The organism is Emticicia sp. MM, from assembly GCF_001649495.1.
In genome coordinates, this window is sequence record NZ_LXHX01000028.1 from 57,672 (window position 1) to 146,404 (window position 88,733).

The 88,733-nt window shown below is 36.6% G+C and carries 67 protein-coding genes (1 of these 67 only partly in view); 35 read left to right on the forward strand and 32 right to left on the reverse strand.

Annotated features, from left to right (window positions below):
- On the reverse strand, positions 1–1,922 hold the 5' portion of the coding sequence (locus A6M55_RS04370; protein WP_064196650.1) for a TonB-dependent receptor domain-containing protein. The gene continues 541 nt to the left of window position 1, outside the view; 1,922 of the gene's 2,463 nt are visible here — the first part of the coding sequence; the start codon lies at positions 1,920–1,922; its stop codon lies off the left edge, out of view.
- A gap of 260 nt (positions 1,923–2,182) precedes the next feature.
- On the opposite strand from A6M55_RS04370, the gene A6M55_RS04375 reads away from it, so the two are divergent.
- The 8 genes from A6M55_RS04375 to A6M55_RS04410 all read left to right on the forward strand — a co-directional run bounded on the left by A6M55_RS04375 (position 2,183) and on the right by A6M55_RS04410 (position 13,096).
- Positions 2,183–3,787: a TldD/PmbA family protein gene (locus tag A6M55_RS04375; RefSeq protein WP_409012482.1), complete on the forward strand. Its 1,605-nt coding sequence runs from the start codon at positions 2,183–2,185 to the stop codon at positions 3,785–3,787.
- A 173-nt stretch (positions 3,788–3,960) separates the two neighbouring features.
- Positions 3,961–5,298, forward strand: coding sequence for a TldD/PmbA family protein (locus A6M55_RS04380; RefSeq protein ID WP_064196652.1), 1,338 nt, complete (start codon positions 3,961–3,963; stop codon positions 5,296–5,298).
- 88 nt (positions 5,299–5,386) lie between these two features.
- Positions 5,387–6,001, forward strand: a complete 615-nt coding sequence (locus A6M55_RS04385; protein ID WP_064196720.1) for a DUF4159 domain-containing protein — start codon at positions 5,387–5,389, stop codon at positions 5,999–6,001.
- 113 nt (positions 6,002–6,114) lie between these two features.
- Positions 6,115–7,092 (forward strand): MoxR family ATPase, encoded by a 978-nt coding sequence (locus tag A6M55_RS04390; protein ID WP_064196653.1) that lies wholly within the window; start codon positions 6,115–6,117, stop codon positions 7,090–7,092.
- Positions 7,093–7,101: 9 nt separating this feature from the next.
- Positions 7,102–7,965, forward strand: a complete 864-nt coding sequence (locus A6M55_RS04395) for a DUF58 domain-containing protein (RefSeq protein ID WP_064196654.1) — start codon at positions 7,102–7,104, stop codon at positions 7,963–7,965.
- A gap of 1 nt (position 7,966) precedes the next feature.
- Complete coding sequence (locus tag A6M55_RS04400; protein WP_064196655.1) at positions 7,967–9,169, forward strand: BatA domain-containing protein; 1,203 nt, start codon at positions 7,967–7,969, stop codon at positions 9,167–9,169.
- Complete coding sequence (locus tag A6M55_RS04405) at positions 9,166–11,370, forward strand: DUF4175 family protein (protein ID WP_064196656.1); 2,205 nt, start codon at positions 9,166–9,168, stop codon at positions 11,368–11,370. The genes A6M55_RS04400 and A6M55_RS04405 overlap by 4 nt, the downstream gene beginning before the upstream one ends.
- A 94-nt stretch (positions 11,371–11,464) precedes the next feature.
- Positions 11,465–13,096 carry a hypothetical protein gene (locus tag A6M55_RS04410; protein WP_064196657.1) on the forward strand — a complete coding sequence of 544 codons (1,632 nt, stop codon included), beginning with the start codon at positions 11,465–11,467 and terminating at the stop codon, positions 13,094–13,096.
- 79 nt (positions 13,097–13,175) lie between these two features.
- Here A6M55_RS04410 and A6M55_RS04415 read toward each other — a convergent pair whose 3' ends face one another.
- From A6M55_RS04415 to A6M55_RS04465, 11 genes are all read right to left on the reverse strand, one after another.
- Positions 13,176–17,390, reverse strand: coding sequence for a 3-coathanger stack domain-containing protein (locus A6M55_RS04415; protein ID WP_064196658.1), 4,215 nt, complete (start codon positions 17,388–17,390; stop codon positions 13,176–13,178).
- A gap of 94 nt (positions 17,391–17,484) precedes the next feature.
- Positions 17,485–19,386 carry an acetate--CoA ligase gene (gene acs, locus A6M55_RS04420; RefSeq protein ID WP_064196659.1) on the reverse strand — a complete coding sequence of 634 codons (1,902 nt, stop codon included), beginning with the start codon at positions 19,384–19,386 and terminating at the stop codon, positions 17,485–17,487.
- Between the two features lie 289 nt (positions 19,387–19,675).
- Positions 19,676–20,719 (reverse strand): acyltransferase, encoded by a 1,044-nt coding sequence (locus tag A6M55_RS04425; protein WP_064196660.1) that lies wholly within the window; start codon positions 20,717–20,719, stop codon positions 19,676–19,678.
- Positions 20,720–20,818: 99 nt separating this feature from the next.
- On the reverse strand, positions 20,819–22,741 hold the full coding sequence (locus A6M55_RS04430; RefSeq protein ID WP_082892923.1) for a propionyl-CoA synthetase: 1,923 nt from the start codon (positions 22,739–22,741) through the stop codon (positions 20,819–20,821).
- Between the two features lie 123 nt (positions 22,742–22,864).
- Entirely contained in the window at positions 22,865–23,254 is a 390-nt protein-coding gene (locus A6M55_RS04435) for a PleD family two-component system response regulator (RefSeq protein ID WP_064196662.1), read from the reverse strand.
- A 53-nt stretch (positions 23,255–23,307) separates the two neighbouring features.
- Positions 23,308–26,004, reverse strand: coding sequence for an ATP-binding protein (locus A6M55_RS04440; RefSeq protein WP_064196663.1), 2,697 nt, complete (start codon positions 26,002–26,004; stop codon positions 23,308–23,310).
- Positions 25,997–26,203: a hypothetical protein gene (locus tag A6M55_RS04445; RefSeq protein ID WP_064196664.1), complete on the reverse strand. Its 207-nt coding sequence runs from the start codon at positions 26,201–26,203 to the stop codon at positions 25,997–25,999. Before A6M55_RS04445 ends, A6M55_RS04440 begins: the two co-directional genes overlap by 8 nt.
- A 397-nt stretch (positions 26,204–26,600) precedes the next feature.
- Positions 26,601–26,822, reverse strand: a complete 222-nt coding sequence (locus A6M55_RS04450) for a DUF6814 family protein (RefSeq protein ID WP_064196665.1) — start codon at positions 26,820–26,822, stop codon at positions 26,601–26,603.
- A 77-nt stretch (positions 26,823–26,899) separates the two neighbouring features.
- Positions 26,900–28,489: an MFS transporter gene (locus A6M55_RS04455; protein ID WP_064196666.1), complete on the reverse strand. Its 1,590-nt coding sequence runs from the start codon at positions 28,487–28,489 to the stop codon at positions 26,900–26,902.
- Positions 28,490–28,532: 43 nt separating this feature from the next.
- Complete coding sequence (locus A6M55_RS04460) at positions 28,533–29,921, reverse strand: hypothetical protein (RefSeq protein ID WP_064196721.1); 1,389 nt, start codon at positions 29,919–29,921, stop codon at positions 28,533–28,535.
- Between the two features lie 345 nt (positions 29,922–30,266).
- Positions 30,267–30,569 (reverse strand): helix-turn-helix domain-containing protein, encoded by a 303-nt coding sequence (locus A6M55_RS04465; RefSeq protein ID WP_197491660.1) that lies wholly within the window; start codon positions 30,567–30,569, stop codon positions 30,267–30,269.
- Positions 30,570–31,014: 445 nt separating this feature from the next.
- Between A6M55_RS04465 and A6M55_RS04470 the strand changes: the two genes are divergently transcribed.
- Positions 31,015–31,623: a porin family protein gene (locus tag A6M55_RS04470; protein ID WP_064196668.1), complete on the forward strand. Its 609-nt coding sequence runs from the start codon at positions 31,015–31,017 to the stop codon at positions 31,621–31,623.
- 93 nt (positions 31,624–31,716) lie between these two features.
- On the opposite strand, the gene A6M55_RS04475 is transcribed toward A6M55_RS04470, so the two are convergent.
- The 4 genes from A6M55_RS04475 to A6M55_RS04490 all read right to left on the reverse strand — a co-directional run bounded on the left by A6M55_RS04475 (position 31,717) and on the right by A6M55_RS04490 (position 35,701).
- The gene (locus A6M55_RS04475; RefSeq protein ID WP_064196669.1) at positions 31,717–32,391 is read right to left on the reverse strand and encodes a carbonic anhydrase; all 675 of its coding nucleotides are present in this window, start codon (positions 32,389–32,391) and stop codon (positions 31,717–31,719) included.
- A complete protein-coding gene (locus A6M55_RS04480) occupies positions 32,357–33,937 on the reverse strand; it encodes a SulP family inorganic anion transporter (protein WP_064196670.1) in 1,581 nt (526 codons plus the stop codon). The genes A6M55_RS04475 and A6M55_RS04480 overlap by 35 nt, the downstream gene beginning before the upstream one ends.
- Before the next feature lie 158 nt (positions 33,938–34,095).
- Positions 34,096–34,383, reverse strand: coding sequence for a hypothetical protein (locus A6M55_RS04485; protein ID WP_064196671.1), 288 nt, complete (start codon positions 34,381–34,383; stop codon positions 34,096–34,098).
- A 181-nt stretch (positions 34,384–34,564) separates the two neighbouring features.
- Positions 34,565–35,701 carry an FAD-binding oxidoreductase gene (locus A6M55_RS04490; protein WP_064196672.1) on the reverse strand — a complete coding sequence of 379 codons (1,137 nt, stop codon included), beginning with the start codon at positions 35,699–35,701 and terminating at the stop codon, positions 34,565–34,567.
- Positions 35,702–35,789: 88 nt separating this feature from the next.
- Between A6M55_RS04490 and A6M55_RS04495 the strand changes: the two genes are divergently transcribed.
- From A6M55_RS04495 to A6M55_RS04505, 3 genes are all read left to right on the forward strand, one after another.
- Entirely contained in the window at positions 35,790–37,007 is a 1,218-nt protein-coding gene (locus A6M55_RS04495) for a THUMP-like domain-containing protein (RefSeq protein WP_064196673.1), read from the forward strand.
- A gap of 71 nt (positions 37,008–37,078) precedes the next feature.
- Complete coding sequence (locus A6M55_RS04500) at positions 37,079–37,753, forward strand: hypothetical protein (RefSeq protein ID WP_064196674.1); 675 nt, start codon at positions 37,079–37,081, stop codon at positions 37,751–37,753.
- Between the two features lie 276 nt (positions 37,754–38,029).
- Positions 38,030–40,672, forward strand: coding sequence for an MGH1-like glycoside hydrolase domain-containing protein (locus tag A6M55_RS04505; RefSeq protein WP_064196675.1), 2,643 nt, complete (start codon positions 38,030–38,032; stop codon positions 40,670–40,672).
- A gap of 289 nt (positions 40,673–40,961) precedes the next feature.
- Here the strand turns inward: A6M55_RS04505 and A6M55_RS04510 are convergent, their stop codons facing one another.
- From A6M55_RS04510 to A6M55_RS04550, 8 genes are all read right to left on the reverse strand, one after another.
- Positions 40,962–41,642, reverse strand: coding sequence for a response regulator transcription factor (locus tag A6M55_RS04510; RefSeq protein ID WP_064196676.1), 681 nt, complete (start codon positions 41,640–41,642; stop codon positions 40,962–40,964).
- Between the two features lie 101 nt (positions 41,643–41,743).
- Positions 41,744–41,965, reverse strand: coding sequence for a hypothetical protein (locus tag A6M55_RS04515; protein WP_064196677.1), 222 nt, complete (start codon positions 41,963–41,965; stop codon positions 41,744–41,746).
- Positions 41,966–42,077: 112 nt separating this feature from the next.
- Positions 42,078–43,451: a HAMP domain-containing sensor histidine kinase gene (locus A6M55_RS04520; protein ID WP_064196678.1), complete on the reverse strand. Its 1,374-nt coding sequence runs from the start codon at positions 43,449–43,451 to the stop codon at positions 42,078–42,080.
- Positions 43,452–43,663: 212 nt separating this feature from the next.
- Positions 43,664–45,106, reverse strand: a complete 1,443-nt coding sequence (locus A6M55_RS04525) for a TolC family protein (protein ID WP_064196679.1) — start codon at positions 45,104–45,106, stop codon at positions 43,664–43,666.
- Positions 45,093–48,341 carry an efflux RND transporter permease subunit gene (locus A6M55_RS04530; RefSeq protein WP_064196680.1) on the reverse strand — a complete coding sequence of 1,083 codons (3,249 nt, stop codon included), beginning with the start codon at positions 48,339–48,341 and terminating at the stop codon, positions 45,093–45,095. Before A6M55_RS04530 ends, A6M55_RS04525 begins: the two co-directional genes overlap by 14 nt.
- Before the next feature lie 28 nt (positions 48,342–48,369).
- The gene (locus tag A6M55_RS04535; RefSeq protein WP_064196681.1) at positions 48,370–49,458 is read right to left on the reverse strand and encodes an efflux RND transporter periplasmic adaptor subunit; all 1,089 of its coding nucleotides are present in this window, start codon (positions 49,456–49,458) and stop codon (positions 48,370–48,372) included.
- A 740-nt stretch (positions 49,459–50,198) separates the two neighbouring features.
- Positions 50,199–50,882, reverse strand: a complete 684-nt coding sequence (locus A6M55_RS04545) for a response regulator transcription factor (protein WP_064196683.1) — start codon at positions 50,880–50,882, stop codon at positions 50,199–50,201.
- Positions 50,883–50,988: 106 nt separating this feature from the next.
- A complete protein-coding gene (locus A6M55_RS04550) occupies positions 50,989–52,563 on the reverse strand; it encodes a DUF5723 family protein (RefSeq protein WP_064196684.1) in 1,575 nt (524 codons plus the stop codon).
- A 149-nt stretch (positions 52,564–52,712) separates the two neighbouring features.
- On the opposite strand from A6M55_RS04550, the gene A6M55_RS04555 reads away from it, so the two are divergent.
- Both A6M55_RS04555 and A6M55_RS04560 read left to right on the forward strand, forming a co-directional pair.
- Complete coding sequence (locus A6M55_RS04555) at positions 52,713–54,143, forward strand: circularly permuted type 2 ATP-grasp protein (protein ID WP_064196685.1); 1,431 nt, start codon at positions 52,713–52,715, stop codon at positions 54,141–54,143.
- Positions 54,144–54,255: 112 nt separating this feature from the next.
- Positions 54,256–54,810, forward strand: coding sequence for a DUF6580 family putative transport protein (locus A6M55_RS04560; RefSeq protein ID WP_064196686.1), 555 nt, complete (start codon positions 54,256–54,258; stop codon positions 54,808–54,810).
- 103 nt (positions 54,811–54,913) lie between these two features.
- On the opposite strand, the gene A6M55_RS04565 is transcribed toward A6M55_RS04560, so the two are convergent.
- On the reverse strand, positions 54,914–55,438 hold the full coding sequence (locus tag A6M55_RS04565; RefSeq protein ID WP_064196687.1) for an ion channel: 525 nt from the start codon (positions 55,436–55,438) through the stop codon (positions 54,914–54,916).
- An 8-nt stretch (positions 55,439–55,446) separates the two neighbouring features.
- The gene (gene metH, locus A6M55_RS04570) at positions 55,447–59,250 is read right to left on the reverse strand and encodes a methionine synthase (RefSeq protein WP_064196722.1); all 3,804 of its coding nucleotides are present in this window, start codon (positions 59,248–59,250) and stop codon (positions 55,447–55,449) included.
- A gap of 266 nt (positions 59,251–59,516) precedes the next feature.
- On the opposite strand from metH, the gene A6M55_RS04575 reads away from it, so the two are divergent.
- The gene (locus tag A6M55_RS04575) at positions 59,517–59,978 is read left to right on the forward strand and encodes an Lrp/AsnC family transcriptional regulator (protein ID WP_064196688.1); all 462 of its coding nucleotides are present in this window, start codon (positions 59,517–59,519) and stop codon (positions 59,976–59,978) included.
- Between the two features lie 74 nt (positions 59,979–60,052).
- On the opposite strand, the gene A6M55_RS04580 is transcribed toward A6M55_RS04575, so the two are convergent.
- From A6M55_RS04580 to dcm, 3 genes are read right to left on the reverse strand one after another with little or no spacing between them, the layout of a single operon-like run.
- Entirely contained in the window at positions 60,053–61,579 is a 1,527-nt protein-coding gene (locus A6M55_RS04580) for an aldehyde dehydrogenase family protein (RefSeq protein ID WP_064196689.1), read from the reverse strand.
- Between the two features lie 42 nt (positions 61,580–61,621).
- On the reverse strand, positions 61,622–62,371 hold the full coding sequence (locus A6M55_RS04585) for a type II restriction endonuclease (protein ID WP_064196690.1): 750 nt from the start codon (positions 62,369–62,371) through the stop codon (positions 61,622–61,624).
- Complete coding sequence (dcm, locus tag A6M55_RS04590) at positions 62,319–63,362, reverse strand: DNA (cytosine-5-)-methyltransferase (protein WP_064196691.1); 1,044 nt, start codon at positions 63,360–63,362, stop codon at positions 62,319–62,321. Before dcm ends, A6M55_RS04585 begins: the two co-directional genes overlap by 53 nt.
- Before the next feature lie 124 nt (positions 63,363–63,486).
- On the opposite strand from dcm, the gene A6M55_RS04595 reads away from it, so the two are divergent.
- The 7 genes from A6M55_RS04595 to A6M55_RS04625 all read left to right on the forward strand — a co-directional run bounded on the left by A6M55_RS04595 (position 63,487) and on the right by A6M55_RS04625 (position 70,610).
- On the forward strand, positions 63,487–64,317 hold the full coding sequence (locus A6M55_RS04595; protein ID WP_064196692.1) for an alpha/beta hydrolase: 831 nt from the start codon (positions 63,487–63,489) through the stop codon (positions 64,315–64,317).
- A gap of 215 nt (positions 64,318–64,532) precedes the next feature.
- A complete protein-coding gene (locus A6M55_RS04600) occupies positions 64,533–65,711 on the forward strand; it encodes a homogentisate 1,2-dioxygenase (protein ID WP_064196693.1) in 1,179 nt (392 codons plus the stop codon).
- A 75-nt stretch (positions 65,712–65,786) separates the two neighbouring features.
- A complete protein-coding gene (gene hppD, locus A6M55_RS04605) occupies positions 65,787–66,935 on the forward strand; it encodes a 4-hydroxyphenylpyruvate dioxygenase (RefSeq protein WP_064196694.1) in 1,149 nt (382 codons plus the stop codon).
- Positions 66,936–66,986: 51 nt separating this feature from the next.
- Positions 66,987–67,775, forward strand: coding sequence for a phenylalanine 4-monooxygenase (locus A6M55_RS04610; RefSeq protein ID WP_082892925.1), 789 nt, complete (start codon positions 66,987–66,989; stop codon positions 67,773–67,775).
- A gap of 155 nt (positions 67,776–67,930) precedes the next feature.
- The gene (locus A6M55_RS04615) at positions 67,931–68,368 is read left to right on the forward strand and encodes a MarR family winged helix-turn-helix transcriptional regulator (RefSeq protein ID WP_064196695.1); all 438 of its coding nucleotides are present in this window, start codon (positions 67,931–67,933) and stop codon (positions 68,366–68,368) included.
- Positions 68,369–68,435: 67 nt separating this feature from the next.
- Positions 68,436–69,638 carry a fumarylacetoacetase gene (gene fahA / locus A6M55_RS04620; protein WP_064196696.1) on the forward strand — a complete coding sequence of 401 codons (1,203 nt, stop codon included), beginning with the start codon at positions 68,436–68,438 and terminating at the stop codon, positions 69,636–69,638.
- An 84-nt stretch (positions 69,639–69,722) separates the two neighbouring features.
- Positions 69,723–70,610, forward strand: a complete 888-nt coding sequence (locus tag A6M55_RS04625) for a flavin reductase family protein (RefSeq protein WP_064196697.1) — start codon at positions 69,723–69,725, stop codon at positions 70,608–70,610.
- 56 nt (positions 70,611–70,666) lie between these two features.
- Here the strand turns inward: A6M55_RS04625 and A6M55_RS04630 are convergent, their stop codons facing one another.
- Positions 70,667–71,164 (reverse strand): peptide deformylase, encoded by a 498-nt coding sequence (locus A6M55_RS04630; RefSeq protein ID WP_064196698.1) that lies wholly within the window; start codon positions 71,162–71,164, stop codon positions 70,667–70,669.
- 93 nt (positions 71,165–71,257) lie between these two features.
- Between A6M55_RS04630 and A6M55_RS04635 the strand changes: the two genes are divergently transcribed.
- Both A6M55_RS04635 and A6M55_RS04640 read left to right on the forward strand, forming a co-directional pair.
- Positions 71,258–72,514 (forward strand): OmpA family protein, encoded by a 1,257-nt coding sequence (locus A6M55_RS04635; RefSeq protein ID WP_064196699.1) that lies wholly within the window; start codon positions 71,258–71,260, stop codon positions 72,512–72,514.
- 72 nt (positions 72,515–72,586) lie between these two features.
- The gene (locus A6M55_RS04640) at positions 72,587–73,315 is read left to right on the forward strand and encodes a carbon-nitrogen hydrolase family protein (RefSeq protein ID WP_064196700.1); all 729 of its coding nucleotides are present in this window, start codon (positions 72,587–72,589) and stop codon (positions 73,313–73,315) included.
- Positions 73,316–73,351: 36 nt separating this feature from the next.
- Here A6M55_RS04640 and A6M55_RS04645 read toward each other — a convergent pair whose 3' ends face one another.
- Positions 73,352–74,875, reverse strand: a complete 1,524-nt coding sequence (locus A6M55_RS04645; RefSeq protein ID WP_064196701.1) for a bifunctional ADP-dependent NAD(P)H-hydrate dehydratase/NAD(P)H-hydrate epimerase — start codon at positions 74,873–74,875, stop codon at positions 73,352–73,354.
- 90 nt (positions 74,876–74,965) lie between these two features.
- On the opposite strand from A6M55_RS04645, the gene A6M55_RS04650 reads away from it, so the two are divergent.
- The 4 genes from A6M55_RS04650 to A6M55_RS04665 all read left to right on the forward strand — a co-directional run bounded on the left by A6M55_RS04650 (position 74,966) and on the right by A6M55_RS04665 (position 82,135).
- The gene (locus tag A6M55_RS04650; RefSeq protein ID WP_064196702.1) at positions 74,966–75,664 is read left to right on the forward strand and encodes a TIGR04283 family arsenosugar biosynthesis glycosyltransferase; all 699 of its coding nucleotides are present in this window, start codon (positions 74,966–74,968) and stop codon (positions 75,662–75,664) included.
- Positions 75,665–75,745: 81 nt separating this feature from the next.
- Complete coding sequence (locus tag A6M55_RS04655; protein WP_064196703.1) at positions 75,746–76,792, forward strand: VOC family protein; 1,047 nt, start codon at positions 75,746–75,748, stop codon at positions 76,790–76,792.
- Positions 76,793–76,905: 113 nt separating this feature from the next.
- On the forward strand, positions 76,906–77,202 hold the full coding sequence (locus A6M55_RS04660; RefSeq protein WP_064196724.1) for a DUF952 domain-containing protein: 297 nt from the start codon (positions 76,906–76,908) through the stop codon (positions 77,200–77,202).
- A 106-nt stretch (positions 77,203–77,308) separates the two neighbouring features.
- The gene (locus A6M55_RS04665; protein ID WP_064196704.1) at positions 77,309–82,135 is read left to right on the forward strand and encodes a T9SS type A sorting domain-containing protein; all 4,827 of its coding nucleotides are present in this window, start codon (positions 77,309–77,311) and stop codon (positions 82,133–82,135) included.
- A 56-nt stretch (positions 82,136–82,191) separates the two neighbouring features.
- Here A6M55_RS04665 and A6M55_RS04670 read toward each other — a convergent pair whose 3' ends face one another.
- Positions 82,192–83,907, reverse strand: a complete 1,716-nt coding sequence (locus A6M55_RS04670) for a GMC oxidoreductase (RefSeq protein ID WP_064196705.1) — start codon at positions 83,905–83,907, stop codon at positions 82,192–82,194.
- Between the two features lie 391 nt (positions 83,908–84,298).
- Here A6M55_RS04670 and rlmF point away from each other — a divergent pair, with 391 nt between their 5' ends.
- The 7 genes from rlmF to A6M55_RS04705 all read left to right on the forward strand — a co-directional run.
- Positions 84,299–85,243 (forward strand): 23S rRNA (adenine(1618)-N(6))-methyltransferase RlmF, encoded by a 945-nt coding sequence (rlmF, locus tag A6M55_RS04675; protein WP_064196706.1) that lies wholly within the window; start codon positions 84,299–84,301, stop codon positions 85,241–85,243.
- 96 nt (positions 85,244–85,339) lie between these two features.
- Positions 85,340–85,660 (forward strand): helix-turn-helix transcriptional regulator, encoded by a 321-nt coding sequence (locus tag A6M55_RS04680; protein ID WP_064196707.1) that lies wholly within the window; start codon positions 85,340–85,342, stop codon positions 85,658–85,660.
- Positions 85,661–85,681: 21 nt separating this feature from the next.
- Positions 85,682–86,155 carry a DUF6428 family protein gene (locus tag A6M55_RS04685; protein WP_064196708.1) on the forward strand — a complete coding sequence of 158 codons (474 nt, stop codon included), beginning with the start codon at positions 85,682–85,684 and terminating at the stop codon, positions 86,153–86,155.
- A 23-nt stretch (positions 86,156–86,178) separates the two neighbouring features.
- Positions 86,179–86,790, forward strand: a complete 612-nt coding sequence (locus tag A6M55_RS04690; protein WP_064196709.1) for a hypothetical protein — start codon at positions 86,179–86,181, stop codon at positions 86,788–86,790.
- 16 nt (positions 86,791–86,806) lie between these two features.
- A complete protein-coding gene (locus A6M55_RS04695; RefSeq protein ID WP_064196710.1) occupies positions 86,807–87,259 on the forward strand; it encodes a DinB family protein in 453 nt (150 codons plus the stop codon).
- An 11-nt stretch (positions 87,260–87,270) separates the two neighbouring features.
- Complete coding sequence (arsB, locus tag A6M55_RS04700) at positions 87,271–88,347, forward strand: ACR3 family arsenite efflux transporter (protein ID WP_064196711.1); 1,077 nt, start codon at positions 87,271–87,273, stop codon at positions 88,345–88,347.
- Between the two features lie 219 nt (positions 88,348–88,566).
- Positions 88,567–88,733 (forward strand): 50S ribosomal protein L19 (locus tag A6M55_RS04705; RefSeq protein WP_156510980.1); only part of this gene is annotated, 167 nt, incomplete at its 3' end.

Here is an 88,733-nt window from a genome sequence, read left to right on the forward strand (position 1 = left end):
ATTGAATCGTTTCGCACACTATTGACTCGATTTACAATATCGGTAATTTGTTGGGTGTAAACATTCATATACAACGAAGTTTTCTTGAGGTCTTTTGTCAGTCCAGCTTCATAGATTCCGATAAATTCGGGGCGAATGTTTGGGTCGCCTTGTTCGAGTGTTTCGCTGTGTTCTCGCTCTGGATATGGATTTAGCTCATTATTAGTCGAACGCTGCACTCTTCGGCTATATGCCACTTTTAATCGCAAATCTTTTCCTAAATCATACAGTAAATTAGCTGACGGGAAAAGATTGGAAAGTTTCAAAATCGTAGGTTCAGAGCCTTTATTGTCTTTAAATTCTCTAAACGCATTTTCGTAGCGTAAGCCCGCCGAAAACTCCATTTTCTTGTATTTTCCTGCATACTGCGAATACAAGGCGTGGATGCGATTCAGCACCGAAATATCAGCCGAAAATGCTGGATTAAGTACAAAAGGCTCAAAACTTCCACTTTTTTCTTGATAAGTAAAACTTCCTTCTTGACTTTGCGTACGATATTGATAGCCCAAAGCCAATTTTCCGACTCCAATTGTTTTTTCGTAATCAGCTTTTAGTCGTAGGGCATTCAATGGATTATTTCCTGTATTGAATGTGTATTGCAGCGTATCTCTAAAATCTTTACTATTTAGATTCCGATTTTTAGTATAGCCATCCAAATTTGCTTTCTCATAAAGCCCTGATAACGAGAGCGTTGAAGCATTCTTGAAAGTATGCGAATAATCCAGATTAAAAACTTTAAAATCACCCGATTTCAGTACCAAATTAGGGTTATAATAGTCTGAAACACCGACTATTTTATTGGTCAATAAATCAGTTTTTGTGTTTCGGTAATAAATATTGGCGGTTCGGTATTGCGTTCTTTCGCCCAAATAAATACCTGCTGAAATTTCATCGTTTTTACTTGCTTTATAAGAAGTAACAAACCTTACACCATAATTTTCTCGCTTATAACTCCGCTCTCCTTCACTCGGGAAACTCGTAAAAATATTATTAATCGTTGTGTTTACATCGCCAACTCTTCTTCCTGCAATATCATTTTTTAAATAATTGACCGAAAACGAAGCATCCCAATTTTCTTTTCTGTAATTTATTATTGCATCTGCTCCGTAGCGTCTTGGCTCCGACTCATTATAATAAGTATCAATTCTTGGCAAACCATATTGCAGATTTGAAGTAAGCGAAAAACCATCATTTACGCCTCTTTTCGTAACAATATTGATAATTCCTGCTTTACCATCGGCATCATATTTAGCCGATGGAGCAGTAATCATTTCGATTTTATCAATACTATTGGCAGGAATTTGGGCCAACAGCGTAGCCATATCTACTTGGCTGGGTTTTCCATTGACCATCACCAAAAAACCTTTTGAACCACGCACCGTAATTTCGCCCTCGGCATTAACAACGACCGACGGAATATTTCGCAAGACGTCAGTTGCCGTTCCGCCTTTGGCAACCTCAAACTGCTCGGCTTTATAAACTTGTTTTTCAATGGTGGCAATGACATCAGGTTTTAGTCCATTTACGGTAATTGCCTCTAACAATTGACTCAAAGGCGAAAGCGAAATTGCCCCTAAATCGAGCCTTGTGGTTTCATTCGATGCCTCAACCTCAATGTATTTGGTCTTATAGCCTACATACTCCAGTTTTATGATGTATTTATCTTTTTTCAGTCCAACAATTTCAAAAGTACCTTTATCATCGGCAATCGCCCCTTTGTTCAATGCCGCTGAATTTTTAGCATCCACTCTAATAGAAGCAAAAGCTAATGGCTCAGAAGTGAGCGAATCCAACAATTTTCCTTTCATAATTACGCCATTCTGGGCAACTATTTCCGAGAGAATGAAAGAACAAAAGAGAAGAAGTAAGAATCTGAATTTCATGTAAAGATTGATAGTTTAAGGCTAAACAAAATTAATGGGTTTTGGTTTATTCTTCATGCAAAACGACATTTTCTTATTCCACTTGTCGCATCATTTTGCCCTTTCATCAAAATCCATCCATTTGAAATGGGATTTTTATATTCTATTCCTATATTTATAGGCACAAAGACAAACTAAACTTATTATTTTACACAAAAACTGAAAAAGCTTTGAAAAGAAGAGATTTTATCCAGTTATCCAGCTTAGGCTTTGGTGGACTCATGATACCAAATATGCCAACTGCGGGTATTCCGATTATCGGAAATTCGGTATCGCAAGAAGCATTGATTGATGGTGCAATTGATGTGGCCGTAAAAAAACGCCTTGCCGATGCGGCTCTCAATGCCGCAAAAGCCAAAGGAGCTACCTACACCGATGTTCGTATCGGTCGTTATCTCAATCAATTTGTGGTTACTCGTGAAGACAAAGTGCAAAACATTGTCAATACCGAGTCTTATGGCGTAGGTGTGCGTGTAATTGCGAATGGTTGTTGGGGATTTGCCGCTGTGGTGGATGCTAAGTCAGAAGCTGACACCGCTCGTGCAGCCGAAGAAGCCGTTGCGATTGCGAAAGCTAACGCAAAACTCATGTCTCAGCCAGTAATCCTTGCTCCACAAAGTGGCTACGGCGAGGTAAGTTGGAAAGCACCCATTCAACGAAATTCGTTTGAAGTGCCAATCAAAGAAAAAGTTGATTTGCTACTCGGAGTAAACGACGCCGCCATGAAAAATGGTGCAAATTATGTCAATTCGGTTCTCTTTATGGTCAATGAGCAAAAATACTTTGCGTCATCTGATGGCTCATACATCGACCAAGACATTCACCGAATTTGGCCGATTGCGGCTGTGACTGCCATCGACCAAAAAACTGGTAAATTTGAAACTCGTCAGGCACTTTCTGCCCCAGTTGGTATGGGGTATGAATATTTACAGACCAATCCGAAAGATAAAGTGACGGGCATCACGACACGCTATAACAAGGGTTACGATATGCTCGAAGACGTAACCGCCGCAGCCAAACAAGCCAAAGAAAAGCTAACGGCCAAATCGGTTGAAGCAGGAAAATATGATTTGGTTCTTGACCCTTCTCACTTGTGGTTAACGATTCACGAATCAGTTGGTCATCCACTCGAATTGGATAGAGTTTTGGGCTACGAAGCCAATTTTGCGGGAACTTCGTTCGCAACCCTTGATAAATGGCAAAGTAAAAACTTTAATTATGGGAGCAAAGAAGTAACATTATTTGCTGATAAAACCCAAGTTGGCTCGCTCGGTGCGGTTGGCTGGGACGATGAGGGTGTAAAAACTAAGCAATGGGATTTGGTAAAAGATGGAACTTTGGTCAATTACCAAGCCATTCGCGACCAAGCACACATCATCGGCGAGAAAGAATCGCACGGCTGTTGTTATGCCGATAGCTGGTCGTCGGTGCAATTCCAACGCATGGCCAATGTTTCGTTGGCGGCAGGAAAAACGCCACTTTCGGTAGCTGAAATGATTAAAGACGTGAAAAAAGGAATTTATATCATAGGTGATGGTTCGTTTTCAATTGACCAACAACGCTATAATTTCCAGTTTGGTGGACAATTATATTATGAGATAAAAGATGGACAAATTGCAGGAATGTTGAAAGATGTGGCGTATCAATCTAATACCCAAGAGTTTTGGAATTCTTGCGTAAAAGTTTGTGACGAACGTGACTACCGTTTGGGAGGTTCATTCTTCGATGGCAAAGGGCAACCTTCGCAATCAAGTGCAGTTTCGCACGGAAGTTCAACCGCTCGTTTTAATGGCGTAAATGTTATTAATACGGCACGGAAAGTTTAGGATAAAGGCTCAAAGGAGCAGAGGCACAAAGGCGACCGACGCTCGGCACAGAGTGAAGAAAGAACAAAGTGGTAACAGGCAAAGAGTTTTTTTGTGCTGAAATTATTCACTAATTCTATCATTCACCAATTCGCTCATTCCATCATTCTATCATTCAAAATTCAACATTATTTATGTCAGTCATATTAACAGAAAATGAAGCTAAAATCTTGCTAAAAAAGGTTTTAAGCTATTCAAAAGCCGATGAATGTGAAATTAATTTATCGGGCAATATTAATGGAAACATCCGTTATGCACGAAACGAAGTTTCGACAAGTGGTGCATTAACCAATCAAAATCTACAAGTTCAATCTGCTTTCGGGAAGAAAGTGGGTGTAGCAACGATTGATGAATTTGATGATGCTTCGCTCGAAAAAGTGGTACGTCGTGCCGAAGAACTGGCACGTCTTGCTCCCGAAAACCCTGAATACATGGGTGTTTTGGAGCCTCAGCCATACATGAAATCAGAAGGCTATTTTGATTCAACGGGGAATATCAATCCCGATGTTCGTGCCGAAGCCGTAATGAAGAGTTTGAAACTCACTCGTGAGCAAAAATTGGTTGCAGCAGGCTTTTTGGAAGATTCAAAAGGCTACTCGGCCATGATGAATTCAAAAGGTCTTTTTGCTTATTACAAAAGTACTAATATCAATTATTCACTAACGGTTCGCACCGAAGATGGCACGGGTTCGGGTTATGTAATTAAAGGGTTCAGTGATGTCAATAAACTTGATACAGCAGCAGCTACCAAAATAGCAATTCAGAAAGCAGTAGGTTCAAAAAATGCCAAAGCCTTAGAACCAGGCAAATACACGGTAATTCTCGAACCAACAGCGGCCGCTGTTTTACTCGAAAATATCTATTTCGATATGGACGCTCGCAGTGCCGACGAAGGTCGTTCGTTTTTCAGCAAACAAGGTGGAAAAACAAAACTGGGCGAAAAAATAGTAGATGAACGAGTAACCATTTTCTCTGACCCAGCTTATGCCGATTTACCCGCTTCTCCGTGGTCAGGTGATGGGCAAACGCAAGAAAAACGTATGTGGATTGAAAAAGGTGTAGTTAAAAACCTATCTTATTCTCGTTTTTGGGCGAAAGAAAAAGGTGTAAAACCAATTCCTTTCCCAACAAACTTCATTATGCTTGGTGGCGATGCAACGCTCGATGAGATGATAAAAAGCACCAAAAGAGGCATTTTAGTAACAAAACTATGGTATATACGCTCGGTTGACCCACAAACGCTTCTACAAACTGGACTTACCCGTGACGGAACTTTTTACATCGAAGACGGTAAAATAAAATATCCAATCAAAAATTTCCGATTCAACGAAAGTCCGATAATTATGCTCAATAATCTCGAAATGTTGGGAAAAACTGAGCGTGTTGTCAGCACCGAATCGAACCAAAATTATATGGTACCACCCATGAAAATTCGAGAATTTACCTTTTCGAGTTTATCTGATGCGGTGTAAAAGCCATAAGCGTTATGCTGTAAGCCATAGGCTTTTTATAAATGTAAATTAGCCTATGGCTTATAGCCTATTGTCTAAAGCAAAAAACATGAAACCATTTATTTTTACAAGAATACAGTATAATTCGGGAGATTGGGATACTGACCAGCGAATGCCTTCAAATATTCTTAATTCTTTGGTCGAATACACAACCATTCCGATTGACGAAAAAGAGAAAGTCGTACTTCTGAGCAGTAATGAACTTTTCAAAAGTCCGTTCTGCTATTTGAGTGGGCATAAATTGGTTGAGTTTTCGAGTCAAGAACGTGACCATTTCCGGAAATATATCGAAAATGGCGGCTTTGTATTTGTGGATGATTGTAACCATGATATTGATGGACTTTTTGCCAAATCGTTTGAACAAGAAATGGCTCGGACTTTCGGAGCAAAAGCTCTTCAAAAAATACCCAATACCCACGAAATTTATAACTGTTTTTTCAAGTTTGAAGGCCCTCCAACCACCACTTTTGAGCTGAATGGTTGGGGTGACGACCTCGTGCATGATTACCTAAAAGCAGTTATTATCAACGGTAGAATTGGAGTTTTATACAGCAATAAAGATTATGGCTGCGAATGGGACTACGATTTCAGAAACAAACGTTGGCTCGCCGAAGACAATACCAAATTTGGAGTGAATATCATTAATTATGCCTTAACGGTGTAAAAAGCCGTTGCAGATTGTTACAAAATTGTTACACTTTGTCGAAATAACGGTTCTCAAAACAAACAACAAAAACAATTTGAAACAACTTGCAACAATAAAAACTATTATTAAAATTGGAAACCAAAGAACTTCATCATTACAAAACATTAGTAGCCAAATTACCACTACTAAAAAAAGAAATTGCCAAAGTTATTGTCGGCCAACAAGAAGCCATTGACGAAATTCTGATTGCACTCTTGGCGGGCGGACATTGTTTGCTTGAAGGCGTCCCTGGGCTTGCCAAAACCTTGATGGTAAGCACATTGTCGAAAACCCTCGACATGAAATTCAAACGTATTCAGTTTACGCCTGACCTCATGCCTGGAGATATTGTCGGTACGGAAATTTTAGAAGAAGACCACGAAACTGGCAAGAAATTCTTCAAATTTAATCGAGGGCCCATCTTTGCCAATATTGTTTTGGCCGATGAAATCAACCGAACGCCTCCAAAAACGCAAGCGGCTTTGCTCGAAGCCATGCAAGAATATAAGGTAACTTATGCAGGAACAAACTACGATTTACCGAAGCCATTTTTGATTATTGCCACCCAAAACCCAATCGAACAGGCAGGTACGTATCCACTTCCCGAAGCCCAACTTGACCGTTTTTTATTATATATCAAATTGGGTTATCCTTCTGAAAACGAAGAACTGAATGTATTAAAAAGCACCACTGGCTCAACCAAACCAGTTTTGCAGACCATTATGACAGATAACGACATCATTGATTTGCAAAAACTCACTCGTGAAGTCCATATCAGCGAAGAATTGATTGTTAAAATCAATCATATCGTGAGAGCAACTCGCCCAGCTACCACAAATTCGACTTATGTAAAAGACTGGTGCGAATGGGGTGCTGGCCCACGTGCTGGACAAGCCTTGGTGCTTTGTGCAAAAGCAAGAGCAGTTTTAAACGAGCGTTTTTCGGTGCTACCCGAAGATATTGATGCACTCGCTTACCCGATTTTAAGACATAGAATTTCGCTCAATTTCAGAGCTGAAGCGGAGGGAATTACTACCGATGATGTGATTAAGGATTTGTTGAAGAAGTAAAACCCAATTATGCTTACAACTGAACTAATCAAACTCAATAACCTACAATTGGCAGGAAAACTGGTGAGTGAACAACTCATGTTGGGTATTCATCAAAGCAAGCGTTTTGGTTATGGAATTGAGTTTGAACAATACCGACACTACGAACCTGGCGATGATCCAAAACGCATCGATTGGAAACTATATGCCCGAACCGATAAACATCTCGTGCGTGAATCTTCGACCGAAAGTAATTTTCATCTCAAATTTATTATTGATTTATCGGGGTCGATGAATTATGAAGAAAATGGTGTAAGTCGCTTACAGTATTGCAAAATTTTATTGGCATCATTGGCATATTTGGGCTATCGTCAAGGAGACCTGATGAGTTTGTATGCCTTGAAAAATGATGAATTATACACTTTAGTTGCTTCTGGCAAACAATCGTTTCAACGCATTTTATATACGCTTGAACAAGCAACTGCCAGCGGAGATTGGAAAAACAGCGACCCGAAATTTCCAATATTGCAATCCTCTAAACAAAAAGAAGTTATAATTATTGCTTCCGATTTTTTACAAGTTAACAACGAATGGGTTCAATTGATAAAAAACTTGGCAAATCCGCACCGAGAAGTGATTATTTTTCAAGTTTTGGGCAAACAAGAATTAGATTTTAACCTCAAAGGATTTTATCGTTTCAAAGATCTAGAATCTGAGAAAGAAATAGAATTACAAGCCGAAAATATCAAAGACGAAGTGAGGAAAAATGCCGAAAACTATCTCAAAAACTTAAAAAATGCTTTGCAAATTCCGTTTGTACATTTGGTCAGAACCGACCTTGAAGCTCCAATCGCCAGTGTTATTACCGAATCAATAAAAAGTAGAAAAATTTAACATGGAATTCTTAAATCCTTTGATACTTTGGGGGGCCTTAGCGATTTCAATTCCCATAATCATACATTTTTGGCATCAAAAGAAAGGAAAAATCATCGAATGGGCTGCCACACAATGGTTGGTTGAAAAGAACTTGCAACAATCAAGAGGCATTCGGCTCGACAATATTTTCTTGCTGATTTTGAGATGCTTGCTTTTACTATTGCTCTGTTTTTTTCTGAGTAAACCATTCTTGAAATGGTTGAACGATGATAAAACGGCGAAGAAAATCCATCTTATTCAACCAAATAAGTTAGTTACCGAAAATTACAAATTTGAAATTGAAGAAGCCTTAAAAAAAGGAGAAAAATGCTATTGGGTTCACTCAAATATCAAACAAGTTCAAGACCCAAAACAATTACCATTTCAAGAAACATTTGATGCAAATTTACTACAAAAAAGCATTAATAATATAAGTAGAGTCATTGATAATGAGACAGTTGAATTATATTTTATTAATAATTATAAGCTGAATCAATTTCCACACATTTTCGTTCCAACAGCTTTTCGGATACATACAATTACAGATTCGAGTTCAACCCAAAATCAAGATTTTATTACATTTTCGGGCAACAAAAATTTATTTGTGAATGAAAATAATGAACTCGTTAATCAAACTATTTCTAAAAAAAATGGCAAAGCAAAGCACGACGGAGCTATTAATGTTTTGATACAAAATAATGATGCCAGCGAGGCACAAAGCATCAAAGCAGCCTTGAAGGCTCTCAACGAAATTTATCAATTTGAATTTCAGATTGATGAAGCATCAGCACCCAATAAATTATATGATGCGGTCTTTTCAGACAAAATAATTGCCAAAAATCGAGAAAACAATACTTTGTATATTTTTTCAAATACAACTCAGTTCAAAAATCAAGATTTAGGTGAGGAAAATGTTATTTTTCTACCAAATCAGTTGAAACCGCAAACTTCTGAACTTGTTTTTAATGGAAATTTACCCGAATTTTTGGGCGAGCAATTTATCAAACATTTTAGTTTACAAAATTACAATCAGCCATTGAGTAAAAAGCAAATAAACGCCCTGTTTAAAGTGCAAGAATACCCCAAACAAGTAGCAAATACGTGGTTTTTAAAGTGTATTTTGTTGTTATTTATTTTATTACTAAGCATTGAGCGATGGCTTGCTATTCATAAAAACGCATGAACGAACTAAAACAAATCATAGCGAAAGTAAATTTTCAACTGTATGCAGTTGCAACATTGATGTGTTTAATGGCAGCAGGTTCTGTTTATTTTTTGATATTATTACTCACCAAATCTCTATTTTTGGCTGCATTTGGAGGATTTTTAGTTTTCACAGGAATAGCATTTTATACAAAACTATTTCAAAATAAGGAAAAAGAAGCTGTTCAACTCATTCATAAAAAACTCGGAGATACCGAATATAGCCTTGAGTTATTGAACATCGAACAACCTAATTTGGCTCAACAACTCCAACTCGAAAGACTTTTCTCTAAATCAAATCTCCAAACTCCTTTGGTGATTGATTCTAAAATTTCTTACTTTATACTGGCTTTTATAGCTTCAATCTTAGCTTATTTGTTTGTACCAAAACTCAATTTTTCTCAAAGAAATGCTTTTAATAAACAAGAAAATACAATAAACTCTACTGAAGAAGCAGCAAAAATGCCAACATTTGTTTCGGCTGAATTAAGTATCACCCCTCCTACCTATACAAGTTTATTAAGCACAAATTCTGAAAATATGAATGCCTCTGCCATTAGTGGTTCAATGTTGAAATGGCGTTTAGAGTTTTCTTCTTCGCAAGATTTGTCAGTGAAGTTGAGTAATAATCGAGGTGAAGAAATTTCACTCAAAAAATCGGGCGAAAAATTTGAGTATTCCGACCAATTGATTAGTTCGGGTTTGTATGCTTTTAAGGCATTTTGGCATGATTCGTTGGTTTATCAGTCTGACTATTATCGTCTGGAAGCGATTCCTGATTTAGCTCCAAAAATCGAACCGAGTTCAAAGGAATTATATCAACTACATTTCTTGAAAGACTCTAAAAATGTGCAGATTTCGGCCAAAATCTCTGACGATTTTCTGGTAAATCAAGCATTTATTGTTGCAACTCTGGCACGTGGGTCAGGTGAAAATGTAAAATTTAGAGAAGTAAAATTTCCGATTGCACAAGCTAATTTTAAGCAAGCCAATATTTCCAAAAATATTGATTTAAAGGCCCTCAACTTTGCCCCAGGTGATGAACTTTATTACTATTGGGCGGCATTCGATAATAAACGACCAACGCCAAATTATACAAAATCCGATACGTACTTTATTATTTATAAAGACACTTCGCAGACCGAAGAAGCAGACTTAGCAACGATGGCGATGAATATTATGCCCGAATATTTCAGAAGTCAACGCCAAATTATTATTGATACTGAAAAATTAATTGCAAAGCGTAAAAAATTAGGAAAAGAAGAGTTTAATAGTACATCTAACGAGATTGGTTTCGACCAAAAAGCCCTCAGATTACGCTACGGACAATATTTGGGAGAAGAAGAAGAAAGTTCAATCGGTGGTATAAATGCACTTCCAAGCGATGTCGAAACCGATGGAGATATGTTGAAAGGCTTCCGACACGACCACGACGAAGGGGAAGGCGACCACGAAGATGGCGAAAAACATGATGAACACGAGCATCAGCATGGTGCAGAAAACCCAAATGAAAACGACCCAGTGGCAAGCCTTTTGGCCGATTATGTGCATTCGCATGATGATGGCGAGGCAAATACATATTACGAACAATCGACTCGAAGTCTATTAAAAATGGCTTTAGAACAAATGTGGCAATCGGAATTACATTTGCGAATGTACGAACCCGAAAAAGCGATTCCGTTTGAGAAAAAAGCGTTGGAATTTTTGAAATCTGCCCAGCAAAAAGCTCGAACTTTTGTAAAGAAAACGAGCTTCGACCCTCCGCCAATCAAAGAAAAAGAAAAACGAATGACGGGTGAATTGACGAAATTTAATGCACAGTTTAAGTACGAAAAAAGTTATAACCAACAACAAATAGAAAGCTTGATTGCTGAAGTAATGGGTATTATTGACACTAAAGTTGAAGGCAAAAAACTGGGTGGCCTACAAAAGCAAAAAGTTTTGGAATTGAGTTCAGCTTTGAGTAATAAAGTGGTTAATAGTAGTTTATCCAACTGGTCGATTTTGAGCAACTTACAAGCTATCATTAATGATAAAGAACTTTCAGAAAAAGCACAATTATCCTTAAAAACAAAACTTTTTCAACTAATAAACAAGACTTTGCCTAATAAAAATACACCGAAAAATACTTCATATCTGAGCGATAAAAGATTAGAAAAAGCATTTTGGAAAAATTTTTAAAAACCGATTTATTTAATATTTTTCAGGTAAAGTTAGTAGCTAAACTGTATCATAAATCTTACTTGACAAGTTGAAAACTTGTCCTACTTTTAAAATGATTTTGACTCAAAATATATTAAATTTTACATTTTATGATTGGCTACTTTCAATTGGATTAGTCATTTTACTGGCTGCTCAGTTGTTTGCTTTGTGGAAGAAAAAAGCCAGTAAAATTAAGATTGGCTTGAATCTATTGCTTTGGTTGTGTATCTGTATGTTGTTCATTAATCCGACTTGGACAGAATCAGTAGATACGAGTAAAATCTTAGTGTATAGCGATGGAATTTCCGTTGAAAAAATTCAAAAGATAAAAGATAGTTTAAAAATCGGTGAGGTATTTTCGCAAAAAGAATTCAATAGACGAGTGAATGAAAATACAGATTTCGCCTCAAAACTGGGCAAGCTTTATTTTTTAGGTCAAGATGCTTCGCCTGAAATATTGAGTAAAATTAGTCAAAATTCTATTTCTTGGATTCCAGATTTCAAAACTGAAGAAATACAAAATATTCATTGGAAGAGTATCATAAGAAAGGGAGAAATACAGGAAATTACAGGAAAAATTGAGCTTTCTGAAGCAAAAACTATAAAAATAAAATTCGGAAGTCAAGTTTTAGATAGTCTGAATTTACAAAAAGGCTTTTCTTCTTTTAGTCTTAATTTTCCCACATTTTCAATTGGACGAACTTCTTTAAACTTAGAATTAGATCGAAAACTACTACAAACCATTGATTTTTACAGCATAAAAAATCAGCCTCAAAATATACTTTTCATCTTAAGTAATCCTGATTTTGAGAGTAAAACTTTAGCTGATTGGCTCGGAAAAGGCGGTAATAAAGTTGAAATTCTGACAACAATTGCCAAAAACACTTTGAATAATGTTTCTATCAATAAAACTGATAAAACTTTTTCGCCCGATATTATCATCACCGACCCATCGAATGCAGGTAATAGTTTAGTAAAAAAAGCATTCTCTGAAAGTAAAAGTATTTTGTTTATCACCCTCGAAAATCCAGATTTAGTGGCAAAAACTATCAATCAAAATTTGGGTACAAAATGGAAATTGAAACGAATAAGTACACAAGAAAGCAGAGCAATTTCGCAGGAATTAACAGCACATCCTTATGAATTTGAAGCAAATGCCTTCCAAAAGTCGATTTTTGATTATCCAATTGCGATTCAGAAAAAAATAGGTAAAGTAGGCATAAGTTTGCTTAATGAAACATTTCCGCTCATGCTCAGTGGTGATAGTCTGACTTATGCACGAATCTGGCAAAGTGCATTTCAAGCATTAAATCCCGCATTCGATACCAATATTGAAATTACTGCTCCGATTTTTCAAGATGTAAAAAAAGAGATCTCCTTAAATTCTTCAAGTTGGCAAAGCAAGTTGAGCATTGAAGATGACACTATCAAAACTATCCAATCGGCTATTAATCCAGCTTCTTCAAGAATTACTTATACTTTCCGAAAAACTGGTTGGCAACCATTTCAGGATTCTTTAGAAGTTTATGTTGAAGCAAACCAAAGTGCTTTGGCGAAGGAAAATTTACTAAAACCTTATTTAAAATTAGGTTCTATTTCAGCAGGTTCGGAGCAGAAACTACAAGTTATTTTACCCGAATGGGCTTGGTTTTTAATTATTTTATTGATTTTGACAGGGCTCTGGGTGGAGGCAAAAATTGGTTAAGTTAGCCAATTTTACCCATTCATTTTCTGCGACTTTATAAAGCAAGCTGCTTGACACAATCTTCTATTTAAGTTAAAATTTAATTACAACCGTTCATTTCAGCCATAAAATTTGCATTACTCTCAACTTTAAAACCTGGTTCTAATAATATAGACTTACTACTCTTGTATTTTATTTTAAGGTTATTATTTATTATAGTATTACTTCTTAAACTTTGTGCTTTAAAAACATTATTTTCGGTCGGATTAGTTGTTAAGAATTTGTAAGAAGCACAATTGATTATTACTTGTACATTCCCACTTGAAGTTCCTGAACAATATTTATCAGAAATACTATCAATAGTATATATAGTATCATCAACAGGACTTACAGTTCGGGTTAATGTTGAACCGAAATAATTTGAAAATAAAGTACCATCGTTGTATCCTAAATTAAAGGGAGGAAATCCAGTTAATGATGTTGTTATAGGTGCACTTTCTCCTTCTTCAATCCTATATATACCAGAGAGTATTGCTTGAGGTCGAGGTTTTATTATAATATTTGAATTACTCGAAGCCCCATATTCAATAGGAGATGTTGATCTAAATCGGATTCGATAGCCCTCTCCTGCAGAGATATTATCTGGAATCCTTATCATATATTCATTATTTACCTTAGTAAAGGAAATATCGGTAAAATTAAGTCCTTGGGCATCGGATATTTGGGGGATAAATAAATTGTCAATGTTAAAATTTCCTTGTGTTTCTAAATTAGCTATTTGTGTTTCACCACCAATACATTTTATTGGTATGTTATTTTGGGTTAAAGGCAGATTTGAATAAATTTTACGTCCTGTATTCGGTAGGTAATTGATGTTTAATTTACCTGGCAAAATATCTGAATCACAAAGATAATTTCCAGTATTAAGGTTAGTTATTGTAATTTCTGTTGGAGATTGAGCGGACGTCAGAGTCCCAATAATGTATCCATCTTGATTGATGGTAATAGGTTGTAAACCAAATATTGGAAACGTTATATACGGACTAATATTTGTTATGACATGATATAAACCACTACCACCTTTAAGTTCAAATGGAATATTGAATGGGTCATCAGTATATTTGTCAATTGTACCTGATACAATTCTACCTTCCCCTTTTTCACTATAACTAACATTATTAACTAAGATTTTTGAAATTGAAGGTGTATTTGTTTCATAGCCTAAATTGTAAACCCCGCTTCCAACTTCCACAGGAATTGCACCTGAGAAAGTACCATTTATTTGTGTAGTTTGGCCTATATATATTTTTTGTTCATCATTTTGAAAATAAAACTTTAAAATTGTTCCAGTGGGAAATGCATTAATTGTATTGTAGCTAATACTAAATAAACTCGTTGAATTTTTACAGGGTATAAAATACGTGTTTATACTTGTAATTTGAGGAGCAAACTTAACTTTTACGGTATCTGGAATATTTACAAAACCGCAATTGTCGTAAGCATTTGCAATAAAAAAATCTTCATCTTTATTGATAACTAAATTTGTTCCGAGAAAGACTGCTGGATTTTGAAATTTATAAGAAAGTAGTGGCATTTGTGGGGTAATATTCAACTCAAAATTAAGCGGAAAAGTCTCCGATACAATCATATTACCAAGTGTTGAGCTAAGAATACGACTTGAATAATATTTTTTAAGCGTTGTATAAAAGTTTCCACTTAGAGTTTCTAAAACATTATTTTGTTCATCTACTCTTACAAACCTTATCCAACAAAAATCATCGGGAATATTCTTCGTATCTATTTCTGCCAAAATTTCATCAGAGGTATAATCGCTTATTTGACAATTTACCCAAATGCCAGTTTGTCGATTGAGAAATTGAACACCAACTTTAAAATTATTTGGTATATCTCCAAATACATAATAATTAATCCTCAACGTATTTTTATAGTTATTACAAGAGACATTTATTTTTTGAAATTTAAGAATATAAGGATTATAATCAACTTTAAGCGTTTTAATAAAAGGCTCTGAAAAGCAGCCATTTGTAACTTGGTTTATAACAAATGAAGTATCTTTTGAAAAATAAAACGGTTTATCTAACTTAATAATTTGATTAGTTGATGTGATAAAATTCCCACCATTCCCGTAAAACACTGTAGGGTTGTATCCATTTGTAGCAACTGAATCATTATTAGTCCATCCACCAAAACTAAGAAATGGATACTCAATTATACCATTAATTTCAACAAACCTTTGGAAAGAAAACCTTTCTGGGTACAAAGATTTTATTCTTACAGGTCCGTTATAGGTCTTGAATGTATTCGGAATAACGACAAATTTTTCACCAACTTCTATTTCAAGATTTGGGTTTGGATACCCAAATTCTACAAAAAACTTATTATTAGCACTAAAATTCCCATTAGAAGTCCAATCGAGCCAAAGTGTATCACCAACACAAATTTTAGGTTTTAAGAGCGGTGCAAGCAATACAGCAGTCCTTGAAGGGTCTGTGCTTGATACTTGATAACTACCTGCTACACTACCTGTTCCACACTGGTTCCAAGTATTTATCGGAAAATAAGTACCCGTTTGAAAAGTCATTGAGCGGATATAACCATCATTTTCTATTCCCGTTTCTGTATTTGCTTCTAACGGATACGTTCTTCCATCCGACATTTTCACCCAACCATCATTGCAATTAGTAATGTAGTTTACTGCGAAAGTGCCTGGAGAAATAGAATATGTTGAATTGGCAAATGTTAAGTTGGGTATTTCTGTAATTTGAATTGGGTTATTATAAATAATACCTTCAAGATTTGGATTTGAGGCGACGATTGAGAAATAATAATATGATAAACTACTTGTTGTACTAGTTGATGGGATGGTAAATTTAATTGTATTTGCAGATACCCAAGTGGCATCGATTTCTTCATAAGCAGAAATGTATGACATCCGCAATGAAAATGGTTCAGTACTGACATATCTTCCAAACCTAACCTTATAATCACTTCCCTGATTTAGTGTTTGATTACTACTTACTTGAACAAAAATTTCTTGTCCTTTACAAAATTTGGTAGATGAAACAGACTCGATATTTATACTTGGAAGCACATTAACTTGAATCCCTCCCGAAATTTTATTTTTGCAAGCATTAAAGTGTTGTGTGTAAAAACCATTAGTTAGTTGATAATAACCAGATTCTTTTGGAAAATTAAACTTAACATTTCTTTGTTGGTCGATAGATAACTTAATTTTTGAATTAAGAAATAAATCTAATTCATCGTATTGAAAACCGCTTGAGGTTTGTGAGGTATAACCTGTAATTAAGAAACTTTCTCCATATTTCACATTATACGTTCCAGATATTGAATGACTACCCATATCTTTTACGATTATCGAAGTTGTTGCTTCGATATCTTTTTCTATAATTTTAACTTTTAACTCATAAGTGTCCGAAAGTTGAGTTGAAGGAATGTCAATAATCAAAGAAGAGTTTAATCGTGTAAAATCTGGGTTTGTAATTTGCCCAGTGGAGCTTTTTAGTTGAAGTTGAAAATTAATTCCTGTAGATGGAAGTGGGTTTTCGGTAACCAATTTCACAACACATTTGCTTCCTGCACAAACAAAATTAAACTCATCTGCATTGGCTATTCTAAATTTTTCTCTATTTACTTTTAAATTATATCCAAAGATGATGTCTCTTGTCCCACAAAAATTACTGGCTCTTTTTATACCATAAACTCCTGTGGAAATTAAAATTTCATTGTAACTAAATTGGCGAGTATCGCCATTACCTTGACTAAAATATTTCTTTCCTGATATTGTTTCAATATCTACATCCGTTCCTGTATAGATTTTAAAAGGTAACTCTACAATATCATTTTTGTTGTATTGACCATTTTCGATTAGTGTCTTTTCAGTGTATATGTAAGAATAATTTGGTTTTGAATATATCGAAATGTAATTATTATAAACAATAAGTGCAGGGGATGTTGAGCGTATTTTTACATTTACATATTTATAGTATTCAAACCATGTACCTGGATATGTAAATTTTATTTGATTATTAATAATTTCAATACTTTGAGAATGTAATAAAAAATTCCTGCCATCTGTTGTGTAAAACTCAATAAAAAATTGATTATCCGAGGCAAAACTTCCCGAAGTTGTAACAGAAACAGTAGTAACTGTATCAATACAAGTTTTGGTTATTTCATTACCTACACTAATTTCCTGTGCATTTGAAGTAAAGTAAACACAAAAAAGAAAAAGAAATTTAATAGTAAATATTTGTGTGTGAGTCCGTGATTTCATTTTACCGAAAAAGAGAGTTAAAGACTCTAATTAACACACAAAAAATGAATTGTAAAAAAATACTTTCGCCTTTTTAGACGAAAGTATTTTTTTGTTATTTCAAAGCCTCTGCCCCATTCTTAATCTCTTCAACTACATTTGGGTCGAGAAGTGTTGAAATATCACCCAAATTTGAAGTTTCGCCTTCGGCAATTTTACGTAAGATTCTTCGCATGATTTTTCCCGAACGAGTTTTCGGTAAACCACTCACAAACTGAATTTTATCAGGTTTAGCAATTGGCCCAATCACACGAGAAACCGTTGCCAAAATATCTTTCCGAGTTAATTCTTCATCATGAATCATGCTTTCACAGATTACGTAAGCATAAATGCCTTGCCCTTTGATGTCATGCGGGTACCCCACAATGGCACTTTCTACTACGCCTGTGTGCATATTGATGGCATTTTCCACTTCGGCAGTACCAATTCTGTGTCCAGAAACATTCAATACATCATCTACACGACCTGTAATTCTATAAAAACCATTTTCATCTCGCATTGCACCGTCACCTGTGAAATATAGGTTTGGATATGCCGAGAAATAATTGGTGCGGCAACGCTCATGGTCGCCCCAAGTTGTACGTAAAATTGATGGCCACGGGAATTTGATACACAAATTTCCGCTTACATCGCCACCCAAAATCTCATTTCCGTTTTCATCAACCAACATCATTTGTACACCTGGAAGTGGTAATGATGCCCAAGCTGGTTTTAAAGGTGTGATTCCCGCCAATGCAGAAATCATAATTCCGCCAGTTTCAGTTTGCCACCAAGTATCAACTACTGGACATTTATCTTTTCCGATATTTTTAGAATACCATTGCCAAGCTTCTTCGTTGATTGGTTCCCCAACCGAACCAAGCACTTTCAACGAACTCAAATCTTTTCCTTCTACATATTCTAAACCAAAACCCATCAATGAGCGAATGGCAGTTGGAGCAGTATAAAGAATATTCACTTTGTGTTTTTCAACAATATCCCAAAAACGACCAGCGTCTGGGTAAGTTGGTACGCCTTCAAATAATACTGAAATTGCTCCCGAAGCCAAAGGACCGTAAACGATGTATGAGTGTCCTGTTATCCAACCAATATCTGCCGTGCAGAAATGAACCATACCTGGTTTATATTGGAACACATTTTGAAAAGTGTAGGCCGCATAAACCATGTAACCGCCGCAAGTTTGTACTACCCCTTTTGGTTTTCCAGTCGAACCCGACGTATAAAGAATAAAAAGTGGGTCTTCTGAGTCCATTTCTTCGGCTGGACAATCGCTTGTTACGTGTTTTTCTTCTTCCTCCCACCAAACATCACGGCCTTTAATCATACTTACGGGCGTGCGAGTACGAGTAGCCACAATGACTTTCTTCACCGATGGACAACCAATCATGGCATCATCAACGGTATCTTTCATCGGGATCGCTTTGTTTCCACGCACTGCACCGTCAGTCGTTACAACAGCTACGCATTGTGAGTCATTGATACGGTCGGCGATTGAAGATGCTGAAAAGCCACCAAAAACAACTGAGTGAATCGCACCGATTCTGGCACAAGCTAAAACGGCAATCGACAATTCGGGAATCATTGGCATATAGATACACACACGGTCGCCTTTTTGTACACCATTTCGTTTTAAAACATTAGCAAAGCGACACACACGCTCAAATAATTGGCGGTATGTGAGTGTTACGCTCTCTTCATTTGGGTCGTTTGGTTCCCAAATAATGGCGGGCTGATTTGGCTTATCTTTTACGTGACGGTCAAGACAATTTTCTGTAATATTGAGCTTTCCGCCCACAAACCATTCTACTTTTGGTTCACTGAAATTCCAATTCAGCACTTTTCTCCATGGCTTTCTCCATTCAAAATTATTGGCTGCAATTTCGCCCCAAAAATCTTCGGGACTTTCTACGCTCTTCTTGTAAGCTTCTTCGTATTCTTGGAAAGAGTTGATTTTCATTTGAGGTAATATTAAAAAGTACTAAAATTGAATAAATGTATGATTCTAAATAATTTGATTTTTAATTTCATTGCCGTCTGCTTTAGCTGACGGTTCTAAGAAAAGTATCAAAACACGACTTTAGCAAAAAATAGCACAATTTAGGCTAAAGCCAAGTCGATTTGAATTAATATCTACCGTCAGCTAAAGCAGACGGCAATGAACTTTAATTTCTATACTAAGGTGTCGAATAAATCACCCATAACCTCACGAACGGCCCCGCAGTTCTCTAATAACAAGTAACCAAAACTCACCCAGTAATCCAGCCACTTTTGGGCATTTTACTTAAAATAAATATGACTACATAACAAATAATGGTTGTTAGAATAAACTGCGTTGCGATACCGATACTTGGGTGAATCCATTTGAAATTTATCTGAAACTGACGTGATAAAGTCTTCATTGGAATCAAGTGCATTAGATACATTCCGTAACTAAATTTATCTAATTGAGCGGTTAAAGTTGGTAAAATCTCAATATTTAGCAGATTTTTAAAAGTCAAAAATGCTGAGATTGACATCAAAATAACCGACGGACTTAGATAATCAAACAAACTTGATTCATAAATCTTGTTGTTTGCTAAAGTCGAGAAATAAATTCCTATGAAAGTAATTATCCAACTTATCAGAAAAACAGTTAATGCAATAAAACCGACCTTTTTTTGTGATGAATTAATTTGGAGATTTCCTAAAAAATATCCTAAAATAAAGTAACCTAAGTAACCCGAAAAATATCTAATCTCAAAATTGATTTTGATACCCAAAAACTTTTCAAAATAAAGATAAACTGTACAGGCGATAAACCACATTATCAAGAAAAACTTCACTTCTTGGTCAGTTGCTTGCGTAATCCATCGACTTACAATTGGTGAAAATAAATACAGCCCCAAAAGCATATAGACAAACCATAAATGCCCCGAACCACCTGCACCACCCGTTAGTATTTTTTTAAGAATATTAACGAACTCAAACTTTGTTTTTTCGGCTGGAATGAGTCCAAAATAATTTCCCCAAAGCATAAAAATGATGGTCCAAAGCAAAAAAGGAATAAATATTCTGGAAAATCGTTTCGATAAAAAATCTGTCAGGTTTTTGTATTTTCCTAAGAGCAAATATCCCGAAAGCATCACAAAAACGGGTACTGCAAATCGACCAAAAGCATTGGCAGCATTGCAAATCCACCACCAACTATTGGGTACTTTCCCCATCAAGTAAATACCTCCTGCTGCACAATGAAGCATGATTACGGTTAGGGTTGCAAAAACTCTCAAATTTGAAATCCAGATTACTTTCATAACTTTTTTACTATTTATTGTCAGTGAAGACACTGACAATATTGACAATGAAAACGTTGACAATGGAAAGCCGTTGTCAGTGTCCTCACTGAGAACATTTTACTGAAACACACCAATTTTTCTACCTCTAACACACTCTTCTATCTCTGTTAAAATAGTTATATCATCAATCGTTGAAGGCACTGTAAATTGCTCACCATCAATGATTTGGCGAATAGTTTTTCTTAAAATTTTACCTGAACGAGTTTTTGGCAAACGCTTCACAACCACGGCATTACGGAAAAAAGCAACTGCCCCGATTTGGTCACGAATGAGTTGAACCAACTCATGTTCCATTTCATCTTGTGTAAAGTTTATTCCATCTTTCAACACCACCAAACCAATTGGACGCTGCCCACGAAGTTCGTCAGCAATTCCAACTACAGCACATTCAGCAACAGCTTTGTGAGAACCAACAATTTCCTCCATTTCACCCGTTGAAAGGCGATGCCCTGCCACATTGATTACATCATCAACCCGACCCATGATAAAAACATAACCGTCTTCGTCAATGTATCCACCATCACCTGTTAAGTAGTAGCCATCAAATTTATTGAGGTATGAACTTCTGAAACGCTCGTCGTCGTTCCAAAGTGTCGGAAGGCAACTTGGTGGAAGTGGCAATTTTATACAAACATACCCTTCTTCGTTTGCTCCAAGCTGTTGACCATTTTCACCCAGAATTTGCACATCAAAACCACAAACTGGCTTAGTTGCAGAACCTGCTTTTACTGGAAACTGTTCAACTCCCATCATATTGGCAACAATTCCCCAACCACTTTCGGTTTGCCACCAGTGATCAATGATTGGTACTTTAGCAATTTCTTGTAGCCATTCCAACGTTGGTGGATCACAACGTTCTCCAGCTACAAAGATAGATTTCAAAGAAGAAGTATCGTATTTTTCTTTCAATTTTGCCTCGGCATCTTCTTTTTTAATAGCTCTGAAAGCAGTTGGTGCAGTAAAGAAAACATTTACTTTATGTTCTTCAATTACTCGCCAAAATGTTCCAGCATCAGGATTTCTGACTGGTTTTCCTTCAAAAAATACTGTTGTACAACCGTAAATTAGCGGAGCATAAACAATGTATGAATGACCCACAACCCAACCCACATCTGATGCCGCCCAAAATACTTCATTGGGCTTTACATCGTAGATATATTTCATCGAGAAATTTAGTGCTACGGCATGTCCACCATTATCTCTTACGATTCCTTTTGGCTTTCCTGTTGTGCCAGATGTATAAAGTACATAAAGCGGATCAGTTGCATTTACTGATACACAATCGACTGATTTTGAACCACTTACGTAAGAAGTAAAATCAATATCTCGACCATCAATCATAGTTGCTTGAGCCATTGGGCGTTGCAAAATCAAGCAATGAGAAACTTTATGTTCTGCCAAATAAATGGCTTCATCGAGCAAAGGTTTATATGGAATCACTTTGTCGAATTCGATACCACAAGAAGCAGAAATGATTACTTTTGGATGAGCATCGTCGATTCTGATGGCGAGTTCGTGTGGAGCAAATCCACCGAAGACTACCGAGTGAACAGCCCCCAGTCTCGCACAAGCCAACATCGAAAATGCAGCTTCGGGAATCATGGGCATATAAAGTACAACGGTATCGCCCTTATTTACACCCAAAGATTTTAAAGCACCCGCAATTTTCGAAACTTCGGCTTGTACTTGGGCATAACTATATTTAACGACCTTATTTGTTGCTGCCGAATCGTAGATGATTGCAGCTTTATCGCCTCTTCCTTGCTCAACGTGGTAATCAACCGCCAAGTAGCAAGAGTTCATCAATCCACCTTCAAACCAATGGTAAAAGCCATTTTTATCCTGCGAAAGAATCGTTTGCGGTTTTTCATACCATGCTATTTTATCAGCTTGCTCAGCCCAAAATACTTCGGGTTGCTCAATGCTTCGCCTGTAAAATGAGTCATAATTCATTACTTTTATTATAGTTTTGTTGTACATTTTTAATTTTGAATGAGTGAATGATAGAATGAGTGAATAAAAAAAAATCACTTTTTTCTATTTCATCATTAATATATTTCGATATAGATTCATTCATTGAAGCATTCACTCATTGAAGCATTATTAAGCCACCACTCCCGAAGCCATCATGTTTATTTTCTTCACCAAATCACGGGTTGAAAAGGGTTTCGGAATGTATAAATCTGCCCCGACACTATATCCTTTTTCGATATCGGCTTCTTTGCTTTTGGCACTTAAAAAGACCACTTTTGTCTCTTTGGTTTCATTTCCACCTTTGATAAATCGACAAACTTCGTAGCCATCAACTTTTGGCATCATGATGTCGAGCAATACGATTTTCGGATGCTCTCTTTTGATAATGTCAAAAGCCTCTTCACCATCTCTAGCGATAAAGACGATAAACCCTTCTTTTTTCATTAAAAACTCTAATGAAAGTAAGATATTTGGTTCATCATCAACGATTAATACCTTTATATTTTTCTGTATATTCATGGTCGTAGTATTTGTTGTAATAGATTTTTTCCTATTATTTTGCTTAGTTTTATTTATTCAATGGGAATAGAAAAGGAGAATTTTGAACCTTTCCCAACTTCACTTTCTACCCAAATTTCTCCGTTATGCAACTCTAAAATCCGTTTTGAAATTGCCAACCCAAGTCCACTACCTTTTGGTTTTTTGATAGTTTGATCGTGTGCCTGATAAAATTTATCAAAAATTAGCTCTTGATATTGTTTTGCAATTCCAGCTCCATCATCAATCACATTTACGTGCAGATTATTATCTTGCTTATATGCTGTAATGGTAATTGTTCCTTTATTAGCTTCAATAAATTTCAGTGCATTTGAGAGTAAATTGAGCATAACCTGCATAATTCTGTCTCTATCTCCCTCAAATTTGGGCAGTTTTTTATCAATTTTTATATTGATTGTAACCCCTTTATCTTTTGCCAATTGCTCAATCGCATCAATAGAATCCAAGATAATTTCTTCGAGGTTGAGCGTTTCTTTAGCCACTTTTACTTTTCCTGACTCAAATTTTTCTAAATCTAACACTTGATTTATCAAACGACTCAGGCGGTCAGATTCTTTAATGATGGTATTTAAGAAATGTTGTCTTTCCGAATGCTCAATGTCTTCATTATCGTATAAGATTTCTGACAAAGCTTTTATCGAAGTAAGCGGCGTACGAATTTCGTGCGTAACGGTCGATAAAAAATCATCTTTGAGCTTATCGGTCATTTTCAATTGCTCGTTGGCGGCTTGAAGCTGCTCGGTAAGCAATTTTAATTCTTGCGATTTTTGCTTCAATTCTTTATTTACCGCCATCAACTCTTGCGATTTTTTCAAGATTTCAACAACCTCATTGAGTGTAATTTCTTCCTCTTTTGCCACCGACGAAACCATCATCCGTGCCGAGGCAGTTCCGACAATTCCTGAAAGTAATTTTTCGGAATAATTCACAAAACGGGCATCAGCATAGCGAGTTTTGAGGTTAATATTATTACGTGTTGCAAAAACCCTTGCAATTCTCTCAGTGCGACTTGTTCCGAGAAAACTTTCGAGCAAATTCATAATATCGCTCACCAAAGCTTTTCCCCGCCAAACAACCGAGTTTTCTATACCTTTTGAATACTGAAATACATCAACAAACAATACTGCTTGATTATGCTCAATTGATGTTTGTTTACTGCACAAGGAACCGAAAAAATAAAGTACTATATTGAAAAATAACGTCCAAAATGTAGCATGAGAAATATTATCCATGCCCATCATACCAAATAATTCGTAAGGTTTTAGTAATGAAACACCAAATAAACCTTCTGTCATAATTTTATCAGATATTACTCCTGAACTTACGAGTGACGGAATAATTAGGGTAAAAAACCAAATAACTGTTCCACCAACTAAACCCGCCATTGCACCTTTTTGTGTGCCTCTTTTCCAGAAAATTCCTCCCAAAACTGACGGTGCAAACTGAGCGACAACAACAAAAGCTGTCATTCCGATGGAAACCAAAGAGTATTTTTCGGTAATAAATTTGAAATAGAAATACCCCAAAAATATGATGAGAGCGATCGAAAAACGTCTCATAAACTGAATCACTCGACTCGGATTTAGGTTAATAATTTCTTTTGATGCAGGAATTCCTAAGAAAATCGGCATCAGTAAATTATTACTCACCATTACGCTAACTGCTATCGTTTCTACGATAATCATACCTGTTGCTGCCGAAAAACCACCTATATAAGTCAAAATCGCTAAAAACTCATCAGAAAAATGCAGTGGAATCGACAAGACATACATATCAGAATTGACCGCTTGCCCATTAAAAATAATTCCTCCCGCAAGGGTAATTGGCATTACGAAAATATTGATGAGCAACATATATAGTGGAAACATCCACATCGCTCGATTGATATATTTTTCATCAACATTCTCGACGACCGTCACCTGAAACTGACGTGGTAAAAACAAAAAGGCCATTGTGGCAAGTAACGTATGCCAAAACCACATCGACATCCCACTTTCATTTTCAAGCACAAAATTTTTTTTAGCAGCTTGAAGTAATTTTGCTTTGTTATAAATATCTTCAAAACCATCAAAAAGCCAGTAGGTTACATACATTCCGATGGCTAAAAAAGCGATGAGTTTAATGATTGATTCAACTGCAATAGCTGTTACCATTCCCTCGTGTCGCTCGGTTGCTTCTACGTTTCGAGTACCAAATAAGATGGTAAACAGAATCAGCAAAATGACAATGTAAAAAGTATGGTCAACTAAAATATTGCTATTTAACAAACTTTTTGTTAGAATTCCGAAGCTATTTGAAATGGCTTTTAGTTGTAATGCAATGTACGGAATACCTGATAGTAAGCATATTATAGTTACTAATACTCCCAAAGAACGATTTTTGCCATAACGTGACGATATAAAATCGGCGATACTCGTCAAGCGTTGAGTTTTACAGATACGTATGATTTTCAAGAGTATCGGAAAAGCCAAGAACATCACCAAAGTTGGGCCGATGTAAACTGCTAAAAAATCAAGCCCATCGGTTGAGGCTCGCCCAACACTTCCGTAAAATGTCCATGCTGTGCAGTAAACTGCCAACGAAAGTGCATAAATGTTAGGATTGCTAACAATACTCTTGGAGTTTTTTGATTTTTTTTCGGCCTGATAGGCTACAATAAACAAAAACGCCAAATAATAAATTGAGATAAGTCCTAAAATGTAGCTATTCATGTTCGTGTGTTTCTTCTACATTTTTAGATTCTGCAATGATAGCAATGATGATAATTCCCACCGCCCAAACACTGAAAACATACACATAAACAAGGGGCATGCCGAATATAAAAACGGCTTTATTGAACAACGATAATAAGGGAAAGTTGAATAGACAGACCAAGAAAATCGTTATTGCAATGGCTCTTTGTTGCTTCATGTAAGGTTTCTTATTTATTGCACTAAGCTACGACTAACATGGTACTATTCAAAGATTTATTTAGCTATTTTTGCTAAATAAGTATAGTTTTTAATTTTGTGGAGAATAATAGATTTTACTTACATTGAAGATTTACAATTAAGAAGTGTTGATTTTTGAAGTGAAAATAATTTTAACAAAACTTACCTCAATAATCAAAAATCCTTAATCATCAATCGCTAATATCCCTGATTTAATAACATTAGCTTCTCCCCCTAAAATAAGAATGTATGCCAATGGGAGTTTTCCTCAACTGGCATACATTGCTCTATTAAACCCTAAGCCTTACTTATTATGGTAATTCACTTATTATCTTGCTGATAGTCGAACGGCTTAGAAATCAACTATTTTTCAAAAATCAATCTTTTGAATCGAATTCGCCTTGTAGCGAATACAAACCGAATGTTCCTAAAGCTCCCGCAATCATCGGACACAGAATTACGGTGTAAATAATTGCTGGAATTACGTTTTCGCCACCTTTATTCCAGAGCATAATCGCTTGATTCACAATTAGATAGTAAACCGCACCAATTCCGATTAATATCCAAACTATTCCTAAAATTCGTTTTATAGCATTCATTGTATTAATGTTTTTATGTATTGAAAATTTAACATTTATATAAGAACATCCAATTTGGACGTTCCTACGAGTACAAATCAATCATTTACTTTGTTATCTTTTCCATCTAAGTAGATTGTTCCAATAACGAAACAAATACCTGCAAGAATTATCGGATACCAAAGACCTTCGAGATAAGGTTTTTCGATAACTGGAGCTAAACCCGACTCGGCCGCTACACTGTTTACTTTCTGTGCGTTCGATACCAAGAAAGTTGCAATTGCAGGAAGTAGTCCGCCAAAGATACCATTTCCGATGTGATATGGCAACGACATTGATGTATAGCGAATCTTGATTGGGAACATTTCAACTAAGAATGCAGCAACAGGGCCATAAACCATCGTCACGAACAACATCTGAATAAATACTAACCACGTAAGCGTCCATTTATCAGTATCATTAATTGTCACTGTTTTCTTGGTTTCAATGATTGGTTTACCGTCTTTTTCGCTAATTTCGACCGCACCATTTTTCAAGGTTTTAGTTTTTACTTCTTTGTATGTTGTTCCGTCAGTAAATGCCTTTGTTATTGTATAAACTGAGTCAACACCACCATTTTTATTTTTAGCATTTTCTTTCAATTCAGCAACTGATGTTGTTTTTTCTACGATTTCAGTTTTACCTTTGATGTCAACCGTATCATACATTTTTGAGTATATGGTGCGGTAAGAAAGAATTGCTACTAACATACCTGCCATCATAATCCACTTACGACCAATACGGTCAGATAACCAACCAAACACTACGAAGAAAGGCGTTCCGAGACACAAACCCCAAATCATAATACTATCGACTTGCTCTTTCGGTACGTTCATGATTTTTTCGATGAAAGACATCGCATAAAATTGTCCTGTGTACCAAACCACACCCTGCCCCATCGTTACGCCTAATAGAGCTAACAATACAAATTTGAAGTTCAATTTATTTCCGAAAGATTCTTTTAAAGGATTTGTAGAAGTTTTTCCATCCGCTTTTGCTTTTGAAAACAACGGAGACTCGTGCATATTACGACGAATGATATAAGAAATACCAACCATCAAGATGGAAGCTAAGAATGGAATTCTCCAGCCATAGGCATCAAAATCTTCTTTGCTTAAAATTGCTTTGGTAAGAGCAATAACGATCAATGAAACTATCAAACCAGCCGTAGCAGTAATCTGAATCCATGAGGTCATATAACCTCTTTCGTTAGCTGGTGAGTGTTCGGCAACGTAAGTTGCAGCACCACCGTATTCACCACCAAGAGCCAAACCTTGTAATAATCTGAGTAATAAGACCAACAAAGGAGCGGCTACACCAATTGTTTCGTAGGCGGGAATAATACCGATGGTGAAAGTTGCTCCTCCCATCAACAATAAGGTAACCATGAAGGTATATTTTCTACCAATTAAGTCTCCGAGACGACCAAAGAATAATGCACCAAATGGGCGAACAACAAAACCAGCTGCAAATGTTGCTAAGGTTGAAAGAAACGAGAGCGTTTCGCTTCCTGGGCCTGCTGGGAAGAATTTTGTAGAGATAATGGTCGCCAAACTTCCGAAGATATAGAAGTCGTACCACTCAATCATCGTTCCTACGGATGATGCTCCAATAATGGAAAACATCGAACTTTTTTTACTTTCAGACATAGTGCTAATCAATTAAGGGTTTAAGTAATATTAGAGTTGAGTTTTATAAATAGATTTGTAATTGAGCAATAAATTCGCCAAAGTGCTTTTGCTTAGTTGTTGCAGTTTCAATTCCTGGACGTAACGAATACTGCGTTGTGATTTTTGCATGATGACCATCAATCAACCAGTTTACGCCTAAGTCAAAGTTTGTAACTGCTTTTGGAAGTGCATCAAAGTTTTTATAAGTAAATGCTGTAAATGGTTGCACTCTCATTTTAGGTTTTTCGCTTCCTTTTGGCATCAAGATACCCACTTGTGTATAAAAAATATCACCTGTTCCAATCATTGGTTGGGCATTTCCTGCACCTGACATCAATTTTCCACTTCCTTCATAAGCGGCATTCACGACACCTTCATTCATAATACCGATGTTTCGGATATAATTTGGCCCAAAATTATAGTTGAAATATCCAGCGTAAGCAGTTACTGCTGTATTTTTTGCTTTATCGCCAAATGGCATATCTAAGAAAGCATCAACCGAAAGCAAGTTTACGTTATGGCTTTCGAGTTTTCCGTTTACTGAAGATTTCGTACCTTTCGCTTGGCTGTAAAAACCTGCTCCGATATTAAAGACACGCTTTGTACCTAAATACGTACCAACTTTGAAAGGTAACAAATTTGATTCATTATCAAGGAATTGATACTCAACATAAGCAGTTTTTGCCCAATTACTTTTACCGTTGTTATCAACCGCAGCAGCCTTTGACGCATCGGTTACATTGGTTGGAGCTAAACTTGTATTGAAAGGCTTATTCATAGCCAAACGGTATTCTAATTTATTCAATTTACCTTTGGCAAAGAAACCATACTGACGAGCAAATTGGTCGGCATTATCAATAGTAGCCCACGAGAAAATCGGAGAGTCAACTGTCAAGAAATTGAGTGTTGAGGCCATTGTCATGCGAGAAATTCCCATGAAATAATGTAAACCTGCTCCAATGCTCAAGCTCGAATTTTTGTTTTCTTTGGTCGGCAATACAACGTGATATTCATTCCAAGCATCGTGAAAGAAGATTTGTGGTTTCTTTCCATTGCCATAGCCGCCCGTTCCAGTTGTGCCAGAGCCACCACCATTGATGAAAGTTTGATTATTGATTCCGATGTGAGCAAGTACCATGTAGCGTTTACTAATTTGTGCGTAGGCCAACATACGTAAACGGCGGCCTGAAATATCAAAATTTGTTTTAGCAGCTTCGCCCGCAATCGTTGTTCCAGGGTTTAGTTGTGTGCCTCTGAACCAAATCTGATTCCAAGTAAGCAAACGAATAAACTTCGACCCTTCGGGATTAACATTCAATTTGATTCCACCACCGTAATCAGCAGAACCTTGAGCTTGTATAATACTATAGCTAAATAAAAAAAGCGATAAGGTGAATAGTAATTTTTTCATATTAGGTCTTTTATTATGGTTTTGTTGTACGTCGTTAAGACGATACAAAACTTTCATAAAAAGACACGTTTCCCAAATCCTTGATATAGCTTTGCTAATAATAGATAGAATTCATTGTACTTTAAAATTTCTTAAAAATCATAATATTAGCACACTAAATTAGTATTTTACAGAATTTTATTTCAAAAATAACTATAAAACAGAATATTATATGCACTTTACCATCAATCAAAGCTAAAAATCAGAATTTACTTTAAAATACTTATTAGATAGAGAATAACAGGAATTAATTGTATTATTCAAAGAAAAACTATACTTGTTTAAGTATCTTTCAACAAAATCTATTTATTTCTTGAATCTCTCCCATTTGATAAGCATAAACTTATCGCCCAACTCAGTTACTACCATCCCTGCTCCTTTTAGGTTATCTCGATTGGCATAAAATTCGGCTAACTCCTTATGGTTCATCACTTTATATGTCGGATGATAGAGTGTTTGTTTAGGTATCTTTACTTGATATTTTTTCACCCAATTCATCACAGAAACGTGACTTACACCCAATAAACGCTCGATTTCTCGATAACTTACCCCTTCAATGTATAATTGAAGGGCTTTGATTACATAATAACTTTCAATGCTTTTTCCCATCTTTTCGACAGTGAAATTATAGCCACAATCTTTACACTTAAAGCGTTGACGCTCTTTAATTATACCATTTCGTGAGATATTGTTTGAATCACATTGGGGGCAATTAGGTAGGCTCATAGTATCTATATATTTTTAGCAAAGATATACTTTATTAGCAAATATAGATTATTTCAAGATTTTATTTCACTTTATTTTCAAAAAAATATTTTTATCTGTTGCAATTTTATTCATTTTGAAATTGTAGAAAAGTTTTTTTCAATTCTCGATTATCTCTCTTTCGGGCTTTATGTTGATATTTTTCCTCAAACTTCCCCACTTTCTCATTTGTAGCTATCAGAATGCGTATGGTACATAATTTTTAGGTTTTCAAATGTCTCTCAATATCTAAAGATGCTTAACAGTAGCTTGATTTTGAAGAGTTATTCTAAACAAAATCTTATATAAAATGACAAAAAAAATTGTTTTTGCACTCGCTGTAATTTTAATGAATGTAAAGCTTGTTTCAGCTCAAACATTATCAGTAGGCCCAATGGTAGGTGTAAACGTTTCAACAATTGTAGATGACCCTACGAGTAAATATCTTCCAGGCTTAAATCTTGGCGGATTCTTAAATTATAGTATTGACAGTAACTGGGGTTTATCGGCAAAATTACTTTATTCACAACTCGGTGATAAGAGCAAAACTGTTGATAATCACACAAGATTGCACTATATCCAAGTACCTGTAACAGGAGTTTATTATTTTGGAGCCCCTGGAAACAAGTTCAGACCTAAATTATTCGCTGGACTTTACGCAGGGGCTTTGCTACAAGCTAATAACGCCGATGGCGATATTATTATACAACCTGATGGACAAAAAGCATATAACAATCTTGATTTTGGCGGCTTGGCTGGTTTAGGTTTCAATTACCGACTAAAATCTCGTACTTGGTTAAATGTTGATGCTGGTTTTAATAGAGGCTTTGCAGACATCACAAAAACGTCTAACACAACTTATAATAACTTAGAATTCAACTTAAATGTAGGTGTAAGTTTCCCAATTTCAGAGAAATAATTACTTACTAACTAAATTCATACAATTTAAGCCACACAGTAAATAAAGAAGGCCATCTATCGTACAATAGATGGCCTTCACTTTTGGAATAATTTATGGCTTCATTGTTTCTGCTAAAACACCTTCAGGTTGCTTTACTTCATAACGATAAACTGGTTCAATCGAATCCAAATCATCTGGTAAAATCTCCATTATGGTCTTCATGAGCCCTGTTTTCAAATCAAGAACCCAACCATGTAGGTGCGGATAATCGCCTACTGCCCACGCTTTTTGTACGATTGTTGTTTTAGCTAAATTACGTACTTGCTCAGTTACGTTTAGCTCAACCAATCTATCAAACCTTGCTTGAAAATCTTCGATTTTGCTTAGTTCTTCGTGGTGCTTAACGTTTACATCTTTAATGTTTCTGAGCCACTTATTGATGAGACCGTAGTCTTTATTGTCCATTGAGGCTTTTACTCCCCCACAATTATAATGACCAACCACCAAAATATGCTTTACTTTAAGTACTTCAACCGCATATTGTAGAACACTTAACATATTTATATCGGTATGTACAACCAGATTGGCAACGTTACGATGTACGAAAATATCACCTGGTTGAGTGCCTGTCACTTGGTCGGCAGGCACACGGCTATCCGCACAACCAATCCATAAGAATTCTGGGTTTTGATGTGAAGCCAGTTCTTCAAAGTAGTCTTCATCCACACGTAATTTTTCGGCTGCCCAAGCTTTATTCGCCAGTAAGAGTTTTTGATACGATTGCATTGCTTTTTCTATAGTTTATTTTTTTTCTTGAAATTCCTTTAAATTCTACTGTTATATTCCGGTTTATAACTTCTTTCTGAAATTCTTCTAAGGTCAAAAATATATCGTGGTCAATGAAAGATGCTTTTGCACCATCAACAAAAAGATAATCGCCTTCTTGAAGTGAAAGCAGTTTTTGCTTTAATTCTGACTTATTAAAATAGAAAATATCTTTATTGAATTGAATCAAAACATTTTTTCCGTCACGCATAAACGACATTGAGCCTTTATAGTTGGTATATAGAATATAAAGCATTGCTACAAAAACCCCAATGCCAATGCCTTTTAATAAATCGGTAAATACAACTGCAATTACAGTTACCAAAAATGGCACAAATTGGTCTTGTCCTTCCTTGAAAACATCCTTAAAAATGGCAGGTTTCGCTAATTTATAACCGACCATGATCAATACAATAGCCAGTGAAGCCAATGGAATTTGGTTCAGAACATTTGGCATGGCAAGTGTACAGACCAATAAAATTAGACCATGAAAAATGGTTGCTAAGTTTGTTTTTCCGCCCGCCTGAATATTGGCCGAACTTCTAACGATTACCTGTGTAAGTGGAATCCCACCCAAGAAACCCGACACAATATTTCCAGCACCTTGTGCCAATAACTCACGATTGGTTGGGGTAATTCTTGAATCTGGGTCAAGTTTGTCAGTAGCTTCTACGCTTAGAAGCGTTTCGAGGCTCGCAATAATAGCAATTACTACCGCAATTTTCCATACCACAGGATTGGTAATGGCCGAAAAATTAGGCATTTGGAAGAGATTCACAAAGTCGCCTACAGAACTTGTTACAGGCAATGACACTAAATGACTACTTTCGAGATGAAAGAAAGAAGGCAATACAGTAAGACCATTATTGAGAATAATACCAGCAATTACTGCCATCAAAGCTCCTGGAATCATCCCCAACACTGCATTACGGCGGATAAATGGTTGTTCCCACAAAATCATAATTGCTAACGAAATCAAGCCAATAACTAAAGCACCTTCATTAAACAACTCAGAGACTCTCGCTAATTCAGAGAATGTATTTTGACCATCATTTTGAAAGAAACTTTCATCGCCTTCATAGTCTAAATCAATTCCCATTGCGTGAGGTATTTGTTTTAAAATAATGATAATACCGATAGCGGTAAGCATTCCTTTAATAACTGATGATGGAAAGTAGTAGCCAATGACACCTGCTTTTACGGCTCCTAAAATTATTTGGATAAAACCAGCTAAAACAACAGCCAGTAAAAATGAATCATAAGCACCAATTTCGGTAATAGCGTTTAAAACGATAACTGTTAAACCCGCAGCAGGACCACTGACTCCGAGCTGAGAGCCACTCAATGCTCCCACTACAATTCCGCCTACAACTCCAGCAATAACGCCCGCTATCAACGGAGCTCCTGAGGCCAAAGCAACGCCTAAACAGAGCGGCAGTGCGACCAAAAAGACTACTAAACCAGCGGAAATATCCGATTTAATGTACTTGAAATTAAAGTTTTTCATAATATAAATTAAAAAGACATGCAAATATCTTAAAACAGCAAACGGTATGAAATCGAGATTATGGGAAAAACTGAAAAACAAACGTATTAGCCATTAAAGGCAGCATTTACTGTCAATTTTGGGGTAAAATGTATTGATTAAAAGAGAGAGAAAAGAGTTTATCTTTTCGGAGGAGGAGAATCTATGACCCGAAATGGATTTGTGATGTTTGTAGAAGCTTCATCACATGCGATGTTCTCTGTCAGGATATGACTAATAATAAATTGAAAATATAAACTTTCAATGAGATATTTTTCGATTGAAACTTCTTTTGAAGTATCCTCAGTCTCATTATTATCTTCAATATCTTGTACTTCAACTTTATGCTTGCAATCAGAAAAACACTCCCGTACAGTCGAAAACTCGACCATCATTAAGAGTATTAATACTAAGATTCGCTGGAGCATCAATAAGTTATTTTTATGAAAATAATAAGTATTGTTAATGCAAAAGTAATAATTAAACCTTAATACCCTATAAATGATTCCAAGAATTCTACTGTTAAGTATTTATTATCGACAAAGAAGCTTTTTTGGAGTGAAAAATTTCATCAAGGCCTTTGAATCCAAGAATAAGCATTCTCCATTTTTAATTATCAATTATTTCTATAATTTCTTTCGCCAAATTTTCTGATAAAGTCGGAGCCAAAGCCACACCCATTCCGTTCATTCTGACACTTAATGAAATTTGTGGGTTTAAACACTTACTAACAGGCGTTTTGGTTTCATCAAAAGCCATGATTCCGCTCCAACGCTGGTCAATTTTTATGTTTTTGTGTTTCGGGATAATATTTTCGTAAAGAAGTTGTTCAAGACGATTCTGCACTAAATCGGTTAAGGCAAATTCATCGGTGTTTTCAGACTGAAAATCTAAATTTCGTCCACCTCCAAACAAAACCCTATTTTGATAATTTCTGAAATAATAATAGCCTTTATCGAAATGAAAAGTTCCTCGCCAGTTAAGTCCCTCAATGGGTTCAGTTATCAAAACCTGTCCACGTCCAGCGTATAAATCAACTTCGGGCAAAAGCTGTTTTGTGAAAGCATTAGTTGTATTACTCAAATGCTTAGCTTCAAAAACCAAACCATTTTCGGCGTAAATTTTCACGCTATCTCCTTCATTTTCAAATCTTTGCACTTTAACACCATTAAACAAGCGTACTTTCATCGCTTGCACAGTTTCAGTCATCGCACTGATGAGTTTGCCACTGTGAATTGAACCTTCAACTGTATTTTTGATGGCATACTCAAAACCCGAAAAACCTGCGTTTTGAATAATATTTTCGTCAACAAAAAAATGGTAGTCGTTTCCTACAATACTTTTTATAGATTGATTTAGGGCATTTAACTGCTCTTTTGTGTCTTCAAAAATTAATTTATCACTGAATAACTCAATACCTCCGCAATCGTCGTACTCAATCTCCGAACCGAAATATCGGCTAATCATCTTGATTCCTTCATAACGTTTTTCGGCCCAAAACATCGCTTGGTCAAGCCCCATAACTTCGATATTTTCGAGCAGTTCGGTTGGGCTTCCAAAACACGAAAAACCGGCATTTTTTGTACTCGCACCCGTCGGCAAAACTCCAGCTTCGAGTATAGCAATTTCGATTTTTGGTTGATTTTTTTTCAAAAAATAAGCCAACCAAAGCCCCGAAAAACCTGCTCCAACTACAATGACATCATATTTTTTCAAAAAAACATCCTTTTCCCAAAAACTAAGCATAATATTGTGGTTTCTAATTGAGCAAAATTAGAATTAAGAAAGGAGAATCATGAATGATGAATGAAATTAATTTCATTTGCCCATAATAATGTTAGAAAAACTACAACAAGCCAGCCAAATTGCCCAGCAAATTCAAGAAACTGAGATTCAGAAATACATTTTAAAGAATCCTCAAAAATTAGATGCCGAAATGTTGCGTTTGGTGGCAGACCAATGGCTTGCTCGACAAAAAGCCAAGCACAAATTACCATCTTGGTTTGCTAACGAGAAAGTTATTTTTCCACCTCCGCTTTCTGTCGAACAGGCTTCTTCTGAGATTACAGCCAGTTATAAAGCCGAGATTTTTGCAAGAAATTTCGGAAACGAAAAATGTGCCGACCTTACAGGCGGTATGGGGCTTGATAGTTGGGCTTTAGCAAAAGTAACCGATTCTGTTACATATATTGAACAAAATACCACTCTATCACTCGTAGCAAAGTATAATTTTGAGGTTTTAGCACAAAACAACATTGAAGTATTGAACGAAAATTCAGTACTATTTACCCAATCAACAGCTGGCGGCGTTCCGCATCAACTAATAACTAATTTCTACATCGACCCACACCGCCGAGATGATGCAAAAAATAAAGTTTTCAAGATAGAAGACTGTGAACCTAACCTATTAGAAATCAAGCATTTATTACCCAATTTTATGGTAAAATTTTCACCTATGCTTGATATAAAACTGGCCATCGAACAAATTCAAAACATTACAGAGGTTCATATAGTAGCTATTGAAAATGAGGTAAAAGAATTACTTTTTGTGAGTAAAAAGCCAAATACTTCAACAATAAATAATATAGTCATTCATTGTATCAACTTTGCCTCGAATAATGTACAACAAGTTTTCGAGTTTGACTTTGAATCGGAAGAAAAAAGCACTGTAAAATATTCAAAACCAAGTACTTATATCTACGAACCCAATGCTACAATTCTGAAAGCCGGTGCTTTTAAGAGCATTGCCACACACTTTAATTTGGCCAAAATTGCACCTAATAGTCATTTATACACTTCTGAAAGTTTGGTTGAAAACTTTGTAGGTCGGAGTTTTATTTGTGAAGCCGTTTGTAAATTTGATAGGAAAGAAATACTATCACAACTACCAAGCCCCAAGGCCAACATCAGCACCCGCAACTTTCCGATGAAGCCCGAAGAAATAAAAAAGAAATTGGGTTTGCAAGATGGCGGCGAATACTATTTATTTGCTACGGAAAGCTCTGAAAAACAAAAGATTGTGTTGATTTGCAGAAAAATTGGTCAGGCATGATTTTTTTGATTTAAAACACGTTACAATTTTCCATTCACAGCGTCATAAACAGACAATTAAAAAATATTATTATGAGAAAAGTACTTTTGACAGGCATTTTGTTAGTAGCCAGCGTGGCAAGTTTTGCACAAACGATTTTGAGTGGCTCTGAGGTTTTCGGCAAAGACCGTAAAGAAGGATTTTATATGACGCTCAATATTGAGAAAAAATTTATTGAGAAAGAATGGTCGCTTTTTATTTCAAAATATGGTGGTGTAGCACAAAGCCGAGAAACTTTCAATATTGCGGCTGCAAATATTTCAGAAGTATCACCTGACCCGATTAATCTAATGAGCAAAATTATCTCTGACCAAAAAGTAAAAACTAAGGTTTTTGCTTCGTTTGACTTAGGCGGCGGAAATATGGTTTCTGACAATAACAAAGAATTTAAAGGTGTAGAAAAAATCCTAAAAGATTTTTATGCTTTTGCAATGCAAAACGAAGATGTCAGATTGGCTGAGCGTGACGCCGAAGAATCTCAGAAAAACCTCGACCGAGTAAATAAAACAGGAGACCGAATTGCCCGTGACATCGAAAAAAATAAGCGAGAAAAAGAAAAACTTTTAAAGGAAATCGAAGAAAACAGAGTAGAACTCGAAAAACTTTTGAAAGACCAAACAAGCAATAAGCAAGACCAAGAAAATGCCCGCATTGCTCTCGAAGAAAAACAAAAAGCAGCAAGCGTAGTAAAAACTCGCATTAAGTAAGTAGCATAAATCTATGTCTATTTGAGCCACTCGATTAGCTTCGAGCGGCTCTTTTTATTTTCACAGAATTTAATATCATTATTTCAATAACTTTTATTACTATTATAAGCGATTCATTAATTCAACTTTCATCGTTTATTATTTTTCATATTTTTGCGAATAACCTGTTTACAACTTTAACCAAAATTATATTGAGCTTATTATCAGGCGAAATAGATTGATTGGAGTTAAGCAAAATACTTATAACCTAAACCTTTTAGATTAGATATTACGAGTATGACCGAGATAAAAGAAAAGATTCGCCTTAGCGAAAGGAAAGACAATAAGGGATGGAAAAAATGGGGACCTTACTTATCGGAAAGACAGTGGGGAACGGTGCGTGAAGATTATAGTGTATATGGAAATGCTTGGGACTACGTACCGCATGATATGGCTCGTTCTCGTGCTTATCGTTGGGGGGAAGATGGTATCGGTGGAATTTCTGACAATAAACAACATATCTGTTTTGCGGTTTCATTTTGGAATCATAAAGACAAAATCATCAAAGAACGCCTTTTCGGGCTTGCTGGCTCAGAAGGAAATCATGGCGAAGATGTAAAAGAACTTTACTATTACCTTGATAGCACACCTACTCACTCTTATATGAAGATGCTTTACAAGTATCCTCAAAATGAGTTCCCCTACCGCCAAATTGTTGAGGAAAATCAAAAACGTAACCGCCAACACACGGAATTTGAAATTGAACAAACAGGAGTGTTTGACAATAATGAATATTTCGATATTTTTATTGAGTACGCCAAAGCTGACGAAAACGACATCTTGATAAAAATTACGGCACATAATCGTAATAAAAAAGCCGCAATTCTGACGATGCTTCCTACACTTTGGTTTAGAAATACTTGGAGTTGGGGCTACGAAGCATATAAGAAAAGTCCAATGATGACTGGCATTGCCAACAATCAAATTGAAGTTTCGCATCAGCTTTTGGGCAAATACAAACTATATGTTGAAGGTGCAGACGAACTCGTTTTTTGCGAAAATGAAACCAATATGGAGCGTATTTTCGGGAAACCTAATACCGCCATGTTCGTAAAGGATGGAATCAGCAATTATGTATTGACAGGCAAGCCAACAACGATAAATCCAAACAAAATAGGCACGAAGGCATCGGCACGCTACACTAAAAAGATTGAAGGCGGTGAAAGCCAAACTATAAGGCTTCGATTCAGTCAAAACTCACAAAACCACAAGGCATTTATTGATTTCGATGAAATTTTTGATTTGAGAATCAAAGAAGCCAATGAATTTTACGACCATATTCAGCAAGATATAAAGTCAGAAGAGCAACGCAACATTCAGCGACAAGCATTTGCTGGAATGATGTGGAATAAGCAATTCTACTACTATAATATCAACGAATGGCTCAAAGGTGACCCAAAAATGCCTTTTGAGTTTAAAGGAAGGGCTTTTCCAAGAAATAATACTTGGAAACACGCCTACATGGCCAATATTTTGTCGATGCCCGATAAGTGGGAATATCCGTGGTTTGCGGCATGGGATTTAGCTTTTCATACGCTCACACTCGCCCGCATTGATTCCGATTTTGCGAAACGGCAATTGGCGGTTGTGCTTCGAGAATATTACATGCACCCCAACGGACAAATTCCTGCTTATGAATGGAATTTTTCTGATGTAAACCCGCCCGTACACGCTTGGGCAACTTGGAAAGTATATGAAATTGACAAGAAAAACAATAATGGTGTAGGCGATTTAGCTTTCTTAGAAAAAATCTTCCATAAATTACTTATCAACTTCACGTGGTGGGTCAATCAGAAAGATGAGGAAGGAAACAATATCTTTGGCGGTGGATTCTTGGGGCTTGACAACATTGGCGTCTTTGACAGAAATGCACAGATTCCAGGCGTAAAACTCGAACAAGCTGACGCAACGGGTTGGATGGCCATGTACACACTCAATATGCTACGTATTGCGTGCGAGATTTCGATTGAAAAACCTGTATATCAAGATATGGCATCAAAATTCTTTGAGCATTTCTTGCATATTGCTGCCGCTATCAATAAGCCAATCAGAGGTAATGATTTAGGTTTGTGGGACGAGGCAGACCAGTTTTATTATGATAAACTTCACGCACCAAATGGCGAAACCATCTTTATGAAGATTCGCTCTTATGTGGGCTTAATTCCACTTTTTGCAGTTGAAGTGATTGATGAAGAAATGCTTTCAAAATTACCTGATTTCAAACGTCGTTTGGAATGGGTATTGACCAATCGACCAGATTTGGCAGCATTGATTTCTCGTTGGAATGAACCTGGTAAAGGTGAAACCCATCTACTTTCATTGCTACGTGGCCACCGTATGAAGATGGTTATCAAGCGAATGTTTGATGAAGCGGAATTTTTATCTGATTATGGTATTCGTTCACTATCAAAATCTCATAAAGATACGCCTTACCAGTTTAATCTTCACGGCGAAATTATGAGTGTAAAATATACGCCAGCTGAATCTGACTTAAGTATTATGGGAGGAAATTCAAACTGGCGTGGGCCAATTTGGTTTCCGATTAACTTCTTGCTAATCGACTCATTATTAAAGTTTTATGGATACTATGGCGACGATTTTGAAGTAGAATACCCAACAAATTCTGGAAATGTGATGTCAATCAAAGAAGCCGCTCTTTTAGTAGCCGAACGTTTGATTAATATTTTTGAGGTAAATGCCGAAAATCGCAGACCTAATACAGGCGATTTCGAGAAATTTGATGCCGACCCGCATTTCAAAGATTTGCATCTTTTCTATGAATATTTCAATGGTGATACGGGTGAAGGACTCGGTGCTTCTCATCAATGCGGCTGGACTGGCTTGGTAGCTGACTTGATTCAATATACAAATGAAAAGTAGCTTTTGGTATAAAAGTCTCTGATTAAAAATCAAGTTTTAATCAGAGAACTAAAACCCTAACTAAACCTATACTGGAGAATTAAAACCTTGTCATAAAAAAGCTCTGGTTAATTAGAAACCAGAGCTTTAAAACCTAAAATTCCTTTATGAAAATTCACTATTACTGTTTCTTGACATAAAAATAGATACATTACCTTGATGGTATCTAAAAATTAAATTAAATAGTGATTAAATTTAATTTTTCGTCTCAAAAACTTTGTAATAATCACATTATCAGTACCTTAAAAAATCATTCTCTTAGTATATATCCCATACCAACAATTGTATGAATGAGTTTTGGGCTAAAATCTTTGTCCACTTTTTTTCTTAGAAAATTAATATACGTATCAATCGTATTGCTGGAAGGGTCAAGGTCGATATCCCATATTTTTTCAGCAATATCTACTCTCGAAAGCACCCTATTCTGATTAATCATGAGGTATTCGAGCAAGGCATATTCCTTGGCAGTTAATTGTATATTTTTTCCAGCTCTACTAACGATGCGGGCGGTCAAATCAAGTTCTAAATCGGCTACTTTCATACTATTCCGTTTTACTTGGTGCTGTACTAAAGCACTCCTGCGATGCAAGGCATTTAGCCGCATAAGTAATTCCTGAAACTGAAAGGGTTTGACCAAGAAATCATCAATTCCTGCATCAAAACCAGATGCTTTGTCGTTGAGTGTTCCCATAGCCGTCAGCATCAGAATCGGAGTATTCTGATGCTCGTTTCTAATTGATTGCGTTACGTCATAACCGTTCATTTTTGGCATATTTACATCCATAATTATGACGTCATATTCATTTTCAAAAGCCATTTTTAGGCCTATTTCACCGTCTTTTGCAATCTCTACCAAATGTGCGTGTTCTTCAAGGCCACGTTTTATAAATTCAGCTAATCGAAGTTCGTCCTCTACTATCAGTATCTTCATAACTTAAAAAAATAAAGCAAGGTACGTGCTACATACCTTGCTCGGGGTTTTGTGAGCTAATAACAAAGTTAATCAACAAAAAACTTATTCGTGTGTTTGCTTTATTTCTTTTGTTGCTTTGCGGCTGCATGGCGAGCATTGTTTTCTTCTTTTTGGGAAGCCTTATGCTCTTTCTTCACTTCCATAGCAGCTTGATGTTTCGTGATACGGTCTTCTTTTTTAGCAAGTTTTGCTGCTTTTTTCGAGGTTTCGGGAGTAGTTTGTGCAAATGCGGTTGTGGCGAAAATGGCTACCATTACTGCCAACAAAATGTTCTTTTTCATACCTTGCAAAATTTTAGATTGTCATAGACCAAAGCACTGTTTGGTTTCTGATTCAAAGGTATTTGATGATACTAAAAAGAATTTCAAACCCAAATTAAAACGCTGTTAAAGTTCAATAGATAGTTTTTGAGGGAAACTCAACCGTAAATATCGAGCCAAAGCCTTCTTCAGATTGAACCGTGATTGTGCCAGAATGAATCTCTACAATTCGCTGTGTAAGTGGTAGGCCGATTCCATGCCCTGATATTTCTTTTGTTTTTTCGGTTCGATAAAATGCCTCAAAAATATGTTCAGTTTCTTGTTTTGACATTCCTACACCTTTGTCGATAAAATCTATTTTGACTTTATTATTATTAAATGAAATCTTGGTTTCTACCCGATTATCGCTGCTGTATTTACAGGCATTTTCCATTAAATTTCTAAAAACTAACACTAATAGTTCGGCATTTCCGCTCACTATCATTGACTCATCATTTTCGGGAATTTCATGGAACTCGATTGAAATATGATAATCAGGTTGGTTCTTTTTTACTAAATCGGAAGCCGCCCAAAGCACATCATCAACTCTAAGTTCGACAAACGGTACAGACTGAGAATCGGCATTCATGCGAGCCAATTCAAGCAAGCTATTTACCAAACTTATCATGTTATTAATATCAACTTGAAAATTCTCAACGGTTTGCTTATATTCTTCCACACTTCGTTCTTTCATAAGGGTTACTTGAGCGTTTCCGAGCAGAATTGATAAAGGTGTACGCAGTTCGTGTGTTACGTAAGAAACAAAATTTCGTTGTTGTTTGTAAGCATAATCAAGACGGTCGAGCAAATCGTTGAAAGTATGTGCCATTTGGCCAATTTCGTTATCTAAATTAGATTCTGGAATACGAGATTGAAGATTTTTACTCGAAATTTTCTTCATACGTTTGGCAATTTGTCCAATCGGATACAGGTCTTTACGAATATAAAAACGAGTGATGAGCGTGATGAGTGTGATGAGTAGCCCTGAACTGATAATTAAAATATACAAGAGGTTTCGTTGTTTATTAAACCCCGACAAATCGTAGCCAGCGGCTTCTATGATTAGCAATTGCTTATTTTTATTATTTCGGCTTAAAAACAAAGTTCGCTCGTAGCCATCTTTTTTAAATTCTATTTCGTGCTTAAAAAGTTCTTTTCGTATATTATCGGTTAGATGAGTAACGGCATACCTCGATTTGAAAATTACAGCCCCCGTTGAGTCATAAATGATGAATTGCTCTTGGGTATAGATATTTTCTTTCATATCATCTAAAGTCTGAACATCTTCGCCGCTCAGACCTTTATCAATAATCATTTTTTCTAAGGTAATGGCGTTGTTTTTGAGATAAAGATAAAACTCGTTTTCTCGGAAATTACTGTAAAAAAGATAAATATTGGCCGAAAATATTATGAGGGCAACACTCAAAATGGACGGAATTCGGATGGTTTGTTTATCAACAATTTTCATAAGAATGCTTTATGAATCAAATCAAGCGATACTGTTTCGCAGTGATAGGCTACAAAGTAAAGAAACTTAGCTGCCTTTTACAATAACCACCAAAAACACTGAGAAAAAACACTAAGTCCACAACTTTATCTTTGTATGCTAAGTGAAATTTCTTGGTGTTCTTGGTGGTAACATCATGTCAATAAAAGCAATAATGAGTGCTAAAATTTCTATTAATTCCAGCCACCGCCTAAGGCTCGATAAGTATTCACAACGGCGTTCATTTGCTTCATTCGAGTTTCAACCAATTCCATTCTCGATTCAAGTACGTCTCGCTGTGTCAGTAAAACCTCCATATAATCTGCACGAGCTGCTTTAAAAAGTTTCAATGAAATATCCGTTGATTTTGTTAAGGCATCAACCTGATTACTTTTCATCGTATAACTATTTTCGAGGTTTTGAATATTTGATAATTGATTTGTTACTTCAATAAAGGCATTCAGCACCGTTTTCTCGTAGTCATATACCGCTTGAATTTGCTTAGCATTGGCATTTTTGTAGGTTGCCGTGATGGCATTTTTATTAATCAAAGGCTCTGCCAAATCTCCTGCTAATGACATTATCAACGATTGCGGAATGTTGGCCAACAAAAGCGGATTGAATGAACGAATACCCAAAGAAGCCGATAAGCCCAATGATGGGTAAAAATTGGCTTTGGCAACACTTACATTGAGCTTTGCTGCTTCGATGCTTAGTTCGGCTCGACGAATATCAGGTCGTTTTTCTAAAAGTTGAGCTGGCAGTCCCGTTGAAATTTTTGTAGGAATGAGTGTAGCAAATTGCTGCGAACTTCTCTGCACGGGTCTTGGGAAACGCCCAACTAAAAAATTGATTCGATTTTCGGTTTCGACAATTCTTTGCTGAATATCATATTGAAGCGTTTTTGTCTTAAACACCTCTGCTTCAAAGCGTTGTACGGGCAACTCCGTCACTTTTGCAGCTTCTTTTTCTTGTTTGATAATCAATAAAGCCGAATTCAAAATTTCGATATTCTTTTTTACAATATCCAATTGAGTATCCAATGCCATCAGTTCATAATACGAATTAGCTATTTCGGCCACGATATTTGTCACTAAAAAGTTTTTCCCTTCAATCGTACCTAAATAATTGGCGGCAGCGGCCTTTTGAGCATTACGCAATTTATGCCAAATATCTACCTCCCAGCTTGCAAAAGCTCCAAGATAAGAATCGGGTAAAACTACTGGCGTGTGTTTCCCAGGTTTTATTTCAGAAATTTCATCGCTTGCTCCTTTGCTCGTAAAACGAGAAACTTTATCTACGCCCGTGCCACCGCCTAATCTTACGAAAGGCAGGTATTCTCCTCTTCGTGCCATGATTTCATTTTTCGACATTTCTATTTCCTGCATCGTGATATTTAGTTCTTGATTATTTTGCAGAGCGGTATCAATGAGTGCATTCAGATTTGGGTCGTCAAAGAAAACTTTCCATTTTTTCTGAGCCGTATTTATAGTGTCTTGCGAAGCTAAATAACTCGCAGGCAAGCCATTTTTGGCAGTTTTTCCGATAATAGCAGGTGTTTTACACGCATTGAAAACTAATGGAGAAACGGCCAAAACTATATACAAAATATTCCTTTTTATGTTAGTTCGTCTCATCTTCGTCGTTTCGGTTTAATAGTTTCTTCAATTTTTCATTCGCTTTTCTGATGTTTTTTAAGATTCGGTTGTTTTCTTCACTGGCTTCCACAAAACTTTCAGAAAGTGGAGAGTCATCTTCGTCTTTAATTAGATGCTTACCATCTGATAAAGTGCCAAAAATGTAATAAAGCCCAGGAATAATCATTACCCCGAAAATAGTTCCGAAAAGCATACCGCCCATTGCCGAACCACCGATGGTTTTATTACCGATTGCACCAGCACCATGAGAAAGAACCAGTGGAATAAGACCAGCCACAAAGGCAAATGAAGTCATTAGAATTGGTCGGAAACGCACCTTTGCACCCTCAATGGCAGCATCGAAGATAGACATTCCCTTTTGTCGCTGTTGGACGGCAAACTCCACAATCAAAACAGCATTTTTTCCAAGAAGACCTACCAACATGATTAGTCCAACTTGTGCGTACACGTCATTGGCCATGCCCATCGCTTTTAGCAAAAAGAACGAACCAAATACGCCCACAGGAAGCGAGAAAATAACCGCCATTGGCAATAAGAAACTTTCATATTGTGCGGCCAAAACGAAGTAAACAAATATCAATACAACCACAAATACATAGATTGACTCATTGCCACGTCGAGCTTCATCATAAGACAAACCTTCCCATGCAATGTCATAGCCCTTTGGAAGTGTTTTAGATACTTCTTGAATCGCTTTTATGGCATCGGCAGTTGTATAGCCTTTGGCTGGTTGCCCCTGAATAGAAGAAGAATTGTACATATTGTAGCGGGTAATCTCATTGGGGCCTTGTTTTTTTACTAATTTCATAAAGGCCGAATAAGGCACCATTTCGCCGTGGTCATTCTTGACAAACATATTCATGATGTCGGAAGGGAGTCGTCTAAACTCTGGCGAAGACTGCACATATACCTTAAAGAATCGTCCGAAACGGATAAATCCTTGCTCATAAGTACTACCAATCATAATGTTTAGATTTTCCATCGCTTTTCCGATAGAAACTCCTTTTTGCATCGCTGCACTATTATCTATTTCTAATTCGTATTGTGGATAGTTGGCCGCAAAGAAAGTAAACAAACCTGTAAGTTCTTTACGCTTGCCCAAAGCAGCCATAAAGTCTTTATTTACTTTGTCAAACTCCTGATAATCAGTCGTATTATTTTTATCAAGCATCCGCATTGAAAAACCAGCCGATGAACCAAAACCTGGTACAGCAGGAGGCTCGAAGTATTCGACGATTGCTCCTAAATCTTTTGTTTTTTCTTCGAGTTCTTCGATTATTTCATGCACACCTTTTTCTCTATCCGACCAGTTTTTTAAGTTAATCAAACACGTTCCTGCATTCGAGCCACGGCCTTCGGTCATGATTTCATAACCTGCCAACGACGAAACCGATTCTACGCCTTCTACTTCTTTACAAATTTTCTGTAATTCTCTCGAAACTTCATTGGTTCTTTCGAGCGTTGAGCCTGGTGGTGTTTGAATGATGGCATAAATAGTACCTTGGTCTTCGCTCGGAATAAAACCTGCTGGAAGAATTTTATTTTCAAAAATAATTCCCACGCCAAAAACAACTAAGATTAGAAATGTAAGCAACCTTTTGTTGACGATTAGTCTTAGAAGACTCATATATCGACCCGTCAGTTTATCAAATCCTTTATTAAATTGGTCAATTACCCAGTCAATTGGGGATTTCTTACGAGGTTTTCCGTGATTATTTTTGAGAATCATTCCACAAAGCACAGGAGTCAGTGTAAGAGCTACTACCGCCGAAAGAATAATTGAACTTGCCATCGTGATAGAAAACTGGCGATAGAATGTCCCAACTGGGCCTGACATAAAGGCAATTGGTAAGAATACCGACACCATGACAAGCGTTATGGCGATGATTGCTCCGCTGATTTCGCCCATTACTTTTTTAACTGCTTTGAATGGTGAGAGGTGTTCTTCTTCCATCTTGGCATGAACGGCTTCTACAACCACAATGGCATCATCGACCACAATACCAATCGCCAAAACCAATGCAAAGAGCGTAATTAAGTTAATGGAGAGGCCGAAAAGCTGCATAATGAAAAACGACCCAATCAAAGAAACAGGTACGGCAATAATCGGAATGAGCGTCGAACGCCAATCGCCTAAAAATAAGAAAACCACCAATGCAACCAAGATGAAGGCATCTCGAAGTGTATGAAGCACTTGTTCGATTGAAGCATCTAAAAATTTAGATACATCATAACTTAATTTGTATTCAACCCCTGGCGGAAAAGTGGCTTTCAATTCCTCCATTTTATTTTTTACTTGTTCAATAACTTCGCTGGCATTACTTCCTACGTTTTGTTTTAAAACAATTGCCGCCGAAGGATGCCCATCAAGATTTGAATAAATATCGAAAAACTCACTACCTAATTCTACTTTTGCCACATCTTTTAGGTGAATACTCTCCCCTGCTGGATTTGCTCGTAAAATCACATTTTCGTACTCTTCTGGCTTACTAAAACGCCCTTTGTAGGTCAAAACGTATTCTAAAGATTGTGCCTCAATACCCGAACTTTGTCCGATACGGCCAGGGCGACCAATGATACTTTGTTCGGCCAATGCCTTCATTACATCTTCTGCCGAAATATTATAGGCACGCATACGGTCAGGATTCAACCAAACACGCATGGCATACTGGCGACTACCCAAAATTTGGGTTCTGGCTACTCCGTTAATGCGGTTAATTTCGGGCAGAAGATTGACGTTGGCATAATTATATAAAAACTTTTCATCGAAGTTTTTGCCTGTACCATAAAGGTTAATGTACATCAACATACTCGGCTGAATGGGCGTGATGACAACCCCTTCCCGCTGAACAAGTTCGGGCAATAACGGCATTACTTGGTCAACCCTTGTTTTTACCCTAATTACGGCCTGATTGGGGTCGGTTCCAGGTTCAAAAATCACACGAAGCGTTGCCTCACCTGCACTGGTGGCATCGGTGGCGAGGTATCGCATTCCTTGCACACCATTGATAGCATTTTCGATAGTTACGAGTGTCGATTTCACAAGGACATCGGCACTTGCCCCTGGATAAGCAATAAAAATATTGACAGTAGTAGGAGCAATTTCGGGGAACTGCGACGTGGGCAGTTGCTTAATGGCTAAAGTACCTGTAAAGACTATCAATACCGAAATAACAATAGCCAAAACGGGTCTTTTTATGATATTACTAAACATATATTTCTGGTGTTTTGGTGGATAAAAACTATTCAGCGTATAAGCTGAGGTGGGAAATCACCTGCGAAGGTTCTTCAAATTTGTATTCAATCTTTTGGTTTTCTTTGACCTTTCTTAAACCTTCCAAAAGAATCTTATCACCAGCGGATAAACCTGCAGAAATAGCATATAAATGCGGCAATTCGGAGGCAATTGTTACTGGGCGAGACTTCACAATATTGTCTTTATCAATCACGTAAACGTATATTTTATCAAGCACTTCAAACGTTGCTTTTTGCGGAATCAGAAGGACATTTTTTACAGGGACTGTTACCTGAATATTTCCTGTTTCGCCGTGTCTGAGTAGTCCTTCGGGGTTCGGGAATGTTGCTCTGAAAGCGATATTTCCTGTTTCGTTATCAAATTCACCTTCAATGGTTTCTACAATTCCCGTATATTTAAACAGCTCATTATTAGCCATTCTCAGTTTTACTTGATACATACTATTATTACTACTGGCATGTGTTTTAAAATTCAAATATTGAGCTTCTGGCACATTGAAATACACCCACATTTTACTATTATCAGATAAAGTGGTGAGCAAATCTCCTTCATCTACAAGGCTGCCTTTCCTTACTTTTAGGCGGTCCATGATACCATCAAACGGGGCTCGAATTTCTGTAAAACCCAAATGCACTTTCGTTAGAGCCAACTCAGCAAGTGCTTTATCGAGTTTGGCTTTTGCTAATGCCAATTCATTGGCCGAAACAACATTTCCATCGGCCAACGACTTGGTATTTTTATATTCAATTTCGGCATAATTTGCCTCGGCTTCGGCTTTTTTCATTTCAGCCTGATAAAGATTCGGCATAATCTGAAACATCAACTGACCTTTTTTTACATACTTTCCTTCATCGACAAAAATGCCTTGTAGATAGCCTTTTTCTAAGGCTCGAAGTTCGATATTGTTTATGGAGCGAATCTGACAAACATAGTCAGTTGTAATCAATGTATCTTTGCGGATAGGCGAAGTAACTACTAACTTGCCCTCTTCCTTTTTTTCTTCTTTTTCTTCTGACTTGCAACTTGCGTTAAATAACAAAACAGTCAAACCCAGAAACATGAGTGATTTTTTCATAATAAGATTTCTTCGGATTAAAATTTATATTGTCGAAGTGCTATTGAAAATTTGGGCAAAGCGATGCCAATGAGGTCCAAAAGCCTATTTCAAGAGCGTAAAATTTTGCGTTTGCTTATAATGCTGAATGAGTAGGAGATACAGCGTGGGATGCTAATTTTCTATTCAAACAGGTTCGAGAATGTCTTAAAGTATTACCAGAGGCTTATCTCATAGACGATAAACACAGTTTAGGATATACTTCTTGTAGTTTTTTAGACTTTGATTAAATAAATAATAGTAGTTGTAATTTGGTAAGCCTAAATGGCCAAAGGAGGGTCTATAATTTTGTGTTTGTGTGGAATACTGTATAGTGTTTGGCTCTATTTCTTCAATTTCTTCTTCAATATTTTCGAAAAAAAACTCAATCGAATATAAATGAGAGCTATGTGCGTATGATGCCGCTACTTCAACAACTGAATTTCTTTCATGAGGTGAAATTGTCGGGCTTTCATTCTGTATAAATTCACTGGCTCGACTATTGACACTCAATAAAAAAATCCACAAAAAGAGAAGATATTTAATGATTACATTTCTCATTATCCTTTCAAAATATTCAAATAAGGCTTTCAAACTTTTTGTCTTAAACTTTGAATAAAAACACCTAATATAATGACTAAATGTGTTGATTTTCATTAAAACAGCAGAACTGCTTCAATAAATGGCTGGTACTAAAGAGTAAAACTAAACAAGTATAAAGTTTAACCTTTTAGCATATAGCCTCTACCAACTACTGTATAAATGAGTTTAACAGGGAAGTTTTGGTCGATTTTCTTACGTAAAAAATTGACATACACATCAATGGTATTTGTACCCGTATCAAAATTAAGATTCCAAACTTTCTCGGCTATCTCAATTCTTGAAACTACCTTTCCGTTATTACGTATAAAAAACTCCAGCAACATAAATTCTTTGGAAGTAAGCGGAATCAGTTGTCCATCTCGACGAGCATTTTTTTCGTTGAGGTCCAATACCAAATCTGCCACTTGAAGATTTCGCTTTAATTCGATACTCTCATGTGAGCGACGATACAGTGCATTAAGTCGAGCAATCAGTTCTAAGAAGTCAAACGGTTTTACTAAATAATCATCTGCACCTGAATCAAAACCCAACAGTTTATCTTGGGTTGTTCCCATAGCTGTCAGAATCATCACTGGAGTCTTGATTTGTTCACCACGCAGCTTTTTTGTCAAATCAATGCCACTGATTTTAGGAAGATTTACATCAAAAACCATTAAATCATAGATATTCGATAAGGCCATACTTCTGCCAACTTGCCCATCATAGGCTACATCGACCGCAAAACCGCTTTCTTCTAAGCCTTTTTTCACGTATTCTGCCAATCGTAATTCATCTTCAACCAATAGAACTTTAATTGCTGCCATTTTAAAAATCTTTAATCTAACATATACTTTACAAGTGCAAAATTGAAAAACGGAGTATAGCCTGTTTTAAAAATAAGATTAAAATTTGATTAAAAGGAATCACCAACTAACGAATTCTATTCCAGCGTTTTCGTTTATTTCTTTTATTGAGAATATCTCGCAAATTATCTCTGAATGTAGCCTTTTGCTCCACATAACAAGCATTGGGAGCGTCGGGAAGCTTTCTGAAAATTGGCAGAAATAACCCAAAGTAAGTACTAATTCCTTTTGGATTTCCAATATTTAAGACTCCACCTAAATTTTCAGTTCCGATAAAGAATGGGCCTGCCCTTCCTGTAAGTCCAATTGTTAGATTTCGATACCCATTTTGTAACGCAATTGGTACAGCCACATCAAACATTTTCGACTCATAGCGAGGCGTAACAGCAAACATCGAAGGCTGATTCATTCCAATTGCTTTTGGGTTTCTCAAACTTTGAATCCAAGTAGCATTAAAGTAGATTTTTTCAGAAAACTTATAATCAAAATTGGTTGAAAGAGCCATCGGTAGAGCCGATCTGAATGACTGCTGATAATCTGCATCATTCAAATTAAAAGCAACATTCATTTGATTATATAATCTATCGGGCGAATCAATTTTATTGAAAGTTCCTGGCTGCACCAATATATTTGTTTGATTAATCTGGGTAATACTTACATAATTAGGATTATTGTAATTAATATTTCCAACATCAATTAAAGCTACTCCGATTCGGTATAAATACTTATTTTTAGTGCCGTCCATTCTCAACTTCCCATTCATTTTAATATCATATTTATCAAATTCAGGGCGAAATTCGTAAACTGCTCCAATATCGAAACCGTAGCCAGTGCCAGCTGCTAAATTTCCAAATAGCCAATCAGTACTAAAACTTGCCGAACGAATTGCATCGCTTGTTGTTGTTCCATAAGTACCACTGGCAGTTCTGAAAAAAACATCTTGGCGAAGTGGTCTTATAGCATTTGCATCAACTGTAAAGTCTAAATTTTCGCCTTTGTAATGAATATTCAACAAACCATTCAGGCGTTTAACAGTCAAGCCCACTTTAAAAAAATCTTGATCTTGTTCTCTTACAACTGCTCCAAGTGTAAATCCCAGTTCTGTATAGCCATTAAGGTTTAACAATAAATTATTATTGTCTTGCGTAATTCCATATAAATCAGGTATGACTGTTCCTTTGACCATAATATGAGCAACATCAGAGCTTGAATTATCTAAGTTCGTTAGTACACGCACACGAGAAGTAAAACCGATTGCAAATTTTACTTTCTCAAAAGTATATATCATCGAAGGGCCTTTTACATCAGCTGCCGCAAAAGCAACACTGTTTGTTTTTCCTATTGCTTCCTTAATATAGCTTGGTCGAAAACCTGGCAAGCCATTGGGAGCTCTATAACGGTTGGGGACTGTATTTGTAGCCAATCCAATAAAAGAGTATGGTGCGGCCCAAGCAGCATAATTATTTATAAATTCAGTATTTACTCCTGCAACATTTAAGAAAAATTTATAGCGAGAATCAGCAACATTAGCAGGATTTGCCGCAATAGTATAAGTTCCTGCGTAATTACTCGTTGAGATTCCGAGCCATTGTTGTGCCGTGGAAAGAAAAGGGATAAAAAAAAGAGAAAAAAGTATTCGCATTTTTTTGTTGAAAAGGACAGTTTTGGATGAGGCTCACTCAATTAAAATAAACAGACTACAAAAGTAAATAATTATACTCAATTGCTTTTGTTTTTAAATAGATTAATCCTATTTTAGAATTTCATTTACTCAAAGACCAAAGAAAACATATGAATTACAATTTTAGTAACTACAAAACCGATAATTTCTTCGATGAGATGATTACTCCTGACGCTAATGCACGTATAGGAAATCAAGTACTTAAAAACACGATAGAAAGTCTTGCTTTTGAGAATCTGAAGAATAAACAAAAAGCGGCAGAACGTTCGATGGTCTCGGCGGGTATTACATTCAACGTTTACTCAGAAGATGGTGGAACAGAACGAATCATTCCGATAGATATTGTGCCAAGAGTAATTGACTCTCAAGAATGGGACAATCTTGAAAAAGGCTTAGTGCAGCGAATTACTGCACTCAATATGTTTTTACAAGATGTCTACAATGAGCAGAAAATTATTCGTGATGGCATTGTTCCTCGTGAAATCATTGAATCAAGCAAAGGTTTTTTGCCTGAATGTAAAGGACTAACTCCGCCAAAAGGTGTATGGATTCATATAACAGGAACTGACCTTATCAGAGATAATAATGGCGTTTTTACGGTTCTTGAAGATAATCTCCGTTGTCCTTCTGGAGTTTCGTATATGCTCGAAAACCGTGAATTATCAAAGCAAACCTTTCCTGATGTGCTTTCACAAACTAATGTTAGAGCAATTTCAGAATATCCAGCAAAATTGCTTGAAGTTTTGCGATATACCTCTGGCCGTCCCGACCCAACTGTGGCAGTTTTAACTCCAGGAATTTATAATTCAGCTTACTTTGAGCATTCATATTTAGCTCAACAAATGGGTGTTGAATTAGTAGATTACCGTGATTTAGTTGTAGTTGGTGACTATCTAAAAATGCGAACAACTAAAGGTTTTAAAACTATTGATGTACTATACAGAAGAATTGATGATACATTCCTCGACCCAAAAACCTTTAATCCTCACTCACTGATTGGCATCCCAGGTTTGTTTGATGTTTACAGAAAAGGAAATATTGGTTTGGCTAATGCTCCTGGTACTGGTGTAGCTGATGACAAAGTAGTGTATGCTTACGTTCCACGAATCATCAAGTACTATCTGGGAGAAGAAGCCATCATTCCAAACGTAGAAACTTATCTTTGTGGTGAACCAGATTCGATGAAGTATGTTCTTGAAAATATCGAAAAACTGGTTGTAAAAGAAGCCAACGAAGCAGGTGGCTACGGAATGTTGATTGGGCCAAAAGCCAGCAAAGAAGAACATGACAAATTTAGAGGTTTGATTCAGGCAAATCCAAGAAATTATATTGCACAACCAACTATCTCACTTTCACGCAGCCCTTGTTTAGTAGAAGATGGCCTCGAAGGTCGCCACGTTGACTTACGCCCTTACATCCTTTATGGTGACGGTATTCATGTAACCCCAGGGGGATTGACAAGAGTTGCATTGAAAAAAGGCTCTTTAGTTGTAAATTCCTCACAAGGTGGTGGTAGTAAAGACACTTGGGTCTTAAAATAATGATGAATTATTAATGATGAATGATGAATGAATTGTATTTTTGCATTAAATTTCATTTATCACAAGATTTTAATACATTTACAATTAAGCATTTATCATTCACCATTATAATATGAATATTACACGTTTTTCAACATTAGTGGCAATTGTGGTTTTGGCAGCATTGTCGAGATTTATTCCACACCCATTTAATTTTACACCAATTGCAGCTATTGCACTTTTCGGTGGAGCGTATTTTACCAATCGTTGGCAAGCAATTGCGGTACCGATGGGTGCAATGTTATTAAGTGATACAATCCTCGAAATCACTACTGGTTGGGGTTTTCACTCAGGAATGTACATTGTTTATACAGCCTTTGCCTTGGTTTCGGTTTTAGGAATGGTTTTACTTAAAAATGTAAATCCTGCACGTGTTATTTCGGCATCATTAATTAGTTCATTGATTTTCTTTTTGATTACGAATTTTGCATTTTTATACCCCGAATCGGCAACAATCGACCAAAGTTTGGGAACTTATCCTCACAATTTTAGTGGAATCATTGCTTCATATACTGCGGGTATTCCTTTCTTGAAAAACCAAATCTTAGGTGATTTATTCTTTTCGGGAGTGTTATTTGGTGGATTTGCTTTATTACAAAAACGTTTTGAAGTTTTGAAAATGGCGTAAAATCAAAAATATTTAATGAAAAACGAGCGTGCTATCATTGATAGCACGCTCGTTTTTTTTATGATAATTTTCTAAATTGTTCACGACGACGAAAATTGTTACACTATTTCTTCAATTTTTTAAGTGAATCTTTCATCGAAATAAAGTCTGAAAGAATAAAAATTATCGTCAAAAAAGCGATGATAACTTCCATCAAAACTAAGATTTTAGCAGGAACGGTGGCAGGCATTAAATCGCCATAGCCGAAGAATGTGAAGTTCAGTACACTAAAATAAAAAAACTCAAAGGCTTTTTCAAAAGTACCAAATTCGGGCATTACGCCCACAAAACTACGTATGTCAACTTCGTACAAACAGAAAAAATCTACGGCAAACGAAAGCGTCATTTGTCCGATATTGTAGGTCATTAAAAACAAAAAACGGTGATAAGCAATATCTTCCGAAGTGGCAATGAGTAATTGGGTGGAATTTTCAAAAATGAAATAAATACTCTTCAAAAATGCCCAAATTGTGATGAAAACAGCAAGTGTTTGCACAGAAAACCATGCCTGTGCAAACACTATTTTGAATAAGTAAGCTACTGCAAAAAGTGTAGCAAATTCAGCTATTTCACGCTTTGGAAATGTCATTTTTATTATCAATCATAATTTAAAACTGGAGCGAGCCATTTTTCAACCTCTTCGAGTGGCATATTTTTGCGTTTGGCATAATCAACCACTTGGTCTTTGGCAATTTTCCCGATTGTAAAATATTTACTTTCGGGATGAGCAAAATACCAACCACTCACCGAACTCGCTGGATACATTGCAAAACTTTCCGTCAATTCGATGCCGATTCGACCTGCATCTAATAAATTAAACAAAGCTGTTTTTTCGGTATGGTCTGGACAAGCAGGATAACCTGGAGCTGGACGAATACCTTGGTATTTTTCGGCAATCAACTCTTCATTACTGAAAGTTTCATTTGAAACATAGCCCCAGAATTCTGTACGCACACGCTCGTGCATCAATTCAGTAAATGCCTCTGCCAAACGGTCGGCAATTGCTTTCAACATAATTGAATTATAATCGTCGTGTTCTTTTTCATATTGCTCGAGCAATGCTTCGATACCCAAACCTGCTGTTACGGCAAAACCACCGATGTAGTCGCCACCCCCAACCCCTAAAGGGGAGATATAATCACTTAAACACAGATTTGGTAAATTCTGTGCTTTTAAATTTTGTTGACGGAGGTGATGTAAAACAGCCAAAGGAGGATTTTCTACCAAATCACCAGTTTCTGAAACTGCTGTTTCGCTCAAAATTCTGTACCCTGTATTTTTCAAAGCACCTTGACCAGCTGAATTATATTCGTAGGCTTCAAAATTATGCAAAATAATGTCATCCCCTACCGAATTAGCTGGATAAAAACCAACTACTGCTTTTGCTTGTAACGATTTCTCAGTAATTACTTTTTTGAGCATTGCTTGGGCATCGTCGTAAAGCTTTTTGGCTTCTTTCCCTACGGTTTCATCATCAAAAATCTTTGGATATTTGCCTGATAATTGCCAAGTTTGGAAAAATGGAGTCCAGTCGATGTATTTAGCGATTTCGGCTAAATCATAATCTTCAAAAACCTTTGTTCCTAAAAACTTTGGTTTCGTCGCTTTATAATTACTCCAATCAATTTTTACATGATTTTCTCTGGCTTTTTCAATCGGAATAAAGTTTTTATCTTTCTGGCGGCTGGCGTGGTCGATTCTTAGTTGAGCATATTGAGCCTTGATTTCATCAAAAATCTCTTGATTTGTTTGCTCATTTTGCATCAAACGTCCAGCAACTGGCACACTTTTCGAAGCATCCAGAACGTGAATTACTGGCCCTGAATAATGTGGATCGATTTTCACCGCCGTGTGAATACGTGAAGTTGTTGCTCCACCAATCAGCAAAGGAATTTTAAATCCTTGACGCTCCATTTCTTTGGCTACGCCCACCATTTCATCCAAACTTGGTGTAATCAAACCACTCAAACCGATAATGTCAACATTGTGCTTTTTGGCTTCTTCCAAAATTTTATTGGTTGGCACCATTACACCTAAATCTATAATTTCGTAGTTATTACAAGCTAAAACTACGCCAACGATATTTTTACCAATATCATGTACATCACCTTTTACGGTTGCGAGTAAGATTTTACCAGCATTCGATGATGTCTCGGCTTCGCCTTCAACTTTATTAAGTAATTTCTCTTCTTCAATAAACGGCAATAAATAAGCAACGGCTTTTTTCATTACCCTTGCCGATTTTACGACTTGTGGCAAAAACATTTTTCCTTCGCCAAATAAATCTCCGACCACATTCATTCCATCCATCAAAGGCCCTTCGATAACGTGAAGAGGTTTTTCAAAACCTTGACGGGCTTCTTCTACATCTTCATCAATAAATTCGGTCAAACCTTTAATCAAAGCGTGTTCTAAGCGTTTGCCAACTGGTAATTCTCTCCACGAATTATCTACAACTTGTTCTTTTCCTTTCGATTTTACGGTTTCTGCAAAAGTCACCAAACGCTCGGTTGCATCGGGGCGACGGTTCAATAATACATCTTCACAAAGCTCCAACATATCTTTTGGAATGTCATCATAAACGCCCAATTGTCCAGCATTTACGATACCCATATCCATACCTGCTTTGATGGCATGGTATAAGAAAATGGTGTGCATGGCTTCACGAACAGGCTCATTTCCTCTAAAACTAAACGAAATATTTGAAACTCCACCCGAAACTTTAGCGTATGGGAGATTTTCTTTTATCCAGCGAGTAGCATTGATAAAATCAACTGCATAATTATTATGTTCTTCCAAACCAGTCGCAACGGTCAAGATATTTGGGTCGAAAATAATGTCTTGCGGTGGGAAGTTTACCTCATTAACCAAAATATCGTAGGCTCTTTTACAGATTTCAATTCTACGTTCATACGAATCCGCTTGTCCAACTTCATCAAAAGCCATCACTACAGTTGAAGCACCATAACGTTTTACTTTTTCGGCCGATTCTCTGAATTTCACTTCCCCTTCTTTCAATGAAATCGAGTTTACAATAGATTTTCCTTGCACACATTTCAACCCTGCTTCAATCACTTCCCATTTCGAAGAGTCAATCATAATTGGTAGGCGAGAAATATCTGGCTCGGCAGCAATCAAATTCAAGAAAGTTGTCATGGCCTCTACGCCATCAATCATCCCTTCATCAAGGTTCACGTCAATTACCTGAGCTCCATTTTCTGCCTGATTTCTTGCCACCGAAAGTGCATCATCATATTTACCTTCACGAATCAAACGTGCAAAAGCCTTCGAGCCAGTCACATTACAACGCTCACCAACGTTCACAAAATTCGTTTCCTTTGTCATTTTCAAAGGCTCTAAACCCGAAACCTTTTGAATCGGCTCGAAAGTTGGAATCACACGAGGCTTATATTTTGCTGAAACTTCTGCAATGGCTTTGATGTGAGCTGGCGTTGTTCCGCAACAACCACCGATGATATTCATAAAACCATTTTGCAAGAAATCTTCCACAATCACCGCCATTTCGGCTGGTGATTGGTCATATTCGCCCATTTCGTTAGGTAAACCAGCATTTGGGTGAGCTGAAACCATGAAAGGTGCTTCGTTAGCTAAAATCTGCACATACGGACGCATCAAATCTGCTCCCAAGGCACAGTTTAGCCCAATTGATAATAAATCTATATGGGAAACCGAAGTCAAGAAGGCTTCTGTTGTTTGTCCCGAAAGCGTTCTTCCAGAAGCATCGGTAATAGTTCCCGAAACCATTACTGGAATATTGTTTTGAACAAATTCTAATAAATTTGCTCTTGTTTGCTTAGGTATTGAGCCACTTTTCAATGGTCGAGCCGTGCCATTTTTTACATCATGGGCAAACAAATCAATGGCGTATAAAGCCGCCTTAGCATTGAGTGTATCAAAAATGGTTTCTACTAAAAGGACATCAGCACCACCATCGACCAAACCTTGGATTTGCTCATAATATGCTTCAACCAATTCATCGAAAGTAATGGCACGAAAACCTGGGTCATTTACATCGGGAGAGAGCGAAAGCGTGCGGTTAGTTGGCCCGATTGAACCCGCTACAAAACGGGGTTTGTCAGGATTTTTGGCAGTAAATTCGTCGGCAACTTCGCGAGCAATTTTGGCAGATTGATAATTCAATTCATACACATAATCTTCCATGTGATAGTCGGCCATAGCGATTGATGTTCCCGAAAAAGTGTTAGTTTCGGCAATATCAGCTCCAGCTTCAAAGTATTTGGCATGAATTTCTTTAATAACCTCTGGTTTCGTGATAGAAAGCATATCGTTATTACCTTTCACTTCATGCGGAAAATCTTTGAAACGCTCGCCACGATAATCTGCATCTGATAATTTGTATTCTTGAATCAACGAACCCATCGCACCATCAAGCACAAGGATTCTATCTTTTAGTATTTCTCGGATGTTAGCCACTTCTTAACCTTATTTTTTGGTGATAATAATTTTGCAATTTAGAAAATTGCTGTACTGTCAAACAACAAAATTTATCTTACAAAAGTACGATTTAAAGATTGATTTTTTAAATAATTTACAAAAAATAGATAATTTATCTAATATTCGATTGTTTGCTACGGTTTTTATTTTTAATTTTGACATAAATATTTGATAAAAACGACATTTTATCTATGCAAAAATTAGATAGTACTGACCGTGAAATTTTGAAGTCGCTTCAAGAAAATGCACACCTGACCACGAAAGAACTGGCCTCTCGATTAAATCTTTCGCCTACGCCCGTGTATGAGCGTGTACGAAGACTCGAAAATGAGGGAGTGATAAAGAAATATGTCGCCCTTATCGACCGTGAGAAAGTAGGCAAAGATTTAATGGTATTCTGTAATATTCGTCTGAAAGAACACGCCCAAGAGGCAGGAAAGAAATTTGTGCAGGAAATTGTGAAACTCGATGAAGTAATTGAATGTCACAATATTTCGGGCGAATACGATTTTATGATAAAAGTTGTGGTGGAAGATATGCGTGAATACCAAAGTTTTTTGATGAATAAATTGGCTTCACTCGAAAATATTGGAAGCACACACAGTACTTTTGTGATGAGCGAGATTAAGAATGAGACGAAGTTGGATATTTAGATATGGGATATGAGATACGGGATATAGGATTCGAGAAAAGTCTCGAATCCCATATCTCAAATCTCGTATCTATACTACAAATCAAACTTAATCCCTTGAGCGAGAGGCAGTTGCGTGCTGTAATTAATCGTATTTGTTTGGCGACGCATGTAGTTTCTCCACGCATCTGAACCACTTTCACGGCCGCCGCCAGTTTCTTTTTCTCCGCCAAAAGCTCCACCAATTTCTGCTCCCGATGTACCAATATTTACATTGGCAATTCCGCAATCTGAACCAGCATAAGATAAGAACTGTTCAGCTTCACGCATATTGAGTGTAAAGATCGAAGACGAAAGCCCTTGTGGAACGGCATTTTGTAGTTCGATGGCTTCATCAAGCGTTTTGAATTTCATTAAATATAAAATCGGTGCAAAGGTTTCGTGACAAACCGTAGGGCTTTGATTTTCTACTTCAACAATCGATGGTTTTACATAACAACCTGATTCATAGCCATTTCCTGATAAAACTTCATTGCCACAAAGTACGTTTCCACCTTCGTTTTGGATATTGGCTATGGCTGTCTTGTAATTGCTTACGGCATCAACATCAATCAATGGCCCAACGTGGTTATTGACATCTAGAGGGTCGCCAATGCGAAGTTGGGCATAGATTTTCACTAAACGGTTTTTCACTTCCTCGTACAAACTTTCGTGCAAAAATAAGCGACGAGTAGTGGTACAACGTTGCCCAGCCGTTCCGACTGCCCCAAAGACAACCGCAGGAATAACTACCTCTAAATCAGCATTTTGTGTAACAATAATGGCGTTATTTCCGCCCAATTCTAACAAACTTTTACCAAAACGAGCTGCAACTGCTTGACCGACAGCTTTCCCCATACGAGTAGAGCCTGTGGCCGAAACCAAAGCAACATTTGCATCATTCGATAGCCACTCTCCTACTTTTCTATCTCCCACAATTAGGCAAGATATACCTTCTGGAATATCGTTTTTGCGAAGCACATCTTGAATGATATTTTGACAAGCGATGGCTGTTAAAGGTGTTTTTTCGGAAGGTTTCCAAACGCACACATCACCACAAACCCACGCCAACATGCTGTTCCAAGACCAAACGGCTACTGGAAAATTGAAGGCGGAAATGATTCCCACAATACCCAGCGGGTGCCATTGCTCGTACATACGGTGCTGTGGACGCTCTGAGTGCATCGTGAGGCCATATAGTTGTCGAGAAAGTCCAACCGCAAAATCACAAATATCTATCATTTCTTGTACTTCTCCCCAACCTTCTTGCAGGCTTTTGCCCATTTCGTAGCTTACCAAACGCCCTAAAGCATCTTTATTTTCACGCAGAGCATCGCCCATCTGACGTACGATTTCACCACGTTTGGGTGCAGGAACTGCTCGCCAAACTTTAAATGCAGCGTTGGCACTTTCTATTACTTTATCATAATCTTCACGGTTTGCCTGACGTACTTTTCCAATCAATTGTCCATCTACTGGCGAATACGAACTAAGCACTTTTCCTCCACCTGCCCAGCTTTCAACGCCAGTGCTAACGCCATTGTTGAGGGATTTGATTTTAAGTGTTTTTAATACTTGTTTCATTGGTTTTGTTGATTTTTTGAAGTGTATGTATTGTTTTAAATTTTATTCAGTATCAAATAGCTCAGCTGGATTTAACTTAAATTGTAGCATATTTGCCGTAATTCTACCACCATCGCCACCTTTTCTCTGCATTGTTATTTTCCCGATTTTGAAATTACCTCTTTCCGTGATTTCAACAACTCCATTGCCAAAATAATTGAGGCAAAAATTCATTGGTTTTAAAATCCATCTTGAATTCAATTTTGTCTTTTGTGCTACCAACATCCATTCGGCTGAAAATTGTCCTCTTCCTTTCAAAATATCCGAAACGATGAGCGATTTGTTTTTATCAAGCCATTCCAGTATTTCTGTTTGCTCGTTTTCAGTAAACTCATTTGCAAACATCCGCCTTTTATCTTTGGGTGAGTCAATATTTGGTTGAATTTCTCCTGTATATCGTTTTAAAACAGAAGCAATTTGAGGCGAAATATCCCACATTTCAATATATTTATCTACCCATCTTTTATCTATCTGGTTAAATCCTTTTGGATTGCTTACGAGTTTGACTTGCAGATTCTGAGCATCAATCGCTTCTTTTAATTTTACTGTTATTTGAACTTGAACATCAGTTTTAAAACCGCTTAACTTTATGGCTTTGACAAACTCAATCTTGGATAACTGGTATTCCATTATCAAAAGCCATTTTTGAGCATCTTCATCAACTTGCCAGTTATTGAACTTTTCAACGATGTCATCTTCGTTAAGAAACCCATTCCTCGCTGTTTGCGAACCTTTTAATTGCTCCTTGTTCATTTTTGAGTAAAGTTTTTTGAACTTCTATCAATATTCTTTGTAGCACATTAATCGAAACACTATTGCCAAATTGTTTGTATGCTTGTGAGCTATTTTTGTTAATTTTAAAATCTTCGTCAAACCCCTGCACTCTGGCACATTCTCTTGGAGTTAGCCGTCTTATTTTGCCATCAATGTAATATAGTCCCGTTTTTGCCCCAACTCCACCCCCATTAGCTGAAAGTGTAATCGCATGACCACGTATGTCATAAATTCGTTCTCCTTGCCCACCTTTGTTTACTTTGCCAATTTGTATAGGTTTATTAACCTCAGTTCTACCGAAAAGCGTCTCTTGAAATGTATAATTCTTGTAAATTTCTATATCATTTCGTTCAATAAACTTGATATCAACAGGATTTTTCTCTAAAATACCATCTACCGAAATAGGTTCGTTTGTTGGGTTGGGAAATGCAAAATCACTCGAATCAATACTCTTAGAAAAAGCAACAATATAAATTCTTTCTCGATTTTGTGGCAAACCAAAATTACTTGAGTTTAAAATTTTCGTAAAAACTTTATAATCAAGATTTTCGAGTGTTTCTATTATTACTTTCAAAGTCCGCCCCTCATCATGATTAACCAAGTTTTTTACATTTTCTAAGAAAACCACTCGTGGTTTATGAAAATTTACAATGCGAGCAATATCAAAAAAAAGTGAACCTCTAATATCATCAAAACCCTTTTGCTTACCCGAAATTGAAAAAGATTGACATGGAAAACCTGCACACAGAATATCATGTTTAGGAATTTCTTTTTCATTTATTTGAGTAATGTCCCCGAAAGGTCTTTTATGAAAATTCTCTTCATAAGTATCAGCAGCGTATTTATCCCACTCCGAAGCAAAAACGCATGATGCTCCAAATGATGATAGAGCAATATGAAAACCACCTATTCCTGCAAATAAGTCGATAAATGTGAAACCAGACAATATTTTACTCTCAACTTTAATCATTATAACATTCCTAAATATCTCTTCTTTCCCCACAAATATAAAGAAACCAACCCAAGCCACAAACTCTCGGTTGTTTATGATAAGAATTTACTATATTTAAGCACAAAATCTATTCTAAAAACCTATGAACACTACCGAATTATCTTGGAAAACCTCTGATGGACTTAATATTTATGGAAAAAAATGGGAAACCAATTTACCCACAAAAGCCGTCATTTGTATGATGCACGGCATGGGCGAGCATATCAGTCGCTATAATCATGTAGCTGAAATGTTTACGACCAATGGTTATGCCGTGATTGGCTGCGACCAACGTGGACACGGAAAATCGGAGGGGAAACGTGGACATTTTCCTGATTTTGATACCTTTTTGAATGATGTAGATGCACTCTTGAAAGCTGCTTCCACGCATTTTCCTGATGTAAAACAAATACTTTATGGACATAGTATGGGCGGAAATTTAGTGGCTAATTATCTGTTACGTCGTCAGCCCAAAATTGCTGGAGCAATTTTGTCTTCACCGTATTTTCAATTGGCTTTTCAGCCTTCACCAATTACGCTTACTATTGGCAGATTGATGAAAGGTATTCTTCCCTCGTTGAGTTTGAGTAGTGGCTTAGATTCTTCGGCGATTTCTCGTGATGTGGAAGAAGAAAAAAAATACAACGAAGACCCACTCGTACATGATAAAGTTTCTGCTAAAATGGGCATCGAAATGATTGAAACTGGCCAGTGGGCTATTGATAATGCCGATAAATTGAGTATTCCAACCTTACTCTATCATGGCACAGCCGACCGACTCACTTCGCATCATGGTAGTGAACTTTTTGCAGAGAATGCAGGTAAACTCGTCACATTTATTTCTCTTGAAGGCTTATATCACGAAACCCACAACGAACCCGAAAAACGTGAAGTTTTCAAGAAAATCATTCTTTGGCTTAATAATTTAGCCTAATTTATATCTTCTTAGGGCGTAATTGGTTACGCCCTTTTTCTTTTTTCCTCAGTCTCATTTTCCTTATGAACAAGTTTGAAACTTGTTCTACTTCCTGCGTTTAATTCAATCAATCAAAAAAATAATTATACTTTAATTGTCATAACAAATATTATTTATAATTTTGTATGCTTAACAATAGTTAGTATAACAAATATATTATTCGTTAATCCAATATGCCCATTTATCATAAACTTGGAAAGATTCCGTCTAAGCGACATACTCAGTTTGAAAAACCTGATGGTGAGCTGTATTATGAGCAGCTTTTTGGAACAATTGGCTTCGATGGCATGGCATCATTGATGTATCACATTCATCGCCCAACGCAAGTGATGCAAATGCTTGAAAGCCAAGACCTTACACCAAAATCGGCTAATGCTCATAACATGATGATGCGGAAGTTTATCGGTTTTGATGTAGAGCCAAACGATGATTTTCTGGAAAGTAGAGTGCCGATGATGTTTAATAAAGATTGTATTATTGGAGTGGCAGCCCCAAAACAATCGCTTCGAGCATATTTTTATAAAAATGCCGATTCTGACGAATTATTGTTTATTCACAAAGGCTCAGGAACACTTCGCACTCAACTTGGGAATATTAGTTTTGAATATGGTGATTATTTGGTGATTCCACGAGGAATGATTTACCAAATTGATTTTGACACAGATGATAATCGGATTTTTTTTGTAGAATCGCACTCACCGATATATACGCCAAAACGCTACCGAAATCATTTTGGGCAATTACTCGAAAGTTCGCCTTTCTGCGAAAGAGATTATAAACTTCCCGAAATTTTAGAAACTTACGACCAAAAAGGCGAGTTTCTGATAAAAATAAAAAAACAGCATCAACTTCATCAATTAATCTATCAATATCACCCTTTTGATGTGGTCGGGTTTGATGGCTACAACTTTCCGTGGGGATTTTCGATTCATAATTTTGAGCCAATTACTGGTCGAATCCACCAGCCACCGCCTGTTCACCAGACTTTCCAAACCGATGCTTTTGTGGTTTGTTCGTTTTGTCCGAGACTTTACGATTATCATCCGAAGGCCATCCCAGCACCTTATAATCATTCAAATATCGACTCCGACGAAGTTATTTACTACGTTGATGGCGATTTTATGAGCCGAAATGACATTGCAAAGGGCCACATCACGCTCCACCCTGGCGGAATTCCGCACGGCCCACACCCTGGTGCTATGGAACGAAGCATTGGAAAAAAAGAAACGCATGAATTGGCAGTCATGGTTGATACTTTCCGACCATTGATGATTACAGAAAATGCTTTGAAATACGACGATGGAAAATATTTTCAGAGTTGGATAGACCACCCAAACACCCCTAACCCCTAAAGGGGAATTTACAAATTCTCTGTCTTTTTTACACAAATAAACTTGATTTTACACTTCATACAAAAAATTAAAAATATGTTAGAAATATCAAAAACAGAAAGCCAAATCCTTAACTCCCCTTTAGGGGTTGGGGGTGATGACTTCCTTCCAATCAATGGCACAGATTACATTGAATTATATGTAGGAAATTGCAAACAAGCAGCACATTATTATCAAACTGCTTTTGGGTTTCAGCCTCTGGCTTATGCTGGTCTTGAAACTGGCCTTCGTGACCGAGAAAGTTATGTTGTTCAACAGGGAAAAATTCGTTTAATACTGACATCTCCACTTCATGGTGGGACTGAAATTGGTCGCCATATCGACCAGCACGGCGATGGTGTAAAAGTAGTAGCTCTTTGGGTTGATGATGCCCGTGATGCTTATTATGAAACTATTTCTCGTGGAGCAAAACCTTATTTCGAGCCAATCGAAGAAGAAGATGAATTCGGAAAAGTGGTACGTTCAGGCATTCATACGTACGGCGACACTGTGCATATTTTTGTGGAAAGAAACGATTATAAAGGCGTGTTTCTGCCAAACTTCCGTGCATGGAATCCTGGCTACAAACCTGCCCCAGTTGGTTTGAAATACATTGACCATATCGTAGGTAATGTAGGTTGGAATGGCATGAATGAATGGGTAAATTTCTACGGTAAAGTAATGGGCTTTAATCAGTTAGTAAGTTTTGATGATAAAGATATTTCGACTGAATATACCGCTCTGATGAGCAAGGTGATGTCGAACGGAAACGGACGAATCAAATTCCCGATTAACGAGCCAGCCGAAGGTAAAAAACGCTCACAAGTTGAAGAATACCTTGACTTTTATGGAGGTGCGGGTGTGCAGCATTTAGCAGTAGCTACTGACGATATTATTACAACCGTAACGCACTTGCGAAATCACGGAGTAGAATTTTTGCAAGTTCCTGATAGTTATTACGAAGATTTAAAAGAACGTGTGGGCGATATTGAAGAAGAAATCGAACAACTACGTCCACTCGGTATTTTGGTTGATCGTGACGAAGAAGGGTATTTACTTCAAATTTTCACAAAACCAATCGAACCCCGCCCGACAATGTTTTTTGAAATTATTCAAAGAAAAGGGGCAAAATCATTCGGGAAAGGCAATTTCAAAGCTCTTTTTGAAGCAATAGAACGTGAACAAGTTTTGAGAGGAACATTGTAACCCCCCAGCCCCTAAAGGGGAGCTTCTTTCAACACGATTAAATTTATTACAATGAATAATCAAAATATAAAATCAGAATATCAGTTTTTTGACTCCCCTTTAGGGGTTGGGGGTCAAAACTATAACATATACACACCTGCTGACCACGAAGTTTGGCAAGTGCTTTTCCAGCGGCAAATGCAAAAATTACCTGCAATTGCCAGTGAAGATTATCTGGAAGGAATCGAAAAAGCTGGTTTTGTGGCTGACCACATTCCAGATTTTGAGCAAGAAACTAATCCTCGCTTGCAGGAACTGACGGGCTGGTCGGTGGTGGCATGTGAGGGCTTAGTGCCAATTAAAGAGTTTTTCGAACTTTTGGCCGATAAAAAATTTCCTGCCTCTACTTGGCTTCGTAAAATGGAACAATTAGAATATTTGGAAGAACCTGATATGTTTCATGATACTTTCGGGCATGTGCCACTACTTACTAATCAATCTTTTTGCGATTTTTTGGCGGAGTTTAGCACAATTTCGCTCAAGTATATCAAAGATGAAGAGGCGATAAAACTCCTGCAAAAACTTTATTGGTTTACAGTCGAATTTGGACTAATTCGTGAAAGAAATAAACTAAAAATTTATGGTGGAGGTATTATTTCTTCAAGTGGTGAAAGTGTTTATAGCCTTTGTAGCGGAATACCCGAACGAGTGCCATATTGCATCGAAGAAATTTTGAAAACCGAAGTAAAAATAGATGCCTATCAGAAAAAATATTTTGTGATAGAATCTTACGAACAACTCTTTCAATCACTTAAAAATTTTGAAGAAATTTTAGAACGGCAATTATTAGTGTATCAATAATTGAAGGTTTTTTCTACTTTTGTAATATAAATGCTTTAGTTCATAAGATTAATACCGAATTTAATTTGCAAAGCTTTAAAAGTTGGCAAATTTGATATGGGTTCAAATTATAAACCCAAAGCAATAAAAGTAGATAAAGACTGAATTTAAAATAAATGACACACTCAGATAAGCGTTCGTACTATTTCAAGATTGATACAACCATCAAGCGTATTCGCAGTTTTATGCAAAAGGGCTTGACTGATGGCGGGATTGACCTTACTGTTGACCAGTGGGTGGTAATTGACCACATCAAACCCAAAGCAGGAATTAGTCAGAATGATTTGGCGGTTGATACCGCAAAAGATGCCCCAACCATCACCCGAATCTTAGATTTATTGGTTGAAAAAGGCTTGGTCAGACGTCAAATGGCCGACGAAGACCGACGAAAATTTAATATTTATTTGACCGAAGAAGGCGAAAATTTACACCAAAGTGCTTTAAGTGTAATTGGAGAAATTCGTAGGAAATCTTGGGGTAGTTTGACCGATGAAGATTACGACCATTTGGTCAGAATCATGGATACGATTCACAAAAATGTGAGCGACAAATAATTAATGGTTTGCAAAATCAGTTTACAACACTGTACTTTGTAAACTATTTTTGCAAATCAAAATTACAATGAATACTTGGCTTGAAGTAGCACCAAACAGCGATTTTTCGATATATAATCTCCCATTTGGAATTTTTAGTACAAACAAAAATAAGCCTCAAGTGGGTGTCAGAATCGGTGATTATGTCATTGATTTAGAACAAACCCGCAAATTAGGTTTACTGAATATTCCCCGAAATATTTGTAATCAATCGAGCTTAAATCCGTTTATCGGACTTGGCAAAATACGCACAAATGCTGTTCGACTTCAACTACAAGAATGGCTGACACAAGAAAACACTCCACTAAAAAGGCATTTTAACCAAATTTTTCATAAAATTGAAGATGTGAAAATGCACTTGCCCGTAAAAATCGGAGATTATACTGATTTTTATTCAAGCATCGAACATGCAACCAATGCTGGGAAAATTTTCCGTCCCGATAACCCACTTTATCCAAACTGGAAACACATTCCAATTGCTTATCATGGTCGAGCAAGTTCGATTGTAGTTTCGGGTACGCCCATTTATCGCCCACAAGGACAATTCAAACCTACGGATTCACCAAATCCAGTTTTTGGATACACAAAAGAATTAGATTTTGAATTAGAGATTGGTGCTATCATCGGTAAAAATTCGGAGTATGGCAAAAATATTGGCACAACTGAAGCAGAAAATTATGTTTTCGGATTGGTACTTTTTAATGATTGGTCAGCCAGAGACATCCAACGTTGGGAAACTTTACCACTTGGACCATTTTTGGGTAAAAACTTCGCTTCTTCTATTTCACCGTGGGTCGTTACGCTCGACGCTTTAGAAGCATTCAGAGCACAAGGTCCAACACAAGACCCTAAACCTTTGCCCTATTTGCAAGTTGAGGGAATCAGAAATTTTGATATTCAGCTTTCGGCCAAACTTAACGAAACAACCATTACGAATACAAATTTCAAGTATATGTACTGGAATATCGCCCAGCAAGTTGCCCACCATACAGTCAACGGTTGTAACCTTAAAATTGGTGATATTTTGGCATCAGGAACAATAAGCGGATCGGAAGTTGGTTCTTATGGCTCTCTTTTAGAACTCACTTGGGCAGGAAAAAATCAAATTACGCTTACAAATGGAGAAACTCGCACCTACCTCGAAAATGGCGATACACTAACTTTAGCTGGATTTTGTGAAAAAGATGGAAAAAGAGTTGGCTTTGGCGAGGTTATGGGAAAGATTGTCTAAACTTTGATTGAAATGATTTTTAGATTTTTATGATTGTAAAAATTTCTTTCTTCAATTTTTCATTTTACATTCTTCATTATAGAAATGCTTACATTAAACCCAAAAGAATTAGATTCAAGAGTTTTTTATAGTTATCTAACAGGAACAGTTGCCCCACGGCCAATTGCTTTCGCAAGTACAGTTGACAAAATGGGTAATGTAAATCTCAGCCCATTTAGCTTTTTTAATATTATGGGCATTAATCCACCAATTTTGGTTTTTGCACCTAATAATCGAGGGCGAGATAACTCAAAAAAAGATACAATACTCAACTTAGAAGAAGTGCCAGAAGTAGTCATCAATATGGTCGATTACGCCATGGTGCAACAAATGTCGCTTTCGAGTGTGGAGTTCCCACGAGGTACGAATGAATTTATCAAGGCGGGCTTTACGGAAGAAAAATCGGTTTTTGTGAAACCTCCGAGAGTTAAAGAATCAAAAGCTCAGTTTGAATGTAAAGTTCTTGAAATCAAGCAATATGGCTCAATGAATCTGGCTATTTGTGAAGTTATATTGGCACATTTTTCTAAAGAAATTATTGCAGAAAATGGTAAAATCGACCAACAAAAGACCGATTGGGTAGCACGCATGGGCGGAGACTGGTACGTACGTGCCAATGAAATTTCTATGTTTGAGGTAGAAAAACCTACAACCAAAATCGGTATTGGCTATGATGCCATTCCTGCCAACATTCGTTTATCAAAAATATTGACTGGTAATCATTTAGGGCAACTCGGTAATGTAGAAAATTTACCAACACAAGCAGAAATTGAAGCATATCGAGCAACGCCAACAATGCAAAATATCATCGAACAAGTAATGTATGGCTGTGCATTTCTCGACAATTTGTTGCACGCCGAAGCCGCTAAATTATTGAATGAAAATAAAGTAAAAGAAGCATGGTTGGTGCTTTTGCAAAATTCCCACCCCTAAATCCCCTAAAGGAGACTTTATGAAAACATTTACCATTAACAATTAATCATTATCCATTAACTTTCTGGCGTCGGTCGCCATTTAAAAGACTGGTTATCAATGGCTCGCATGGTGCAAAGGACTCCATCAAGATGGTCATATTCGTGTTGAAGGAGTTCGGAAATAGCATCCTCCACTTGCCAAGTTTGTGGTTGCCAGTTTTCATCTAAGTACTTTATTATTAATTGTTTATGCCGTTTGACTTTTACCAATAAATTCGGGAACGACATACAATCATCCCACAATTCAAACATTTCCTCACTTAGATTTTCAAAAACTGGATTGATAATTACAATCGGACGGTCGAGATTCAAATATATCAAACGCTTCATAACTCCGAGTTGCGGAGCGGCAATACCTCTACCAAATTGATATTTAGCCCGAATTTCTTCCATTACATTGTGCAAATCCGCCACCCATTCCTTTACTTGAGGTAATTCATGCTCATACACAGGCTCACAAACTTCATATAATCGAGGGTCGCCGAGTTGGAGTAAGTCGTTTAGGTTTTTCATCGAAATTGATTTAACAAAAATTAACACCCAAAAATAAACTAAAAAACACCTACATTCGTTTTTTCGGTGCAATAAAATCGAATTTTAAACACAATGAAAAACTTATTCATAACAATCTTTATACTATCTTTTTTGAATGGTTTTGGTCAGCTAATCACGAAAATGCCCGAAATAGACGACCAAACAAGCTACGAAACTGATATTACAAAAGTAGAAATTCGTGGCAGCTACACTATTGTTTCGTTTAGTTATCAACTTGCTCAGCAAAGAAACAATTCTTATCAATTTCAGTTTCCGTTCCCAAATCAAAATCAAACAAACTCAGCAGCTACTATTGCAATTAATCCCAAATGTTATTTGAATGGAAACGGTAAACGCTTCAAATATATTAAGTGTACAGGTATTCCAGAACTTCCTGAAGAGAAACAGGTTTTTCCAGGTGAAAAATACCGTTTTACGGTTTATTTTGAAAAACTCGACGCTGGTATCGAAACTTTCAATTTGATTGAAGGGAAAAATCGCCCCGAAGACAGCCATAAATACTGGAATTTTTATGGCGTACATATCAATAATCCACTAACTCCTCCGCCAGCAGTTGCCAAGAAAAGTGTTGAGCCAGAAAAAGAGGAAGAAATATTGGTGACAATCAAAGGGAAATTGATTGATTCCAAAACCAATAAACCAATAGCAGGTAAAGTTTTGTATCGTTTCGATTATGACATACAAAAAGCCGATTCAGTAAAAACCAGTGCAACAGGCGAGTACTCATTCAAAATCAAGCCAGAAGCCTATACTTTTGTGGCTTCAGCCAAAGGCTATGAGAATGCTCAAGAAAGCATGGATTTATCTAAAATTGGTAAAAGCCAACAGTTTTCGCAGAGCATATATCTAAATCCAGTTGAAAAAGTAGTCAAAAAACCAGAGCCTGTAAAAGAAGAAGCTCCAAAGCCAGAACCGAAAGTAGAGGTTGCAAAAGAAGAAATAAAAGAAAATAGTCCCGTAAAAATCGAAGAAAATAAATTTAGACTCGATAAAGTTTTGTTTGAAATTGGAGAATCGAAACTTTTACCAGATTCGTACGAACAACTCGATGGGCTTTTGAAAATGTTAAAAGAAGACCCTAAAATGACGATAGTTGTTGAAGGCCATACTGACAATGTTGGCGACCCAACCCAAAATAAACGCCTTTCACTTGAACGAGCCTATAATGTGCGTGAGTATCTGATTAGTAAGGGAATAGCGGGTTTCAGAATCCAATTCAAAGGCTACGGCGATACAAAACCTATCGCAGATAATAACACCGAAGATGGCCGCAAGATGAATCGTAGAGTTGAGTTTGTGATTTTGTAGAAAAATATCATGATTATTTAGAAAGACATCTTGAAATACTTATTTTCGGGATGTCTTTCTATTTTTACTCTCATGAAACTCTGTTCCGCTCAAATAAAACCAATCAAAGGCGATATTGAAAGTAATATTCAAAAACATATTGTTTTCATTAATTTGGCTCTCGAAAAAGGTGCTGACCTGATTTTCTTTCCTGAATTGTCATTGACTGGCTACGAACCTACTTTGGCAAAAGAATTGGCTACTGCTCAAGGCGATAACCGATTAGCTGTTTTTCAAGAAATAAGTGACGCAAATCAGATTATCATTTGCGTTGGAATTCCAACTCAATACCAAGCGAGTGTTCGCATCAGTATGGTAATATTCCAGCCGCATACTTCAAAGCAAACTTATTCAAAGCAAATTCTTCATGCTGATGAATATCCGTATTTTGTGAATGGAGAACAGCAAGTTTTTATTTCATACAAAAACCACAAAATTGCTCCAGCAATTTGCTACGAATCTTTACAAATTGAACATTCAACCAATGCCACTACTAATGGAGCAAATATATACTTGGCAAGTGTAGCAAAATCTGCTAAAGGCGTTGAAAAAGCTAATTTTCATTACCCTACAATTGCCAAAAATCTAAATATGATAGTGTTGATGGCAAATTCGGTTGGCTCTGCTGATGATTTTGTAAGTACTGGAAACTCTGCTGTTTGGAATAACGAAGGACAAATGATAATACAACTTGATAATAAAGTTGAGGGGCTTATTATTTTTGATACAGAAATCTGCAATGCTAAAACCTACATTCTTTAACTTATATCTTTGATAAACTGTGAAACCTGTTCTTTATTAAAATCTAATATTCTCAATAATATCGCTGGCCATCATACTTGTCATACCAAATTTTTCGGCGGCACAGTCACCTGCCACTCCATGTTGATAAACTCCTAAAATAGCAGCTTCTTTTGGTTCGTAACCTTGTGCTAATAACGCCGTTATTATTCCCGTAAGCACATCACCACTGCCTGCGGTAGCCATTCCTGCATTTCCTGAAGAATTAAAATGAATTGTTCCATCGGGCAAAGCAACGGCAGTATTTGCTCCTTTCAGACAAATAATTAGCTTATCTCTTACAGAAAACTCTCGTAAAAATTCTAATTTTTCATAATCGTCTTTCCAAGATTTACCAATAAGATTTCTAAATTCTTTTGGGTGTGGAGTTAGGATTGAATTTTCTGGAATTTTCTTCATTGCTGACCGCCCTTTCTCTGTCGAAAAATTATTAAGAGCATCGGCATCTAACACCATCGGAATTGCTAAATCTCGACAAATTTCGCAGAGCTTTTCTAAACTCGTTCTAATGATTCCGTTAACTCCAATTCCTGGTCCAACTCCAACTGCTTGAAAACTATTGCTGAAATCATCAACATGAAAGTTAGTAGCAATAAAATCAGCACTTTTACTATTCCAAGCCTCCCAATACATCGCCTCGGGCAAAAGCGTTTGCATAATTGGCAAACCAGATTTTACAGAGTGTACAGTAAGTTTCCCGACACCCGAACGCATACATGCACGAGCTGCAAGTACAGCCGCACCCATCATTCCGTGACTTCCTGCAATCAACAAAGCATGACCAAATGTTCCTTTATGAGAAAATTTCTTGCGTGGCTTTATCAGCTTCTCAACTTCTTTTGGTGTTGAAAAATAAAATTGCGTTTCAGTACTTTGAATAAAATTTGGGTGTAAACCAATATCAACAATGTGCCAATCACCTACAAATTCTTCATTTTGTGGCAACATGAAAGCTAATTTTGGTAATTGAAAAGCTACTGTATAAGTAGCTTTAATAATGGCATCGGTTGAATCATTTGACTTATCTGCAAACAAACCAGAAGGCGTATCAACTGAAATGATAGAGGTTTCACTACAATTTATTTTTTCAATTACTGATTTCAGCAAACCCTCAATCGAACGAGAAAGTCCAGAGCCTAAAAGTGCATCAATAATTATATCGTTTTTAGCAAAATTGAGCATAAATTGTTCATTTTCAATATAATTAATCGTTAGTTGGCTTTCTAAACGTTTTAGATTTATCTGAAAGTTTTCCGAAGATTTCTCGGAATATTTTACCATAAAAACTTCCAAATCATAACCCAAAGGTTGAAGCATTCGGGCAATTGCCAAGCCATCTCCCCCATTATCACCGAGTCCACAAAAAATTTTCACTTTGAAGTTCCCAGTTTCAAAATGCTTACAAAACCAATTGACAAATGCTCTTGAAGCTCGTTCCATCAAATCAATCGAAGCGATTGGTTCGTGCTGAATCGTGTAAGCATCAGCCGCTCTAACTTGTTCAACCGACAATATTTTCATAGATTTCCTTTCCTAAAATCTTAAAATGTATTTAATTCGTAAATATCGTAATTAACTTTTTTGTTTGTTACATAAACCATTTGCAAAACATTGAAAATAAGCGTTATCATACCAACTTTCAATGAAGCTGACAATATCGCTTGCCTCATCGAAACCCTAAAAAAATTCGGAGATACCAATCTACATGAAATCATAATTGTTGATTCTCCAAATTCAACCGATAATACCAATGAAATTGCCCAAAATTTAAGTACGATTTCAATAAAATCGCCCCAAAAAGGCAGAGCTGCACAAATGAATTTTGGGGCTTCAGTTGCAACTGGTGATATTCTTTATTTTGTTCATGCCGATACAAAAGTAAATCCTGATTATTGTTCAGATATTGCGAAAGCAATGTCCACAGGTCATGATTTTGGCTGCTATCGCTATCAGTTTGATGTCGATGATTGGCTATTAAAAGTCAATGCCTTCTTTACACGCTTACCTTTTATTTGGTGCAGGGGTGGCGACCAAACACTTTTTATTCGCAAAGAAGATTTCATGAAAGTTGGAAAATTCAGAGAAGATTACCAAATCATGGAAGATTACGAATTTATTATCCGAGCAAATAAAGTGCTGAAATTTAAGATTATTCCTAAAAATGTAATCGTTTCTGCCCGAAAATACAAAACTAATTCCTATCTTCGGGTTCAGAAAGCAAATTTTAAAGTCATGCGAATGTTTCTGAGTGGAAAGGCTTCTCAGCAAGAAATGACAGAAACATACCGCAAAATGTTAGATTACCGATGATGAAATATGATGTGTGTAGGGGAAATTTACTCTCAGGATGTCATAGAGTAAAAATCATTAAAAACTCCTATTTAATATTTTATGTCAGAATTGATTAGTGGAATTCAGCAAGTTGGAATTGGTGTGCGAAATGCCCAAGAAGCATTTAGTTGGTATAATAAAACTCTGGGGCTGAATGTTCCTCTCTTTGATGATGTTGCAGAAGCAACCCTCATGACTCGCTACACAAAAGGCAATATTCGCCAACGTCGAGCAATTTTAGCACTCAATATGGCTGGTGGTGGTGGTGCCGAAATCTGGCAATCGAATCGCCCCGAACCATTAGCAGCAGATTTCGAACCACAAGTGGGAGATTTGGGTATTTTTGCCGTGAAAATCAAATGTTCTGATGTAAAGCAATTTGCAGATAGTCAGAAAATCTCAACTACACAATCGCCCGAAGGGAAACCAACCGCTTGGCTTAAAGATAGCTACGGCAATCAACTCCAAATTGTTCAAGATGATTCATGGTTTAAACCCAAAGAGAGTATCACGGGTGGTGTTTTGGGCGTAATCATCGGCGTGAGTAATATTGACAAAGCTCTCAAATTATATAGAGATGTATTGGAAATAAATGAGTTAGCTTATGATAAAACTGGCACATTTGAAGATTTGAAAGAACTAAATGCCGATAAAAAGCAATTCCGCAGAGTTTTACTGAAAAAGCCTATGAATAATACTGGTGCCTTTAGTAGATTACTCGGAAACGTTGAAATTGAATTAGTTCAAGCACTCGAAGGCACACCAAATACGATATTTAAAGGTAGAAGTTGGGGAGATTTAGGCTTTATTCACGTGTGTTTTGATACACTTGATATGAATATTTTGAAAGAAAAATGTGCCAAAAATGGTTTCCCCTTTACTGTTGATAGCAATGATAATGGCGAAACATTTGATATGGGCGAAGCAGGCGGACGTTTTACGTATTTAGAAGACCCTGACGGAACATTGATTGAATTTGTAGAAACACACCGAGTGCCAATTCTAAAGAAAATAGGTTGGTATTTAAACCTCAAAAAACGCAAAACTCAAAAACCACTACCCGATTGGATGGTTTCGACGATGGGTTGGGGAAAAGTAAAAGCTTAAATCTGACTACGCTCAGTTTCCAATAAACTTATAAATTTCAAAAACGCCCAAAAATGGGCGTTTTTTATAACACAAAATTCTATTTTGTGTATTTTAGAAACAAAAACAATAAAATGGCAACAATATATCATATCACAACCAAATCTTGGTGGGCTACATTTGAAGATTTAGATTATTATGAAAGTCCGACTTTCAATGAAGAAACCTTCATTCATTTAAGTACTGCCGAACAAGTTTTAGGTGTTTTAGGGAGATATTATTCTGGACAAACTGATTTACTAAAACTTCATATAGATACTGAAAAGCTTTCGGCAGAGTTGAAGTTTGAGCAGGCTACAAATAATGAACTTTTTCCGCATTTGTTTGGGAGATTGAATAAAAGTGCAGTTTTGGTTGTGGAGGAGATTTAAAAATAAATTCTCTTAAACGCTTCAATAATTCTTAGTACTTTTTGAGGTGCCTTTTTTTAAATTCCTTTATTTCATAACTTTGAGGTCAAAATCAAACCAACTGTTTATGAAATTAAAATCTACACTTTTTATTTTATTAATCTGCTTATTTTTTGGAGTAAACGCACAAACTTCGTCAAGTAACGTTTCTACATATTTTTATTCACCTTCGGGTATGAGTCTTGAGTGTGGCGACCGTTTAATCAATGGTCGAATATATGCCTATTCAAATCAGAATGACGGTCAAAATATGGTTTTTGGTGAAAATAACAAGTATTATCTCGAAATTGCAGCCAATGGCTCTACAAAAAAATATGCAAGAATTGAAGCCATAAAAACTGATATTCAAAGCACAGGGACTGCCCAATTCTTACTTCCTGACACGCTAAAATTTGGAAAATCTTATCTACTACGAATGGTTTCTACCAATCCTGCACTGGTTACAAGTTCACCTTATGAAATAGTTTTTGGCGTTGGTAAGCTTCCTTTTGATGTAAGTTTTAAACAGGAGACAGCCTATTTTCAGAATAATCCACAAACTCCGTTGGCTTATATAGTAAGTCAGTCAAATAACCAATCTTACCGAGTAAATAACAGCACAACCTACAACATTAAACTTTCTAATGGGAATAATTACCAACAAAACGTGTACGGTCTTCCTTTTACTTCCAATGTTCTTGTGATACCCAAAGATTCGGTAAATGTTTACAAGATTGAAGAATTTATAAATAATTGTGGCACCAAAGGTAAGATTGATGGAGATGCTACGGTTATCAAAAAGAATTTTGTTGAAAAAATATTTATCAAAAGTTCAGAGGCTTATAATGTAATTTGTGTTGGCTCGAAAATAAATCTTGAGGTTGAATCAAAATCTCTCACTGCCAACTCCAAGCTAAAGCTTCAGTTTTCGTCTGATTATTACTTTAGTGAAGCTACTACTTCAACAGTAGATGTGAAATTGGATGCCAATCAAAGAGTAATTATTGATGTTCCAGATAAAGTTTTATTAGATACCTGGATGTACTTCCGATTAGTAAGTGATTCGCCCAAAATGACGAGTAACAGGGTCCAGTTTCTTTTAAAACCAAAACCTGCTTTTATTATCCCGTCACTTTCTGTAACGCAGAGTGATAAACTTGCAGTTTATTTTAATCACTTCGTATCGAATAGCTCAAATTATAATAGTACGATTGTTGAGGCAATTATAAACGGCCAGAAAATAACCTCTTCAGATTTAATTGATGGAACTTGGAGTTTTCCGATGCCACAAAAAGACACTGTATTTACCTTTAGTAAAATAGTTAGTTCATGTGGTGAAATACCAATATGGCAGCCAACCATTACGATACAACCAAATAATTTTGTTACGGTTGAGTTTGATACAAAGCAAAAAGAAGTATGTCAAGGACAAACAGTGGTTTATACTTATAATTCTTCAAATCCAGCTAAAAATAATGACATTAGGTTTATTGCATACATACAAGCATACGCAAGAGACTTGAACACCGCTAATAATAACTATGTCTATGCCAATGTTACTAATCCGCCAATTATCGTTGACCAAGAAAACAAAACAGTGTCAGTACAAATTCCCCGCAACCTTAATGAACAGCTATTGTCACAGTTCAAAACAGACAAGCTTATGATTGAAGATGTATTTGTGAGTGTCTATGCTTCTGGCAATAGTTCTAATTTAAGAGTTAGCAATACAGGTAATTTTCGTATTCCACAAATAAATTTAAACCCGATTGTTTCGCTGACGACTCCATCAGTAACTGCCGAAAAAACGGGTTATATCAATCTGCCAATTAAGTTTTCGGGTGGTCCATCTATCAGTTATAAACTATCAAATGGTCAGGAGGGAACTTTGAATCATACCAGACCTGACTGTAATTCTTGTAAATTATTAAACGGGAATACAAATTTTATTAGAGTTTTGGCACAAAAAAATGAAACACTAAAGTTTACTTCCGTCGAAAATACTTGTGCTTTGGGCAGTGTATCGGGCGAAACAAAGATTATAATGGATGAAAAGAAACCATCTCTCGTAATCGACGAATCGAAAGTTTTAAAAACCGTGTGTCGAGGAGCTCTCTTTGATATTCCATTTTTCAAAACTGGAAATTGGCCTGAGAAAAACACATTTAAGGTGTATATTCGTACATATTACGGTAATAATAACATCAAAAATACCGCAACGATTGTAAGTGAAACTGAGAAGTTGCAAGTTAAAGCATCAACCAACGAGTCTGAATACTTTTTTGATGTTTGGATAGAAAGTAATGGGTCTGTATCAAATACAGTTCGCATAACACTTGAAGCAAAACCAAATAATTTAACTTTTAGTACCAATCAGGTATCAAGTTCAACAGTACTTGATGATAACACTGAAATCATTAGTGTACCCAACACAAATGCTCAAACCTACTTTCAATTTAATGGTTACGGTAGTAATTTGATGTTTACCGTTAACGGAAAGCCGTATAAGCCTACTTACCAAAGTAATTCTTATTCCAGCTATTCAGATTATGTAAGTAGTTCGACTAAAGACACACTATTAACCTTTAATAGTGCATCAAATAGCTGTGGAGTGGTTGAAGTTAACAAGAAATATAAAATTGTAGGAGTACCTACGGTTATCTACAATCTTGAAGATAATTCCAAAAACTTCCTTCCTATTTCTCCATGTGCGGGTACTCAGCGAGTAACTGAGCTTCAATATTATGGTAAAACGCCAACTAAGGATTCTTTAGTTATTCAGCTTGCAAAATATAATTCAGTAGATGGATTGGCACCAGAACTCAAGAAGCTTAAATTTTTTGATGTGCCAACAACCAAACAGAAACAAATGCTTACATACACACTACCCGATACTTTGTCAGGCGATTATGTATATAGAATAAAATCATTGACAAATAACATTACTTCACAATATAACTATTTGAGTTATACTATTCAGCAGAAGCCAAATGTCAAATTGAGTGCCTCGAATAATCAAACAGAAGTAGTGGGCTTACCGGGTGCTTCTTTATATCTTGATAGTAAATTTGAGAGAAATACCGCTTTTTATGTTATTCTAAATAACGGTCAGACCTACTCAAACTATGACTTTGGTCTTTACTACAGTTCAGTTCGTACAGAAAATAACAACGATTATAAAATTGTTTTGCAAAACTATGGTAAATACTTTTCTCCAGCTTTTACCACCAACTATTCGGTAAAATCAGTTTATAATCAGTGCGGAGAAGGTAAAGCCGAAGGAAATGCAACTATCGTAGTTTCGCCAGCAGTCCGACAGCAATTTAGCAATACTTTATTGAGTAACACTTTTTGTAGTGGAGATAGTATAAGTATGGATTTGAGTTACTTCGGAGCATTTCCTAAAGATACGCTCATGGGACTTTATTTGCACACAAACGCTAAGGCATCATACAATCAAGAGTTGGTTACTTTCAAAAATAATCCTCAAAAGATTTCGGCAAAATTGCCAGTTGACGTTAATTCTGGTAATTACTTTATTCAAATTCGTAAGAAGAGTAGAAGTAAAATTTATAAATCAGGTCAGAATATTGCCTATGATTCACTTCAAAATCTCCAAGCAAAACTCAATCTGGATAGTGATATTTCGTATTTGTCAATCGCTGCAGCACCAAATATAGCATTGAGCGGAAGTACTGAGATTTTTGTCGGTAATACAGCAACTTTATACATCGAACCGCTGAACCAAAAAGGAGAAAACCTTGCCACTTCTAAAGATACCGTTTCATTAGTTGGTGGTATTGATTATCATTTCCAGTTGAGTAATGGCAATAAATATAGTAGTAACAGTCAAAATTTCAGCCTTTCGCCCCTCAAAACTGAAACGTTTTCAATAAATTCAATAAAAAGTGCTTGTGGTGAAGGAAAAGCTTTTGGTTCTGCTACCATCACCGTTTTGCCCAAATCTGACCAAAGAATCGAAACCGTGGGCTATCCAAGAAGTAAAGGCGATTATGGCTCTTACTATACCAATTATTTTGTCTTTTGTGCTGGAACTAAAGATTCATTAGACATAAAAGTTTTTGGTAAAGACCTCAATCTATCGAAATATTCTGTGGTGTTATCAGATATGTCAGGGGGCAATTATACTGTTGTAAAAACTGAAAAATCGTTGATAGTTCAAGATTCAGCAACTTTTAAAATTGTTAGGCTATGGTATCAATTGCCAGAAAATGCTACTGCTGGTAATAGCTATCGAATCAAAGGTGTTTCTGAAGATAATACAATTTTAAGTACACCGTTGAAAAATCCAATTACGATAAATGAATTACCAACTGCGAGTTTGACAGGTAATACTCAATTTGCCAATGGTGATAAAGTAAACGCTGTCGTAAAACTCACTGGCAATGCTCCTTGGGCGATTTCTGTTATTGATAAAGATGGAAATTTTGCTTATAATGGATTACCAACTAAAATCGATAGTACTGAGAATTTTAAAAACTATAAGCCGAAATTAATTTATACAAACGAATTTAATTTGGAACTCAAGCCAGAAAAATCAAATGTTTATAGAATTTCAAAGGTATTTAATGAGGCATGCGAGTTTGGAAAAGTAATCGCAGGTGAATTCACCGTTGATTTAATCTTAGCCAACGAAAACCCTATTCAAAATCTCATTCAAATCTATCCAAACCCAACCGCTAACCAATTAAATATTGATTTAACAGGTCTAAACACCACAACAGTCGTAGAAACTTATAATAGTATGGGCAAACTACTCGATAGTAGAACTTATACCCAAAGCCAAACGCAGCATAAACAAAGTTTAGATTTTAGCCAATATAATTCAGGTGTCTATCTAATAAAAGTCAATACCGATAAGCTCTCTCAAACCTATCGAATTATGAAGCATTGAAACAAAACGAGCGTTACAAAATGTAACGCTCGTTTTGTTTATACAAATATTTTATCTCATAAATTCATCCTCTTCAACTCCTCTACCGCATAATTAGCTGCACGTGCCGAAAAAGCCATATAAGTCAAAGATGGATTTTGACAAGGCGAAGAGGTCATGGCTGCCCCATCTGTACAAAATACATTTTTCACTGCATGGTGTTGGTTAAATTTATTAAAGACCGATGTTTTTGGATCATTTCCCATACGTGCAGTTCCCATTTCGTGGATACTTAATCCAATGGTAGCTTTAGCATCAAAGCCTTCGATATTCTTAAAACCAGCCGATTCCATCATTGCAATTGCTTGTTCTTGGGCATCTTTTCGCATCGCAAGTTCATTATCTCGATGTTGGGCATCAAATTTCAAAACAGGTTGCCCCCATTTATCTTTTTTCTCATCAGTCAACGAAACTTTGTTTTCGTAATAAGGCAGACATTCGCCAAAAGCATCTAAAATCATCTTCCAGTTGCCAAATTGGGTATTTTGTTCTTTAAAATTTACCCCAAAACCATCCATTTCAGCGGCACTTCCCCAACCTTCTCGCCAAGTATACACCTCAAATCCGTAGCCTCGCTTGAAATTTTGCCTATCACCATTCACATTTCTGAAACGTGGAATATAAAGCCCTGCGGGATGACGGCCGTAATAAACTTTATCTAAATCGCCCTCATAATCGCCATTTGCTCCTACATGAAAATGATGGTCCATCAAATTATGTCCGAGTTGACCACTATCGTCCATGCCATTCGGAAAACGATTCGATGTTGAATTCATCAAAATAAAAGTCGAACCCAAAGCCGAAGCATTTAAGAAAATCACTTTTGCATGAAACTCTAACCATTCGTTAGTTTGTTCATCAATCACCCTTACGCCCGAAGCTTTCCCTGCCTTTTCATCATAAATTATCGAATTTACTATTGAATGCGGACGAATCGTCAAATTTCCAGTCTTACGAGCCGCAGGAATCGTAGCCGACTGACTACTAAAATAAGCTCCAAACGGACACCCACGCATACAAAGATTTCGGTATTGACATTTGGCACGTCCCAAAGCCAGTTGTTCTTCGGTTGGAGCAGTCAAATGTGCTGCTCGTGCCGAAATCACTTTTCTATCATCAAATTTCCCGTTAATTGTCGCTCTAAAATGGCCTTCAATACAATTATCAGGCATTGCAGGCTGAAAAATCCCATCGGGTAATTGCGGCAATCCATCACGGTTTCCTGCAATTCCTGCAAAACGCTCCACGTGGTCATACCACGGTGCAATATCTTTATATCTAATTGGCCAATCTACCCCAACTCCCTCTTTGACATTTGCCTCAAAGTCTAAGTCAGAGAAACGAAAAGAATATCTTCCCCACATCAACGAACGTCCACCAACATGATAGCCACGAATCCAATCAAAAGGTTTTTCTTCTACGTAAGGATTTTCCAAATCATTCACAAAATGGTGAGCAGTGGCTTCCGTTACGGCAAAACCTGTGCGATTTTGAACTGGATATTTTTCCAACTCTTTATCCGACATCTTTAAGTTATGATGCGGAAACTCCCACGGAGGCGTCATAGCCGTGTGATAATCTTTTACGTGTTCAATCATTCTTCCACGCTCAAGCATCAAAACTTTTAATCCTTTTTCTGATAATTCTTTCGCCGACCAGCCACCCGAAATTCCCGAACCTACCACAATAGCATCATAAGTCATCTGTTCGTTTACTTTTCCTTGAATATTCATCTTCAATCTTTAGTTTGTTGTACTGCATAGATAATTTTATCTGTGAATATACGAATATATCTTTTCGCCCCAAAAACATTTTCCCAGCTTCGCATTAAACTTAAAAATCAAGTAAAAACCCCTACTGATTGCAGTATTTTAACGCTATGCAAGTTAATTAAAAGCAGCTAACTTTGTAATCACTTAGTAGCCATGAAATAAGTAAGTATCAAAAGTCGGCTTTTCGGAGTCGGCTTTTACTTGAATGAGTTTCAAGCATCTTAAAGATAAATTTCAAAAAATTCATTAGTTTAGGGTTAGTTAAAAAAACGCATAGCACACCTCTATTTTAGGGAGTGTGCTATTTTTGTTTCTGAAATTTATAGCCGTACTTTGTCTAAAAAATCAGTGTATGCACGGAAAAGGAAAGCAAAAAGAGCAAAAACCAACAAATTCAACCGAAAAATCTGGACTTCATCCCCGAAATCCACACCGTTTTCGCTATGATTTCAAGGCACTAATTGTATCTTGTCCAGAATTAGAAAAATTTGTTAGTATCAATAAATTCGGTGATGAAAGCATTGATTTTGCCAATCCCGATGCCGTGAAAACGCTCAATCGAGCCATTCTCAAGCATTTTTATCAAATTTCGCTTTGGGATATTCCCAAAAACTACCTTTGCCCGCCTATTCCTGGGCGTGCTGATTATATTCATTATATTGCAGATTTACTGGCCGATGACAACCAAAAGCAAATTCCAATTGGAAAAAAAATTAAAGTTTTAGATATTGGAGTAGGTGCAAATTGTGTCTATCCAATCATTGGTTCACAAGCCTACGGCTGGGATTTTGTTGGTACTGATATTGACCCAACTGCTATCAAATCGGCTCAAAATATCATTAAAAGTAATAGCGTTCTAACCGACAAGATTGAATGTAGATTGCAGCCTTCAAACAAACATATTTTTGAGGGTATTTTAAAACCCAATGAGTTTTTTGATGTTTCGATTTGCAATCCGCCATTTCATACTTCGGCTGAAGAAGCGGCGGCTGGAAGCCAAAGAAAAATTAAAAATTTAGGTCTGAAAGACAAAAACAAACTCAATTTTGGTGGGCAAAATGCTGAACTTTGGTGCGAAGGTGGAGAAGAAACATTCGTCAGAAATATGATTTTTGAAAGTAAAGAAATAGGTCAGCAAATTAATTGGTTTACGAGCTTGATTTCAAAAAAAGAGCATTTACCGAGCATTTATTATTATCTAAAAAAAGTAAACGCCATCGAAATAAAAACTATCAATATGGCACAAGGGCAAAAAATTAGCAGAATTGTGGCTTGGACATTTAAAAGCGAACGCTAAAGAGTGTCCTCACTTAGAAAACAGGAGAAATTTACGATTTCTCTTTTTTAAACAAAATCTATATCGTAATATTGCAATATAAAAATATACTTTCAAATGGGGCTTACAAAAACCGACCTTTTTACCGAAAACCAAAATGAAATAGCGATGCTTGCTAAAGCTATTGCTCACCCAGCTCGTGTAGCCATTATTGAGTATTTATTGAAAGTGAATGCTTGTATTTGTAATGATATTGTGAATGAGTTACCATTGGCACAGCCAACCATCTCGCAGCATTTGAAGGAGTTGAAAAACGCAGGAATCATCAAGGGTAACATCGAAGGAAATGCCATTTGCTATTGTATCAACGAGCCAGTTTTTAGTAAAATTCAAGGGTTATTTAGTCCAATGCAGCCAATCCAAAATAAATGTTGTTAATCAAACTTAAATTTTAAAGCAATGAAACTCTCAGAAGTCAAACAGTTACTACATACCGCAGAAAGTGTAAATTTTCAACTCGAAAATGGCACACAAGTTCCCGAACATTTCCATGTGACCGAAGTTGGAGTCATCACAAAGCATTTTATTGATTGTGGCGGAACTGTTCGCAACGAAAAAGTAGCCAATTTTCAATTATGGAATGCTAACGATACCGAACACCGCCTAAAACCAAAGAAATTACTTGATATTATTGCACTTTCAGAGAAAGTTTTGGGTATGGAAGACCTCGAAATCGAAGTAGAATATCAAGCCGAAACCATCGGAAAATACGAACTGGGCTTTAATGGCCAAGATTTCATGCTTTTGAGCAAACAAACAGCTTGTTTGGCACAAGATTCGTGCGGTATTCCTGCCGAAAAATTAAAAGTAAACCTTTCGCAAGTAGCTGCAAGTGCCTCGGCTTGCTGCACCCCAGGTGGTGGATGTTGCTAATCTTTTGACCTAAAATTCAAAAAATGTATCAATCAATCAGAAGTTTTTTAAAAAACATCGAGCAAGATTTTGCAACAATTCCAGACGAAAGAAAAGATTTATTGCAAAAAATAAGCAATTATATTCAGGCAAGATACGATAAAAATGAGGCTATCAATCTTGTTTATATCTGTACGCATAATTCCCGACGAAGCCATTTTGGGCAAGTAGCGGCAGCCATTTCGGCGGCTTATTATAACATAGATAAGGTAGCTACTTTTTCGGGAGGAACGGAAGCAACGGCATTCAATCTGAATGCCATTAATGCACTAAAAACACTTGGTTTCAATATAATTTCTGATGAAAAAGAAGTAAACCCGACTTACCAAGTTAAGTTCGGGAATAATCTAAGCACAACTTGTTTTTCAAAAGTCTATGACCACGAAGCTAATCCAAAAACTGACTTTGCGGCCATTATGACTTGCTCAGATGCCGAACAAAATTGTCCTTTTATTCCTGGAGTTGCCTTACGAATCGGTACAACCTACGAAGACCCAAAGAAATCGGATGGAACACCCCAGCAAGACGAAACTTATCTAAGAAGATTCAAACAAATTGCCACCGAAACACTCTATGCTTTCTCGCTGGTGAAATAAACTAAAAAGCAAAAACATGAAAACCAAAACAGCAATTTTACTCGAATTATGGGTAGAAGCCCGCACTCGATTTTCTAATCAGTTACAAAATCTAACATCAGAGGATTTAACCAAGAAACTAAATCCCTCGCCCAATAGTATTGGTTTTCTGATTCGACACATAGGTGATGTGGAGCTGCTTTTTGCAAAAAATGTCTTTGGCGATAGCACCGTAAAAGTAATTGCCAAAACAGTTATCGACAAAAAAGATACTGGTGAGTGGACAAACTTGACAGAGTTAGTTGACTACGTCAATCAATCATTCGCAACATTAAAATCAATCATCGAAAAACAAAGCGATGAAGATTGGGAAACGAGTATTTCGACCCAAGAATTTGGAACAAAAACCAAAGCCGAAGCTTTTGGTCGGATTGTCTCGCATACAACTTATCATGCAGGACAAATGGCAATTATTAAAAAGTACGGATAATAAAAAACATCATGAGTGCAAACAATTGTAACCCAACGCAGAGAAAAAAACTCAGCTTCCTCGACCGATTTCTTACACTTTGGATATTTCTGGCCATGTTTCTGGGCGTCGGAATTGGCTATTTTATACCAGATTCTTCTGCATTCATCAATTCATTTTCCAGTGGAACAACAAATATCCCGTTGGCAATTGGGTTAATTTTGATGATGTATCCACCGTTAGCAAAAGTCCGTTACGAACAAATGGGTGAAGTTTTCAAAAATACCAAAATCTTATCCGTTTCGCTCTTACTTAATTGGGTAATTGGACCAATTTTGATGTTTTTCTTAGCGATAATCTTCTTTCGTGACCAGCCCGAATACATGATGGGATTAATTCTGATTGGTATTGCTCGCTGTATTGCAATGGTTATTGTGTGGAACGAACTCGCTGACGGCAACCGAGAATATGCAGCAGGTTTAGTTGCTCTCAACAGCATTTTTCAAATCTTATTTTACAGCATTTATGCCTATTTGTTCATTTCGGTTTTACCACCTTATTTTGGAATAAAAAGCACCGAAATCAATATTACGATTAGTCAAATTGCAGAAAGTGTGCTTATTTATCTCGGAATTCCTTTTTTTGCGGGCATCGTCAGTCGATACTCCTTAATCAAATGGAAAGGTTTAGAATGGTTCAATACCAGATATATTCCATTTATTTCGCCGATTACGCTCATTGCTTTACTTTTCACAATCGTGCTAATGTTTAGCTTGAAGGGTGAATTAATCGTACAAATTCCTTTCGATGTACTCAAAATTGCAATACCTTTAGTTATTTATTTTTTGATAATGTTCGTCGTAAGTTTTTTTCTTGGCAAAAAACTCGGAGCAGATTATTCAAAAAACACTGCCATTTCGTTTACCGCAACTGGAAATAATTTTGAACTGGCGATAGCAGTTGCCATCGGTATTTTTGGCATTAATAGCGGGCAAGCCTTTACGGGTGTAATCGGCCCATTGGTCGAAGTGCCTGCTCTAATCTTATTAGTCAATGTGGCTTTTTGGTTCAAGAAAAGATGGTATGCAGGCGAATCGTTGGCTGAATAAAATTTTTTTTGTAAATTTTTCAATAAAACTTTACAAGTAATTATTTTTTTTATACTTTAGTCACAGCAAATACAACAAACGAAAAATTCATTCGTTGTTTGGGATTTACGATTAAGATTTATTAACTTTGCAGTCCGATTAGGAGAATGCTGGGCTTTGTACGGTTCAGCCGCTTCACTAAACGTATAAACATTTGATAATCAAGTAAATAACAAACCAATGGATTTGATTAAGTTAGTCGAAGCAGAATTTGCTGGCAAGAGACAAACACAGCCTGAATTTAAGGCTGGAGATACAATTAGCGTTCACGTTAAAATTGTTGAAGGAAATAAAGAGCGTATTCAGGTTTATACTGGTACTGTAATTCAACGTCGTAACGTTGGTAC

Coding starts and splice junctions, on each gene's coding strand:
- A6M55_RS04375 (WP_409012482.1), top strand. CDS start 2,183: ATGATACCAAATATGCCAACTGCGGGTATTCCGATTATCGGAAATTCG.
- A6M55_RS04380 (WP_064196652.1), top strand. CDS start 3,961: ATGTCAGTCATATTAACAGAAAATGAAGCTAAAATCTTGCTAAAAAAG.
- A6M55_RS04385 (WP_064196720.1), top strand. CDS start 5,387: ATGAAACCATTTATTTTTACAAGAATACAGTATAATTCGGGAGATTGG.
- A6M55_RS04395 (WP_064196654.1), top strand. CDS start 7,102: ATGCTTACAACTGAACTAATCAAACTCAATAACCTACAATTGGCAGGA.
- A6M55_RS04400 (WP_064196655.1), top strand. CDS start 7,967: ATGGAATTCTTAAATCCTTTGATACTTTGGGGGGCCTTAGCGATTTCA.
- A6M55_RS04405 (WP_064196656.1), top strand. CDS start 9,166: ATGAACGAACTAAAACAAATCATAGCGAAAGTAAATTTTCAACTGTAT.
- A6M55_RS04410 (WP_064196657.1), top strand. CDS start 11,465: ATGATTTTGACTCAAAATATATTAAATTTTACATTTTATGATTGGCTA.
- A6M55_RS04415 (WP_064196658.1), bottom strand. CDS start 17,390: ATGAAATCACGGACTCACACACAAATATTTACTATTAAATTTCTTTTT.
- acs (WP_064196659.1), bottom strand. CDS start 19,386: ATGAAAATCAACTCTTTCCAAGAATACGAAGAAGCTTACAAGAAGAGC.
- A6M55_RS04425 (WP_064196660.1), bottom strand. CDS start 20,719: ATGAAAGTAATCTGGATTTCAAATTTGAGAGTTTTTGCAACCCTAACC.
- A6M55_RS04430 (WP_082892923.1), bottom strand. CDS start 22,741: ATGTACAACAAAACTATAATAAAAGTAATGAATTATGACTCATTTTAC.
- A6M55_RS04435 (WP_064196662.1), bottom strand. CDS start 23,254: ATGAATATACAGAAAAATATAAAGGTATTAATCGTTGATGATGAACCA.
- A6M55_RS04440 (WP_064196663.1), bottom strand. CDS start 26,004: ATGAATAGCTACATTTTAGGACTTATCTCAATTTATTATTTGGCGTTT.
- A6M55_RS04445 (WP_064196664.1), bottom strand. CDS start 26,203: ATGAAGCAACAAAGAGCCATTGCAATAACGATTTTCTTGGTCTGTCTA.
- A6M55_RS04450 (WP_064196665.1), bottom strand. CDS start 26,822: ATGAATGCTATAAAACGAATTTTAGGAATAGTTTGGATATTAATCGGA.
- A6M55_RS04455 (WP_064196666.1), bottom strand. CDS start 28,489: ATGTCTGAAAGTAAAAAAAGTTCGATGTTTTCCATTATTGGAGCATCA.
- A6M55_RS04460 (WP_064196721.1), bottom strand. CDS start 29,921: ATGAAAAAATTACTATTCACCTTATCGCTTTTTTTATTTAGCTATAGT.
- A6M55_RS04465 (WP_197491660.1), bottom strand. CDS start 30,569: ATGGGAAAAAGCATTGAAAGTTATTATGTAATCAAAGCCCTTCAATTA.
- A6M55_RS04470 (WP_064196668.1), top strand. CDS start 31,015: ATGACAAAAAAAATTGTTTTTGCACTCGCTGTAATTTTAATGAATGTA.
- A6M55_RS04475 (WP_064196669.1), bottom strand. CDS start 32,391: ATGCAATCGTATCAAAAACTCTTACTGGCGAATAAAGCTTGGGCAGCC.
- A6M55_RS04480 (WP_064196670.1), bottom strand. CDS start 33,937: ATGAAAAACTTTAATTTCAAGTACATTAAATCGGATATTTCCGCTGGT.
- A6M55_RS04485 (WP_064196671.1), bottom strand. CDS start 34,383: ATGCTCCAGCGAATCTTAGTATTAATACTCTTAATGATGGTCGAGTTT.
- A6M55_RS04490 (WP_064196672.1), bottom strand. CDS start 35,701: ATGCTTAGTTTTTGGGAAAAGGATGTTTTTTTGAAAAAATATGATGTC.
- A6M55_RS04495 (WP_064196673.1), top strand. CDS start 35,790: ATGTTAGAAAAACTACAACAAGCCAGCCAAATTGCCCAGCAAATTCAA.
- A6M55_RS04500 (WP_064196674.1), top strand. CDS start 37,079: ATGAGAAAAGTACTTTTGACAGGCATTTTGTTAGTAGCCAGCGTGGCA.
- A6M55_RS04505 (WP_064196675.1), top strand. CDS start 38,030: ATGACCGAGATAAAAGAAAAGATTCGCCTTAGCGAAAGGAAAGACAAT.
- A6M55_RS04510 (WP_064196676.1), bottom strand. CDS start 41,642: ATGAAGATACTGATAGTAGAGGACGAACTTCGATTAGCTGAATTTATA.
- A6M55_RS04515 (WP_064196677.1), bottom strand. CDS start 41,965: ATGAAAAAGAACATTTTGTTGGCAGTAATGGTAGCCATTTTCGCCACA.
- A6M55_RS04520 (WP_064196678.1), bottom strand. CDS start 43,451: ATGAAAATTGTTGATAAACAAACCATCCGAATTCCGTCCATTTTGAGT.
- A6M55_RS04525 (WP_064196679.1), bottom strand. CDS start 45,106: ATGAGACGAACTAACATAAAAAGGAATATTTTGTATATAGTTTTGGCC.
- A6M55_RS04530 (WP_064196680.1), bottom strand. CDS start 48,341: ATGTTTAGTAATATCATAAAAAGACCCGTTTTGGCTATTGTTATTTCG.
- A6M55_RS04535 (WP_064196681.1), bottom strand. CDS start 49,458: ATGAAAAAATCACTCATGTTTCTGGGTTTGACTGTTTTGTTATTTAAC.
- A6M55_RS04545 (WP_064196683.1), bottom strand. CDS start 50,882: ATGGCAGCAATTAAAGTTCTATTGGTTGAAGATGAATTACGATTGGCA.
- A6M55_RS04550 (WP_064196684.1), bottom strand. CDS start 52,563: ATGCGAATACTTTTTTCTCTTTTTTTTATCCCTTTTCTTTCCACGGCA.
- A6M55_RS04555 (WP_064196685.1), top strand. CDS start 52,713: ATGAATTACAATTTTAGTAACTACAAAACCGATAATTTCTTCGATGAG.
- A6M55_RS04560 (WP_064196686.1), top strand. CDS start 54,256: ATGAATATTACACGTTTTTCAACATTAGTGGCAATTGTGGTTTTGGCA.
- A6M55_RS04565 (WP_064196687.1), bottom strand. CDS start 55,438: ATGACATTTCCAAAGCGTGAAATAGCTGAATTTGCTACACTTTTTGCA.
- metH (WP_064196722.1), bottom strand. CDS start 59,250: ATGGGTTCGTTGATTCAAGAATACAAATTATCAGATGCAGATTATCGT.
- A6M55_RS04575 (WP_064196688.1), top strand. CDS start 59,517: ATGCAAAAATTAGATAGTACTGACCGTGAAATTTTGAAGTCGCTTCAA.
- A6M55_RS04580 (WP_064196689.1), bottom strand. CDS start 61,579: ATGAAACAAGTATTAAAAACACTTAAAATCAAATCCCTCAACAATGGC.
- A6M55_RS04585 (WP_064196690.1), bottom strand. CDS start 62,371: ATGAACAAGGAGCAATTAAAAGGTTCGCAAACAGCGAGGAATGGGTTT.
- dcm (WP_064196691.1), bottom strand. CDS start 63,362: ATGATTAAAGTTGAGAGTAAAATATTGTCTGGTTTCACATTTATCGAC.
- A6M55_RS04595 (WP_064196692.1), top strand. CDS start 63,487: ATGAACACTACCGAATTATCTTGGAAAACCTCTGATGGACTTAATATT.
- A6M55_RS04600 (WP_064196693.1), top strand. CDS start 64,533: ATGCCCATTTATCATAAACTTGGAAAGATTCCGTCTAAGCGACATACT.
- hppD (WP_064196694.1), top strand. CDS start 65,787: ATGTTAGAAATATCAAAAACAGAAAGCCAAATCCTTAACTCCCCTTTA.
- A6M55_RS04610 (WP_082892925.1), top strand. CDS start 66,987: ATGAATAATCAAAATATAAAATCAGAATATCAGTTTTTTGACTCCCCT.
- A6M55_RS04615 (WP_064196695.1), top strand. CDS start 67,931: ATGACACACTCAGATAAGCGTTCGTACTATTTCAAGATTGATACAACC.
- fahA (WP_064196696.1), top strand. CDS start 68,436: ATGAATACTTGGCTTGAAGTAGCACCAAACAGCGATTTTTCGATATAT.
- A6M55_RS04625 (WP_064196697.1), top strand. CDS start 69,723: ATGCTTACATTAAACCCAAAAGAATTAGATTCAAGAGTTTTTTATAGT.
- A6M55_RS04630 (WP_064196698.1), bottom strand. CDS start 71,164: ATGAAAAACCTAAACGACTTACTCCAACTCGGCGACCCTCGATTATAT.
- A6M55_RS04635 (WP_064196699.1), top strand. CDS start 71,258: ATGAAAAACTTATTCATAACAATCTTTATACTATCTTTTTTGAATGGT.
- A6M55_RS04640 (WP_064196700.1), top strand. CDS start 72,587: ATGAAACTCTGTTCCGCTCAAATAAAACCAATCAAAGGCGATATTGAA.
- A6M55_RS04645 (WP_064196701.1), bottom strand. CDS start 74,875: ATGAAAATATTGTCGGTTGAACAAGTTAGAGCGGCTGATGCTTACACG.
- A6M55_RS04655 (WP_064196703.1), top strand. CDS start 75,746: ATGTCAGAATTGATTAGTGGAATTCAGCAAGTTGGAATTGGTGTGCGA.
- A6M55_RS04660 (WP_064196724.1), top strand. CDS start 76,906: ATGGCAACAATATATCATATCACAACCAAATCTTGGTGGGCTACATTT.
- A6M55_RS04665 (WP_064196704.1), top strand. CDS start 77,309: ATGAAATTAAAATCTACACTTTTTATTTTATTAATCTGCTTATTTTTT.
- A6M55_RS04670 (WP_064196705.1), bottom strand. CDS start 83,907: ATGAATATTCAAGGAAAAGTAAACGAACAGATGACTTATGATGCTATT.
- rlmF (WP_064196706.1), top strand. CDS start 84,299: ATGCACGGAAAAGGAAAGCAAAAAGAGCAAAAACCAACAAATTCAACC.
- A6M55_RS04680 (WP_064196707.1), top strand. CDS start 85,340: ATGGGGCTTACAAAAACCGACCTTTTTACCGAAAACCAAAATGAAATA.
- A6M55_RS04685 (WP_064196708.1), top strand. CDS start 85,682: ATGAAACTCTCAGAAGTCAAACAGTTACTACATACCGCAGAAAGTGTA.
- A6M55_RS04690 (WP_064196709.1), top strand. CDS start 86,179: ATGTATCAATCAATCAGAAGTTTTTTAAAAAACATCGAGCAAGATTTT.
- A6M55_RS04695 (WP_064196710.1), top strand. CDS start 86,807: ATGAAAACCAAAACAGCAATTTTACTCGAATTATGGGTAGAAGCCCGC.
- arsB (WP_064196711.1), top strand. CDS start 87,271: ATGAGTGCAAACAATTGTAACCCAACGCAGAGAAAAAAACTCAGCTTC.